Annotated in this window: 102 protein-coding genes and 1 riboswitch (1 of these 103 running past the window's edge); of the genes, 53 read left to right on the top strand and 49 right to left on the bottom strand. The window is 46.2% G+C overall.

From position 1 onward, the window contains the following. Nucleotides 1-412: 412 nt before the first annotated feature. On the bottom strand, nucleotides 413-937 hold the full coding sequence (locus ATB76_RS11835; RefSeq protein WP_038868217.1) for a DUF3087 domain-containing protein: 525 nt from the start codon (nucleotides 935-937) through the stop codon (nucleotides 413-415). A 158-nt stretch (nucleotides 938-1,095) separates the two neighbouring features. Here ATB76_RS11835 and trmY point away from each other — a divergent pair, with 158 nt between their 5' ends. After that, nucleotides 1,096-1,695, top strand: coding sequence for a tRNA (pseudouridine(54)-N(1))-methyltransferase TrmY (trmY, locus tag ATB76_RS11830; RefSeq protein ID WP_005374282.1), 600 nt, complete (start codon nucleotides 1,096-1,098; stop codon nucleotides 1,693-1,695). Nucleotides 1,696-1,772: 77 nt separating this feature from the next. Here the strand turns inward: trmY and ATB76_RS11825 are convergent, their stop codons facing one another. Together ATB76_RS11825 and ATB76_RS11820 are read right to left on the bottom strand one after the other, a co-directional pair. Further along, a complete protein-coding gene (locus ATB76_RS11825; protein WP_061035270.1) occupies nucleotides 1,773-3,116 on the bottom strand; it encodes a TldD/PmbA family protein in 1,344 nt (447 codons plus the stop codon). After that, on the bottom strand, nucleotides 3,116-4,501 hold the full coding sequence (locus tag ATB76_RS11820; RefSeq protein ID WP_045423382.1) for a TldD/PmbA family protein: 1,386 nt from the start codon (nucleotides 4,499-4,501) through the stop codon (nucleotides 3,116-3,118). Before ATB76_RS11820 ends, ATB76_RS11825 begins: the two co-directional genes overlap by 1 nt. A gap of 480 nt (nucleotides 4,502-4,981) precedes the next feature. Beyond that, nucleotides 4,982-5,092, top strand: a riboswitch (TPP riboswitch). Between the two features lie 104 nt (nucleotides 5,093-5,196). Between ATB76_RS11820 and thiD the strand changes: the two genes are divergently transcribed. From thiD to ATB76_RS11770, 10 genes are all read left to right on the top strand, one after another. Then, on the top strand, nucleotides 5,197-6,069 hold the full coding sequence (gene thiD / locus ATB76_RS11815) for a bifunctional hydroxymethylpyrimidine kinase/phosphomethylpyrimidine kinase (RefSeq protein WP_061035269.1): 873 nt from the start codon (nucleotides 5,197-5,199) through the stop codon (nucleotides 6,067-6,069). Continuing rightward, nucleotides 6,059-6,814: an ABC transporter ATP-binding protein gene (locus ATB76_RS11810; protein ID WP_061035268.1), complete on the top strand. Its 756-nt coding sequence runs from the start codon at nucleotides 6,059-6,061 to the stop codon at nucleotides 6,812-6,814. Before thiD ends, ATB76_RS11810 begins: the two co-directional genes overlap by 11 nt. Next, entirely contained in the window at nucleotides 6,807-7,607 is an 801-nt protein-coding gene (locus ATB76_RS11805; protein WP_061035267.1) for an ABC transporter permease, read from the top strand. Before ATB76_RS11810 ends, ATB76_RS11805 begins: the two co-directional genes overlap by 8 nt. 46 nt (nucleotides 7,608-7,653) lie before the next feature. Then, nucleotides 7,654-8,604 (top strand): ABC transporter substrate-binding protein, encoded by a 951-nt coding sequence (locus tag ATB76_RS11800; protein ID WP_104029950.1) that lies wholly within the window; start codon nucleotides 7,654-7,656, stop codon nucleotides 8,602-8,604. A gap of 54 nt (nucleotides 8,605-8,658) precedes the next feature. Further along, nucleotides 8,659-9,327 carry a thiaminase II gene (gene tenA, locus ATB76_RS11795; protein WP_061035266.1) on the top strand — a complete coding sequence of 223 codons (669 nt, stop codon included), beginning with the start codon at nucleotides 8,659-8,661 and terminating at the stop codon, nucleotides 9,325-9,327. Between the two features lie 12 nt (nucleotides 9,328-9,339). Next, the gene (gene thiM, locus ATB76_RS11790; protein ID WP_061035265.1) at nucleotides 9,340-10,131 is read left to right on the top strand and encodes a hydroxyethylthiazole kinase; all 792 of its coding nucleotides are present in this window, start codon (nucleotides 9,340-9,342) and stop codon (nucleotides 10,129-10,131) included. Between the two features lie 62 nt (nucleotides 10,132-10,193). Then, complete coding sequence (gene thiE, locus ATB76_RS11785; RefSeq protein WP_061035264.1) at nucleotides 10,194-10,808, top strand: thiamine phosphate synthase; 615 nt, start codon at nucleotides 10,194-10,196, stop codon at nucleotides 10,806-10,808. 259 nt (nucleotides 10,809-11,067) lie between these two features. After that, complete coding sequence (locus ATB76_RS11780; RefSeq protein WP_061035263.1) at nucleotides 11,068-13,206, top strand: glycoside hydrolase family 3 N-terminal domain-containing protein; 2,139 nt, start codon at nucleotides 11,068-11,070, stop codon at nucleotides 13,204-13,206. 99 nt (nucleotides 13,207-13,305) lie between these two features. Further along, on the top strand, nucleotides 13,306-14,316 hold the full coding sequence (locus ATB76_RS11775; RefSeq protein WP_050566686.1) for a helix-turn-helix domain-containing protein: 1,011 nt from the start codon (nucleotides 13,306-13,308) through the stop codon (nucleotides 14,314-14,316). 62 nt (nucleotides 14,317-14,378) lie between these two features. Continuing rightward, a complete protein-coding gene (locus ATB76_RS11770) occupies nucleotides 14,379-15,104 on the top strand; it encodes a phosphatase PAP2 family protein (protein WP_038868197.1) in 726 nt (241 codons plus the stop codon). A gap of 78 nt (nucleotides 15,105-15,182) precedes the next feature. Here the strand turns inward: ATB76_RS11770 and ATB76_RS11765 are convergent, their stop codons facing one another. Continuing rightward, complete coding sequence (locus ATB76_RS11765; RefSeq protein ID WP_061035262.1) at nucleotides 15,183-17,630, bottom strand: molybdopterin guanine dinucleotide-containing S/N-oxide reductase; 2,448 nt, start codon at nucleotides 17,628-17,630, stop codon at nucleotides 15,183-15,185. Nucleotides 17,631-17,653: 23 nt separating this feature from the next. Continuing rightward, nucleotides 17,654-18,748: a NapC/NirT family cytochrome c gene (locus tag ATB76_RS11760; protein ID WP_061035261.1), complete on the bottom strand. Its 1,095-nt coding sequence runs from the start codon at nucleotides 18,746-18,748 to the stop codon at nucleotides 17,654-17,656. Nucleotides 18,749-18,979: 231 nt separating this feature from the next. On the opposite strand from ATB76_RS11760, the gene ATB76_RS11755 reads away from it, so the two are divergent. From ATB76_RS11755 to ATB76_RS11730, 6 genes are all read left to right on the top strand, one after another. Next, nucleotides 18,980-19,531 (top strand): GNAT family N-acetyltransferase, encoded by a 552-nt coding sequence (locus ATB76_RS11755; protein ID WP_061035260.1) that lies wholly within the window; start codon nucleotides 18,980-18,982, stop codon nucleotides 19,529-19,531. A gap of 28 nt (nucleotides 19,532-19,559) precedes the next feature. Beyond that, entirely contained in the window at nucleotides 19,560-20,291 is a 732-nt protein-coding gene (locus ATB76_RS11750; protein ID WP_061035259.1) for an SDR family oxidoreductase, read from the top strand. Nucleotides 20,292-20,300: 9 nt separating this feature from the next. Beyond that, entirely contained in the window at nucleotides 20,301-20,765 is a 465-nt protein-coding gene (locus tag ATB76_RS11745; protein WP_061035258.1) for a GNAT family N-acetyltransferase, read from the top strand. A 414-nt stretch (nucleotides 20,766-21,179) separates the two neighbouring features. After that, nucleotides 21,180-21,650, top strand: coding sequence for an HAD family hydrolase (locus ATB76_RS11740; RefSeq protein ID WP_061035257.1), 471 nt, complete (start codon nucleotides 21,180-21,182; stop codon nucleotides 21,648-21,650). Between the two features lie 61 nt (nucleotides 21,651-21,711). Further along, nucleotides 21,712-22,212 (top strand): GNAT family N-acetyltransferase, encoded by a 501-nt coding sequence (locus ATB76_RS11735; protein ID WP_061035256.1) that lies wholly within the window; start codon nucleotides 21,712-21,714, stop codon nucleotides 22,210-22,212. A gap of 72 nt (nucleotides 22,213-22,284) precedes the next feature. Further along, nucleotides 22,285-22,740, top strand: a complete 456-nt coding sequence (locus ATB76_RS11730; protein ID WP_038868185.1) for a GNAT family N-acetyltransferase — start codon at nucleotides 22,285-22,287, stop codon at nucleotides 22,738-22,740. Between the two features lie 14 nt (nucleotides 22,741-22,754). Here ATB76_RS11730 and ATB76_RS11725 read toward each other — a convergent pair whose 3' ends face one another. Beyond that, nucleotides 22,755-23,414 carry a hypothetical protein gene (locus tag ATB76_RS11725; protein ID WP_061035276.1) on the bottom strand — a complete coding sequence of 220 codons (660 nt, stop codon included), beginning with the start codon at nucleotides 23,412-23,414 and terminating at the stop codon, nucleotides 22,755-22,757. A 68-nt stretch (nucleotides 23,415-23,482) separates the two neighbouring features. Further along, nucleotides 23,483-23,926, bottom strand: coding sequence for a cytochrome c (locus tag ATB76_RS11720; RefSeq protein ID WP_061035255.1), 444 nt, complete (start codon nucleotides 23,924-23,926; stop codon nucleotides 23,483-23,485). A 132-nt stretch (nucleotides 23,927-24,058) separates the two neighbouring features. Between ATB76_RS11720 and ATB76_RS11715 the strand changes: the two genes are divergently transcribed. Next, the gene (locus ATB76_RS11715; protein ID WP_061035254.1) at nucleotides 24,059-24,700 is read left to right on the top strand and encodes a cytochrome b/b6 domain-containing protein; all 642 of its coding nucleotides are present in this window, start codon (nucleotides 24,059-24,061) and stop codon (nucleotides 24,698-24,700) included. A 10-nt stretch (nucleotides 24,701-24,710) separates the two neighbouring features. Next, nucleotides 24,711-25,139 (top strand): MarR family transcriptional regulator, encoded by a 429-nt coding sequence (locus tag ATB76_RS11710; RefSeq protein ID WP_005435347.1) that lies wholly within the window; start codon nucleotides 24,711-24,713, stop codon nucleotides 25,137-25,139. A gap of 96 nt (nucleotides 25,140-25,235) precedes the next feature. On the opposite strand, the gene ATB76_RS11705 is transcribed toward ATB76_RS11710, so the two are convergent. The 4 genes from ATB76_RS11705 to ATB76_RS11690 all read right to left on the bottom strand — a co-directional run bounded on the left by ATB76_RS11705 (nucleotide 25,236) and on the right by ATB76_RS11690 (nucleotide 27,748). Continuing rightward, complete coding sequence (locus ATB76_RS11705; RefSeq protein WP_061035253.1) at nucleotides 25,236-25,763, bottom strand: hypothetical protein; 528 nt, start codon at nucleotides 25,761-25,763, stop codon at nucleotides 25,236-25,238. Between the two features lie 278 nt (nucleotides 25,764-26,041). Next, the gene (locus tag ATB76_RS11700) at nucleotides 26,042-26,413 is read right to left on the bottom strand and encodes a c-type cytochrome (protein WP_061035252.1); all 372 of its coding nucleotides are present in this window, start codon (nucleotides 26,411-26,413) and stop codon (nucleotides 26,042-26,044) included. 67 nt (nucleotides 26,414-26,480) lie between these two features. Further along, nucleotides 26,481-26,768 carry a hypothetical protein gene (locus tag ATB76_RS11695; RefSeq protein ID WP_009706824.1) on the bottom strand — a complete coding sequence of 96 codons (288 nt, stop codon included), beginning with the start codon at nucleotides 26,766-26,768 and terminating at the stop codon, nucleotides 26,481-26,483. Nucleotides 26,769-26,830: 62 nt separating this feature from the next. Beyond that, complete coding sequence (locus ATB76_RS11690; RefSeq protein WP_038868173.1) at nucleotides 26,831-27,748, bottom strand: DMT family transporter; 918 nt, start codon at nucleotides 27,746-27,748, stop codon at nucleotides 26,831-26,833. 110 nt (nucleotides 27,749-27,858) lie between these two features. On the opposite strand from ATB76_RS11690, the gene ATB76_RS11685 reads away from it, so the two are divergent. After that, nucleotides 27,859-29,295 carry a PLP-dependent aminotransferase family protein gene (locus ATB76_RS11685; RefSeq protein WP_061035251.1) on the top strand — a complete coding sequence of 479 codons (1,437 nt, stop codon included), beginning with the start codon at nucleotides 27,859-27,861 and terminating at the stop codon, nucleotides 29,293-29,295. A 126-nt stretch (nucleotides 29,296-29,421) separates the two neighbouring features. Here ATB76_RS11685 and ATB76_RS11680 read toward each other — a convergent pair whose 3' ends face one another. Both ATB76_RS11680 and ATB76_RS11675 read right to left on the bottom strand, forming a co-directional pair. Continuing rightward, a complete protein-coding gene (locus ATB76_RS11680; RefSeq protein WP_061035250.1) occupies nucleotides 29,422-30,555 on the bottom strand; it encodes a glycerate kinase in 1,134 nt (377 codons plus the stop codon). 148 nt (nucleotides 30,556-30,703) lie between these two features. Further along, complete coding sequence (locus ATB76_RS11675; RefSeq protein ID WP_061035249.1) at nucleotides 30,704-31,834, bottom strand: sugar diacid recognition domain-containing protein; 1,131 nt, start codon at nucleotides 31,832-31,834, stop codon at nucleotides 30,704-30,706. A 237-nt stretch (nucleotides 31,835-32,071) separates the two neighbouring features. Here ATB76_RS11675 and ATB76_RS28165 point away from each other — a divergent pair, with 237 nt between their 5' ends. Continuing rightward, entirely contained in the window at nucleotides 32,072-32,245 is a 174-nt protein-coding gene (locus ATB76_RS28165; protein WP_104027072.1) for a hypothetical protein, read from the top strand. Between the two features lie 326 nt (nucleotides 32,246-32,571). On the opposite strand, the gene ATB76_RS11670 is transcribed toward ATB76_RS28165, so the two are convergent. After that, entirely contained in the window at nucleotides 32,572-34,260 is a 1,689-nt protein-coding gene (locus ATB76_RS11670; protein WP_061035248.1) for an amidohydrolase, read from the bottom strand. Nucleotides 34,261-34,414: 154 nt separating this feature from the next. On the opposite strand from ATB76_RS11670, the gene ATB76_RS11665 reads away from it, so the two are divergent. Together ATB76_RS11665 and ATB76_RS28800 are read left to right on the top strand one after the other, a co-directional pair. Further along, a complete protein-coding gene (locus tag ATB76_RS11665) occupies nucleotides 34,415-34,939 on the top strand; it encodes a hypothetical protein (protein ID WP_061035247.1) in 525 nt (174 codons plus the stop codon). 2 nt (nucleotides 34,940-34,941) lie between these two features. Next, entirely contained in the window at nucleotides 34,942-35,076 is a 135-nt protein-coding gene (locus ATB76_RS28800) for a hypothetical protein (protein ID WP_258070486.1), read from the top strand. Between the two features lie 10 nt (nucleotides 35,077-35,086). On the opposite strand, the gene ATB76_RS11660 is transcribed toward ATB76_RS28800, so the two are convergent. After that, complete coding sequence (locus ATB76_RS11660; protein WP_033005074.1) at nucleotides 35,087-35,458, bottom strand: hypothetical protein; 372 nt, start codon at nucleotides 35,456-35,458, stop codon at nucleotides 35,087-35,089. Between the two features lie 242 nt (nucleotides 35,459-35,700). Here ATB76_RS11660 and ATB76_RS11655 point away from each other — a divergent pair, with 242 nt between their 5' ends. From ATB76_RS11655 to ATB76_RS11620, 8 genes are all read left to right on the top strand, one after another. Next, nucleotides 35,701-37,548, top strand: coding sequence for a M3 family metallopeptidase (locus ATB76_RS11655; RefSeq protein ID WP_061035246.1), 1,848 nt, complete (start codon nucleotides 35,701-35,703; stop codon nucleotides 37,546-37,548). Nucleotides 37,549-37,609: 61 nt separating this feature from the next. Next, on the top strand, nucleotides 37,610-38,146 hold the full coding sequence (locus tag ATB76_RS11650; RefSeq protein ID WP_038877826.1) for a DUF924 family protein: 537 nt from the start codon (nucleotides 37,610-37,612) through the stop codon (nucleotides 38,144-38,146). Between the two features lie 143 nt (nucleotides 38,147-38,289). Next, nucleotides 38,290-38,580: a putative quinol monooxygenase gene (locus ATB76_RS11645; protein ID WP_005435368.1), complete on the top strand. Its 291-nt coding sequence runs from the start codon at nucleotides 38,290-38,292 to the stop codon at nucleotides 38,578-38,580. 204 nt (nucleotides 38,581-38,784) lie between these two features. Then, nucleotides 38,785-39,495, top strand: coding sequence for an HAD hydrolase-like protein (locus tag ATB76_RS11640; protein WP_061035245.1), 711 nt, complete (start codon nucleotides 38,785-38,787; stop codon nucleotides 39,493-39,495). Between the two features lie 171 nt (nucleotides 39,496-39,666). After that, entirely contained in the window at nucleotides 39,667-39,984 is a 318-nt protein-coding gene (locus ATB76_RS11635; protein WP_061035244.1) for a DUF4144 family protein, read from the top strand. Nucleotides 39,985-40,297: 313 nt separating this feature from the next. Then, complete coding sequence (locus tag ATB76_RS11630) at nucleotides 40,298-41,506, top strand: NupC/NupG family nucleoside CNT transporter (RefSeq protein WP_061035243.1); 1,209 nt, start codon at nucleotides 40,298-40,300, stop codon at nucleotides 41,504-41,506. 152 nt (nucleotides 41,507-41,658) lie between these two features. Further along, complete coding sequence (locus tag ATB76_RS11625) at nucleotides 41,659-42,909, top strand: hypothetical protein (RefSeq protein ID WP_061035242.1); 1,251 nt, start codon at nucleotides 41,659-41,661, stop codon at nucleotides 42,907-42,909. A 94-nt stretch (nucleotides 42,910-43,003) separates the two neighbouring features. Beyond that, entirely contained in the window at nucleotides 43,004-43,942 is a 939-nt protein-coding gene (locus tag ATB76_RS11620; RefSeq protein WP_061035241.1) for a LysR family transcriptional regulator, read from the top strand. A 35-nt stretch (nucleotides 43,943-43,977) separates the two neighbouring features. On the opposite strand, the gene ATB76_RS11615 is transcribed toward ATB76_RS11620, so the two are convergent. Next, nucleotides 43,978-44,424: a hypothetical protein gene (locus tag ATB76_RS11615; protein ID WP_045423438.1), complete on the bottom strand. Its 447-nt coding sequence runs from the start codon at nucleotides 44,422-44,424 to the stop codon at nucleotides 43,978-43,980. Nucleotides 44,425-44,787: 363 nt separating this feature from the next. Here ATB76_RS11615 and ATB76_RS11610 point away from each other — a divergent pair, with 363 nt between their 5' ends. Further along, nucleotides 44,788-45,279, top strand: coding sequence for a VOC family protein (locus tag ATB76_RS11610; protein WP_061035240.1), 492 nt, complete (start codon nucleotides 44,788-44,790; stop codon nucleotides 45,277-45,279). Nucleotides 45,280-45,618: 339 nt separating this feature from the next. Here the strand turns inward: ATB76_RS11610 and ATB76_RS11605 are convergent, their stop codons facing one another. The 5 genes from ATB76_RS11605 to ATB76_RS11585 all read right to left on the bottom strand — a co-directional run bounded on the left by ATB76_RS11605 (nucleotide 45,619) and on the right by ATB76_RS11585 (nucleotide 49,740). After that, nucleotides 45,619-46,410, bottom strand: a complete 792-nt coding sequence (locus tag ATB76_RS11605) for a hypothetical protein (protein WP_061035239.1) — start codon at nucleotides 46,408-46,410, stop codon at nucleotides 45,619-45,621. Beyond that, on the bottom strand, nucleotides 46,407-47,969 hold the full coding sequence (locus tag ATB76_RS11600) for an NAD(P)-binding protein (RefSeq protein WP_061035238.1): 1,563 nt from the start codon (nucleotides 47,967-47,969) through the stop codon (nucleotides 46,407-46,409). Before ATB76_RS11600 ends, ATB76_RS11605 begins: the two co-directional genes overlap by 4 nt. Nucleotides 47,970-47,983: 14 nt before the next feature. Further along, the gene (locus ATB76_RS11595) at nucleotides 47,984-48,388 is read right to left on the bottom strand and encodes a hypothetical protein (RefSeq protein ID WP_038869686.1); all 405 of its coding nucleotides are present in this window, start codon (nucleotides 48,386-48,388) and stop codon (nucleotides 47,984-47,986) included. Nucleotides 48,389-48,973: 585 nt separating this feature from the next. Continuing rightward, the gene (locus ATB76_RS11590; protein WP_061035237.1) at nucleotides 48,974-49,282 is read right to left on the bottom strand and encodes an MliC family protein; all 309 of its coding nucleotides are present in this window, start codon (nucleotides 49,280-49,282) and stop codon (nucleotides 48,974-48,976) included. Next, nucleotides 49,279-49,740, bottom strand: a complete 462-nt coding sequence (locus tag ATB76_RS11585) for an ecotin family protein (protein ID WP_039974346.1) — start codon at nucleotides 49,738-49,740, stop codon at nucleotides 49,279-49,281. The genes ATB76_RS11590 and ATB76_RS11585 overlap by 4 nt, the downstream gene beginning before the upstream one ends. A 211-nt stretch (nucleotides 49,741-49,951) precedes the next feature. On the opposite strand from ATB76_RS11585, the gene ATB76_RS11580 reads away from it, so the two are divergent. From ATB76_RS11580 to ATB76_RS11570, 3 genes are all read left to right on the top strand, one after another. After that, the gene (locus ATB76_RS11580; RefSeq protein WP_061035236.1) at nucleotides 49,952-50,548 is read left to right on the top strand and encodes a LysE/ArgO family amino acid transporter; all 597 of its coding nucleotides are present in this window, start codon (nucleotides 49,952-49,954) and stop codon (nucleotides 50,546-50,548) included. Nucleotides 50,549-50,587: 39 nt separating this feature from the next. Further along, entirely contained in the window at nucleotides 50,588-51,007 is a 420-nt protein-coding gene (locus ATB76_RS11575) for a VOC family protein (RefSeq protein WP_061035235.1), read from the top strand. Nucleotides 51,008-51,136: 129 nt separating this feature from the next. Next, nucleotides 51,137-51,388, top strand: a complete 252-nt coding sequence (locus ATB76_RS11570) for a TIGR03643 family protein (RefSeq protein WP_054756617.1) — start codon at nucleotides 51,137-51,139, stop codon at nucleotides 51,386-51,388. A 38-nt stretch (nucleotides 51,389-51,426) separates the two neighbouring features. Here the strand turns inward: ATB76_RS11570 and ATB76_RS11565 are convergent, their stop codons facing one another. The 4 genes from ATB76_RS11565 to ATB76_RS11550 form a co-directional block, all read right to left on the bottom strand. After that, nucleotides 51,427-52,146, bottom strand: a complete 720-nt coding sequence (locus ATB76_RS11565; RefSeq protein ID WP_061035234.1) for a hypothetical protein — start codon at nucleotides 52,144-52,146, stop codon at nucleotides 51,427-51,429. A gap of 525 nt (nucleotides 52,147-52,671) precedes the next feature. Continuing rightward, nucleotides 52,672-55,362, bottom strand: coding sequence for an alpha-glucosidase (gene ygjK, locus ATB76_RS11560; RefSeq protein WP_061035233.1), 2,691 nt, complete (start codon nucleotides 55,360-55,362; stop codon nucleotides 52,672-52,674). Nucleotides 55,363-55,622: 260 nt separating this feature from the next. Next, nucleotides 55,623-56,390, bottom strand: coding sequence for a transcriptional regulator (locus ATB76_RS11555; protein ID WP_038880264.1), 768 nt, complete (start codon nucleotides 56,388-56,390; stop codon nucleotides 55,623-55,625). 456 nt (nucleotides 56,391-56,846) lie between these two features. Continuing rightward, nucleotides 56,847-57,980 carry an MBL fold metallo-hydrolase gene (locus ATB76_RS11550; RefSeq protein WP_061035232.1) on the bottom strand — a complete coding sequence of 378 codons (1,134 nt, stop codon included), beginning with the start codon at nucleotides 57,978-57,980 and terminating at the stop codon, nucleotides 56,847-56,849. 158 nt (nucleotides 57,981-58,138) lie between these two features. Here ATB76_RS11550 and ATB76_RS11545 point away from each other — a divergent pair, with 158 nt between their 5' ends. Further along, complete coding sequence (locus ATB76_RS11545; protein WP_061035231.1) at nucleotides 58,139-58,384, top strand: Rho-binding antiterminator; 246 nt, start codon at nucleotides 58,139-58,141, stop codon at nucleotides 58,382-58,384. An 86-nt stretch (nucleotides 58,385-58,470) separates the two neighbouring features. Here ATB76_RS11545 and ATB76_RS11540 read toward each other — a convergent pair whose 3' ends face one another. The 5 genes from ATB76_RS11540 to ompW all read right to left on the bottom strand — a co-directional run bounded on the left by ATB76_RS11540 (nucleotide 58,471) and on the right by ompW (nucleotide 66,002). Further along, entirely contained in the window at nucleotides 58,471-59,958 is a 1,488-nt protein-coding gene (locus tag ATB76_RS11540) for an MDR family MFS transporter (RefSeq protein ID WP_039974355.1), read from the bottom strand. Beyond that, nucleotides 59,955-60,980, bottom strand: a complete 1,026-nt coding sequence (locus ATB76_RS11535; protein ID WP_038869708.1) for an HlyD family secretion protein — start codon at nucleotides 60,978-60,980, stop codon at nucleotides 59,955-59,957. The genes ATB76_RS11540 and ATB76_RS11535 overlap by 4 nt, the downstream gene beginning before the upstream one ends. A 270-nt stretch (nucleotides 60,981-61,250) precedes the next feature. Next, entirely contained in the window at nucleotides 61,251-63,851 is a 2,601-nt protein-coding gene (locus ATB76_RS11530) for a TRAP transporter permease (protein WP_061035230.1), read from the bottom strand. A gap of 81 nt (nucleotides 63,852-63,932) precedes the next feature. Beyond that, on the bottom strand, nucleotides 63,933-64,904 hold the full coding sequence (locus tag ATB76_RS11525; RefSeq protein ID WP_061035229.1) for a TAXI family TRAP transporter solute-binding subunit: 972 nt from the start codon (nucleotides 64,902-64,904) through the stop codon (nucleotides 63,933-63,935). A 453-nt stretch (nucleotides 64,905-65,357) separates the two neighbouring features. Further along, nucleotides 65,358-66,002: an outer membrane protein OmpW gene (gene ompW / locus ATB76_RS11520; RefSeq protein ID WP_045415034.1), complete on the bottom strand. Its 645-nt coding sequence runs from the start codon at nucleotides 66,000-66,002 to the stop codon at nucleotides 65,358-65,360. A gap of 507 nt (nucleotides 66,003-66,509) precedes the next feature. On the opposite strand from ompW, the gene ATB76_RS11515 reads away from it, so the two are divergent. Continuing rightward, a complete protein-coding gene (locus ATB76_RS11515) occupies nucleotides 66,510-67,160 on the top strand; it encodes a Qnr family pentapeptide repeat protein (RefSeq protein WP_038869711.1) in 651 nt (216 codons plus the stop codon). Nucleotides 67,161-67,171: 11 nt separating this feature from the next. Then, nucleotides 67,172-67,483: a cupin domain-containing protein gene (locus tag ATB76_RS11510; protein WP_061035228.1), complete on the top strand. Its 312-nt coding sequence runs from the start codon at nucleotides 67,172-67,174 to the stop codon at nucleotides 67,481-67,483. Nucleotides 67,484-67,594: 111 nt separating this feature from the next. Here the strand turns inward: ATB76_RS11510 and ATB76_RS11505 are convergent, their stop codons facing one another. Together ATB76_RS11505 and ATB76_RS11500 are read right to left on the bottom strand one after the other, a co-directional pair. Continuing rightward, complete coding sequence (locus tag ATB76_RS11505) at nucleotides 67,595-67,825, bottom strand: hypothetical protein (RefSeq protein ID WP_038869716.1); 231 nt, start codon at nucleotides 67,823-67,825, stop codon at nucleotides 67,595-67,597. Nucleotides 67,826-67,830: 5 nt separating this feature from the next. Continuing rightward, a complete protein-coding gene (locus ATB76_RS11500; RefSeq protein WP_061035227.1) occupies nucleotides 67,831-69,225 on the bottom strand; it encodes an MATE family efflux transporter in 1,395 nt (464 codons plus the stop codon). Between the two features lie 108 nt (nucleotides 69,226-69,333). Between ATB76_RS11500 and ATB76_RS11495 the strand changes: the two genes are divergently transcribed. Next, nucleotides 69,334-70,224 carry a LysR family transcriptional regulator gene (locus tag ATB76_RS11495; protein WP_061035226.1) on the top strand — a complete coding sequence of 297 codons (891 nt, stop codon included), beginning with the start codon at nucleotides 69,334-69,336 and terminating at the stop codon, nucleotides 70,222-70,224. 168 nt (nucleotides 70,225-70,392) lie between these two features. Here the strand turns inward: ATB76_RS11495 and ATB76_RS11490 are convergent, their stop codons facing one another. Then, the gene (locus ATB76_RS11490; RefSeq protein WP_045422011.1) at nucleotides 70,393-71,139 is read right to left on the bottom strand and encodes a hypothetical protein; all 747 of its coding nucleotides are present in this window, start codon (nucleotides 71,137-71,139) and stop codon (nucleotides 70,393-70,395) included. Nucleotides 71,140-71,326: 187 nt separating this feature from the next. Here ATB76_RS11490 and ATB76_RS11485 point away from each other — a divergent pair, with 187 nt between their 5' ends. Both ATB76_RS11485 and ATB76_RS11480 read left to right on the top strand, forming a co-directional pair. After that, nucleotides 71,327-71,656, top strand: a complete 330-nt coding sequence (locus ATB76_RS11485) for a multidrug efflux SMR transporter (protein ID WP_005434828.1) — start codon at nucleotides 71,327-71,329, stop codon at nucleotides 71,654-71,656. 16 nt (nucleotides 71,657-71,672) lie between these two features. Next, nucleotides 71,673-72,302, top strand: a complete 630-nt coding sequence (locus tag ATB76_RS11480; protein WP_061035225.1) for an HAD family hydrolase — start codon at nucleotides 71,673-71,675, stop codon at nucleotides 72,300-72,302. Nucleotides 72,303-72,357: 55 nt separating this feature from the next. Here the strand turns inward: ATB76_RS11480 and ATB76_RS11475 are convergent, their stop codons facing one another. Both ATB76_RS11475 and ATB76_RS11470 read right to left on the bottom strand, forming a co-directional pair. Next, a complete protein-coding gene (locus ATB76_RS11475) occupies nucleotides 72,358-73,536 on the bottom strand; it encodes a lytic polysaccharide monooxygenase (protein ID WP_061035224.1) in 1,179 nt (392 codons plus the stop codon). Nucleotides 73,537-73,751: 215 nt separating this feature from the next. Next, the gene (locus ATB76_RS11470) at nucleotides 73,752-74,192 is read right to left on the bottom strand and encodes an Lrp/AsnC family transcriptional regulator (RefSeq protein WP_027726611.1); all 441 of its coding nucleotides are present in this window, start codon (nucleotides 74,190-74,192) and stop codon (nucleotides 73,752-73,754) included. Between the two features lie 149 nt (nucleotides 74,193-74,341). On the opposite strand from ATB76_RS11470, the gene ATB76_RS11465 reads away from it, so the two are divergent. From ATB76_RS11465 to ATB76_RS11445, 5 genes are all read left to right on the top strand, one after another. Beyond that, a complete protein-coding gene (locus tag ATB76_RS11465; RefSeq protein ID WP_038880231.1) occupies nucleotides 74,342-74,926 on the top strand; it encodes a LysE family translocator in 585 nt (194 codons plus the stop codon). 281 nt (nucleotides 74,927-75,207) lie between these two features. Continuing rightward, nucleotides 75,208-77,130 carry a S9 family peptidase gene (locus tag ATB76_RS11460; protein WP_061035223.1) on the top strand — a complete coding sequence of 641 codons (1,923 nt, stop codon included), beginning with the start codon at nucleotides 75,208-75,210 and terminating at the stop codon, nucleotides 77,128-77,130. Nucleotides 77,131-77,363: 233 nt separating this feature from the next. Beyond that, nucleotides 77,364-78,137 (top strand): siderophore-interacting protein, encoded by a 774-nt coding sequence (locus ATB76_RS11455; protein ID WP_039988863.1) that lies wholly within the window; start codon nucleotides 77,364-77,366, stop codon nucleotides 78,135-78,137. A gap of 218 nt (nucleotides 78,138-78,355) precedes the next feature. Beyond that, a complete protein-coding gene (locus ATB76_RS11450) occupies nucleotides 78,356-79,222 on the top strand; it encodes a LysR family transcriptional regulator (RefSeq protein WP_050566710.1) in 867 nt (288 codons plus the stop codon). Between the two features lie 242 nt (nucleotides 79,223-79,464). Then, a complete protein-coding gene (locus ATB76_RS11445) occupies nucleotides 79,465-80,301 on the top strand; it encodes a hypothetical protein (protein WP_061035222.1) in 837 nt (278 codons plus the stop codon). A 67-nt stretch (nucleotides 80,302-80,368) separates the two neighbouring features. Here the strand turns inward: ATB76_RS11445 and ATB76_RS11440 are convergent, their stop codons facing one another. The 4 genes from ATB76_RS11440 to ATB76_RS11425 all read right to left on the bottom strand — a co-directional run bounded on the left by ATB76_RS11440 (nucleotide 80,369) and on the right by ATB76_RS11425 (nucleotide 85,147). Next, nucleotides 80,369-81,238 (bottom strand): LysR family transcriptional regulator, encoded by an 870-nt coding sequence (locus ATB76_RS11440; protein ID WP_005434817.1) that lies wholly within the window; start codon nucleotides 81,236-81,238, stop codon nucleotides 80,369-80,371. Nucleotides 81,239-81,307: 69 nt separating this feature from the next. Further along, nucleotides 81,308-81,820, bottom strand: a complete 513-nt coding sequence (locus ATB76_RS11435) for a GNAT family N-acetyltransferase (protein ID WP_061035221.1) — start codon at nucleotides 81,818-81,820, stop codon at nucleotides 81,308-81,310. 122 nt (nucleotides 81,821-81,942) lie between these two features. Then, nucleotides 81,943-84,099 carry a metallophosphoesterase gene (locus ATB76_RS11430; protein ID WP_061035220.1) on the bottom strand — a complete coding sequence of 719 codons (2,157 nt, stop codon included), beginning with the start codon at nucleotides 84,097-84,099 and terminating at the stop codon, nucleotides 81,943-81,945. Nucleotides 84,100-84,340: 241 nt separating this feature from the next. Beyond that, nucleotides 84,341-85,147 (bottom strand): arylamine N-acetyltransferase, encoded by an 807-nt coding sequence (locus tag ATB76_RS11425; RefSeq protein WP_061035219.1) that lies wholly within the window; start codon nucleotides 85,145-85,147, stop codon nucleotides 84,341-84,343. Between the two features lie 314 nt (nucleotides 85,148-85,461). Here ATB76_RS11425 and ATB76_RS11420 point away from each other — a divergent pair, with 314 nt between their 5' ends. From ATB76_RS11420 to ATB76_RS11410, 3 genes are all read left to right on the top strand, one after another. Then, on the top strand, nucleotides 85,462-86,610 hold the full coding sequence (locus ATB76_RS11420; protein ID WP_038869742.1) for an S-(hydroxymethyl)glutathione dehydrogenase/class III alcohol dehydrogenase: 1,149 nt from the start codon (nucleotides 85,462-85,464) through the stop codon (nucleotides 86,608-86,610). 186 nt (nucleotides 86,611-86,796) lie between these two features. Beyond that, nucleotides 86,797-87,636, top strand: a complete 840-nt coding sequence (gene fghA, locus ATB76_RS11415) for an S-formylglutathione hydrolase (RefSeq protein WP_038880216.1) — start codon at nucleotides 86,797-86,799, stop codon at nucleotides 87,634-87,636. A 196-nt stretch (nucleotides 87,637-87,832) separates the two neighbouring features. Beyond that, nucleotides 87,833-89,023: a BamA/TamA family outer membrane protein gene (locus tag ATB76_RS11410; protein WP_061035218.1), complete on the top strand. Its 1,191-nt coding sequence runs from the start codon at nucleotides 87,833-87,835 to the stop codon at nucleotides 89,021-89,023. A 19-nt stretch (nucleotides 89,024-89,042) separates the two neighbouring features. Here ATB76_RS11410 and ATB76_RS11405 read toward each other — a convergent pair whose 3' ends face one another. After that, nucleotides 89,043-89,414, bottom strand: a complete 372-nt coding sequence (locus ATB76_RS11405) for a DUF805 domain-containing protein (protein ID WP_061035217.1) — start codon at nucleotides 89,412-89,414, stop codon at nucleotides 89,043-89,045. Between the two features lie 275 nt (nucleotides 89,415-89,689). Here ATB76_RS11405 and ATB76_RS11400 point away from each other — a divergent pair, with 275 nt between their 5' ends. The 3 genes from ATB76_RS11400 to ATB76_RS11390 are packed head-to-tail and all read left to right on the top strand — an operon-like array spanning nucleotide 89,690 to nucleotide 91,660. Further along, on the top strand, nucleotides 89,690-90,151 hold the full coding sequence (locus tag ATB76_RS11400; RefSeq protein WP_038869748.1) for an oxidoreductase: 462 nt from the start codon (nucleotides 89,690-89,692) through the stop codon (nucleotides 90,149-90,151). Nucleotides 90,152-90,153: 2 nt separating this feature from the next. Beyond that, nucleotides 90,154-91,245: a GGDEF domain-containing protein gene (locus tag ATB76_RS11395; RefSeq protein WP_038869750.1), complete on the top strand. Its 1,092-nt coding sequence runs from the start codon at nucleotides 90,154-90,156 to the stop codon at nucleotides 91,243-91,245. A gap of 10 nt (nucleotides 91,246-91,255) precedes the next feature. Beyond that, on the top strand, nucleotides 91,256-91,660 hold the full coding sequence (locus ATB76_RS11390) for a hypothetical protein (RefSeq protein WP_038880213.1): 405 nt from the start codon (nucleotides 91,256-91,258) through the stop codon (nucleotides 91,658-91,660). Nucleotides 91,661-91,774: 114 nt separating this feature from the next. On the opposite strand, the gene ATB76_RS11385 is transcribed toward ATB76_RS11390, so the two are convergent. The 3 genes from ATB76_RS11385 to yidD all read right to left on the bottom strand — a co-directional run bounded on the left by ATB76_RS11385 (nucleotide 91,775) and on the right by yidD (nucleotide 94,078). Further along, complete coding sequence (locus ATB76_RS11385; RefSeq protein WP_038869755.1) at nucleotides 91,775-92,572, bottom strand: Cof-type HAD-IIB family hydrolase; 798 nt, start codon at nucleotides 92,570-92,572, stop codon at nucleotides 91,775-91,777. A 149-nt stretch (nucleotides 92,573-92,721) separates the two neighbouring features. Continuing rightward, nucleotides 92,722-93,696 (bottom strand): DUF3137 domain-containing protein, encoded by a 975-nt coding sequence (locus ATB76_RS11380; RefSeq protein WP_061035216.1) that lies wholly within the window; start codon nucleotides 93,694-93,696, stop codon nucleotides 92,722-92,724. 31 nt (nucleotides 93,697-93,727) lie between these two features. Then, complete coding sequence (yidD, locus tag ATB76_RS27205) at nucleotides 93,728-94,078, bottom strand: membrane protein insertion efficiency factor YidD (protein ID WP_081094907.1); 351 nt, start codon at nucleotides 94,076-94,078, stop codon at nucleotides 93,728-93,730. Between the two features lie 246 nt (nucleotides 94,079-94,324). Here yidD and ATB76_RS11370 point away from each other — a divergent pair, with 246 nt between their 5' ends. Beyond that, entirely contained in the window at nucleotides 94,325-96,004 is a 1,680-nt protein-coding gene (locus ATB76_RS11370; RefSeq protein WP_061035214.1) for an RluA family pseudouridine synthase, read from the top strand. Nucleotides 96,005-96,082: 78 nt separating this feature from the next. Here ATB76_RS11370 and ATB76_RS11365 read toward each other — a convergent pair whose 3' ends face one another. The 6 genes from ATB76_RS11365 to ATB76_RS11340 form a co-directional block, all read right to left on the bottom strand. Beyond that, nucleotides 96,083-97,423, bottom strand: a complete 1,341-nt coding sequence (locus ATB76_RS11365; RefSeq protein ID WP_061035213.1) for an MATE family efflux transporter — start codon at nucleotides 97,421-97,423, stop codon at nucleotides 96,083-96,085. Nucleotides 97,424-97,632: 209 nt separating this feature from the next. Continuing rightward, the gene (locus ATB76_RS11360) at nucleotides 97,633-98,655 is read right to left on the bottom strand and encodes a substrate-binding domain-containing protein (RefSeq protein WP_038869764.1); all 1,023 of its coding nucleotides are present in this window, start codon (nucleotides 98,653-98,655) and stop codon (nucleotides 97,633-97,635) included. A 134-nt stretch (nucleotides 98,656-98,789) separates the two neighbouring features. Continuing rightward, nucleotides 98,790-99,884 carry a sn-glycerol-3-phosphate ABC transporter ATP-binding protein UgpC gene (gene ugpC, locus ATB76_RS11355; protein WP_038869766.1) on the bottom strand — a complete coding sequence of 365 codons (1,095 nt, stop codon included), beginning with the start codon at nucleotides 99,882-99,884 and terminating at the stop codon, nucleotides 98,790-98,792. Beyond that, nucleotides 99,884-101,233 carry a GH1 family beta-glucosidase gene (locus ATB76_RS11350; protein ID WP_061035212.1) on the bottom strand — a complete coding sequence of 450 codons (1,350 nt, stop codon included), beginning with the start codon at nucleotides 101,231-101,233 and terminating at the stop codon, nucleotides 99,884-99,886. Before ATB76_RS11350 ends, ugpC begins: the two co-directional genes overlap by 1 nt. A 23-nt stretch (nucleotides 101,234-101,256) precedes the next feature. Beyond that, complete coding sequence (locus ATB76_RS11345; RefSeq protein ID WP_005434781.1) at nucleotides 101,257-102,141, bottom strand: carbohydrate ABC transporter permease; 885 nt, start codon at nucleotides 102,139-102,141, stop codon at nucleotides 101,257-101,259. 1 nt (nucleotide 102,142) lies between these two features. Next, nucleotides 102,143-102,238, bottom strand: the final stretch of a protein-coding gene (locus ATB76_RS11340) for a sugar ABC transporter permease (protein ID WP_061035211.1). 894 nt of this gene lie beyond the right edge of the window; the window shows 96 of its 990 coding nt (coding positions 895-990); its start codon lies beyond the right edge, outside the window; the stop codon is at nucleotides 102,143-102,145.

Raw genomic sequence — 102,238 nt, 5'->3', positions numbered from 1 at the left:
AAGACTTGATTGGTCACTCAGTTCATTGAAACCTAATTTGAAACCGCTCTTTATTAAGAGAAATTTCTAATTGGATTATCATCAACGAGTGCCCACACAGATTGATAGGTCTATATTTTTAAAGAGCTTGCTTCGTAAGCTTTGCTATCGAAGCGGAGGCGTATTCTAAGGAATTAATTCTTAGTGTCAAACACTTTTTCAAATTAATTTTTAGAAACTTTTCTTTCGCCTCATTGCCAACCACTTTTGCGTTTCCGCTTTGCCCTGACAACGGAGGCGCATTATAGGGAGATGATTTTTCTTGGCAACCCTTTTTTAGAAAAAAACTTAAAAAAAAGCGTCGAGTGATGAAATCTCACTCAAACGCTTATTTTTAGCACTTAGTTGTTAACTTAACGTAGCAAATAGGCAATCAATATGTATCTATCCAAGACTCTTCAAAGCTTGTGATATCAAGATCCAGAGACTTCGCCGCTTCGATTTGCTCAATAGCCTCTAATTCTTTATTTACACTGCTCATCGTCAATGTGTTGTTATCTAGCTCAAACACCTGACTTTGAGTCGTATAGTAGAACTTAAGTATCGTCAGTGCTTTTACATCGTGCTCAGTAGAAGCGGCTTTAATACTTTTCAGTTTGCGAAAGATCTTGTTGTGCAGCTGCTTGAGTTTCCAGACATACAACACTTCTTCCATATAAGGGCGTGTTTTGAATTGGTTCAGCAAAGACAGTGAAGTGACTAAGGCGAGCACAACACCAATTAAGTTCCAATGAAAGTTCCCCGTCGACTGTTCAGGTACTACATCTGTATTACCGAACAAGACAATTAATAAAGTACTAAAAGCAAGAGAAGAAATAGCAAGCAAGGCAACAAAGCAACCAATCACTAAGTTGACCTTCTTTCTATAAACTTGTTTGTTTATTTTTTTGATTTCCATATACCGCTCCTAACAGGTTGCCTCTATTCTAACCAGCACACTCCGCACGACAATCGAAGCTTTGTAAGTAAGTTCACATTTGCTATTAAACTCGCATCCCTTCCCTGCTTGGGTATATACTTCCGCGCATTCACTCTTCCTATATAGAGGCTAAATTCATGCGCTCTTTTGTTTTACGAGCTCGCGCGGCACCAACCACCAGCAAAGCACTGTTAGAAGGTGTTGGTAATGAAGCGCATACAGAGATTCTTGCTCATACCATGATGAACACTATGTTCGTTGCTCAATCGCACCGTGAAGATGTGGTTGTGCACTTGGTTTTAGAAAGCACAAAAGATTTCTCACGCACCATTACTATTCGCTCCAACGACATCACCAACATTGGCGGCTTCCATGAGTCAACCTTGATTGCAGCAGTGGCTCGCGCTTTGGATGCTTCGGTTGGTATGGGCAAAGAGCAACTTCGTGAAGTCGAACCTGGTATCACCGTTCGTACCGTCAGTTTTGAACGCCTAGTGCAAGAACTGGCAGAAGATCACCAACTATATATGTTGGATAAAAAAGGCGAATTTGTTCGTGATGCAGAAATCGGTGGAAACCCATGTTTCTTGCTAACTGACCATATTCCGATGCCGAAGAAGTCTTTTAACAGCTTGAAACGCCTTGGCACAGAGAAGATCAGCTTAGGTCCTAAGATGCTTTTCGCTTCTCAGTGTGTGGTATTGATCCACAATGAACTGGACATCCGCGAATTTTAATTCTCACGAGTTAATCACTCCATATAAGAAAGAGGACTCGATTGAGTCCTCTTTTTGTTTCTATAGGAATGCTGGGGTTATTTACCACCAATGCTCAAACGAGCAAAACGCACGTCTGGAGCAAAGAAGGTGCGACTATCGCTAATAAGCTGAGTATCACCTACCGCCTCAACTTCTTGCAGCATCTTGTAGAAGTTACCCGCTACAGTGATACCACGCACTGGTTGAATGCGCTCACCATCACGGCACAAGAAGCCACTCGCACCAAATGAGAAATCACCACTCACTGCATCCGCACCAGAATGGACACCTTGAAGTTCGACTAACTCTAGGTACTCACCCGCTTTTACTTCTGATGCACTGCTGCCGCCGGTCGAAATCACTTTATGATTCGCTGAAACGTCTAGACTCGATTTTGCACCGCGAGCGGCACTTGCTGTCGAGACTGCGCCCAAATAACTCGCAGTCTGGCTGTTGTGTAGCAAGGTTTTCAATTCACCATTGGCAATCATTACATTGTCTTGAGTAGCAAAACCTTCACTATCAAAGCCCGAAATTGCCATACCATTTGGCATGTAAGCCGTATCAGTAAAGGTAATCAAGTCACTCGCAACACGCTGACCAAGCTTGTCACCCAATGGCGTAATGCCTTTCATCGCGCTTACGCCGGAGAAAGCACTGCCAAAAGCACCGAACAAACTTGCTAGCGCATTGATATGGAAGATTGCTGGGTAGTTACCCGTAGCCACTGGTGCGCCTTCAAGAAGATCACGAGCAAGGTTGTAACCGCCTTCAATGCAGTAAGTTGGGTTCAACTCATCAAAGCGACGACCCAGTGACATTCTACCGGCCATCGACTGTTTACCGTCTTTTTCAAACAAGGTATAAGCGTAACAAGTAAACGAGCGTTCGAAGTGTTGGCACAACGAGCCTTGTGTATTGGCAATAATTAATTGCGTTTCGCCATCACTATAACCATTGTAAGGTGCGCTAGAAGCGTGAGGTAGCGCTATTACGCCTTGCTCAAGTGCGAGAGACATTTCAATCTTTTCATCAACCGAAGTTGTGTCTTCTTGAGCAATCTCAGCGAAAGCAGTCGTGATTTCGCTGTTCACGCAGCTAATAGTCTGATGTTCATCTTGCTTGGAAAAACGAGCGCTTTGCAGTGCATTAGTCAGCATCAAATCTAAGCTTGGTTGCTCTAAAGACTCAGAGTAGCTCGTTGCAACGCGCGCATCTTTCACAACACGAACACCCAGAACTTGGCTTGAGCTTACTTTGTACTCATCCAGCTTTCCTTGGTTCGCTTTCAAAGAAAAGCTACTGTTGCGGTTTACAATGACGTCCGCTTCTGCACCTTGGCGTTTTGCTTCTGATAGGACGTAATCAACCGCATTAAGAAGTTGTTGTTCTTGGCTCATTAGTTACCGCCTCCTACCAGAATGTTATCTACTTTGAGCGTTGGCTGACCGACTGTTGTTGGTACTGAACCACTGACTGAACCACACATGCCCGGCGCAAGCGCCATGTCTTTGCCGACCATACTGATTTCTTTCAACACTTTTGGCCCCGTACTGATCAGCGTTGCTGTTTTCAGAGGCTTGGTGATTTTACCATTTTCAATGAGGTAAGCTTCACGAACGGCAAAGTTGAACTCGCCCGTTCCCGGTTGAACCGAACCACCGCCCATCTTCTTCGCATAGATGCCGCGTTCGATGCCAGCAAGCATGTCATCAAGAGAATGCTCGCCTTCTTCGATAAATGTGTTACGCATACGCGAGGTTGGTGCGAACTTGTAGTTTTGACGACGACCTGACCCCGTAGGCTCATAACCTGTTTTCATACCACCCATTTTATCGACCATGAAGCTAGTTAGCTTACCGTCTTTGATCAATTGAGTGCGCTGAGTCTTCATGCCTTCGTCATCAACATGAATCGAGCCCCATTCGTTGGTCATGGTGCCATCATCTACAGCATTCACCGCGGTGTGAGCAACCATTTCGCCCATCTTGTCGTGGAATACGGACGCCTTCTTCGCAACTGAAGTAGTTTCTAGCAAGTGGCCACAAGCTTCATGGAAGATTACGCCACCAAAGCCGTTACCAATTACCACTGGCATTTCACCCGATGGACAAGCATCTGCGCCAAGTTTTACCAACGCTTGTTGCGCGATAGTTTGACCTAGCTCTTTCGCATCAAGCTGTTCACTGAACTCCCAGCCAGCAAGAGCGCCAGGGCCTTCCATACCAGAAGACTGCTCATTACCTTTTTGCGCAACAGTATTACCAGCAACTCGGATGTAGTGACGAGTATCGTCAACGTGTAGACCTTCTGAGTTGAAGATAGACACTTGTTGTTCGCGCTGAAGCACGCTGCCGATGAACTGGCTGATATGTTCACTCTCTGCACGTGCTGCTTGGTCAACTTGCAATAGGAAAGCAATTTTAGAATCTAGGTTAGCGTCTTTGCCAAGTGGCATACGACAACCATGTTGAATTGGGTAGCGGTTCAGATTGAGAGAACCTGCTGACGCGATTTGCTCACGCTTGTCTTTTGCTGCAAGCAGTGAGGTTACGCGTTTTAGTTCCGTTTCATTCGTGCTGTTGGTGTAACCGTAAAGCACTTTATGACCGAAGAAGAGACGAATACCGATACCAAAATCGATACCCGAGTTAACCTTATCCACTTCACCAGATGCGAGCTGGACAGTGTTGGTTTGATGGTGTTCAACGAATAGCTCGGCGAAATCAGCCCCTAAAAAGAGGGCATGATCGATCACCGCTTTCGCTGTTACAGAATTAAGCATGAAATCTCCTTGCTCGTTGATCGTCCTAGCCTTCCCCACCTTTGAGTTAGACTCTGTTTATTAAAGTCATGACCTAAATCGAATGACTCAAAGACATATTGGCAACGCGTTAAATATTAACACTTTTTTAACCTTGTTTTGTGCTAATCCTTGCTAAATCAAAGAACGATTCGTTACGTATTATGTCGATACCTCACTATTAGATAGTGTCTTAAACTGCCAGTTTCAATGCAGCACGTCATTTACTCTAAATTCTGCCACCACATTGTTGTTGGATTCACAAAGTAATTAGGGTTCCAGCTAGGCAACAAGCGAAAGAGTCCCATGAGCATAGTTAGCCTATGTGATTGGGCGAGTGAGCGCAGTTAACAACGCTGGGGCTCTAATTACGAAGGGAATCCAGTTCTCATATTTAAATGATGACTCTCTCTAGGCATAAAAAACACGTGCACCGTAACTGAGTGAACTGCTATTATCTTGACGAAATAGTCGGGGGGCCCATGCAGTGAATGCGTCGGCTGAGATCGAAATTCGAGACCCGTTGAACCTGATTCAGTTAGCACTGACGTAGGGAACTATCATCACTTTGCCACTAGCCTGCCTCAAATCTGTTTCGACGCAGCTAGCCTCAACGGATCCATACACCGATCTTCAATGGCCAAGTCAGTTCCTTTACGTCTGTAATAGGAGCGACCATGGCGCAGCAGTCAAGCCAAGAAAAACCATCAACACAGCCACAAGCAGCAACTTCAACAGACACACCGATTGTGTTGACGATTGCAGGTTCTGATAGTGGCGGCGGCGCAGGCATTCAAGCCGACATCAAAGCGATGTCCGCAACCGGCAGTTTTGCTTGCTCGGTAATCACGGCGATTACTTCGCAAAATACCCAAGGCGTTTCTGCGATTTTCCCCATTCCTCTCGACCATGTAGAGAGCCAACTCGATGCGGTATTTACCGACCTCAACATCGTTGCAGTCAAAGTGGGCATGCTGGCCGACTCCAACATCATCAAAGTTGTTGCAGACAAAATTAAACAATACCAGCCAAAACACCTCGTGATTGACCCTGTAATGGTGGCCACCAGCGGCGATCTATTACTAGAACAGTCAGCAATCAGCACTTTAAAAGAAGAATTGATTCCGCTCGCAGACATCATTACCCCTAACCTACCCGAAGGCGCAGCATTGACGGGTAAGCCAGTGCCTCAATCAGAATCTGAAATGAACGATATGATTGCTGATTTACGCGCGCTCGGTGCAAAAGCGGTGCTATTAAAAGGCGGCCACTTAGAAAAAGACGAAAACAGCAACGATCTGCTGATCATGCAAGATAGTGCAGAGTTAATCAGTGCTAAACGCTTTCCAACCAAAAACACCCATGGCACAGGCTGCACGCTGTCTTCTGCTATCGCGTCTTACCTTGGACAAGACAACAATCTGCACAAAGCGGTGCACCTTGGTAAGCAGTACATCAGCCAAGCTATCGCGCACGCTGATGAATTGGATATCGGTAAAGGTCACGGCCCTGTGAACCACTTTTTTGCAGGTCACACGCATGTGCGCTAATGCACTCGGCATTCAGCTTAACGAGGCAAGTCTGCAATACAAAGACAGCCAAACACCAACATTAGCAGGGTTGAGTATGACCATCCCTGCCAATCGATGGACTGTGTTGCTTGGTCGCAGTGGTTGCGGAAAAACGACAATCCTTCGTTATCTAGCCGGGTTGTTAGACGACAAAGTCGAATGGCATGGTGAATTAACTACGACGGATGGCATAGCTCTGCACGAACGTATCGCCTACATGGCACAACAAGACTTGTTGTTGCCGTGGTTAAATGTGTTAGACAACGTCTGCCTCAGTTCTCGATTTTCTCAAGACCAAGCACCAGAGCGAAATAAACAACGTGCACTGACTTTACTCAACCAAGTGGGACTCGCCGATTACGCGGATGCTAAGCCAGCTCAACTCTCTGGAGGCATGAGACAACGTGTTGCCCTTGCTCGCACTCTGATGCAAGACAAACCTCTGGTTCTGATGGATGAGCCTTTCTCTGCACTGGACGCGGTTACTCGCCATAAGTTGCAAACCTTGTCTGCCGAATTATTGAAAGATAAGACCGTTGCTCTGATTACCCATGATCCACAAGAAGCGGTGCGATTAGCCCACCAACTCTATGTACTGCAAGGCACGCCTGCGCAAGCCCAGCACTTAGTCGTTCCGAATTCCAAGCCGCCGCGAGTTCTCGATGGAGAGTGCGCGGCGCTACAACAAGCGATTTTGGATCAATTGGAGAAAGACTATGAGTGATATGACTCAGTACAACTCCGTTTCGGCACGTATTGGAAAAAAAGAACGCGTGACCCATCCGGCTCTGCGCTTGGTCATTAGCACAGCGGTGATCTTGGGATTGTGGCAGTTGGTCGTGGTGGTATTCGGCATGCCAAGCTTCATCTTACCTTCACCAATTGAAGTGCTGGATAGATTGGTCACTCGTTACGATGTCCTGCTCAAACATACTTGGGTTACCGCACAAGAGATTTTACTTGGCTTGGCGCTTGGATTATCAATGGGTTTGCTGTTCGCATTGCAAATGCTGATGTTCGAGCCGCTGAAGCGTTGGTTACTGCCAATTCTGATTGCTAGCCAAGCGATCCCTGTATTCGCTATCGCGCCAGTGCTCATGCTTTGGCTGGGTTACGGCATTGCATCGAAAGTAGTCATGGCGGCGATCATCATCTTTTTCCCCGTCACGACATGTTGCTATGACGGCTTGCGCAATACGCCAACAGGTTACCTCGACCTTGCCAAGACCATGGGCGCGTCTAAATGGCAGCTACTTCGTCATATTCAATTGCCAGCCGCACTACCAACTTTAGCCTCAGGTATTCGTGTTGCCGTCGTTATTGCGCCAATTGGAGCAGTGGTCGGTGAGTGGGTAGGTTCAAGTGAAGGCTTGGGTTATCTGATGCTCCAAGCCAACGCTCGCATGATCATTGATGAGATGTTTGCAGCGCTGTTTATCCTCGCTGTGCTGTCTATCTCACTCTACTTCATCACCGATAAATTATTGAAAAAAGCCATCCCTTGGGAAAGCAAATAATTACAGAAAATAACCAAAGAAAATTGGGAAAGAAAGGAAAAGCCCCGTGAATAAAAACAAACTTATGAGCGCTGCTGCTCTACTCGCTTCAGTGGTATCAACCAACGTGCTTGCCGCTGAAAAAGAGATGACACTGATGTTGGATTGGTTCGTCAATCCAAACCATGGTCCTATCGTGATTGCCAAAGAGCGTGGTTACTTCAAAGAGCAAGGTTTGAAGGTCAACATTCAAGAGCCGGCAGATCCAAGTACACCACCTAAGTTGGTCGCAGCTGGCAAGGTCGACATGGCGATTTCTTACCAACCAAACCTGACCATCGATGTCGCGGCTGGTTTGCCACTAATCCGCTCTGCGACTTTGATTGCTACGCCACTCAACACGTTGATGGTGTTGGACAACGGTAAGAATGAAAACCTTGGCGACTTGAAAGGCAAGAAGATCGGTATTGCGATCGCAGGCAACGAAGAAGCAACAATCGGCACCATGCTAGCTCAAGAGAACGTGAAGTTTTCTGACGTACAAATCATCAACGTAGGTTGGGCGCTGTCTTCGTCTCTTGCGTCTGGCAAGGTGGATGCGATTTGGGGCGGTCTACGTAACTTCGAAACCAACCAACTGGCACTAGAAGGTTATAAAGCTAAGGCCTTCTTCCCTGAAGAACACGGCGTGCCAGCGTATGACGAGTTGGTCTTCGTAGCCAATGCAAAAACCTACGACAAAGAAGCCATCAAGGCATTCAATAAAGCACTAGAGCAAGCAACCACTTACATCGTTAACCATCCAAAAGAGTCGTGGAAAGAGTTTGTGGCTTATTCACCAGACACCCTCAACAACGAGCTTAACCAACGCGCTTGGAACGACACGCTAACTCGTTTCGCTCTTCGCCCATCTGCAGTAGATCTGAAACGCTACGATGACTATGCCGAATTCATGTATTCACAAAAAATCATCGAAACACTACCGAAAGCGAAAGATTACGTACCGAGCTTTGACTAATTCTACTGACCTTAGGATCTAAGCCTAAGGTCTTTTGATAACGAGATACCCATAATGAAATACCAAGATTTGATCGACGCTTGCCGCCAAGATTGGCAAGAATACACTGAGCATGCTTTCGTGCAGCAATTGGCGCAAGGCACTCTGGCTCAGCCTTGTTTTCTGCACTATCTAAAGCAGGACTTTCTGTTCCTAAAGCAGTACGCACGAGCTTACGCGTTGGCGATCTACAAAGCGCGTACTTTGGATGACATGCGCCGCGCTCTCCCAAGCGTACATGCATTGCTCGATTCTGAAATCGCCCACCACGTGACTTACTGCGAGCAATGGGGACTGACAGAATCCGACTTAGAAAACGAGCCAGAAGATTTCGGCACGGTAGCTTACACCCGTTACGTGTTGGATGCTGGCATGACGGGCGATCTTGTCGATCTTTACGCAGCACTAGCGCCATGCTCTATCGGTTATGCCGTAATCGGTAAGATGCTGATTGAAGATGAGAACACTGTGCTCGAAGGTAACCCATACGCAAGCTGGATCAACCTCTACGGTGGTGAGGAATTCCAATCTGGTGTCGCAAAAGGGGCAGAACACTTTAATCAGTTATTGGCGGAAATCGATATCAATAGCCAGCGTGGTCAAAACCTGATTCAGGTATTTAAAACCGCAACGCGTATGGAAGTTGCATTCTGGCAGCAAGGTCTGAACGCTCAGCAAGATTAATCGGAGAGTCTCATGTTAATTGAACAAATCACCCAAGCATTAACCGCAGTACGCCAGCAAAAACCATTAGTCGTCAACATCACTAACTACGTGGTGATGAACAACACGGCAAACGCGCTATTGGCTATCGGCGCTTCTCCAATCATGGCGCACTCCAAGCAGGAAATGGCAGAGATGATGTCGTTCGCGGGCGCACTGGTTATCAACATCGGTACCCTAGATAGCGTTTGGACACCGCGTATGAGCTATGCCGTAGAGCAAGCCAATGCCAATGGTAAAATCGTTGTACTCGACCCAGTCGGTTGTGGAGCAAGCTCATTACGTACCGAGACATCACGTGAAATCGCACGCCTTGCAGACAAGTTGATCATTCGTGGTAACGCCTCAGAAATCATTGCACTCGCTGGCGAGCAAGCACAAAGCAAAGGCGTCGATGCGTTAGACAGCAGCGACGCAGCACTTGGCGCAGCAAACTTCTTAGTCTCAGAGTATGGTGCAAGCGTGGTAATTTCTGGCGAGACCGATTACATCGTCACGAAAGAGCAAACTGTGCAGCTAAACAACGGTCACGAGATGATGCCATACGTAACCGGAATGGGTTGCACACTAACGGCTCTTACAGGCGCTTTTGCTGCTGTTGGCGATAACACCGGACTTGCTGCAGCGGCGGTATTAGGCGTTGTTGGTGAGATTGCAGCGGAACAAGCTCGCGGCCCAGCTAGCCTGCAAATGAACCTGTTGGATGAGCTTTACCAGTTGGACGAAGAAACGCTGGCAAAACGCCTAAAACTGCAAGTGAGCTAAGCTTTTCTCTAACAAATACCGACCTCTCATTCCATCTAGATGAGAGGCCCAAAGGAAACAAAATGAACGCCTATCGTTTATATTTGGTCACCGATGACCAACAGGATTTAGCCACACTAAAGCGTGTTGTGAGAAAAGCCGTGAAAGGTGGCGTGACCATGGTACAAGTCCGCGAAAAACACGGCGATGTGCGTGCTTTTATCGGACGTGCTCAAGCCGTGAAAGACATCCTCAAAGATACCGATGTGCCTTTGATCATCAATGACCGTGTAGATGTCGCACTGGCAGTTGATGCTGATGGGGTTCACCTCGGGCAATCAGACATGCCAGCAGTCATTGCTCGTGAGTTGATTGGACCAAACAAAATTCTCGGCTTATCTATCGAAAATGAAGAACAGCTTGCAGAAGCGGACTCTCTTCCGATTGATTACATCGGTTTGAGCGCAATCTTCGCGACGCCGACGAAAACCAACACCAAAAAACATTGGGGTATTGATGGTTTGAAAATGGCGTTAGAGACGACTTCACTGCCGATTGTTGCCATTGGCGGCATTAACGAAAATAACATTCCGCTGCTCAGCGCAACTGGTGTTCACGGCTTGGCTTTGGTTTCAGCGATTTGCCACGCAGAAGATCCAAAAGCCGCATCGGAATATCTGTTAGGGTTGATGAGCTAACCTTGCTCACTCCAGAATAAAGCGCTTATGGATGAGCACTTTGATCTCGTATTTCGCTACGCTAAAAGACCGATTGAAAACCAAAGAAGAAGTAGACTATACTCTCGCACCGAGATATTCATCACACTAATCATTCTGACAGAATCTCACACTTTCCCTATTCTGCACCTGAACGCCAAAACCTTGCTCCCTAAAGGAAATACTTTCCTTCACCTCCAGAGTCATACTGCGCCAAACAACAAAATAAAAGGCAATAACGATGAAAACCTCTGGAAAAAACCTCTTAGTCTTTGCACTGCCTACCCTACTCATTAGCGGTTGTGGATCAGATTCAGAACAACTCACCATACCAACATTGGAAACCAAAACGCTCAATCTTCTCACGGTCGATGGGCTAACCTTTAAGGATCATAATAAGAATGGCGAATTAGACGCTTATGAGGATTGGCGACTGAGCCCAAAACAACGCGCAGAGAATCTTACTCAACAAATGAGCAACGCCGAAAAGGCAGGCTTGATGATGCACGGTACATTCGTACTCAGCAGCGATAGCTCAAGACTCGTTTTTAAAGGCGATGGCATAACCAACACCACATTAATTCAAGAACGTTTCCTCAATACCTTTATAACTCGCCAAGAAGGCGATGCCACTCTGATGGCAGAAGATAATAATCATGCTCAAGAATTAGCGGAGCACACTCGCTTAGGAATTCCCGTTTCTATTTCAACCGACCCACGCAACCACTTTAATGCGGCCTTAGGAACTTCAGTCTCTTCCGGCGATTTTTCACAATGGTCGGAGACACTCGGTTTAGCCGCGATTGGCGATGCTGAGTTCACGAAAACCTTCGCCGATGTCATTCGTCAAGAATACCTAGCCGTCGGCATCAACCAAGCACTCCACCCAACCGCAGACCTCGCTACCGAACCAAGGTGGGGGCGAGTGAACAGTACATTCGGTGAAAACGCTGAGTTATCACGAGAAATGACCAAAGCCTATGTCCAAGGTTTACAACACAACAATACCGAGCTGACGAAAGATGGAGTCTGGGCAGTCGTAAAACATTTTGCAGGTGGTGGTCCACAAGAAAATGGCGCGGATGCACACTACTTCGCTGGCCGCTATCAGGTTTATCCGGGCAACAACTTTGACTACCACCGCATTCCATTTAAAGGTGCTTTTGAGGCTGGCGTTGCGGGCGTGATGCCTTATTACGGAATTCCCTATGAGCAACTACCGGAAAGTGAAGGTAATGTTGGCTTTGGTTACAGCAAATACATCATGACAGATATTCTTCGAGGCGAAGAAAACTTCGATGGCGTGTTGCTATCAGATTGGTTAGTCGCTAACGATTGTGTCGATACATGTCGAACTGGGATCATCACACATGAAGATGCAGAGAAGAATCCGTTCACTTACTTAGGTATGCCTTGGGGTAAGGAAGACGAAGATTCAACAGAGCGTTTCGCTGCTTCTGTCGATGCGGGTATTGACCAATTTGGGGGTATCGATGACCCTGCTTTATTGCTTACGAATATTGAGAGCGGGCGTCTTACCCAAGAGCGCATCGACTTATCGGTAAATCGAATCCTGACGAATAAGTTCAAACAAGGTTTGTTTGAAGACCCATTTATTGATATCGCCAAGGTCAATGATGTGGTCGGTAAAACAGAGTTCCAAGAGCTGGGTATTGAATCTCAAGGACGCTCCGTTACCTTGTTGAAAAACGACAACAACGCATTGCCTTTATCAGTAGAGGAGTTAGGTAAAGTGTATGTCTACGCCAACTATGGCGGTACAGAGCAACCAAGTATTGTCGACAACGCACAACAATATGGCTTAAACGTCGCAGAAAACATGGCAGATGCTGACACCATCATTATTCGTACGCAAACCCCCGCCACTCTCGCCACGGCATGGTTCCCATTTGGGGTCGCTATGCCGTCTGGCGAGCTTGGTTTTGTAGCACAGGAAGACTTCCAATTACGTCCTTACGAAACGCAACCTGACCGTGAACCGGGAGAATCTGCACAACTTTGTTATGAGGGTTTGACCGACAACCTAGGAGCTTGTATTTACAATAGTGGCAATGTCTATAGTGTCATTAATCAGGCTATCAACTCAGGTAAGCGAGTAATTTTTGATGTATTCATGATTCGTCCAGCAGCCCTAGGTAATCTCAACGATCAGTTGCCAATCATTCTGGCGAACTTCGGTACATCGGACGCTGTCTTTTTTGATGTCATCACCGGTAAAGTGAAACCAGAAGGTAAGTTACCTTTCGGCCTTCCAAAGTCGACCGATGAGGTGGTTGCCAAAGGTAAAGAAGATGTTCCTTCTTATGAAGAAGATCCGTCAATCACGCTATACCCATTTGGATATGGTCTTAGCTACTAACTTTCGTTGCTACACTAACGTCATGAATAGGTAGCAACGCAATAAACACAGCATGGCTTGCGATCAAATTACGCGCCAAGCCATGCTGCATTGAACTGTATGAAATATATCCACCATCATGTTTACACTCGGCTCTACACTTATCTCGCGCAACACAAACATATTGAAGGGATAAGTGATGAATTATCCAAATTAAATCATCGCTTGGATAAGGTTCAGCACGTCTCAGAGAAGCACTTTCAAGAGCTGTGTTATATTGTCGCGAAATATGAAATTCCTCTTCCCGCTCATGATATTTCAATCTCTGAACTATTGAGCACTTATCCCGAATTTGCATACGTCCTCAATGCACCAAACGCAATAGAAGTCATCCATCGCCACGTCCAATTTAAACCCGTCATGGGCTCCCGTGATCGGTTGTATTATCGGATAGCACCGCAAGGTGATGTTGTTGTCCATTACGTACAGGATGATGGCGTCGTCGATATTTATGGCCCTATTCTTAATCTATGCTTTGTTGCTAAAGCACTAACGGCATTGGCGATTCCCGCCGAGTCCATGCAAATTCAATCCAACAAGTTCATCCCTAATATCAAAGACTTTGAACAAACGAGTGGTATCTCTATCTACACCGGCCCACAAAACTTACTCATATTGAAAGCTCCCTTTGCTCAGCGCCAACTCAACACCAACAACCCCTTGTTAGATCAGCACCTCAAACGTCAACTACAACACTCTCTTTCTCAATTGGAGCTGTTGAATGATTTAAGCACCACAGAACTCGTGATGCTGACATTGGAGCGCCTGTATCATCATGATTCTCTGGTCCGTGCATCGAACAAGCTACTCAATCTAATGGGTTACTCTCGTTGGACGCTTGCCCGCAAACTCAAACAAGAAGGGCAAACTTTTGATGAATTGCTAAACCAATTCAAACAAAAGAAGTGTTACGAGGTCTTGTCCTACACCTCCATTCCTCTTGTTACTTTGTCTGAGCGGTTAGGCTTTCAATCTCAATCCTCACTCAATCGTTTCACGATGCGCAACTTCGGCCTCTCCCCAATGGAGATCAGAAGTAAAATAAACAAGACCGAATTGACAGAGCGTTGATAAGTTTTTCACATCGATTGTCGTAAGATAGCCGCCTATTTTCGACTGCTGTATGACTTTTCATGAAAACTAAAAAATACGGTTTGATGATGCTCGCCTTGTTCATTCTTGGCATCATCCCACTTTCGCTGTTTGCCTCGTATCACGATCTTACTTCTCACGTTTCTGATGGCACTGGTATTCTCTTTACTCTGCTAACCGATTCTGCGGGCAGTAAAGGCTTTTTGATCACTCTCACGCTGTTGGTGTTGTCGCTTTACCGCTACAAACCTAGCCAGTCTGATTGGATGCAAAAACTCTCCATGCTGGGATTGTTACTGGTGATTGGTTTTGCCAGCAAAACAGGCTTGAAGCTAATGACAGAAAGCCCACGTCCCTACACCGAATTGCTTGCTGCAGAGCAATTGATTGAGCATCCAGAAGCGTTTTATCAACTAGAAACAGCTCAGCAAGCGAGTGTGATTGGTGAGATCTCCGAAAAAGTCAGTGAATGGCGCACTCGCCACTGGCAAGGTGAAAAAGACTATTCCTTTCCATCTGGGCATACGATTTTCGTTTCTATCTGCTTAGCTTTCTTTGGTGGTTTGTTTTTGCAGAATAAGTGCTACTTCTCTGCCGCTACTCTATGGGTCTGGGCAATGGGCGTGGCGTACAGTCGTTTGTGGTTAGGTATGCACAGGATTGAGGATTTGATTGGTTCAGTGGTATTTGTCGCCATCGTGTTTACTTTGCTGCCAACATTTCAAATTACTAAAAAAGCGCCTTTCGTTGCCTTAGCGACCAAGTAAAGATCTGAAAAATAGATAAAAGAGAAGCCAGCAACTTGCTGGCTTCTTTAGTTTTGTATCTTAGGTTCTAGACCATGCTTAACCGTTCTTAGGCGGTGTGAATGCCGTTAGTTCTAGCACTGGACCTTCGTACTTCTCGATACGAACCAATGCAGAGTTAGCCGCACAACCGTTCGCAAGGCGAGAGGTTGGAATATCGAGCGTTAGAACGTTACAGCCACCGTTTTTACAGATGCCTGTTTTAGGGTCTAGATCTGGCCAACCACCTTCGTGAATACAAACAGAACCTTGCTTGATGCCATCGGTAACCAATGCACCAACCAGAACTTGACCACGGCCATTGAAGGCACGAACAAGATCGCCGGTCTTAATGCCACGCGCTTTTGCGTCTTCTGGGTGGATAGAAATCGGCTCACGGTCAGCAATCGCGTACTCTTCACGAATCTTCGCGTAGTTGAACTGGCTGTGCAGACGGTGTGCTGCGTGTGCTGTCATCAGCTGAAGTTCACCATTAGTTGCGTTACCCGTGTACTCTGTTGGCTCTAACCATGTTGGGTGTGGAGGGCAATCCTCTAACTGGTAACCTTCGATAGTGCGAGAGAAGATCTCAAACTTACCACTTGGTGTGCCTAGTGGGTTCATGATTGGGTTTTCACGGAATTCAGCGTAACGAACGAACTGTGCGTTTTTCTCGTTCCACTTCATCTCAATCAACTGGTTATCTTCCCAGAACTTGCTGAAGTTTGGCATTGCGATGCGTTGGCCACGACCGCCTTGTTGCGCCGCTTTGTAGAAGCCGTACAACCATTCCATTTCAGTCTTGCCTTCGGTGTAAACATCACGACCACCCGGAGCTAGAAGCTCTGACATATCCGCAAACACATCAAAGTCGTTACGCGCCTCGCCCTGAGGCTCAACCACTTGCTTCATTGGCACTAGGTGTTGGTTACTGTAGTCACCTGTCATGGTCATATCGTTACGCTCGAACGATGTGGTGATCGGTAGAACAATATCCGCGTGCTTCGCTGCCGCTGTCCAGTATGGTTCAGAGATAACGATAAGCTCTGGTTTTTGCCACGCTTTGATCAGACGGTTAGTGTCTTGGTGGTGAGTAAAGTTCGCACCGCCTGCCCACCAAATCATCTTGATCTCAGGGAACGTTAAGTCATGGCCATTGTGGTGGTAGCTCATGCCCGGATTTTCTAGTGCTTCAACAATACGTGCCACAGGGAACGCGTTAACAGAACCAGAAACAGCCCAGTCGTTACCTGCAGAAGAACCGCCGCCTAGAGACGCAGAAATAGCAGGAAGTACACCCGCATCACGTGAAGGGTTACCGCCGTTTGAGTAGTGGTAAGAGAAACCAAAACCACCACCCGGTAGACCAACTTGGCCCAGCATGGTAGCGAGCGTTACCAGCATCCAGTGACGTTGCTCACCGTATTGCTGACGCTGCATACCCCAGCCCGCCATAAGCATTGTGCGGTTTTTGCTGAAGATGTCTGCAAGCAGCTCAAGTTGCTTAACCGGCACGCCACAAATCTTAGATGCCCATTCTGCAGATTTCTCAACGCCGTCTTCTTTACCCATTAGGTAAGCTTCGAATACGTCGTAACCTGTGGTGTATTTTGCTAGGAATTCTTTGTCGTGCTTTCCTTGTTTCACAAGCGTATGCGCGATACCCATCATCATCGCCACGTCCGTCATAGGGTGCGGAGCAATCCACTGTGCATTGTCACCAAAGAACTCGATGGTTTCTGAACGCATTGGGTCGATAGCGATAACCGTCTTACCTGACTTCTTAAGCTGATGGAAGAACTCAAGGCCTGCACAGTCTGTTGAGCTCCAAGCGATTTTCAGCGTGTTGATTGGGTTAAGGCCCCAAAGCACCACAACGTCACTGTGCTCAAGAACCACTGGGTAAGTGGTTTGCTGTTCGTAAACTTCAATAGAGCCTACTACGTGCGGCATGATCACCTGCGCAGCACCCGTAGAGTAATCACCAAGGTGACCTGAGTAACCGCCTGCCATGCTCATGTAACGCTGTAGAAGCGTTTGTGCTTTGTGCAACACACCACTTGAACGCCAACCGTAAGAACCAGCAAACACAGATTCAGCACCGTGCTCTTTACGAATGCGCATGTGTTGTTCGTGAATCAGTTTGTAAACTTCATCCCAAGACACGCGAACGAATTCATCGCTACCACGCACGCCTTCTGGTGCAGATGGGTTTGCCAAGTAGCCTTTACGTACCATTGGGTACTTAACGCGAGCTTTAGTATGAACTTGGTCAGGACCCGTAGTTTGAAGACTGTTTGGTACCGTTTGTGGTAATGCGTTCGTGGTTGAAACCAGCTTACCGTCTTTTACTTCACACAGCATTGGGCCCATGCGACCCGCTGTAAGTATACCTGAACCACGCTTATCAGACGCAAGCGCGCTCATTGGCGTCAATGAAGTGAAAGCCAGAGCACCAGCAGTAAGGCCAGTGCCTTTTAAAAATCCGCGACGAGTTAAATTAGTCATAATCTTATCCTTCTATTTCTCTATTAGTGACCAACCACATCTTTCGCGTGGTGCTGGAAGAACTTAGTCAAAATTTCTAGGTTTTCTGCTGAAATATCAGTGCGATCACCCATACTCTTCGCTACAGGACCCCATGCGTTCACAGTAAAGTGATTTGAAGGAATTTTCGCGTGACAAGTTGCACAGTAAACGTTGTCCAACTCTTCTGCGTATGACCAAACCGGCTCTAGCGTATCAACCACTGGAGATTCGATCGTTGCCGTTAGAGAAACAGGACGCCACTCGTTGCCGTATACGTCTGCTTTGAACTCGCCCGCTTCAACTGCTTGTTGGCCTTGTTCAGATAGTGTTGCAACAATCGCGCGTTGACCTTCACCCATGTAAAGCACTTGCTCTGCGCCTTTCATTTGGAATGCATTGATCTTCACTGTGCGGTTGTCACCTTCCGCTTTCACAACGTTCAGCTTGGTTGTTGGATTCACCGTACCAAAGTCACCCATGCTGATAGACGTCACTGGGTAAACCACTTTCGCATCGGCTGCTGTTTTGGTTGTGAAGCTCATCAGTGTTTCAAACGCTTTGCTATCAAGCTCCGCTTCTGGAGCGAAGTGCGCTACGCCTTTGTGACAGTCGATACACGTTTGGTCATTCGCTTTGCCGTATGCGTGCATCTTCGCCGCATCACGTGATTGCTCGAACTCTTCCATTGCATCGAAGTCGTGACAAGAACGACAGGTTGCCGAATCGTTTTCACGGAACTGCTCCCAAACCATCTCTGCAAGTTCAGTTCGGTGTGCTTCGTACTTCTCTGGCGTGTCGATCTTACCTGTTACAAACTCATGGTAGATGTCTTTTGAAGCGCGGATCTTAGTGACCAAGTAATCCATTGGCTCTTTCGGAATGTGACAGTCTGAACATTCTGCGCGAATACCTTTGGCGTTACTGAAGTGCACTGAGCCTTGGTACTCTTTGTAAGGGATTTCCATAGAGTGACAAGAGAGACAGAACTCAGTGTCGGATGTGTAATGCATCACTGCTGCGGTGCCACCTAAAGTTAGCCAGCCCACACCAATACCCACTGCCACCATTGCGGCGATATAACGTTTTTTAATTGACATAATTAGAAATAAATACTCACAAATTCACATGCTTTGTCGCATATTTACCTCTTTAGTAGTATCTGGTAATTGATCTGAGTCATACGTACACCCTAGGTGGTGACTTATTTTTCGTTATTGAGAGGCTCCTTGGCATATTCCATATTTCCGAAAAATCTTTCTTGACCGAACCTATTCGCCATAACGATAGATGTTGTTTATCAAAGCACTTTTGATATGTTTGTGTGAGATATGAAAACTCGATCACATGGAGGCGATTCAAACGTGTTATCTCTACCCATTTCCACCCCAAGAACTGAGCTTAAACCGCTAACGAAAAGTGATTGGGATCTGTATCGCCGCTTGAGTAGCGAACCACAAATCATTGCACTTTGTTTTGACCCGCCGACCGAAGACGAAATGCGCCAAAAGTTCGAATCACGGCTACCTACATGGACACCGCAAAGCGAGCATTGGTTATGTTTGGTGATTTATGAAAAACAAAGCGCACGACCAATCGGCATCACTGGCTTTGTGTTGCAAGATGGTATTGCTGAAGTCGGGTATTTATTGCTGCCAGAATTTTATGGCCAACAGTTTGGCACGGAATCCCTTACCGGTGTGATTGAGTGGGCGTTTGAGCAGCACAAGATTGCTCAGTTTTCCGCCACGGTCACAGAGGGCAATATTGGCTCTGAACGAGTGCTGGAAAAATGTGGCTTCACACTCACCGATACCATCCCAGAAGCCTATGAAATAGGTGGAAAAAAGTACGCAGATAAGCTCTATTCATTACAAAAATAATATTCACGACAAAAAATAAGGACGTGTTTTGCAGAAAGTAGTCATCATCACAGGCGCAAGCCGAGGCATCGGAGCCGCAACCGCCAAATTACTCGCCAAACAAGGCTATGCCGTATGCGTTAACTATCGCGCGCAAGCCGAGGCTGCCGCGCAAGTTGTTCGTGAGATTGAGGAGGTTGGCGGTAAAGCCATCGCCATCAAAGCGGATGTTTCCGATGAGCAGCAGGTACTCTCATTGTTTGAACAAACCGAACAAGCACTCGGAAAAGTCACTCATCTCGTCAACAACGTGGGCATCTTATTAACCCAGTCTCGTCTTGCGGACATGAGCCTTGAGCGATTCCAAACTGTTATGAACGCTAATGTGACGAGCTGTTTTCTTTGTAGCCGAGAAGCCGCAAAACGATTTGAATCTGGCAATGCGATTGTTAATGTTTCTTCTGCCGCATCCCGCTCTGGTGCGCCGTTTGAGTACGTTGATTACGCCGCTTCTAAAGGTGCAATGGACTCGCTCACCAAGGGATTATCTTTGGAGTTGGCGGAGCAAAACATCCGCGTAAACGGTGTTCGTCCCGGCTGCATTTATACCGACATCCATGCCGATGGCGGCGAGCCGAATCGAGTCGACAGGCTCCGTGAAAAAATCCCTCTCAAGCGAGGAGGCACAGTAGATGAAGTGGCCAATGCCATCGCGTGGCTACTCAGTGATGAAGCGTCTTATGTCACAGGTTCGTTTATCGATCTTGCTGGCGGAAATTAAGGAGCAACAATGAAAATCAGACCAGCGACACCCGACGATCTCAATGCACTGTTTGTATTAAACATGCAAATTAGCGAACTTCACTTTCGTCATGCGCCACACACTTTTGTTCCGCCTTCTGAAGAAGACAGAGCCTTTCTCGCAAATGCGCTGGCCGATGATGCTCGATTGGTGCTTATTGCAGAAGAAGGTCAACAAGCACTTGGCTTTATCACTGCAACCATTACCCAAAATGAAACCATCAGCTTTTTAATCAAAGATCCGATTTGCCGTATTGGCACCATCGTCGTCGATGAAAATCAGAAGTCAAAAGGTGTTGGAAGAGCCTTAATGACGGCCGTTGAGCAATGGGCTCGCGAGTCAGGTGCAACTCAAGTCCGCTTGGAAGTCATGGAGTTTAACCACAATGCGCAGCAGTTTTACGACAAACTGGGCTTTGCTCCCAACTCCCGTCTTATGATGAAATGTTTGTAACGATCACGACATTTAAGCGAATTTCAGCGTTAAAGCTAACGTGAATCGCATTTATCTTTCGCGCTTTCCTTCCCTTTTCGAAAAGACGATATGATGTACGGATATACCCAAGTGACTTCAAGATGCAGGATTCAGAGCGTTGTCATTGATTCGAGGTCAAGGAAAACAACGCAGTGTAATAGCTAGCTCTTTCCAAGTTGTTTGAAGCAACCATTGGTTTAATAAAAAAGCGAGTCAATGACACGCTCCCAAAGGGCCCTCTTTACAAATAGTAAGGGTCTTGGCTTGTATGCTTTGTTGTCGATTCTTGATTTGGGCCCACCAAACCTTTAAATCGCCGCCGCGTCTACAAACCAAGTCATTCTCGCTGAACCAAGCATCTCGAGGTTACTTGGGTATAAAGGAGATTCGAACATGATTTATCTTTTCGATTGGGGAAACACCTTGATGGTCGATTTTCCTCACGCACAAGGAAAAATGTGCGATTGGGAACACGTTGAAACCGTTCCTCAAGCCAAAGAGACTCTGGCTCAACTCACACAAGGTCACCAAGTTTATATCGCGACCAGTGCATCAGATTCCGCGATGGAAGATGTGCAAAAAGCCTTTCAACGAGTCGGGCTCGACCAATACCTTTCTGGCTACTTTTGCTTTGCCAACCTTGGTATTGCCAAGAATCAGCCTGATTTTTATCTTACGGTCGCAAAACAATTGAGCGTTGAGCCGGGCCAACTCACCATGGTTGGCGACTTACCAGAAAAAGACATTTACCCAGCAATGGACGCAGGGTTAAACGTCATTTGGTTCAATCCTCAAGACCTCCCAACACCAAGCAAATCCATACCAAATCAAATACGTTGTTTGTCCGAATTGCTACGCATCTAACCGACATACGCACAAATACACTTTAAGCCACTAAACTTTATGCACCAATCAAGGAAGATGAATGCAGATTAGACCGATTACCGTCAACGACATTGACCACTTTATTTCGCTCTGGAATCGCGTTTATGAGGAAGGAGAATACTTACGCTCGCCTGCGCCGGACAAAGCGATGCTGAGTGAGGTAATCACTCGTGTAGAAAAAGAATCCATTCCCCAATTTGTGGCCTTCGATGGAAAACGCCTAGTTGGCAGCATCGAAATCTTTCCAGCCGAAATGTGTGGCTATGAAGGAGGAGAATTCGCTAAGACGGGCATTCTTGGCATCCATATTGACCGCCACTATCGAAACCAAGGGTTAGGAAAGAAGCTACTTACCACCGCCATTCAAAGCGGTTGGCAATATGGCTATGACACTATTGCGTTGAATGTTTACAAGACCAACCACCCTGCGATTGCTCTGTATGAGAAGTTTGGCTTCGGGCATTGTGGCGAATTAGGTGAAGTGCTGCTGCCCAATGGGAAATATCTAATGAGCCAAAAAATGGTGTTGAAACGCACATAGACTGACAGAAAATTCTTTTTCATCTAACCGTTCGCTATACTCAATAAGTTGACCAATTTCACTGAGCCGATGATGATTACATTCCAAACTTTAGCGCCCAACCAAATTCCAATGGCTTTATTGCTAGAAGCCGATCCAGACCAAGATAACGTCAAGCATTATCTAGAAGAATCACTGGGATTTGTCGCGTTAGAAGGAAAAAAGATCATTGGTGCTTGTGTCGTTTTGCCTTTATCTGGATCTTCTATTCAAGCTGAAATCATGAATGTATCTGTAGAACCAACACATCAACAGCAAGGGATTGGCACTCAATTATTGCGTACTGTGATTGATGAACTGAAGATGCAATCATACGAAAAGTTGGTGCTGGGCACAGGAACCTTTGGTTACCAACTGACTTACTATCAACGCTTGGGTTTCAGGGTAGAGAGCGTGGATAAAGATCACTTCTTACTCCACTACCCAGAACCAATTTGGGAGAACGGTATCCAGCACAAAGACATGCTGCGTCTGTATCTAGACCTCTAAACCTAAAGGCTTAGTTAGCTTTTCATATCTATCTTTTTACCCAAGTATTCAATTTCAAAAGTCGCATACCCTAGCTGTACCGCTTCAAAAGAGTACATCAGGTTTTGCGCCTGTTGGGCATCTTTCGCCAATACGGCGACGGAGTAAATCGGACGCTCAACACCATTCTCCAACACTTGGGTATTGATGTAAGACGACGTGACTAAGCCGGAGTTGTTCAAGCTGATCACTCGCTGCAGATCGACACCCAATACACGGTCCATTTCTAACGCCTCAATGCCCTCTTTCCAACGCAACTTCACACTGTAGTTATCGCTTTCTGGCGTGTTGTCTAACCATTTGGCGCCTAGTGGTTGAATGCTCGCGATCTTCACCAAATCTTGCTGGTACAAGGGTAAGTCCCGCAATTTAGTGGCAACTTCCGCCTCGTTATCAGCCGACAACACGAAACGCAGAATCTGTACTGGTTTACCATCGATACTGCTTGGTAAAACAAACATGTCTTTCACATCACCTTGTTCGATCAGTTGACTAAAGGCCGCTTTCTGTTCTGGCAATGTTTTGAGAACCTGTTCCGAATCATTGGTGTTCCAAGCCAGTTCCACGCCGTAATCAGCAGCCAAGCTAGAGAAAGAAGCCACAGTAAGCGTGCTTAATAGAATGATTTTTTTCATAAGGTTACCTTTCACTTAACGATTTTCTTTTTTGCTTCAATATAAATTCAATGTTGTGGATCGCTTGATTACCAACGACTGCGGTATGCACGATGACAGCTTCGGCAAGTACTCTGAGCTTGCTTAAGTCCTGCCTCAGCCGATGAAACTTGTTGGTTCTGCGCAGCTTGATACAACTGTGCAAACCCTTCGTCCATTTGAAGCATCAAGCGATTGAAGTTATCTGGTTTGCTCCACACTTCTTTCTTCGCTTTGCTCTCAGCTTGGCTTCCCTCTGGAAACGCTTGTTGCAGTTGTGCGCTGTGACGAGTGAGTTCAAGACCAATCTGCTCTAGTGCGTGCCAATCGGTATTGCTGCCTTTCAATGTCTTGCCGGCTTGTTTCGACAGGGACTCTATTTGCTCAAATGCATTCTGACGCGATTCAATTTGAGCGCTGAAGTCTTGGGCAAACACTGTTGTTGATACAAAGATGGTCGGTAAAAGTGCAATCAGTGCCAATGTCTTTTTCATTTCATACTCCTGGTTTTTCGTTCTTGCTGTGTGGCTGCAAATAAATTTACACAACAATCATTGCGCACGCAACTATTGTTGTGTAAATTACCGTAAAGAAGATCATCACACCGAGAAAAGATCGAGGTAATTATGAAAATTTGGGATTTAGCAACGCGACTTTATCACTGGGCTCAAGCCCTACTGTTTATAGCCTTGATGGCATCTGGATTGTCTGGCAATGGCCCCCATGTTCAATTGGGGTTAGCGTTATTCACTTTGTTGTTATGGCGATTGACTTGGGGAGTTATCGGCAGCGAGACCAGTTTATTTCGCCAGTTTCTCCGCTCGCCAAAAGGTGTCATTACTTACTTAAAAGGTAAATCGGCGGCGACTGTGGGTCATAATCCTGCAGGCGGCTGGATGGTGGCGGCACTACTGACGACATTGCTACTTCAATGTATCTCGGGAATGGCGGTTGGCGGCTTATTCGATACGTGGCCATATTCCGATGTTTGGCTTAACGACAACGTATTTGTAGGGATTGAGTGGTTACACCTGACCTTGGCCGATCTTTTGCCTTTACTGATCGCCTTACATGTTGGTGCGATCCTTTTCTATAAACTAAGAGGTAAACCCTTGTTGAAAGCGATGATCACAGGTAAACAACCCCAAATGAACAAGCAGACACTCATCACGGAACAGAAAATTGTCTATCTCGCGCCGCAAAGCCGTGCTTTAGGGGTGCTAGTTGCTGCAACATTGGTTACCATGGCAATCGTTGCTTTATCATAAGAGTAAGAAAATGAGCGAACAGTTTGACAGACAAGACAGCTTTGGCTGGATGATCAATGTCGTTGCACACGATGCAGCGAAGCGATTTGAAGCCGAGCTCAAAAAGCACGGACTTACCGTTGCACTTTGGCCGACCATGATGTGTTTGTGGGAAGAAGAAGGCGTGACGCAGCGCGATATCGCAGCGAAATCTAAGGTAGAAAACTCGACCACGACTCGTACCTTAGACAAGTTGGAGAAGTTAGGTTTGGTAGAGCGCCATCCTGATCCAAACAGCCGCCGCTCGTTCCGTATTTATCTAACGGAAGAAGGACGAAGCCTCAAAGAAACCTTGGTGCCAATCCCACTGGCCGTCAATAAAGAGCTGATGAGTCCGCTAGAGCCAGCAGAGCAAAAAGAGATGCTTCGCTTGCTAAAAAAGTTGGTCGCAGAGATTTAGCGCTTCGCTAAGTTTTTCCAACCTGAGAATTAACAAAGCCCCAAGTTCTGCACTTGGGGCTTTGTACTTTTTTGCTCGCGTCAGTTTGCTTGATGTCTAGCAACCTTCTGTAACATGCCCTCTAACCACTGAGCGCGTCGACGCTTGATTAACGTAATAGAAATAGCACGCTTCACTTTCCAAGGTGTAACCTTGCGGCCAAATATACACCACACGATCTAAACCAGAATGATCCGCGAACTGATACTCAGGAATCGCAACAAAATAAGCACTGTTTGGGAATTGATTCCCCATAATGCAAAAGTCGCTGCCTTTACACGGCTTATCAATCGGTGAATTGCCTTTAGCAGGCAGACCAATCTCTAATAACGCTCGTATACTATTTGCACTGGCTTCTGGCATCCCACTGAGCATGTTCACTTGATGATCAATGTACGTCATTTGTCTGTGCTCGTGCGCATCATCAATCATCACTTTGGCATGGAAGAACTTAAGAGACGTCCCCAGAGAAGACTGCGAACTGTGCAGCATAGAAACATAAGCTTGACGGTGAATATCGAGCAGAATTGGCAAGGCAGCGAGAGCGATGGAACCCAAGGTTGCTAAGACGATGGTGATTTCCATCAACGTAAATCCTTTTGTTTTCACTTTCGACTCTCAGCATACGGACAGATGATAGGGGTTCGCTCCCACATCCATGTGAGAACCGAGCCAATATATCGCTGAAATTACGCAGAGAAACGCGCAAATGATAAGAAAAAAAGAGGGAATCGAGAACTTGAGAGTGACCGCCAAATTACATTGAAACAAGCGGCTAAAGTAACGTAGAAATTCGACTGAATTCAAAACCTTGAAGCACACCAAAAGCCAATAAGTGTCTGTTTCTAAAATAAGAATTCAGCTCAGTTAATACTTTTGATGTATTCAAAAATGTCATGTACTTGCTTTTCACTCAGCACAGATTTGAATGGTGGCATTGCACCGCTTTGACCATTCTCCCCCTCCAATACCGTCCCTATTAATTCCACTTTTGTTCCGAATGGATTGGTCAGTTCATCAAAAATATTATCGGGTTTGATGTTCATCGCCTTAGCCACCAATCCATCACCATGCCCTTTATCACCATGACAAGAGACACAGTAAGATTCAAAGTGCTGCTTACCCGCAGCAAGATCCGCTTCGCCATATTGGTTGTCAGTGAACCATTTGTAACCCGCAAAACCAGAACTGGAAGCCAGTAATAACAAAACAGCAGAGAAAAAGAATTTGCGCATGAAAGCCCCTTGCCTTCGTTTAATCAATAAAGACAAGGTAACGAGGGGGATGTCGAAAAAGTGTTGATTAGGCGTTGAGCAACGGCACGTTATTGCGGATTAAACCTCGGCGTACGCTGGTGCACATTTTGCCGAATCGGCGGATTTCATCAAACTGAGGCGTGATACCGCGATCCATTGCAGATTCCCAATAGCTCAGTTCAGAATCGACCATTTCCAACAGTTTCTTAGGGCAACCAATGCATTTACCCTCAGGGCCGCAAACAAAGGTCTCCGATTCATAAATCGGCAATTCTGCTTTCACTTGTTCAATGATATTGCGCATCGCGCTCATTCGATCTGGCTTGACGGTCATCATCCGACTCCACAAACATGTAAGGAGCCGGATTGTACTCTCTGGCACGCAAATGTCCCTACCTAATTTAGGTATATTTTACGTTTCTGCTTTGCAACCTTTGATTTAAACATTGGTAGCTCAGGCTTTTTCACCACTAAGTAGACCGCCGTCGCCGCTAATACAAAGCCAATAATGCCCATCCAATCAAACGACTCACCGAAGGCAAACCAAGCTTGAAGCGCCGTGGTCGGAGGCACAAGGTAGAACACAGAAGCAACACTCGATGCCGCGCCATTCTTCACCATGTACAGCAGCAACAGAATCGCCACACAAGACAGCACGACCACAAGCCAGATTAAGGTGAGAATGAATTCCGTCGTCCATTGCACCTGCATGGTTTCAAACTGTATCGCGATTGGCAGGAACATGGCCAATGCCGCTAAATACTGCACGGTCGCGCCGCCTACCATATCCACTTGTTGGCAATATTTCTTTTGATACAAGGTGCCAAGCGTAATACCAAACAGCGATGACAAGCACACACCAATCGCTAAGGTTTTGTGCAAATCGGATTGCCACTCCATCTTACCCATGAGCACCATAGCAATACCGACAAACCCCAAGGACAAACCAATCCACTGTGATGGTTTGAACTGCTCAGAAGCGAACGCCACCAGCAATACGGCCGTCAAAATAGGCTGTATCCCGACGAGTAGCGAACTTAAGCCCGCCGGCATCCCCAAACTGATGGCGAAGTACGTCCCGCCTAGGTAAAAGCCGTGAATCAATATCCCGACAACGCAGCTGTGCCAAAAGTCTTTTCCCGTTGGAATGCGACGGCGCAGAAAAGCCACAATCACCAGAAACAGCAAGACATTGAACGCCATGCGAATCGACAACAAGGTCGCAGGCTCGGCATACTGCAAACCAAATCGCGCACCAACAAATCCAGAAGCCCAAAGGATCACGAACACAAAAGGAATGGCTCTGATTAACATGATTCACCCTCACTCTACTTATTTTTAAATCTTGAATGTTTTTAAACCTCGAATGTTGCTAATGTAGTTAGGTACAGTGTTTTCAAAAAGTGACAGATGGAAGTGTTTTTATGGGTACAGATTTAGCAAGTACACTTGATGCCAATAAGTATTTGATCGTCGAGAAGCATCTCAAACAAGCGATCAGCAATGGGGTTTATCAGCCAGACGACAAGTTGCCCTCCATCCGTCAATTGAGCACTGAACTCAAGGTAAGCAAGAACACGGTAATCCGCGCTTATCAGGAACTAGAAGCACAAAGCATGGTTTACTCGGTGCCAAAATCCGGTTATCGAGTAAAGCCAACCGAGCGACATGAAGCCAAGATTGCTAAGCCTACGCGTGTGGATTTGCTCTCGGTGTGCAAACAAATCCTTACCTATCCCGAGTATCAAGAGCTGCTTCCGACTGGCTCAGCACACCCGAACATTGACGCGCCAGCCATCAAAAGCCTGTATGCCGAAATTGGCCGCCAGAGTCGCCAACAAAGTCATATTTCCAGTCATTATCAACTGCCACCGGGTGATGACTTGTTGGTCAAACAGCTGGCGAAGATCACCCAAGATCTGGGAACGCCGGCAAACGTGGATGATCTTTTGGTCACCCATGGTGCACAGCAAGCGATCAGTCTTGCCCTTAGAGCAACAACACAGACTGGAGATATTGTGGCGGTAGAATCGCCCTGCTATTTCGGCAACTTGTTGATGCTCGAATCTCTCGGTTTACAAGTGGTCGAGATCCCTAGTTGCCCTCGTGATGGTATGGATCCAGACGCGCTAGAAAAGGCCATGGCGACGTGGGAGATCAAAGTCATTATTGTCACGCCAAACTTCACCAACCCAACAGGCTCAATGATTCCCCTTGAAAAGCGTGAGCGACTGCTTAAGGTTTCTGGAGATATTCCAATCATTGAAGATGACGTGTTTGGCGCGTTGAGTTACGACCAGCCATTGCCAAGCTTACGCAAATTGGACGAGAAGCAACGAGTGATTTACGTCAACTCCTTGTCGAAAACGCTCGATTCACGCCTTCGTATTGGTTGGATGTTGGCGGGACGTTATCGCGCTCAAGTCGAGCAATACCTATTGTGTGAAAACATGGGCAGTTTGAACTTGATGCAATCGGCAGTGGGCACTTTCCTAATCTCAGGCAAATACCGCACTCACACTGCGCGTATGTGCCGTGTTTACCAAGCCAACGTCAGACGATATTTGCAGATGCTCAATCAATGCTTGGATGCACACTTTGAGCTAAAGAATCGCTATCAAATCAATGCGGTGCAAGGTTCATTCTTGCTTTGGTTACGCTTGCCACCCAAAACTGACAGCTATGCGCTTTATCAAGCCTGTAACGAACACAAAATCAGTATTCTGCCCGGCTCGGTATTTGGCACTCAGGGACAGTATCAAAACTGCATTCGTCTTAGCGTGGCGAACTTTGGAGCGGAGAAAAACTGGCTCCCCGCGATGGAAACGCTGGCAGCACTGATTGCTCAACACGCCAAATAGTCGCTCTAGACATTCCGTTTCAAGCATTCCGTTCCAAACATTCAGCACCAGAAACAACAAAGCCTCCGCAATTGAGAGGCTTTGTTATGTGTTCTTTGATCTATCTACTCAACCAAACACGGAGTGTTAGCGAGGTAATTGCCACAATCTGGCTACATTTTCAGCCAAGTTCGCAAGGTTCACATCCGCCTCTTCCAAAGCTTCTGGCAAGCTCATTGCGCGTGGTACACATACGAATACCGCGTCAATGCCACACTCATAGACTGCTTGGAAGTCATCACCTGTGCAACCTGCTAGGGCAATGACAGGCAAACCATACTCTTTCGCCACTTTAGCCACACCCATTGGTGTCTTGCCATGCACAGTTTGGTGATCAATACGGCCTTCGCCAGTAAAGACAATATCAGCGTCAGCTACATGCTCTGCGAGTTTTACGGTGTCTAATACAATCTCAATCCCCGGCTTCAATCGTGCTGGTAGGTAACCAAGCAACGCTGCGCCCATACCACCGGCTGCGCCCGCGCCTTTTTGAGTCAGCACATGCTTGCCCGTCACTTGCTCTGTCAGTTCACCGTATTTGCTTAGAGCAGAATCTAGCAGCTCAACATCCGCCGGCGTCGCCCCCTTCTGTGGGCCAAAAATCGCTGATGCACCTTTCTCGCCACACAATGGGTTGTCCACATCGCATGCCACCAACACTTCGCAGTCCGCTAAGCGAGCATCGAGACCAGATACATCAATGCTTGCTAGATCAACTAAGCCGCCACCATTGGGTTTGATTGGCTGACCAGCGCTGTCCAGAAGCTTAACACCTAAAGCCGCTAGCATACCTGTGCCGCCGTCATTGGTTGCGCTGCCACCCAAGCCGATGATCAAGCGTTTAATACCACGTTCAAGGGCGTTTAGAATTAACTGGCCAGTACCAAAGCTGCTGGTGTTTTTCGGGTCACGTTGCTCACTTGGCACGAGGTGCAAACCACTTGCCTCTGCCATCTCGATCACTGCGGTTTCACCGTCACCTAGAATGCCGTAAAACGCCTCAACATCATTGCCAAGTGGGCCTTTTACGGTCACGAAAACCTGCTCGCCCTCAGTCGCATCAATCAAAGATTGAACTGTCCCTTCACCACCATCAGCAACAGGCACCGTAACGAATTCTGCATCGTGCCAAACATGAGACAAACCGCTCTTGATCGCGTCACTCACTTGCTTGGCGGTCAAGCTCTCTTTAAACGAATCTGGGGCAATCACAACTTTCATTTCATTCTCCTGAAAACAGCACGCTGCGAGCGACAAGCCGCAGGTCATCAATGTGGCCATTCTCACTTAAAAACTTGGCATATTCTTTAGTCAAACATCCAAACAATACTGACTATGTTTGAATTATTTTGTGCATCTGCACAATTGGCTAATTTAGCTTTCTTAACTGGCTTGCGATATACAGCTCGGTCAATCCCGTAAAATCTTGCGTCGAAATGCCCGTCACTTCACTGATTCTATCCAGACGATACCTCAGGGTATTTCTATGAATATACAGAGCCTTAGCACAATCATTGGCATTACCATTGGATTGAAAATACGCCTCTAAAGTTTTTACCAACTGTCCAGATTTGTCTGCCGAAACCAAAGTAGCCATCGCTTGAGTGAGTTGTTCACCTTGCCAAGAATCGGCTAAAGGGGCGAGTAACACAGGTAAGCGATGTTTAAAGAAGCTCAGCATGGTTTGTTCTGGATGAGAGCGACGACCGACAGCAAGCACCTGCTTGGCACTTTGGTAGGAAAGAGGAAGCTGCTGTGCGCCATCAAAACGTTGCCCAATCGCGAGACGGACATCATCAATCTGATTGGCCGTTACGCGGCGCTGAATACTCTCCAGCACACTTTGGTCACCATTCGAAGAAGAACGTAAAGACTTGAGAACAACGATTTCATTCATAGACATGATCGCCACCAACGGCTTATCTTCAGAGCGATACAGCACGTCAACTAGGCCGCGCACGCTGTTCAAACTAACGGGAGCATTCTCAGCTTTAAGCTCGATCACGACAGCAACTCGGGGTGTAGCTAAATCAATGGAAAGACGCTGCGCCCAATCGTGCAGCTCAGAATCACTGAGTTGTTGGTTCAACCACGCTGAAACAAACTCTTCTTGATGGCGTCGATCCCATTGCAGTTGCTCAACCAGCGAAGCTTGTTCAATCGTCAGTTCCGCTGTCATCTTCACTAACTGAGCGAACGCTCGGATATGATCTGGGTTACCAGTCACCCCCACCACGCCAACGACTTCACCTTTAAAGTGCAGCAGCATATTGATGCCCGGTTTCACGCCTTGCAATGATTGGCAACTTTGCTCATCCAACTCTAGCGAGTCACCATGATTCAGCGCCAGCACTGCACCATCGTGCTTTTGACCAATACGCTCAGCATCGCCGCTGCCAATAATGGTGCCTGCCGCGTTCATCACATTGATGTTATGACCAATGATCGACATGGTGCGATCGACGATTTGCTGCGCGAGTGTGTGGTCGAGAATCACCATTTCCGTTCCTAAAATCTCCACGATTGAGGCGTCAATAAATCACACTTTCTCTTCTATCGCCATGATATTGAACCGGTATCGACGCCAAAGTGTTATACCGACCAATTAACCTTAAATAAATTATGGCTATTAACCGATAAAGTCCTTCATCACTGCTTATACTTATAACCGAGCCACCCAAGTTTTTATGCTTGGCGCGACTTGAACCGACAATCAAATAGTGACCGGAGGGAAACCATGGAACTGCGGAACAAGGCGGGCGACATTGCCAAAATTGCTGACAACCTCACCCTGAAAGAAATTACCGAGATGGGCTACACCGTTGATCTATGCGATGAAGCCTTTGACCCAAGCGAGCATTGGAAAGCAGAGGGGCAAACGCAAGGTATGGGCGAATACCCTGAGCAATAGTCTCTAAATACGCTTCAACAAGACAATATACCCAAATGACTTCAAGATGCAGGATTCAGAGCGTTGTCACTGATTCCCTATTTACCGAAAGCAAGCAAGGAAAACAACGCAGCGTAATAGCAAGTTGTTTGACGATGAAATTGCGTCAGTGACACGCTCCCAAAGGGCGAGTAGCCTTGGTTCGTATGCTTCGTTAACAATTTTTGATTTAGAACCACTATATCTTCAAATTGTTGCCTCGCCTTCAAACCAAGTCATTCTCGCTGAACCTAGCACCTTGAAGCTACTTGGGTATAACCTTTCAGCCGAGTGAGTCATCGCTCGGCTTATTCGTCATCCAATTGCTCGTAGACCACTTCCCCTCTCAACACCGTCATGAGGACGCGAGCTTGGGCGATGTCTTCCGCTTTCAGTTGGGTAATGTCTTGATCCAATACAGCAAAGTCTGCCGATTTCCCGATATCGATTGAGCCAATTTCCTTTTCTAAACCCAAGCTGTAAGCCGGATGAATCGTGTAGGCATCAATCGCAGCTGAGACGTTTGGCAATCCGGTTTCGCCCATCACCAAACTATTGGAGATACCAACCAATGGGTTCAAATCATGCACATTCCAATCGCTGCTTAACGTCACGTTAGCTTCGGCATTATAAAGTGCGCGCAGGTTCATCAAGGCTCTCGCTCGCTTAGAGCCTAAGAAAGCTTCTGCCCATTGGTGATCATGATAAGCCACATAATCGGAACCGACTTGAAAGTCTGCCGTGACACCTAACTTGGCGAACCTTGGCACGTCTTTGCTGTTGACCAATTCCACATGCGTTAAAGTATAACGTTGCTGATTGCCCTGACTGCGCACCTTCTCAATCGCATCGAGTGATTCACGAATACCACCGTCACCGATAGCATGAATATGAGCGCTATAACCCAGCTTATCGAGCTTGTTTAGCCACTCAGGCATCGCTTGTGGCGAAATGTAATTCAGCCCATAAGGGGAATCCGGCAGGTAAGTATCAAGATAAGGCGCAAGGGTTTTGGCTGTTCCATTGATGAAGATGCCATCACTATACATTTTGACTTGGTTCACCAGCAGCAAGCGAGAAGTATCGTCGGACTGAATGCCTTTCAAATACGACAGTTGAGAGTCCATGCTGTCAGTCGGATAGATCCATGGTCGCAAAGAGACGCGAGCGGTCAAATCGCCTCGTTTTTCGCTCTCTTTCCATACTTCATACCAACCTCGCTTCCAGTACATTCGCCCATCACCAATTGTGGTAATGCCGTAAAGCGCGGCTTCTTCTAATCCCGTCAACAAACCTTGGTAGCTCACCGCAAATTGCGCACTCATGCTGTTCCAAGCCAGTTCCATCACTAAATCACCGGCATTATCCAACAAGATTCCATTCAACTCGTCTGTATCCGGATCTTTGAGAATACGACCGCCTTGCGGATCGGGCGTGCTTTTATCAATGTTCGCCGCTTTCAGCGCTGCCGAGTTCACCCACATCGAGTGAGAGGTTTGCTCCATTAACACCACCGGCGTCTCAGGAAATACCTCATCGATCACTTCCAAAGGCGTGCGCTGGTTTTCATCCGACAAGGTCGCATCAAGCGTAAAACCGTACCCCATCAACCATTCGCCATCTTGGACAAACTCTTTACAGTCTTGCAGTTGTGGGGTTTGCTCATCCAACAAGGTGCCAGCTTGCAATAAGCACGTACCGCCTGCTTCAGAAGCCGCCTCAAACACATGATTGTGGTTATCGACAAAACCCGGCAACAAGTAGGTATCAGTCAAATCCACCACTTCAGTGCCCTCACCAACCCACATTTGTGCCTTGGCTTTATCGCCAACAAAAGCAATCCGTCCATCATGCACTGCGACAGCGTCTGCTTTTGGATGACCATAAATACCAGCGTTGATGTACACCATGTCTGCGGTTTGCTCAGCAGCATTCGCCCACGCGCTAAATACAGGCAGCAACGCAGCACCAAGAATCAGTCTATGAGGAGTTAACATGACACCTTCCGTTGTATTCGCTAACACATTGAGTATATGCAAATTGGTTTAGTTTGCTGTTCTACTTCGTAAAATCAGGGCTAATCGATTCATTTTTGACCTTCTCGAAAACAATATATAGAATATCATTCTGTAACTTAATAAGAGGTGAAGAATGAGTATCGAAAAAACGCTAGATATCGTCCGTAATACCAATGATGACAATAAACTTCGACGTATGCTCACCAATGCGAAAAAGAGTCTCAACAAAGATGCGAACTTAGTCGTTAATGCAATCGAAGCAAAACTCAAGGCCAAAGCACCTCAAACTAAAGAGTTCGTTCCACCTAGCAACCCATATGCCGTTGAACTTCAAGCTATTGCTGAAGAAATGCAAAAGAAGTACGTATTAAAATTCAATACTCTAGAACACAACAACGTAAAGACGGGTGGCGCTAGATTAAACGGAAACAGAAAACTCGACTTCTACTTGCGATACAAAATGGATCATGACAACGCGGTTGGACTTTGCATTGTTCAAGAACACAACGAAAGCGTCCCCCACATTCGAGTTTATCTCGGTACGGGAGCAAAAAATTCTCCGATATTCGAACGCAAATATAGCGAAAATGCATTGGTTGATGCGGCTCAACGTTATGAACAAGAACTGCAAAAAGTCTTAACCAAGCAGGGAATTTAGTAATGAGAAAATACGACCAAGGCGATTTATGTCCTCATTGTGGTTTGATCATCATGATGCCAACCGACCTCTCAAACCAATGTTTAGGGTGTGGTAAAGAGATCAATCAGCATCAAGAATCGGATGAAGACGAGTAAGGCGCAGGTCTTACTCTGATTTGCTCGCTTGTGTTTCCTTTACAAATAAGTACATCTCTTCAAGGTAATTGCCATTTGCGCAGCCCCAGTCACTCACTTCAATAAATTCTTTGAGTAACTGATGACTCTCATCGCGAATCAGCTTTTGGCGAAATGAGTTCCATCGAGCCAATTCCAAGCGGTTCTTATCAGATACATAATGGTCGCCATAGCTTTCAATAAGCTTGTTGTAGGCGCTCCAACGTTCTTCTGGCGTCACTCCTTCACTCATAATGACGGCGCAGTTTTCCTCGATATTAAAAACTTGGTCATTGGTTGGTGTTGTTGCTGAACATCCCACCAAAGTTAGCCCCATTGTTAGAGCTGCGATTCTTGTTTTCATTATTGTTTTCCTTACTTTCAGCACCACTGCGAAAGACCGAATTTTATAAATAGAGAACGGCCATTACTAATCAAAAACGGAAAAATTTTGTGACTGACGTCTGCACATGTAAAAAGTGCGGTAAATTCCTGTTTACAAGCCATAAACATGGCAAATGGATTTCGCATTCCTTTCTGCTGCTTATGCGTGCCATAATCAATGACGATAAAAACCTCAATAAAGCAAACATTTGAAGGATCAAAATGACTGCAACGGAATACCTAAAAGACCTAAACCAACGTTACCTCGCTATCCATCGCACCAAAGAAGATTTCTTTTGGGAGACGTACATGGGCATCAGTGACGACCACGATGGTTCGACAAAAGCACAAACCGCTTGGACCAATTTCTTAAGCAACGCCGAACAAATCTCAGCTATCAAAGCGCAACTTAAAGCAGCTGAAACAATCACAGATCCACAAGAGAAACAGCAAACGCAAATTGGTCTGCAAGGCTGGTTAGCAACGTTTGAGTCGCATGCAATTGAAGGCGAACAAGCTCAAGTGCAAAAAAATGATCTGATTGCATTTGAAGCCGAGTTGTTCGAGAAAAAGCAAAATCACGTTCTGACGTTTACCAATGAAAACGGTGAACAAACCGAGGGCTCTTTGCCAGTATTGTCGTCGACCATTCGCGCCAATAATCACGAAGAAGTGCGTCAGTCCGCGCACCAAACGCTGCTCGACCTTGAGCAATGGTTGCTACAAAACGGCTTTATTGAGCTGATCAAACTGCGTAACCAATTCGCACGTTCTTTGGGCTACGAAACCTTCTTTGACTACTCAGTGAAGAAGACAGAAAAGATGAGCTCAGAGCAACTGTTCAGCATCTTAGATGACTTTGAACAGCGCACGCGTGATGCTCACCTAAGCAGCTTGGCAAACCTTGCTGAACAAAAAGGTCAAAGCGCACTGACTGGCTACAACTTTGTGTACTCGTTTGCGGGTGACGTCATGCGTGATCTTGACCCGTACGTACCGTTCTCTAAATCGCTACGTCGTTGGGTGGAATCGTTCGGTCGTCTTAACATCGAATATTCAGGCGCAGAGCTGACGCTAGACCTGCTTGATCGCAAAGGCAAATACCCGAACGGTTTCTGCCATGGTCCTATCCCATCGTTCTACAACCAAGGCGAATGGGTTGCCGCGCAAGTGAACTTCACCAGTAACGCTAAACCAGACCAAGTTGGCAGCGGCTACGATGGCATCAATACTCTGTTCCACGAAGGTGGTCACGCTGCGCACTTCGCTAACGTGAAGATGAACGCGCCGTGTTTCTCTCAAGAATTCGCACCAACTTCCATGGCATACGCAGAAACACAATCCATGTTCTGTGACAGCCTGTTGACCGATGCCGATTGGCTCAAACAATACGCGTTAGACGCGGAAGGCAATCCAGTACCGGATGAGATCATTCAAGCGATGATCAACAGCCGTCAGCCATTCAAAGCGTACGAAGAGCGCAGCATTTTGGTTGTGCCGTATTTTGAACGTGCGCTTTACCAATTAAGTGATGAAGAGCTGACGCCAGAGCGCGTCACTAAACTGGCGCGCGATTGTGAAAAGCAAATTCTTGGTTTGGAATGCAGCCCACGCCCATTGATGGCGATTCCACACCTTTTGTCTGATGAAGCAGCGTGTGCCTACCACGGTTACTTGCTAGCACACATGGCGGTTTACCAGACTCGAGCTTACTTCCTCGACAAGTTTGGCTACCTGACTGACAACCCAGAGATTGGGCCGCTACTGGCGAAACATTACTGGCATGCGGGTAACCACCGATCGCACAACGAGACTATCGTTAGCCTAACGGGTGAGGGCTTTAACGCTAAATATCTGGCAGACGTGTGTAACCTATCGCCAGAACAAGCATGGGAAGTACAGCAAAAGAAAATTGCCTCGCTGCAAACTCGTGAACAAGCCCCAGTGGCATCGTTAAATGCCAGCATCAAGGTGGTGGATGGCAGTAAAGAGCTTGCGAGCAATACGGTCTCAGACGAGCAGATGTGCGAGCAGTTTGAGCGCTACATCCAAGAGACTTACGGTCGATAAGCTAAACCAAGAGCTGGGGGTATTATATACCCCTAGCTCTTTTTCTATCAGGGAAGCAACCATGTACCAAGATATCCTGACTTTCTGGTTTGAAGAACTGGAACCAAAAGACTGGTTTGTGAGTAATGCCGACGTCGATAAACAAATCGAAACACGCTTTCTCACCACCTTAGAACAAGCCGCTCAATCTGAATTGTTTGACTGGCGAGACACAGCGCAAGGTCGCCTCGCAGAGATCATCGTGCTCGACCAATTCTCTCGCAATGTTTACCGCAATACGCCTAAAGCGTTCGCTCAAGATGCTCTCGCGCTTGCTTTGGCACAAGAGGCAATTCGTCTAGGCTTAGACCAAGAATTGACGGACGTCGAACGCAGCTTCTTGTACATGCCATTTATGCACAGTGAATCTAAGCGGATTCATGAAGAGGCAGAGAAGCTGTTCAAAGCGATAGGTAGAGAATCGAACTACGAGTTCGAACTAAAGCATAAAGTAATAATTGATCGCTTTGGTCGCTACCCGCACCGCAATGCGATTCTAGGCCGAGATAGCACCGCAGAAGAAGTGGAATTCTTACAACAGCCGGGTTCCAGTTTTTAAACACAGCTAGCACAAGATTGAAGTTCGATTATCAATTTATATTTGATAATAAATCAATCATTGTGCTGTTTATCATTTGGTGATTCGCGACTAATCTTTACCTCGTCAACACGATACATCACGATCAACAGAGGATTTCCATCATGGCTAAATTGACTATCGTCGCTAACATCATCGCCAAAGCAGACCAAGTAGAATTGGTAAAAGCCGAACTACTTAAACTGATTGATGTCACTCGTGCCGAAGAAGGTTGCATCAACTACGACCTTCACCAAGATAACGAAAACCCAGCGCATTTCACTTTCTACGAAAACTGGGAATCACGCGAACTATGGCGCACGCACATGGACAACGAGCACCTAGCGCAATACATGAAGGCAACTGAAGGCGCGGTAGACACCTTCACTCTAAACGAGATGTCGCACATCGCTTAACGCCTTTTACAACGCAGCACGCACTAGAAAGCCAGCAACCATCACCTTGCTGGCTTTTTGTTTTTCTTTCGCTTGTTCTCTCTTGTCTCCTTTCCGAGCGATTCAAAGCAAGCTTATGAAAACATGAGCAAGATCTGATTATCTCCCCCCTAAGACTGGCAAGATTTAAAGCTACTCACCCTCTGCTGTATCAAAAGGTTTGGCATGAAGTTAGACGCCGTATTGTGGGATTACGATGGCACCCTAGTAAATTCTGTTCCGAAAAACATCGACATCACCAAAGCGATATTGTCCGTTGTAGCGCCACACCTGACCGGGGATAACTTACCGAGATACCTACGCAGTGAAATGGATTATCATCATGCCAATCACGCAGCGACAAACTGGCAAGAACTGTACGTAAACTACTATGGTATGTCCCAAGACGAAATGCTCATCGCGGGTACCATGTGGGCTGAGCACCAAGAGCAAAACCAAACACCAGTGAACCTGTTCAGTGGCATTGCCGATGTAGTGAACGCGTTCGAACACCTGCCACACGGAGTCTGCTCTCAGAACTCGCAATCCAACATTCGTAACGTACTCAGCGCCAACCAAATCAATGCACCGTTTAAAGCCGTCGTGGGCTACGATGATGTGTCTAACGGGCATCAAAAACCGGACCCTTTTGGTGGCATAAAATGCATCGAGTCCATCTTTGGGCACTCCGATAAACAGCTGCTGATGTACATTGGTGACCACGAGGCAGACACGCAGTTTGCACGCAATATCGAGCATCAGTTAGGTGGCAGCTGCAAAGTGATTGCCGTAGCAGCGGCGTACAGTGGCGCTCAACCAGAGCACTGGAACGCCCAGCCCGATTATGTGGCACATCAAGTGGAAGACTTGCTCGGCATCATTGGCAAGTACGCCTAGCCTCTCTCAATAAACGCAAAGCTAAAGAAACGCACAGCTAAAGCTCTTAAATACATAGCAAGACAGAAAGCCTTTTGCTCTCTTTAGGCTTTGTGTATCGTACTTGCCTCACGTCGCTTATTTAGCACGTAGACGACTTCAAATGACCTACTCCAATATTAAGGTAACGCAATGATCACATGGCCTTGTTTACTCAAACTCGATGGCGACGACGAACTGGTGTATTTGGCTTCGCCAGAGCAGTTAAACGCAGAATGCCAAGCTTTGATTTGGGGGCAAGATGATATTGTGATTGATACACAAGGTCACTGCTTTGCATTAGAAACGGGTAGCAATAACACGGTGGAATTGGGTCTATTGCCACAAACATTGAACGTACAGCAAGTGACAGAGCTGATTCAAAAACACGAGTTTGCTCAAGCACAGCGCTGCATCATCAAAATCCATTTCACTTCCGTCCAACAAGCGATTGAGGCCTTAGCTGATTAACAATTGCGCCTTTGCTTTCGTACAACAAAAAATCGCTCCAATAACCGTTGTCAGCATCTAGAACCGTGCGTATACTCCGCGCCGGTTAGATAGGTTCCCGACTCAAATAGTTAGGAATCGAACCAGCTTTCAATCGGCTGCAAAATGGAAACTTGCCCCACGGAACAGGGCCCAGCGTAACTGTCAGCGTTTACGGGCTTTGAATTCGACTTCGGGTAAAGACAACATTTTGCACTCTCCGCAATGTTGCCTCTGCACGCGTGCGCCTAATTCTTAGCTCGCTCATTAACAGATACATAAGCAAGGTAACATAATGCAAATCATCTTCAGCTTGGCCGGCGTATTGGCCTTGTTGGCGTGTGCTTACGCACTTTCTGATAGTCGTCGCGACATCAACTGGCGCACCGTAATCGGCGCATTCTCTCTTCAAGCCGGTTTTGCGGCACTGGTGCTCTACTTCCCTCTCGGGCAATCCATGTTAGGCTCCATCAGCAACGGCGTATCCGGGCTCCTCTCATTCGCAGACGAAGGCATCGGGTTTGTTTTTGGCGAACTCGCAACGGGCAATTTCATCTTCGCAATTCGCGTACTCCCTCTTATCATTTTCCTCTCCGCTATCATCTCAATGCTCTACTACTTGGGCGTGATGCAAGCTCTTATCAAAGTCATCGGTGGTGCTATACATCGCCTACTGGGTACTTCTCAAGTCGAATCTCTTGCTGCAACCAGCAACATCTTTCTATCCATGTGTGAAGCCTCTTTGGTGGTTCGTCCGTTCTTAGCCAACATGACTCGCTCTGAACTGTTCGCAGTAATGGTTGGCGGTATGGCGTCTGTGGCAGGTTCCGTACTGGGCGGATACGCAGCACTGGGGATTGAACTGAAATACCTTATCGCAGCGAGCTTTATGGCGGCGCCGGGAGGCTTGTTGATGGCGAAGATCTTAGTGCCAGAACGTGAAGGATCGGCGCATCAAGGCTCGATTCAGCTAGAGAAAAGCGAAGATTCCAACATCGTTGATGCGTTAGCTTCTGGTGCGATGAACGGCGTGAAAGTGGCAGTTGCAGTAGGTACTATGCTGATTGCTTTTGTCAGCGTCATCGCGATGGTCAACGCAGGTTTTGAAACCGTGGGCAACTGGTTTGGCTACGAAGACGTAACGTTGCAATTGATCTTTGGCTACCTGTTCGCTCCACTGGCGTTTTTTGCTGGTATCCCGATGAATGAAATCCTCACCGCAGGTTCGCTGATCGGTCAGAAGACGATTCTGAATGAGTTCGTGGCCTTCCTTGATTTCGTCAACGTGAAAGAAACCCTTTCAGCACATAGCCAAATCATCATCACTTTCGCGCTGTGTGGTTTTGCTAACATCGGCTCTATCGCGATTCAGCTGGGTTCGATTAACGCAATGGCACCTGAGCGACGCCAAGAAGTGGCGAAACTTGGCTTCCGTGCCGTTATTGCTGCGACCCTTGCCAACATGATGAGTGCAGCGCTAGCAGGGTTGTTTATCGCCCTATAATCACCCTCTCATTCCAATTGAAGCCCACCATCGCGTGGGCTTTTTTTGTATGACTCACCGAATACAGAACTTAAAATTCCGGGTTTATCCCATTATTCCTGAGCGTATTTTTGCTAGCCTGTTGGTGAGTGCAATCGGGATAAGGGGAAGTGATGAACAAGGTCGTATTGGTATTTGGTGGATTGGGGAATGCTAAATCGTCTGTGGTGGGTTTGTATGAGAACCTTCTGCATACCTTAAATTCTCGCTTTGATGTCGTCGCCATTGACCCTGCAGTTCAACATCCCAAAAGCTGTGCATCGCAGTTCCAATTCCCTTACTCCGCTCGCTACGCCGATCTTGATGCGTTTTTACAGGCTCACTCACACACTGATGTTGCTGCGGCCTTCGTTCTAACACCGGTGGGCACACACCTTTCCATCATTGAACAAGTGAGTAGTGCACTCGACATTCAAAACCTGTTGTTTGTGGTTGAGAAACCGTCTTTTTCCTTGGCTGAAATCGACAGAGGATTTAACCAAATCATCCCAGAGCTTAAACGTCGCGGAGCGCAATTTTACTTTATTGATACCGCTTTGGTTTCTCCTTCGTTGGAAGCGCTCTTTGCTGATTCATCTGTCGCACTACCTGACTCAGCCCCGCGCAAGATCATCGCGATTGCGGGCGACAACCCTATCGACAGTCATGAAGCTATCCAAGACTTCCGTTTTGAAAACCGAATTGCGTTACTCAACGCGAGAAAGCTACTTAACTTAGCCACCAGCGGCGGCGGAGGTTATGGCTTTGATATGGGCATCCACGCGATTGCTGGGCTAGTTCGCTACCTGCATAAATTCGGCATAGAAGACTCACAGATTGAACTTAAACAAGTCCGTGCCGAACGTATTGACGAATCGCAATTGGAGTACACACAAGGCGCTGAAACTCATCTCTATGTCGAAGGCGAACTCACGTCGACCGAGGGCAATATTGAAGTAGTGATTGAGGCAGGAAAAGCCGGTGATATCTGGGACAGAAGGTTGGAACTGCACTATCCAGACCGCGTCATCGCAATTGGTTTTGGCACACTCAAGCATCCGCCGTATCTGTGGGAGAAAAGCCCAGATGGCATCAAGAGCACCACATTTGAAGTCTCTGGCTCAGGTTATGCGATGCACTTTAACGACATCCTCTACGCGCTTGGTTTTGACGCGGAGCCTTTACTCTCACAACAAGAAAGCGAAGCTTTGATGTCGCACTCAATGAGCTTGCTGCGCAGCGTATTTGACGCTATCGGCGATACCCACCAGAATCGCGAACAAAACATTGCCGTGGTTAGTGCACATAGACCCAAATACCTATCAGAAGCAGAGCTAGAGATTAGGAAAGAGCTTAGTCAATACCTCAAAAGTTTGATTGTTTAAGTGAGCAACGAGTCACTATTTCTGGCTCAATTCAATTAAGTGATATAGTTTCTATTCATACCCTTCAATTTGTAAGTTGAATGATAGGAATATCATGATAAATCTATCCCACTTAATCAAAAATGATATGAACCTGCTGATTTGTCTGTACGTCTTACTGCAAGAACGCAGCGTGAGCAGAACCGCAGAGAAACTATTCTTATCTCAATCGGCCGTCAGTAAACAGCTTACTAAATTACGCCAAGAGTTTGGTGACCCTTTATTCGAGCGAGAATCCAAAGGTTTATTGCCGACCCCAAAAGCGCTGGCATTAGAAAGCAAGCTGCAACAAATCCTGATGCAAATTGACCAGCTTCGTGAACCAGAAGAATTTGACCCAGAACGCTCGACTCGCGTTTTCAGTATCGACCTTATCGAAACCGCCTACTCCACGATTTACCCACGCTTTCTACCTCAAGCGTTGTCTAGTGCGCCAAAGATAACCATCAAAAGTGCAGATTGGAGTAACAGCAGCATTACTCGATTACAAAGAAGAGAGATTGACTTCGGTGTGGGTATCTTTGAGTTTGATGATCGTTCTAAAACCCATGTCGATACCATCCCCGACACTCTAAATTATGCGGAACTGATGCGTGACACCTCGGCGTGTATCTTGAGAAAAGGACACCCAGCATTAGATGAAGAATGGAATCTCGACGCATTCCTGAAGTACCGCCATATCCAAGTCATCACTGGCGGTGTGTCTAGCTGGCTATTACATGAGGTGCTCGACACGCAACGCTTGAGCATCGACAACGCCGTCAATATGTCCGACATTTCCAGCGCAGTGAAACTGTGTGAGAAGAGCGACTTGATACTGACTTATCCTTACAAAAGCATCCGCGAGTTCGAAGGTAAATCAGACATTGTGATCAAACCGCTCCCAATAAAAATGGAACCTGGCGGGTTCTTTCTACTTTGGAACAAGCAACTCGACAATGACCCAAGCCATAAATGGTTAAGAGAGCTCATCGTCAGTCAGTCTTATGCCTAATAACAAAGCCTGTAACCAAAGTAGAAAATGCAAAACTATGAGTTGATGTACTTTAAATGAACATTCAAACGCCAAAAGTAGAGTGCTTGCAAAGCGATAACAGAGAGTGTCGAAAGTAATTCAACAATAAAATAATGCTGAGCGCCAAAGTCGAAAGAGACGATAGCCATCCCAACAAGCACAGATAACGCGACAAATCTAAACGACAAAGGGATAGATAAAGCGATAGAGCGAAGAATATAGGTTTTACCATCTCTATTATTCGTTCTATACGTGACAACTACACCCAAAATTGACACGACTAAGATACCAATAGCCTCGGTTATCATAACTTCATTGTTTACATACGGCGCCAAGAACATCAAGTAAGGTGTCACCGTATAAAAGATTAAGAATATTAAAGCGTATTTTATCCAATCACTGTCTGGCACTTTGTTGTCTTTTAGTTCCTCAGACAACTTTGATGTTTTCCAAATGTACAAATTATTATTCCTTTTTATGTGAGCTCAGATTAAAGACTCGCCTAAAACCCTAACTACCAACGTTCAAAAACAACTAGTTAATATCAATAAAAACAGATAACTAGCAGCAACTTCAGCCAGAAGTTTACCTTACCAAACTATTCACGATCGATATAAAACAACCAAAAACACAAAGAAATTTATAAGATAACTATTTGATAAGCATGCAGGATACGCTTGTTTACTCTTCCCTTCATTACCCAATAACAAAAAATTATCATTTTAAAAATTATTAATAATTTCATGTAATCAAGATTTCTCCATATACTCACCTCCATCGAAACGAAACACGAATTAAACATCACAGTTTTTTGGAGCAGAATTATGAAAATGAATCACGTAGGCATCATGGTTGGCGATATGGACAAAGCAGTAGAGTTCTACACTAAAGCGCTTGGTCTTCGCATCGTAATGAACAACACAAAAGTTATCGAAGAGCGCGAATCAGCAATCGGTCGTATGTGTATCGCTGTATTCGGTGAGGGCTTCAAAGGCTTCAACATCGCTCACCTAGTGACATCTGACGGCATCGGTGTTGAGCTGTTCGAAATGGTTGACCGTGAAGAGCGTCATAACGTTGACTTTTCTCGTCTAGGTATCTTCCATTTCTGTCTACAACTACCAAAAGAGCAGTTTGCTTCAGCAATCGAGCGTGTAGAAGAATTCGGCGGTAAAGTACGTATGGATATCATGCGCTACCACCCAGAAGACGAGCTAAAGCAAGCACAAATGGTTTACCTAGAAGACCCGTTTGGCAACCTATTTGAGTTCTACTCACACTCTTACGAAGAAACTTACGCGTCTGATTACGAATAATTGAATGCTTAAGAACCAGAAAGGGTTGGCCTAGTGCCAACCCTTTTTGTTTTGGTTAGTTTTGATGAAACAACCCCATCTAACCTCCCCTTGGTCTCAGCTTCGGCGATCAAAATACATCGAGAGCAAAGGGGAGGAACTGTCGGAGCGTGTTAAAACGAGATTCTTGATGTAGCCTAGGCTCGTCGAAATCACACCAAAAGCTTGGAACGAAATAGGATAATGCACCAAAGGACAGCCCTCCCCCTTGGACAAGAAATGCAAATGCTGAGCAAACCATGTCAATACAAGGGGGAGTTGGAGGGGGTTACTAGTGAGAAACACATAATCCCAAGTGCACTACATTAGAAAAATCCCAAGATAAGTGATAGCAACAACGCCAAGTAAAAACTCAGAAAATGGCTCTCTAACGATTGGCAATTGAATGAAACGGCTCAATCGATTCGATATTGCGAATTCACTTCCGCCCCAATCTAAACTCTTTAAGTTGAAACATAGGCTGAGGAAAAGAAGGTGACTGGCTGTCGCGATGCGGGCGTGGAAGAAATCCTCAGCACCAATTGCAATAACAAAAGACGCAATGTGGCAGATAGCCAACGTCAGTTTTGGCAACACAGAGCGATATTCGACAAGCAGTAATTGCGCCAGCCACAAACCGTAAATCACTTTTAATTGCCAAGGGACAGGCTCTCCAAATAAGACGATCCTCCCCTCTCCTTGCAGTGTGGTTTGCATCCCTGAATGTACCCAGTAGGCGATCGCCGCAGCCAGTACCATCGAAATAAACATCGACAAATAAGCCCGCTTTTTCAACTGCACCAATAAAAATCCCGCGGACTGGAGAACGAAAAATACGACCAAACCCTTATCGACATGTTCGATGCTGACCCATTTACTCACCGCTAAAAAACACAACACGTTAAAACCAGTTTCCAAACAGAGGATTCGCTTTATCTCTTCTGAATTTTCGACCGGTTGCGTTAACGGCCAGAACACCACAGGTAACAGCACTGTCAATGCTAACGCGAGCCAAATCGAACTTTGCACTAGTAGATAAAAACCACTGCTGTACACCAAACACAGCAACAGAAAGAGCCCCGATGACAAAGGTGAATAAATTCGGGACTTCATTGGCACATCTCATGTTCAGAGTCTGCATACTCGGCTAAATCCGCCGAGCATAAATTAGCGGTTTCTATACATCGCTCCAACGTAACCGGTACTCGCCAAGTTTGGCGGGGATCAGATAAATACTCACCGCTTAAAAAGACGTTAGAAAAGTTTTTCACTGTTGTTGTGAGCGTATTCTGAGTGGTAGGTTGAGTGAGGGCGTGTTGCAAAACCCACTGTCGAGGCTGCCCACGCTCATTGATAAAAACATCACCATGAAAGTACTCTGAGTACAAAGTGTCTAGCTCTTGAGGTGTGACTATTTTTGCCCCAAGGCCAACTCTAAATCCTTTGTAAGCCGAATGTTCTAGTAGGTCCAATTGCCCAAAAAGCTGAAACAATAATTCATCTTTTACTTGCTCTTCAGTACAAGACAGCATTGGCTTTTGATACAAAAGCCCAAGTGCATCATCAAGCTTAGTCGCGGTTACCGATAAGCACGCCACCTCGCCTCGAGATGTGTTTCTGGTGGTCACGTGATAGCTCAATCCCCAGGGAGAATCAAGGACTAAGCCAACCGTTCTATTTTTGAGTTCAGCAGGGATACAAGAAAAATAAAACTGAAAACCGTGGCTCAAGACGTAATCATAACTTAATGCTGAACTGGTTTCTGAAAGTAAAGAGTGAGTAACATGGGCCGGAAGCGCAAAGACATAATAATCGGCGAGAACGGTACAGTCATTGTGTAGTCGCACACCATCCACTCGGGTCCGTGCTTTGTTGGGATAGATGGCCTTCGCTTTGTAGCCTAAGTGAAACTGAACACCCTGCTTTTGGAGATGGTGAGTCAACGGGTTAATAAGCGCGTCACTAATGGGTTTGCGCATTCCCAAGCTGTAGGCGTCTGGTGCCAAAGTATGCAACTCGCCTTCTTTATTGTTGAGTAAATCCAAAATCGCCAATGCTGGCGTATCATCAGTCGCTCCAATCCAACCTAGCAAGACTGAACGAAGGAAAGCGGCAAGGTGTGGCCTTGAGTCGTAGCAGAAGAAATCTCTAACGGAAACACCGAGTAATTCCTCTGTAGAATACGTTTGCTGCAATCGTTGCTTAAACCAAAACGTATCCGTTAGAGGAACTTGAGCATAATGCATTGAATAGGCGGACTTTGCGTCATCCCACAGTTTTTCTAAACGCGTAAAATAACCACGCTGAAACTGTATGGTTTTGCTACTTTGTGCCCAAGAAAATTGCACGATATTCTGAGGGTAAAGCGAGTCTAAACAAGAGCCAGCCCCTGAAGGAATTTCTTTAAGAAAATTAATGAGATTGTGGTTTTTTGCGAAGAACTGCCGATGAGTAAGTTCATGAACCCTCCCCCCTTCATCTACCGTTCCGATACACTTTCCTCCGGTGTATAGCTCCTTGTCGTAAACAGAAACCTCAAAACCTCGTTTTATGCAGTTATGAGCCACAGTTAAGCCAGAAATTCCAGCACCGAAAATCACCACTTTGGGACGCGAAGAGCCCGTGCAAGCACAGGCCTTCTCCCCCCTTTTATTCGAAGAGTAAAAAGTCATGTTCTCTCCTCGAACTATCGATGAAAGTTGACATGATTCGCGATCTCTAATCGATATAGATCGTGGTTCGGAAGTTGATTCAACACCGTACTGATGTCGAGCTCAAATGGACTATTCGCCAGTGAACGACACATAATCAGATCGTCACCCACAATCATCACTTTAGGTGTCGCACCTTCCCACACAAGCTGGGCTGAGAGGTTTAAGTCACTGATATTAATCCCACAGTCGTAAGTGCGAGAACGCAAAACACCATTTTCTACTTCGTACCCACCAACCAACACAATGGGATTCTGCACAGTAGGAAAGACAATCGCGTCATTTCCTCCAGCAGCTTGCTCGGTTGGGAAAGTAATCGCGTCTTCAGCGTGAACAAAAGAAGCAGCAAGAAGGGTCACGAAGCCAAGAACGTTTTTCATTATAATTTCTCCATTTTTATATTTATAGCGGGAATGTTCCCAAACGAGAATGTATATCAACTCCGCACTTACGACCATTGGCTTAAGGATTTTAATTTTGTAAGAAATACGCCATAGTCCAAAAATGCCAAATAAAAGATAAACTTAATAATTATCAGCACCTTGAATAAACAAAATTAATACTAAACAGAGAATTTTAGAAGCTAAGACAACAAATATAGAAAGCCAGATATTGGAAAGGTTTTCGAAGGTTGGACAAAAATAAAAATAAACCTGATTAATTACATAACCTTTAAATGATAAATGAAACAAATAGTTGTTCGATGGGTTTACTTAGTAACATATTGAATATTAAAATTTTATAAAATAAGACAATCTCTCACCTAAACTTACGATAAGGTAACTTGACCTAAACTTTCGAAGTAGTTTTTACGAAGAAGAAAAGAGGGTGCTAGAGGCGGATTTGTTCGATGTGGATTGACCCAGAAAGGGAAGCTGCAACCGTATTGCCACAGAAAACATATGACCACCATACAAAGCGTGAAAAAAAAGCTTGGTATCAACCAAGCCTTTTGAATTTAACGATTACTTCGTCACGCGACATGCACTTTGGGATATCTCGTTGACGATCAAAATCGCTTCGTCACCTTTCGTGTGCAGAACTAACATTTGGTCATCAGACATATATTTTGCGCCAGAGGCAGAGCGAACTTGTTTGAGTTCAATCTCTCTCCCGTAATCAACAGTGATCAGCGCTTTTTCCTGATCAAAGCTAGCAGCGAACTGATGGCCATCATCACACTGGTATTGATACCCTGGCGCGGTCGAGGCACAGCCACCAAGCGCAAGCAAACCAACTAATGTCAGTGCGATTTTTGCCTGCTTAGCAATCATTCTTCAGGTGCCCAAACGCGAATGTTCACGTCCAAATCCGCTGGCGCGTAAACCACAACAGGTAGCTTGCTGTTGTAACGGTAAAGGTCGCGTGTTGGCATTTGAACGAAAGTCTCTACCTTCTCCATGTCTTCAGGACAAGCCATTAGTGTAGAGATGCCACCTGCTGGAGAAGCGTCAACTTGGTAGTAAGTGTAACCCCAACCTTCTAGCGAGTGCGCGCTCACACTGCCGCCCAGAGAAACGCGGTTACAGTCTGTTTCCATCATTTTGCCTACCACAAGCTCAACGCGCTTATCTGCTTCGTTGCTTGCTGGGTCTACATAGAAAACGTGCTTCGTCATGTTCTCCATCTCTGGGAACATCTCTGCCGATGGGCGAGATACATCATTTGCTGAGTTCATTGTCGAACATCCGCTCAGTGCCAATGCACCTGCGGCCAACCAAACTGCTTTCATCGTTTTTTCCTTTTTCATATGGATGGGCATATTGTAATGGGGAACGCCAACTTATTGTGAAAGTACGGTTTAAATTGAGGTCTACTCTCACAATTACGACGTCAATATCTTATTAGGTCATTCTAGCAAGGCTTCTCCGCAACCCTTGCAGACTATTTTCAACAAAGTTATGGTTTGAAGCCATATTTGGTCGATGTTCAAGGAAGAGAGAATGACCACCTACCTTGCTGGCTTTACGCTTGGCATATCACTGATTCTTGCTATCGGAGCGCAAAACGCCTTTGTGCTGAAACAAGGCATCAAACAGCATCATGTGTTTCTGGTGTGCTTTATTTGTGCACTGTCAGATGCGATCTTGATTTCCCTTGGTGTGGCGGGTTTTGGCTACTTAGTGAAGCAGTTTCCGTTGATTGAAACCATCGCACGATATGCTGGTGCTGCCTTCCTAACTTGGTATGGTCTCAGCAGTTTACGCTCGGCATTGACGCAAAAGCACGTGATGAATCCTGAAGGTGATGCCTCCAAAAGTGCATGGCAAACGGCTCTGATCTGCTTGGCATTCACTTGGTTAAACCCGCATGTTTACCTTGATACCGTCGTGCTGTTAGGATCAATTTCTACTCAATATGAACCACACAAATGGCAGTTTGCAGTGGGTGCGGTATCGGCTTCCTTTGTGTTCTTTTTCAGCCTTGGCTATGGCGCTAAGTTATTGATCCCCATCTTTAAGCATGCTCGCTCTTGGCAGATTCTTGAGTTCATTATTGGCTTTGTCATGCTGGCTCTGGCGATCAGCTTGCTGGTTTAGTGCGTATACTTTTCTCAATGCTCGAAAAAGGAACACGTCATGGCAAACCAACGCAACCCCATTGAAATCAAAGCCCTCGATCACGTGGTATTGAGAACAGATAATCTCGATGCGATGCTCCGTTTCTATCGAGATCTATTGGGATGTCCTATCGAGCGGGAGTTGCCCGACTTAGGGCTGACGCAGTTACGTGCTGGCACAGCCATCATTGATTTGGTGACAGTTGAAAGTGAACTCGGAAAGTTAGGCGGCAAATCGCCAAGCCAAGATGGCCGCAACCTTGATCATTTCTGCCTGCAAATTACGCCTTTTGAAGAGTCTGAGTTGCTTAAATATCTTCATCAACATAATGTCCACGTTGAAGAGTTTGCCGAACGATATGGTGCTCAGGGCTTTGGTCGCTCTGTGTATTTAGAAGATCCAGAAGGCAATGTGGTCGAGCTTAAACCACAGAAATAACTCGTTGCTATTCCTAACTTTATTTCCTCATTTTATCGGTTAAATGCGGCTTCCTATTAAACCGTTTCGCCGTTGATTACGTATGTGTGTTCCTAAGCTTAAATAGGCAACCCTGATTAGGAACACACCATGACCCTCAACGACGACGCACTATCCAGAATCATAGAAATGGCATGGGAAGACCGAACCCCGTTTGAAGCGATTGAGCATCAATTCGGCTTGAGCGAAAATGGCGTTATCAGCCTGATGCGTCGCCACCTCAAACCCCGCAGTTTCAAGCTTTGGAGACAACGTGTATCTGGACGCAACACCAAGCACTTAAAACTGCGCTCACCAGACGTGAACAGAGGCTATTGCCCAACGCAGTACAAACAACGTTGAGCCTCTCGGCCAAGCCTTTAAACTCAAGTGTTCTGTGCCTAGACCATAAAATAAGGCGCACTGTCTCGCATGAATTCCGCCATAGAGGCAAGGTAGTCCCAAGTTTCACGATAGGTGTGACTCATGCATTGCGTGAAGGCTTGGCACAGTGACGGATCTTCTTCCAACCACTGGCTGACGTGTTGCGCCGTGTAGGAAACCTGCCTCACTTCATCATCTAAAATCTGCTGAATGGTCGGTCGCATCTCTTTCAGATACGGGATATCCGATTGGTCGATAAAACTCAGTTGAGAAACCAATAAACACCAAGAACGAAGTTCGACGGAGTGAGCTCGGAAAAGGTGGATTTTAATGTCGTCGTAAAAGTGGCTGACATTGCTGAAATCACTCGACTTTTCTTCTTGATATACCTCAGTTTGGTAACCCGTTAATGGGATCAAGCTGGCGTACATGGCTGAGTGGTTTCTGTCGTTTTGGCAGTGATGCATGATTTGCTGCTTCATTTCCCCTTGCGCATAACGAGTGGCGATCATTTTGAGTCGCTCTGCGCCCTCTTCTTCGTTGATGGCATTGTGCAGCAAGTAATACGCCATGGTTTGTTTGCTCTGAAATATCTCTCCAGTGAGCTTACCCATCGCTTGAGGTGTGAGTGAGGAATCGGAATGTAGATAGCTTGCAATCGAGGCTTTGTACTCTTTAGAGGGCACAAAGTTATTGTCTTCTAGCAAGTTATAAAGGCTGGTCTGTAAACAGTTCATGTCACCTTCCTTGATGGTGCTGCATCGCAACACGTCATGCTGACTACTAAGAAAGTGAGGTATTTATCAATACGCTCCTTGGAATGAGGTGGCTTCAAGCGGAAGAGTAGAGTTTGGGAATGATTTCGGCTCGGAGCGGCTGGCCAGCGGCGAGGTTAGGACAACTCTTAATGCTTTCGTATGAATATTTAACGACCTCATTGATTTATGAAGCATATATTTTGTTACAAAACAGTTAAATGATCATTTTATAAATGTTATGTATTGAAAATAGACAGAACGAAATGCGGTGTTATTAATGATTGTTTTATAAGGAAAATCAGCGTTGTCGCGCATTTTTCCCTGCATACAAATTTTAGGAAATTACAGAAAAGTAGTGTGATAACTCTATAAAAACCGGACAGTTTTCACTACCCGGCTTGATATTATTGAGCCTAATTTGAAGAAGATTAAGCGATTGCAGATGCTAGGGGGGTCATCTGCAACGCTTAATATTTGACCGTGTTAGTGACTCACCAACAGGTGTTACTTGCCCACAAAGCCGTTGTACAGCATGTAAAGGTGCGCAGCACTCCAAGAGAAGTTGTTTGCGCCCTGCACTGCACCCGTTTCAGGATTGTAGTTTTCCTGAATTGGCGTCGTTTCCGTTAGACCTTGTGCATTTTGGAACAGCTTATCAACCATTTGACGCGCTTCTACACCGTAACCGTAGTTGTCCATGCCACGAACGCCGAAGTAGAACTGATCCAGCCATACACGGCCACGCCAGTAAATGTCTGGTCCGTAAGCAGGGTTGTCCATCGACGCCGTGCCAAGTGGGATCTTCGGTGAGTTAAACTTGCTGGTATCAAGCATGTTTTTCACCACTTTATCTGCGTGTTCTTGCGTTGCTGCGTTGTTAAATAGTGGAGACCAACCTTCCGGACCCATACCGCGCTTCACCAACATTGGACCTGCACACTGATTGCTAAGGCCACTTGGTACCACTTCAATATCGTAATAGAAGCCAGTTGTGTCGTCGTACATACAACGGTTGATGTACTCTTTGGTATCAGCGGCTTTCGCTGCGAACTCTGCCGCTTTGTCAGCTTTACCCAATACATCGGCAATTTGCGATAGGTACAGGTTGTCTGAATACCAGTACGACGCTTGGTCTACCGACTCTTGCATGAGTGAGTAACCAGACAAGTTGTTTGAGTCGTCGGTGTTCTCGTTGAACTTCACTTCCCAGTCTTTCTTCGCTTGAGCCAGTTTGTCCATGTTCTCAACCGAATCATTACGGTAAGTCACGACAGAACCGTCTTCACCCATCATCATGTCGTAGGTGTTGTCGAAGCCGTTGGTGTTATGAGCGTATCGCCCCATTTGGTCAATCACTTCCGCTTCTTCTTGCGTTGGTTGCTCAGCCATACCTTGTAGATTGTCAATCGTATCAATGAAGCCAAACACGCCTGCGTTGTCACGACCTGACTCCCAACCCGCTGCGACTTTTGCAGGGATGCTCATTGCCGTGTAGTCACCAGAAGTCAACAATTCGTTGTATTTCTCGATGCCCGTTTCTTTGATCCACTTGTCGCCATTCGCTTCGTCTTTGTATTGGAACTTCATGTCATCGACAGACGCATCTGGTCCCCAAGAACCGTCATTCACGTCACCTTCGAAAACCGTGTGGATTGGATCTTTCGCTGCACCGTATTCTGGGATACCGTTCTTATTCGTATCACGAGCACGTAACCACCAGTCGTGGAACGCAACCAGCTTCGGATACATTTCTTCTAACCATTTTTGCGCTTCTTCTGGACGGTTATGCTCATCTTTCAGTGCGGTATACACTTCCCATACCGCCCAAGCAGCAAGTGATGGCTTAGTATTACGCTCATTCCAGTTCAGACCATCCGTCGCTTGAGGGAACACTTTTTTGTATTCCGCAGACATGCCTTCCCAACGTTCTGCCGGCAAGTTGTAGGTAACTACATCAAGCAAGTAACCTTCGTCCCAAGGGCGAACAGGATCGTCAGACTGCACTTGGTATTGGAATACAGTACGAATGTTTTCCATCGCCACATCTGGGTTGAAGTGAGACATCGCATAAGCTTGTTTCCACGTATCCCACGGCCATGTCATGTTGCCCGAGAAGTAAGGCGCCGTAACCGAAGGCGTAACAGTATCATGATCAATCGCACCCGCTGCACCACGCCAGTTTGCGTTTAGTGTTTCCATCGCTTTTACTGCAACGAATTCATGCTCTTTTGAAGCAGCATCGTTCGTAAGGCCGTTTGCTAGATACTCTTCCCAACGCATTGCTGAATCGTGCATGTAGCCTTTTGGATCGGCCATTACGTCATCCAATTTTGCAAATTCAGACGTTTGTTCTTCAGTGTTTTGAACGTGCGTGTACGCCGTGTAGAGCGTGATTTCTTCGCCATCACCTAGCTCTGCCGTTTGGACGAAGCCTTTCTTGTCATCATCGATGGTAGACGTTTCTGGTTTGATAGAACGCGTCACTTCAAACTTAGAATCGCCCGAAGTTAATAACGACCAAGAGTCACGAACCGCACCAAAAGACACTTCTACGCCGTTTTCTGTCGCGGCGATTTCACGTGAGTAAGTAGGGTATGCATCTTCAACACTGCGAACAGTGCTGTCGTTGTTCTTGTAAAGTTGACCATCGTCAGCGCGGTAATCTTGCATCAACTCGCCGTCCCATTCGCCTTGAATAGCCAGCTTGTTCGGGTTCTTGATGGTGGTTTTAACAAGAGAAGTACGGTCTGTCACAAAGCGCATTTCGAGCTCCGCTTCGATGCCGTTATCGCCCGTGTATTTTTGAATCAATGCGCCAGGTTGTGAGTAAGCTTCTGTCAATTTGAGTGGCATAGGTTGGCCATCAACCGTTAGTGCCAAACGGTCAAAACGTGCAGCCATGAATGACACGTATTCTTCCGTTAGTAACGCTGTACCACCTAAAGTGATTTCACCACCTTTAGTGTCTAGTGTGTGACCATGCCACGAGCCGTTATCGAACATAGGAATGTAGCGAAGGTGACCACCATGAAGATCACGCAGTGCCACTGGCACACCCGCACGATCGATCGTGTTATGGAATTCAGCCGCTTTCAGTGGCGCATCCACATTCGAGTCATTATCACTACTGTTGCATCCACTAAGTGTTAGAGCAACCCCGACAGCAATCGCACATAAAGAAGTCTTAAAGTGCATGTTATATCCCTCATTTATTGGCTTTTGGTCCTGATCAGGAGAAAAAAGGTCGAGACGTGCCCTGCCGATTTTCGATGATGAAGACTCAGCCTTATTTATTTCACTTTTGGATGTGAGAAGAGATCGGTTAATTTGTCTCTTCTTCGTTTGACCTATTTAAATAACAGGTCATTAATTTTGGATAATAGTGGGGCTTTGATGTATTCATTATCAAACACACCCACTTAATATAAATTCTTTATTTTGTGATTAAATAGTCACTATTTTTCATTCGCCATCGAGATGGCTTTTAATAATTCACCGTCAATATTCGGAATCGTATCCGAAAGGAATATCTGATTACCCGGTGTGTAAGTCATCAAGACGTTTCTCAGTCGCTTACTGCATTCCCCGCTCTTGTTCTGCACATCAAACTCAATCAGTTTGTTGTACACCTCATTCGCCAATTTTTCTTCCTGCTCTTCAGTAATAGCAATACGTCCCATGCAAATCGGTGGTCGCACATCATGGCTGAACACTTCATCTCGAAAGCGCTTGGCGAACAAAGTATCGAGCTTAGAGCCTTCTTCGAAAATAAAGCGACCTTGGTCTTTAAAGCGGTACTGGTCCTCACCTTTTAGCTCGATGTAATCCATCATTTCCAATGCACGGAAATAAAGCGTGATCGAGGTATGGGTTAATTGGTATTTGCTCGCAATATCTTGCGGAGACCATTCCTTCCGACGTAATAAATATAAGAAATCAAACAGGTACGGATACTGGTGAAATATTTCACTGTTAATGTCGGTGATAAATTGCTCGTTTTCTTGTTGCAGCTGTTTACCACGCATGGACAATTCGACTAAGTCAGTATCTAAATGAGTGGCATACGAGAGTATCTTGTCCAACCCTAAAGACGTGTTGTGTAACTGTCTCTTAATGGTTGATAGAGGAATCCCCATTCCGGCAGAGAGATCGGAATAACAAATCCCTTTCTCTTTAATTTTTTCTCGTAGAGCAGCAAGTAAATACGTTGCAGAATTATTCATCTAACAATGCCTGTTTTAATTTCTTCAGCATCCCTGATGATATATTCAAGAGAATCCTACTCTTGTGATGCTGGTTCCAATTATCACCAGCATTCTTTATCAATTAAATCGGTTTCAATGATGAGACTTTTACTTGTTGTTAACTGATCAAGTTTTACTCATTGCGTTCACACTTTGACCAGCTATTTTAAGCCTTATCAGTATGGCGACGAGTATAATTGTTTTGATGCGTAAAATTAAGTTCACAAAGATTTTTAGTAAAAGTTTTCTCTCAGAAGGTTATTTTATTAGGTGAGAAGTATCAAAAAGTTGTACTCAGAGATTTATTATCGTGAGGGATCACAGAAAAATAGTGACTCACTGGTAATTTATCGATTCGATGACCAGTAAAAATCTTGTTATAAGGAGCAAGAAAGTTGGTTAAATTAACCGAGGTATTATTGAAGCGCCGTCATATTATACCCGTATTTTTCTAGCTTGCTCACATAATTTATTGGCCTGCCACCAACATTTATTTTTATATTCTTTTGCCACATAAAAACTCTCTCCCGCCATCGGAGTAATAAGTTCAATGTGATCGGCTTGGCAATGTTCAATCAAGTCCTCAATGGGTTCATCCCATTTGTGCGTAAACAACTCATACGTTGCCCAGTGTACAGGTAGCAACTTCTTCGCTTGCAGATCTTTGAATGCGCGTACGGTGTGATGCGCTTGCATGTGTCCCCAATTCTCAACCGGATAACCTTGGTTGCCTTTCACATCTGCCGCGACTTCCAAACAGGCGATATCAACCGGACCGCAACGCTGGGCGATTTGTGCAAAGTGACTATCGTACGCACTGTCGCCGCTGAAATAGAGGGTCTCTTGCTGACCTTTTACTACCCAAGAAGCCCATAAGGTCGAATTCTTATCCAGATAAGTACGCCCTGAGTTGTGATTGGCTGGCGTGCAAATCAGCTCGACGTTGGCGTAATGAACGCTCTCCCACCAATCAAATTCCACCACGTTATCAGGTCTAACGCCCCAACGAATCAAATGCTTACCGACACCGAGTGGCACGTAAAATGTTACGGATTTATCAGAATAGTAACGTATGGTCGAAGCTTCGAGGTGATCGTAATGATCATGAGAGATCACGATGACATCCGGAATCGGCAAGCTATCACGTACGGCTGTATTGGGGATATTGCGCTCAAACCATGCCTTAGCAATCAACGGCGACGCATAGTCGAATACAGGGTCAGTCAGAATGCGCACGCCATCGGTCTCAATCATCAAAGTGGAATGCCCGAGCCAAGTGACTCGCATCGCTTGTTGTCGCTGTTCAAAGCGCGTGGGCTCTATCGATGAATAAGGCAACTGGTTATCGGGACTGAGCGGCGAACGTCCGCCCATGTAGGCCCAACACACTTGCCAAAAAGACTGAGGGCTTGGCACATTTGGCATCTTGTCTTTGACGCGTCCATGTTCAAATTGAGCTGAGTGGTTAATGCGATGCGCCAACTGCGCGTAGTAAGTGTGAGGAGTAATCAGTGATTGCGTTGCGCGCTCACGAGCCAAGTACGTGTTTTTAAGTGTCGTTTCAGACATGTCCTATCTACGTCTTGTTCACTAAACTATGGTTTTAGTTAAGCCTGCTTGTATGTCTTTTTCATGACCAAAATAGGGCGTAAGATGAAGATTAGGTTTCAGAGAAGTATTTCTGTCCTTTATCGGTCTTGATAAGGAAGAGAGAAGGAGAAAAAGTTATGGTGACCTGCAGCCAATACGATTTTATTGAAATCGCCTGTATGTTTAATCTGACCGTGGAGATCACCCTCAGAAACGGTGAGAAACATCAAGGCAGCGCATTTGATACAGGCTACGATATTGAACGACAAGAGTGCTTATTTTTGGATATCGATGGCGAGCACATTTCGTTCCCAACCGAACAATTGATTGCGATGAGAGCACTCAAAGACAATCCGCATTTCAGTGAAGTGACCTTCGGTTAATTGCTCGAAAACCGATAGAAAAGTCAGACATAAAAAAGCGCCCTTAACTGGCTGAGTTAAGGGCGCTTTTGTTTAGCTTTAGAGGTTTACCTTGAGCGGATAAATATCAGCATCGGCATCATGATAACGAACATCACCCCGACCAATTGGAAGGTGTGCACAAAGGCCACCATTTGCGATTGCTGATGGAGCATGTTCTGGTATTGCTCCAAAGCCGCAGGATCAGTAATCGACAACCCCTGTTTCGCAGCCCAGTCATGCAGCACTGGGTTATAAGGGTTAAAGCCTTCTCCCAAAGCGTGCCATTGCTGTTGGCTGTCGCGGTATTGGTATGTAGTCGCAATCGAGATACCAAACGAACTACCAATGGTGCGGAACAGGTTAAAAATACTCGCCCCTGCCACCGACTGCTCTTTTGGCAATGTCATGTACGCCAGTGTCGATAAGGTCGAGAAGGTCAAACCTAAACCCATGCCCTGAATCATACTTGGCATCACGATCCAGAAGGTATCGATTTCCATGGAGTACAAGGTCATGAGGTAACTACCAATACCGATACAAGTTAGGCCAAAGACAATCTTCAACCTTGGGTCGAATTGTGGGTTAATCACAATCACCAATATCAGCATACAGGCAGATGCTAGCCCCCGTGGTGCCATTAACATGCCTGTGGTGGACACTGGGTAGTTTAATAAGCTTTCGAGCAACATCGGTTGCTGAGTGGTCAAGCCGAACATTGCCATCGACACCACCGCCATCATCAAGGACGAGACCATGAGGTTTCTGTCCTTGAGGAGCCACAGAGGCGCGATGGGGCTCTTGGTCTTCCAACTGCGGTAGATCCACATGATTAAGCCCATGATCGCCAGCAGCACTGCGGTTTGGATAATGCGAGAGTTGAACCAGTCTTCGTCGTTACCTTTGTCGAGTACGAACTGCAACGCTCCGACCCCGAGGGCCATATAACCAATGATCCACCAGTCGAAGTTCGGTTTGGATTTGTTGCTGATGTGGATGTAGCGATAAATCAGCGCAGTACACACTAAGCCAAATGGCAAGTTGACGTAGAAGATCCAACGCCAGTTGATGTTGTCAGTAATCACACCGCCCACTACCGGGCCTAAAATCGGACCAAGCAAGATACCGATGGAGAAGATCGCCATCGCCTTGCCTTTTTGCTCGGAAGGGTAAATCTGAACCAATGTAGATTGCGCCAGTGGAATAACCGAAGCACCAAACGCACCTTGGATAATACGGAACACTACCATCTCTTCGAGTGAACCCGCTTGTCCACAGAAAGCACTGGCAATCACAAAGCCGATGACCGCCACCAGCATGACTTTGCGCTCACCAAATCGCGATACCCAGAAACTGGTCATCGGAATGAAGATCGCCTCAGCCATGCTGTAGCCAGTTAGCACCCATGTGATTTGGTCTGCCGTTGCGCCCAACGCGCCCATCATGTGTGAAAGCGACACGTTAGCAACGGTCATGTCTATCAGCACCATGATGGCCGAAAGCATCACGGCGACGGTGGCTATTCCCCGTTTGTCGGCCGTAATCTCGTTACTCATTGTGCGTTACTTTTCAGATCAACAGTCACTTCAGAACTTGCACCCACACGTAATTGTGGCGCACCTTCAGGTACTTCAAGTGTCAAACGCACAGGGAAACGTTGTTTGATTTTCACCCAGTTACCGGTTGCGTTTTCTGGTGGCATCAAAGAGAAAGAGGTACCACTTGCTGGCGACAACTCTTCTACTTTCGCATCCCACACTACGTCTGGGTACATGTCGATCACGACTTCAGCGTGCATGCCTGCTTTGATGTGCGTTAGGTCAGTTTCTTTAAAGTTTGCGCGTACCCAGTAGCTGTCTTTCACAATCACAGGGAACAGAGTTTGGCCAATACCGACAACAGAACCAGTATGTGTATTGATTTCACCCGCGATGCCATCGACAGGAGAAGTGATGTCGGTGTAGCTAAGGTTCAACTCAGCCTGTGCAAGTTGTGCTGCCGCTTGTTGAACAACCGCAGCTTCTGCACCTTCTTCACCGCGGTTTGCGATTGCTTTTTCAACCGTTGCACGTGCTTGTTCTAAGCTTGCTTGAGCGTTCGCGAGTTTGTTCTTCGCAGTATCTAAATCTTGGTCAGACGCTAATTTGCGCTTCACTAGCGAGTTAGTACGTTTGTACTCCAACTGCGCTTCGGTCAGGTTCGAGCGTGCTGCATCTAAACCAGCGACCGCTTCTGTGACCTGTTTATCGGCCACATCATGCTGTTGAACCGCCAATTGGTAAGCCGCTTTCGCTTGTTTGACCGCGAGCAGATAAGGACGAGAATCAATCTTTAATAGCAGATCGCCTTTGTTCACCACTTGGAAGTCTTTGGCTTCTACTGAGATGACTTGACCTTGAACCTGAGGAGCGACAGACAGGATTTTTGCTCTTACGTATGCATCTTCGGTACTTGGGTGACCATCAGAATATTGCCAAGACCAGTACATCGCACCGAAGCCGATAGCACAAACGAGAAGGAAAAGGATTTTGGTCAGTTTGGATTTCGAAGAGGATTTCTTCGCGATATCGTCGCTCATTTATATTGTCCAAGTGTTCAATTATGTGATCAGTGTAGGATTTTTCCGCTTTCGAACAACAAGATGATCTGAAAGGTTAAGATCCGATTTTGAGCGTTGATAATTTGTTCAAATGATGCGCAAAGATATTCACACTCTAATCGTGCATAAAGTATAGAAGACGCTAATCATTCCGCGACTTAGACAATCACATTGGCGAATATTCCAGACAGAAAAAAGCCCCGTTAGTCTTAACTCCAACAGGGCTTTATGGTTATTTATCTTTAATTATCAATGTGCTGTAGCAAGGTGCGCGGTTACTCTTCGGCGTTGGAGCCAGATAACAACACCAAACAGCAACATTGCCGGAATCCACATCCACTCTTTGCGATAACGCTCAACAGGCACACGCACATCGACAATTTGTTGGTCAAACTGCAATCCTGCTGCCTCTGCTGGGCTAGCAAAGCTAACGATATCAATCAGGGTTTGTTCACCTTGCTGATAAGTAGCGATACCCAATGCGTCCAGCTTATCTTGTCCGGTTTCCCCTTCAGGAACCGACAACAACACCGAGAACTCTCGTATCTTACCTACTGCATCTTCACCGCTGATACGCATTCTGAGCACACTGCCCTCTTCTAGCGGCTCAAGCGTTTGTGCCAACTGGGCAGGATTACTCGATTGGTACGGGTCCACCACCATGTCGATCCAGAATCCTGGACGGAACAGAGTAAAGGCCACCAGCAATAACAGAACGCCTTCGTACCAACGGTTACGAGTCAGGAACCAACCTTGCGTCGCCGCTGCGAATATCAACATCGCGATAGTGGAGATAACAAAGATGGCAATGCCGTGCGCCCAATCGACATCAATCAACAACAAATCGGTATTGAAGATAAATAGGAACGGCAAAGCTGCGGTTCTTAGACTGTAGTAAAACGCGGTTAAGCCCGTCTTGATTGGATCCCCTTTCGACACCGCTGCAGCAGCAAACGAAGCCAGACCCACTGGCGGCGTTACATCCGCCATGATGCCGAAGTAAAACACAAACAAGTGCACCGCAATTAACGGTACGATCAAACCGTGTTGTTGACCCAGCGTGACGATAACAGGTGCTAGCAAGCTCGATACCACGATGTAGTTAGCCGTAGTTGGTAAGCCCATGCCTAGAATCAAGCTCAATACTGCGGTGAGCATTAGCATGAGTAGCAAGTTGCCCATCGACAACATCTCAACCAAATCTGCCAATACTAAGCCAACACCCGTTTGCGATACCGCACCAACAATTACGCCTGCGGTGGCGGTCGCGATACCAATGCCGATCATATTACGCGCACCAGCAATCAAGCCTTCACGCAAATCAATACAACCGTCTTTAAAGTTGCCATAATCGTGTTTGCCGTCTTTACGCATCCAAGTCAGCAGAGGACGTTGAGTCAGAACGATCACCACCAGAATCACGCTGCCCCAAAAAGCAGACAACCCAGGAGACAAACGCTCGACCATCAAACACCACACCAAGACCACCACAGGCAGTAGGTAGTGCAAGCCAGATAGCAAGACCGCGCGCGTATTTGGTAACTGTTCTAGCGGAGCATCTGGGTCCTCTTCTGGTAACGGCTCATTGCTTGCCGCCACTTTTAGCAGCGCCAAGTACACCACCGCAAGAATCAATGCCATTCCCGGTAGGACAAAGTCACCCAATACTGGCTTCAGCCATCCTAAGCCATAGTAGACCGCCATCGACAATCCAGAAATCAACGCCGCACCAAATGCAAAACCCGTGAGTCTTGCTAGCCAAGGTTTTGAACGTGCAGCATCAATTGGCTGCATGCCCAATTTGAGCGCTTCTAAATGAACAATATAAAGCAGTGCGATGTAAGAAATAGCAGCAGGTAAGAAGGCGTGCTTAATGATTTCAACGTAAGGAATGCCGACATATTCCACCATCAAAAACGCCGCAGCGCCCATAACAGGCGGCATGATTTGCCCATTCACCGATGACGCCACTTCCACTGCACCGGCTTTCTCTGGAGAGAAACCAACTTTACGCATCATAGGAATAGTGAACGTGCCCGTGGTCACAACGTTGGCGATAGACGAGCCAGAAATCAAACCCGTTAAGCCCGAGGCAACGACGGCCGCTTTTGCAGGGCCACCACGCAAGTGCCCCAACATGCTAAATGCCAATTGAATGAAGTAGTGCCCTGCTCCAGCGCGTTCCAACAACGCACCAAACAGAACAAACAAGAATACAAAGCTGGTCGACACGCCAAGTGCAATACCAAACACACCTTCCGTAGTGATCCACTGGTGGTTAGCTAACGCATCCAACTGCACGCCGCGGTGGGACAATAAACCGGGCATGTATGGGCCCGCCAAGCTGTAGCCGATAAACACCAACGCAATCACAGGCAATGCTGGGCCCAATACTCGACGCGCCGCTTCTAAAAGCAGAGGCAAACCAATCAATGCGGTAATAAAGTCTTCAGTGGTTAAGCTGCCCGGACGTTGTGCTAGTGCTTCGTACATAACAAACAAGTACAGCGAAGACGCACAAGCAATCAAACCCAACATGATGTCGAAGGCAGGAACACGGTCGCGTGGGGAGCGCTTAAAAGCAGGGAAGACAAGAAAGGCAAGCAACAAGGCAAAGCCAAGGTGAATGGCGCGCGTTTCGGTGTCGTTCATCACACCAAAGCCAACAATAAAGGGCAGCGGAGACGCTATCCAAAGTTGAAACAGAGACCAAAGTAACGCCAAACCCGCAATCAGCTTTTCCATGATTCCCGTTGGCAGGCGAGCACCCACATCTTGGGCAATCAGTTCTTCTGCCGACAGCTCACTCGGATGCGTATCAGCATGGGACGTGGAGATCGTCTTATCCATAATTTTCTCACAAACAACAGAGAAGCAAGCGCTGCGAATCCATCACAGCGCTTGCTAAAAATCGAAGGTTCTAAGAGTTACTTACAACCAGCCGCGCTCTTTGTAGTAGCGCACCGCACCTTCATGCAGTGGTGCAGACAGACCCACTTCAATCATTTCTGATTCTTTCAGGTCTTTAAATGCTGGGTGCAGACGCTTGAAGCGGTCTAGGTTGTCGAACACAGATTTCGTCAGTTGGTACACCAACTCAGGATCAGTTTCTGCTATGGTTGAGAGCACCGCTTTGCCACCGATAGATAGAGTATCGTTCGGGTTGCCACGGTACATTCCGCCCGGAATGGTTGCTTTGGTGAAGTACGCACGCTCAGCAAGTAACTTGTCGATTTCAGGACCAGTCACTGGCACCAACACCGCATCCGTTGTGGTTGAGGCTTCTTGAATCGCGCCGTTTGGGTGACCGACGAAGTAACTCATTGCATCGATGTTGTTGTCACTCATTGCAGAAGCTTGTTCTGCTGGCTTCAGATCCGACACCAAGCTGAACACATCCTGCGACCAACCTTTAGCTTGCATCACTTGCTCAAACGTATCGCGTTGACCAGAGCCAGGGTTACCAATATTGACGCGCTTGCCTTTCAAATCGTCGAAATTGGTGATGCCCGCGTCTTTACGCGCAAGAATTGTGAACACTTCACTTTGTAGTGAGAAAACGGCACGAATGTCCGTCATTGGTTGGTTATTTTGGAAAGGAGCCACACCTTCTAGGGCTTTGTATTGGTGATCTGACTGCATGATGCCGAAATTGTATTCGCCACTGCGCAAACCATTGACGTTTGCCACGCCACCACCGCTGGCTGGTGCATTACATTTAATGCTGTGGTCTGCCGCACCACGGTTTACAAAACGACAAATCGATTGGCCTGCCACGTAATAAACACCCGTTTGACCACCCGTGCCGATAGTAATAAATTTCTCTGCCGCACTTATTTTCTCACTGTATGAGAACAATGATACTGCCGAAGCAAATACTGCAATGAGTGTGGTTCCTTTCATTTTAAGTTCTTCCTGTCTATCGATTGAAAAATAAAGACATTTTTCTCAGCTAACGACAGCAAAACTGAAAAATACTCGCGTAAAATTTCCACGCTTTACGAGTAATTTTCCTTAGTCAGCCAGTCCTTAGCTTCATTTTGTAATATTTATTTTAACGTTCGATTAATAATTAACCGAACGCTTGTCATCGAATTTATCAGAACAATTTCAAAACCTAGTTATAGTAATTTTTCGCTTTTCTCAGCAATCGAGAATTAACAGAAAATTCATTTTTTAATCGATGCGTTTACAAATAGAAAAATCATAGAAAGAGAAAGAGAAAGAGAAAGAGAAAGAGAAAGAGAAAGGAGAGATGAATAGAAGTGAAAATGAAATAAAAAGGAGGGGCAATCCCCGCAACTGCCCCGAAAAGTCATGCCAATAATATTGTTGTTCTTTTGCTACTGCTTTTTCTTAGAACTTGTAACCGCCGCTGATCATGAATACCCAAGGGTTAATCTTCACGTCTGTTTTTTGCTTAGCGCCGCCAAATTTATACGTTGCTTCAGTTTCAATGTTTGCGTACCACGCCGATGCGTTTAGGAACCATTTATCGTTGATCATGTAGTCCATGCCCACGTTTGCTGCTAAACCAAATGAATCATCTAGTTTTAAGTCGCTTAGGGTTGCTCCCTTACCATTACTATTAAAGCCTTCATCAAAGAAGATGGTGTAGTTTAGACCCGCACCCACGTATGGGCGGAATTTGCTTTGTGAGTCACCAAAGTAGTACTGAACCATAACCGTTGGTGGTAGGTGTTTGGTCTCGCCGATGTCACCAAGGCCAAGTAGATCTGTTGAAATATCATGGCTAAACGGTGTTGCAGCAAGCACTTCTAAGCTGATGTTGTCGGTAAACATGTAACCGAACGTCAAGCCCAGCTGCGTGTTGGAATCCACTTTCAGCTCTTCTTGAGAACCTAGGATTTTGTCACTGCTGTCATTTGGTACAACGGATGCCGCACCAACACGTAGAATGAAGTCACCTTCACTGTGAGCGAAAACACTTGGAGACACTAACGCAGCAACCACTGCTAAACTGCAGATTGTTTTTTTCATTGTTATTTCCTTTTGTAGGGCTTTGTTTCTTTTTGTACTCAGCTGCACTCTTCCCTTTCAGGTAGTTCCTTAATGAATCCAAAACCTTGAAGCACGCGAGTATCACTATTTTCTTGAGCTGCGCGCAATCTAGCATATAGAAACCCTACTATTTTGATGGAAATCAATTTGTGAAAAATATAGCTTTTACGTATACAAAAACGCCAAATTGATCAACAAATTATGCAAATAGGACACAATCCTGTAATACAAACTGTGCGTGTGAGAAGCGTGCGTCGCAGTTCTCATTCCGCCTCTTCTGAGAGCCTCTGTGCTCAACAAAACTTTTTTCTCGATATGCTCGGGTTATTTTCAAAAAACACCCACTTCAAATCGCCAATTTAACCGCTTAAATTGGCGATTTTCGGCCTTTGTAAGCCACTGAAATACAACAAGTTATATTTCTGGAAAATCAGCCACTTAGGGTGTTAGTCTGCTTCCAACCGAACAAGGAAAAGATAAAAAGCCATGATTAAGAACGATCTCACTTTCGAACAAGAAGACTTTTCTCATCACGATTTGCAAAACACCACCTTTGAAAACTGTCGTTTTTATCAGTGCAATTTCGACCATGCCGATCTGAGTGATGCAAAGTTTATTGATTGCCGTTTTATCCAACCGAGCGACATAGAAGGCTGCAGTTTCCGTTATGCCAAACTGAAAGATGCCAGCTTTAGCAACTGCATGTTGGCCATGTCTCAGTTCAATGGCGCGGATTGCGTCGGCATCGAACTGCGTAAATGCGATTTGAAGGGCGCAAACTTTCAAAGTGCCAACTTCGCTAATCGCGTCAGCAACACGGTGTTCTTTTGTATCGCCTATATCACGGGCTGCAACTTGGCTTACACCAATTTTGAGCGCGCACTGCTAGAGAAATGTGATCTATTTGAAAACCGATGGAACGGTGCCAATTTGATGGGCGCGAGCTTTAAAGGCTCTGACTTATCGAGAGGAGAATTCAGTCGAGAACAATGGGGCAGCTTTAATATAGAAGAGAGCGATCTTACCCACGTCGACTTAGAAGGCTTGGACATTCGCCGCGTCTCTTTATACGGTGTTAAGATCTGTGACTGGCAGCAAGAACAACTGCTCGCACCATTTGGATTGATCGTTATTTAGGAAGAGGCATTATGAATCTGTTTAAAGACCTACCCAGTGATCTGAGTGAAGAAGTGTTCGAAGATTTACTCACACATAAACAACTGCGCATCGAGCGTATTGTCTCAAAGGGGCAAACCACGCCAAAGGGCAAATGGTACGATCAAGAAGAACATGAGTGGGTGTTGGTGCTGCAAGGCGCAGGTGAACTAACTTATGAAGATGGATCGGTAAAACGTTTAGAAACCGGTGACCATATCAACATTCCGGCGCATACAAAACATCGCGTCAGTTGGACAGATCCAGAACAAGAGACAATTTGGTTGGCGGTTTTTTATCAATAACCATCTATCATTTTAGAAATAAAAAAGGGGAAGGTATGCTCACCATTCCCCAAAAAGATACAAGTGGAATCGCTCTAGACTTGTATCAAAGCAGCCCCGATAAGAGCCTTCCTAGCTATTTTTTTCTTTTGACGTTGTTGTTTCCTTTTCATGCTTGTAACCCATGGTGCGGATGTGCTCTCCGTGAATGGTGTTCTTCATCAACTCCCAAAGCGCCGCAAGAAAGCGCTTGTGCATCGCATGGTGGCGAATGTATTTCACGTGAATAAATAAATAGATCATTACGAACACAAGCACGGCGATGGTCACACCATAAGCTTCATAAACACTGAGTAAGTTCATTACTATTACCCTTCTTTAACCAAACAATTCATCCACTTGCGACTACGAAAGCGGTACAAACACGCTACCCACTTAAATAAGGTTTCTAAGAAGAACATCGCAAATACCACTGGGGCGGTAAAACCAAACACCATCGCTCCCAATGCAGCCAAGGGAATGCCAAATAACCATTGCGTCGATAAGTCTTGATAGAGACAAAACTTAACGTCTCCACCCGCACGTAGAACTCCCACGACCATTAACGTAGGCAAAGAACGCAGCAAAATACCAACACACAAAATCATGTAAAACTGCTCTGCCATTCGTCTTGTTTCTGCAGATAACGCCGTAAACAGATCTAACACCGAGGATTGCAGGAACCACAAAGAAATCGACACAACCAGAGTCACACCAATGGCAATAACAGTAAATCCTTTCGCTTGGGCATAGGCTAGTTCAGGCTTATTCGCTCCAAGTTGATTCCCAACGATGACGGCAGAAGCATTCGCAATACCCGTCAAAAAACTGAGAGAAAAAGCCTCTATCGGTGTAATCACAGAAAGCACCACCAAGCCTGCCTCTCCGGTTTGCCCCATAATGGCGGTATAAGCAAACAAACCACCTGACCACGCTAAGAAATTAAGTATTGTCGGGGTTGATAGAGCGAAAAACGATCGAACATAGCGCCACTGAACTGCATCTTTGAGTGCTTGAGTGCCAAATCTTAGAGGATGCGCCTTAACCTTTAAGAACACATAAATCACAGCCACTTCCAGCATGGAGCTCAGGACCGTTGCTATCGCAGCACCTTTTAAGCCAAGCTGAGGAAACCCTAGGTGACCAAAAATCAGCACCCAGTTAAACAACACATTTAACGCAATGCCGAGACCACTAAACCAGGTACTTAACGCAGCTTGGTGCATGGCTCGTAAACCAGCAGCAACACTACCGACAAAGGCGACAGCGAGTAGGCTCCAACTCGATACCTGCAAGTACTGATGGCCCAACGCGATGATTTCCGGCGATTTAGTCGACAGCCCTATGATGTCATCACCATAAAAGTGAAAAGCAAACAATGGGATGAACGACGCCAATGTCGCCATTATCCAAGTCAATGCAGTACTTCGTGTCACTCCCTTCTGGTCTTTGGCTCCAAAATATTGCGCGGTCAGCATCGCTCCACCCGCGGTGACACCAGCTAAAAATATTGTTGCCACAAATAGTGCGCGGCTCGCCACGCCAATTGCTGCGATATTTTGTTCAGTAAGCTGCCCGATCATGACGAGATCAATCAACCCTTTGCTTGAAAACAAAATGGTTTGCAGTGTGACTGGGATTGCTACGGTCACAATAACTTTGAATAGATCAGCGCTAAATATTGGTGGCTGCACTTTGGCGTAAGATGTGGAGTTAAAGGACATCTCTCTCGCAAATTTAACAACAGAATTTGCACCAATTATGGATGGATAATTACTATCTTAAAAACCACTTATGTGGGGATATTACGTTCATAATGTAAGGAAATTCATTTGCACTCTCTCGATCAACTCTACGCTTTTGTCTCCGTTTATGAACACCATTCATATAGCGCCGCTGGACGTCACCTAGGAAAAGACCGAACGACGGTTCGTGAACTGGTAAAAGCTTATGAAGATGACTTAGGGTTCGAGTTATTCATTATTGAAGGGCGTAAAGCCCTTGCGACTCCAAGAGCTGAGCACCTATACCCACAAACCCGTCTAGTGCTTCGTCAAAATCAAAAGCTGCAAGAATTTAGTCAAGCCATGTTTGATGAGCCGAAAATGGAAATGAAGTTGGGGTACGACATGGACTTTCCAATTGAGCTTATCGCAGAGCTGGAACGGCGAAGCCTAGAGCAATTCCCTCAAATGCGTATACATTGGCTAGAGACAAATAGAGAACAAGCAATAAAAGCGGTTTCAGAGCATAAATTAGATTTCGCGATACTTCCTGCAAAAGGAAGCATTGAACCCGAGTATCCATGCGCTTATAAACATCTTGGTTATGTTGCCTATGGTCTGTTCGTCAATCCAAATAGCGACCTAGCATACAAAACTGATTTTGGCCTCGAAGATGCACAGCTTGAGGTGCAGTACCTTATGCATAACCATGTCAACGGAGAGGGGATGATTCAAGCTTTCTCGACACATACTCGAGTCGTAAGCAACCACGCTTTATTAGTCAGATTACTAGAAAATGGTGGATGGACTCTTCTTCCACTGTCCGTTGGTCAACGCTATGCCCACAAAAAAAAGTTAAAAAAGATTAATACTTCACTTCTCGCGAATAACATAAAGGTGCCGTTTAGCCTATTTCACCCTATCGGAATGGAGCATCAAATCACGACAAAAGCGCTCGTAACATGGTGTTCAGAATTGGCAACATCTTATTTTCGCTAAAGAAAAACGGGGAAAGAAACCCTAACTTTCCCCATGTGCGCATAAAGGGTCTAGGTGAAGCGCAAAAGAAATTGAAGCCATGACTCCGAGTCAGTCTCCCAACCGTTGCTCAGAAATGAACCTAACCATCACTTCAATATTCGAGAAGATAATATGTTCAATAAATGATTATTGAATGGAGAGTGTGTTTTGCTTGCGGTTGTATTCGAATCGATGGCTTTGCTCAATGCTGTCTTTGACTTCCAATCCTTCCATCGTCGTTGTGCCTTTCTCCAGTCGAACTTGATCACTGTTCAAGTCCACTATCAGCTCATCATATTGGCTTTTTTCACCATTATCGTCGTACTGCAAACGCACCTTGTACGTGCCTTTGCTTGCATCATATTCAGCTTGATAACCTTGGTTGAATGCCTCAATCGCGATGCCTTCTGGATACACCACCATGTCAACACGCGTTGGTGCTTCGGTGAATTTATAGGTTGAGATACCAAAACGGGTTTCAATGATCTCCGCTTCATAAAAGAAGTGTTCAATCTCGTTCGATGAGCTGACCATCACCATTTCAGGTGTTAACCGCATCAAGTGAAACTCAAAAATCAGAGAGGTTTTGTTGTCACCAACATTCGGGACTAATGCTTCTAACTCCGCGAGGGTACTCACATTAAAGTCACGCAAAATGTTTAATGAGAGTCGATCGAGCGTGTAAGTCACTTTGCGAGATAAGTTCTCGGCCTCAAAGCCCAGTAAGTCATCGCTGATGGTGTCGGTAATCGAACGATGCAGCAGATCGATACCGTCCACCTCATAGTTCGCTCTGTGATCTTTAAACTTAGGTACAGAGTCTGTCGTTATTCCTTCGCCACCACAGCCACTCAGTGCAAGCACCATTGCAATACTCGCTATTGCTTTATGCATCTGTACACGCTCCTTTTCCAAGACGGCGGCAGTGTAACGATTGCGGCAACGAGTTGATGTAAGCGTATGTAAGATGAGCTTATTATTACAATCAAGTAAAAGTCATTTGAATTTTTATGGGATTATCATTTTATTCGACATCAATATACTAGCTCCATTCCAAATTAACCGATGACGAACGATAACAATGAGCTGGTTTTTCTTACTTTTAGGCGTGGGCGCTGAAGCCCTTTCACACGTTGCACTTAAAGCCACTGATGGCTTTAGCAAACCGCTGCCTGCAACCCTTGTATTAGTTGGCCACTTAGCTGCCTTTGTCTGTTTGGCGCAGGCAATGAAAGGCGGCATGCCAGTTGGCATAGTTCACGCCCTTTGGGCAGGTTTGGCGATTGTATCGGTGACTTTAATCTCGCAATTGGTTTACCGCCAGCATATGGACACTAGCCTTTGGATTGGCATGGCACTTATCGCAGCAGGCGTGATGGTGATAAACTTCTCTCACGGACACGCACACTAAACCATAAGGCAGCGGATTGTCAGATAGCCAAAAGCCCTCTCTCGCACTGTTTGATTTTGATGGCACCATCACCAATGAGGATATGTTTAGCGCCTTCCTCCACTATTCTGTTTTTGGCCTGCGCAAGTGGGTCGGAAACGTTGTGATTCTGCCGTTTTATGCGCTCTACAAGGCAGGCGCCCTTCCTGCTAAGCGAATGCGCCCTATCGCCAGTTTCATCGCCTTTGTAGGAAGGGGAACGCAAGAAGTTGAAGCGCTAGGAACCCAATTTGCAAAAGAGGTGATTGAGAAACACATTCGCCCAGAAGCGCAAGCGAAACTGGAATGGCACCAAGCGCGAGGCGACACCATTGTCGTGGTCTCAGCATCAGTTAACGCCTACTTAAAACCATGGAGCCAAACACACGGCTACCAATTACTATGTAGTGAATTACTCAGCGAAAGCGAACACATTAGTGGTCGTTACCAAAGTGGTGATTGCAGTTTGGAAAGAAAGGTCGAGCGTGTGCAACGTGCTTTCGACTTGAACCAATACGAAAAAATTTATGCTTACGGCGATACCCACGAAGACATTCCGATGCTCAAATTGGCCGATCATGCGATGATGAACTGGCAACCTTGGCAAGGCGAAAACGGCCTGAATTAAAACAAGAAACCCTTCTCAAGTGAGAAGGGTTTTGCGTATTTGGAAAGAATGAAGCTTAACGCCAAACACCCCACTCACCTGTAGTTCCAGGCTCCTCACCACGCGTCCACCACTGCGCTGTCCATTCACGGCCGTTGTGTGTCACGACGTCACCTTGGTTGTACACCGCATCTTTACTCCAAAGGTTGGTCGGCTCAACCGGCGGTGTAGTATCACCTTTAATTAATGACAACGCGTAGCTAAAGTTAGCGTTCGGAGCCAACACTTGGTTTGCGTAGATGTTGTTAGTATCGAACATATAGTGGTTCATTGCTTCGTGCCAAATACCCACGTACCAATCGCCCGTTTGCTGCGAGTTAAATTGGTCAGCTAACTCCGCAGCCCACGTTGTGGTGTTGTTTGCACTGATTGGTAGTGACAGATCGACGATCTCGCTGCCCGTTGCATTAAACGTGCGGAATCGTACCGTGTCGCCTGACTCTACCGGACCAAACCCTTGTGGGACAAAGTAACCCAGAGCAGTCAGGTTGTTTGCCGGATCTGTTGGGTCTACTGGATCGGTTGGAGGCGTTGTACCATTGCCGTTCAAGGTAATGTCACTACAGTTGTAGAAGCCCTCACCTGCCACATCAATACGTTGCCAACGAGTATAGAGAATCGCATCACCTGAACGATCGGCTGGGAAGGTTACCTGCATACGGTAGCGTTTTTCTGCATCCACATACACATCGCCAGCAGTATCAATCAGCTCTAAATCATCCCAAGTCAGTGGTTGCGCATCATCATATGTTGGCTTAGAAAGGTAGAACTCCCAGTAAGACGGGTTATGCGGTGCTTTGCCGAAGAACACCAATTCGATTTGATTGTTTGCATCTGGCGTCACGTTAGTACGTTGCCAATTTGGAGATGGGATATTCAAACCTTTCTTAGCAGCATCACCCGCTGAACAAAGTTCACCGTCACGAACAATCGCTTTCACATGCGCCATATCGCGGTAGTTCGGCACGTTTGCAGCAATCTCGCTACGCTGTACGAAGGGATATGCGCCCGACTCGTCATAAGCGGCCTGACAAGCTTGGTTTGGGATTTCATTGGTCCAAAAGCCGCCATCTAAATAACAAGTATTTTGACGTGCACTTGGAAACTCGACCCAGCCATGAGCGCTGACATTAAAAGAGCTTAAAGCCGCAACTGCGCCCAAGCTTGCAAGAGGAAGGGTTACGTATGATTTCATCATTCATCCTTAAATTTTCAGATCCACTGCACGCGAACCGGGCAGCAACGTAGAAAAACTAGCAGGATGCGATTATTTAGAAGGTGAGAATAAATACTGGAATTGTCAGATTGCAGACTGCTTTCCAGCATTTTATGTGGACTTTGCTCATACTCGACTGACTCTTTCGAGTCACTTCAAATTGATGTGCCACAAAACAATGTTCTCTATACGAGCTATCGTTCATCTTTTGGCGTGTCCATCACCACCATAGTCGTGATGGCTTTAACGTGTTCGCATTCCCCAAGTACATCGGCATGAAACGCTTTGTACGCCGCTAGGTCTTGGGTTTCGACTCTTAATAGATACTCGTTAGAACCCGTAATGTTGTGGCACTCGACAACTTGGTCGACAAATCGAACGTGCTCTTCAAAGCCTAGTTGCGCGTGTTTAGAATGCGATGCCAAACCTATCGACACATACGCGACAAAACCGACGCCCATTTGCTGATTATCCAGCACCGCTCTATAGCCTTTGATCACGCCTTTTCGCTCCAAATCTTGCACTCGACGCAAGGTCGCGGATGGCGATAATCCAACTCGTTCAGACAGCTCCACATTGGAGATTCTTCCGTCTGATTTCAGCGCTTGCAATATTCTTTCGTCAAATCTATCCATGATGCTCTTTTGTTGTTTAGCGAGTGAGTATACGTCAAATAAAAGCACAAAATTGATGGCGCTTCTACATATCATTGTTCTCGACCGGTCAGAAAACGTAATCCTTTGCCTGCTGATTTGCAGGCAAAACAGAAATGCAGGAACACATTATGGAATACCATCAACTTGGTGCGTTGGCACTGTTTGCGTTTGTCTCGACCTTCACTCCAGGACCGAACAACATCATGCTTATGACGTCTGGCGCTAACGTCGGCTTTAAGCGCACTATCCCACACATGTTAGGCATCACACTGGGTTTCGCTGCGATGCTGATTTTGGTTGGCATTGGTCTTATGGGCTTGTTTCATGCGTATCCGATCACGCATAGCGTCCTGAAGGTAATGAGCCTGACTTACTTGTTGTACCTCACGTACAAAATCGCAACCAGTAGCAAGACTGAAGTCAAGGATGATTACCGACCAATGAGCTTTTTGGGTGCAGTGGCGTTTCAATGGGTGAATCCCAAAGGCTGGTCCATGGCACTCACTGCCATCACCGTATACAGCAGCGGCGGATCTTGGCTAGAACTGGCTTTTATTGCCGGCATCTTCTGCTTAGCAAACCTGCCTTCTGTGACTTTTTGGACGGCGGCAGGCATGCAACTTCAACGTTGGTTGACCACGTCTAAACGCGTAAAAGGCTTCAACTATGGCATGGCGGCGCTTCTACTTTTGTCGACTATCCCAATGATATAAATGACAAAACAATGAAAGATAAGTGTGACTTATGCCAAGTTTTAGCTAGTCCTTTGTTCGGTAAGTACAAATAATCGCCACTTCCACGGATGGATTGGGTCATAGTAGCAACAGCAGTGACTAAAAAATGAAAACTTAATAAGCACTCGCCTGAGCTAAGTTAGCGATTGGGCGCACTTCATCACTGCTTTGTCACGGCGCTGTATTTTGCCGCGACAATCGATTCACTCTGACCGACAAGCACGATGCTGACAGGTCTGTCACACAAGGAGCGTTACACAATGCGTACTCGCAAGCTCATTCTTGCTACCGCTTTTGGCTTACTCGTTTCGGGTTGTAGCCAAACCTCGACCACCACGACCGCAGAGGTCATTCCGCCAGAATATCCAGTGGAATATTTCTTCCGTAATTCAGAAGTATCGAGCTACCAAATCTCCCCTGCTGGCGATTACATTTCGATGATGAAACCGTGGCAAGATCGTAAAAACGTCTTTGTTCATCCCGTGGGCAAAGCCGATCAAGTCAAGCGCATCACATCCATAGTCGATCGCGACATCGCTTACTACTACTGGGTTGGCGATGACACCATCATCTACTCTCGCGACACGGGTGGTGATGAAAACTTCTACCTCGTTACGGTAAACGTAAAAACGGGCGAAGAGAAAACCATCACACCAACGTCCGATGTCGTGGCTTATGTTATCGACACCTTAGAAAGTCAGCCTGACGACATTCTTATCACGACTAACGAACGTAACCCGCAAGTGTTTGATGTTTATCGTCATAACTTGAAAACAGGTGAAAACACGCTGGTTGCTCAAAACCCAGGCAACGTGCGTTACTGGGGTACGGACCACGATGGTAACATTCGCGTGATTTCGACTTCAGACGGCGTAAACACCGCAGTCCTCTATCGTGACACCGTGGATGAAGAGTTCCGTCCATTGAAGAACCTCACCTTCAAGGAAGACTTCTCTCCAATCTCATTTACACCAGATAACAAGAACCTGTACGTTGCTTCACGTATCACTCGCGATAAATCAGCGATCATCGAATATGATGTGAAGGCTAACAAAGAAGTGCGCGAGATCTTCTCTCACCCAGAAGTGGACGTCACCAGTGCAAGTTACTCAAACGCACTCAACAAGCTCACAACGATCTCTTATGTGACGGACAAGCGTCAGTACCATTTCCTTGATAAAGGTTATGAAGAGACTTTTGAGCGTCTGCAAGAAAAGCTTCCGGGCGTTGAAATCTCGGTGAACAACACGACTCGCGACGAGAGAAAAATGATTGTCGTGACCTACAGCGACACCGACCGTCCAAATTACTACTACTACGATCGCGATTCAGACCAACTTGAAAAGTTAGCTGCAAACGCACCTTGGCATAAGCCAGAAGACATGGCGGAGATGAAGCCAATCACTTATACCGCTCGTGATGGTGAAACCATCCATGGCTACTTAACGTTACCAAAAGGTCGTGAAGCGAAAGACTTGCCACTGCTTGTTCTTCCGCACGGCGGTCCTTGGGCTCGCGATCACTGGGGCTTCCAACCAGAAGTTCAGTTGTTTGCCAACCGTGGTATCGCAGTACTGCAAATGAACTTCCGTGGCTCAACGGGTTATGGCCGTGAGTTTTGGGAGAAGTCGTTCAAGCAATGGGGCCAATCGATGCAAGACGACATTACGGACGGCGTAAAATGGGCGATTGACCAAGGTTACGCACAAGATGGCGAAGTGTGTATCTATGGCGCATCTTACGGTGGTTACGCGACATTGGCTGGTGTGACGTTTACACCAGACCTGTACAAATGTGGCATCGACTACGTTGGCGTGTCTAACCTATTCACCTTCATGGATTCTATCCCACCATACTGGGCACCTTTCCTAGCTATGCTGCATGAGCAAGTGGGCAATCCGGAAGATCCAGAAGACGCGAAGATGATGAAAGCCTACTCACCGGTGTTCCACGTAGACCAAATCAAAGCACCACTGTTGGTTCTGCAAGGCGCGAAAGACCCACGAGTGGTGAAGAGTGAATCTGACCAAATCGTTAATGCTCTGCGCGACCGCGGCGTTGAAGTGGAGTACATCGTTAAGGAGAACGAAGGTCACGGCTTCCGTTCACTAGAAAACCGTCTCGATGGTTACCAAGCGATGGATCGATTCCTGAAGACGCATTTGTTAGAACAAACGCAGTAAACAAGCTCCATTCTTCTCTCAAGGGCACTTCGGTGCCCTTTTTTATTGTCCAGTAACTATCTTATAAAGCGGGACGACGAAGTGTTCATTTGAGCGAGGCGTACCGAAATTAAATCGCCGATTCTCAGATCAGAGTGTAAATTTAGATAAAGACACTATCTGCCTTATTGAGATGCTGTTAATCTTAGATGAGAAAGAGAATAGTTATCAAACGTAGTGAAATGTGAATTAAAATGAAAAAGAAACCACAACCAAAAAGCCTCGTTGTCATCAACACACAAGCCGTAACACCGAACATGCAGCGCATTACCCTGCAAGGTGACGCGCTAGGCAACTTTCCACAAGATTGCGAAGGCAGCTACATCAAGCTGTTGTTCAACGAAACCGGCGGCACCGATATTCAAGGCTTCTCAGAAGACAGCCGCCCAGTCATGCGTACTTACACCATTCGTCGCTTCGACCCGCAAGCATGCACGATTGAAGTCGACTTCGTACGTCACATCACCAAGGACCTACAATGTGGCTTTGCGGCGCGTTGGGCGATGTCTGCAAAAGAAGGCGATACCATCAACATCGCAGGCCCGGGCAGCATCTCAAACCTAAATACAGAAGCTGATTGGTTCTTTATGGCGGCGGACATGACTGCACTGCCAGCACTGTCTGCAAAGATTCGCACTCTGCCAGAAGACGCAACAGGCTATGCCGTGATCAGTGTGATCTCGGAAGCGGATATCCAAGCTCTCGAAGCACCAGCAGGTATGGAAATCCATTGGATCACCGAGCAATCACTCGAAGATAAAGTTCGCTCGCTGGAATGGAAAACAGGTGAAGCAGCAGTGTGGTGTGCTTGTGAGTTCGACTCAATGCGCGCGCTACGCCAATACTTCCGTAACGAAAAAGAAGTGGAGCGTGAAAACCTTTACCTCAGCAGTTACTGGAAACAAGGCGTATCAGAAGACGGCCACAAGGTCATCAAGCGCGAAGATGCAGAATTAAACGAACAGTAAATGTAACTTTATATTACTTTTACTATAGATAACGCTGAGTTTGTTGGTCAAAAGCTCAGCGTTTATTTCTTATACCCTATAAATATCAATAAATTACAACCAAACTCATTTCTTCTCTCTAAAAAACCACTTCAATCACTATAACAAATCCATATAGAGTCTATCTTTTAACCTCGTTAAGCTGTCGATAATCTACCCACCATAACGACGAGGCAAGCATGAACACCGATAAAGTAAAAGCCTTTGTAAATGCCGCTGAGCTTGGTTCCTTTTCCGCCGCAGCGCGAAAGCAGGGTAAAGCGCAGTCTTGGATTAGCAATGCCATCAGTGATTTAGAGATCGATTTATCGGTCGAGTTATTCTCACGTGACGGCTATAAACCAAAGCTCACCGCAGAAGGCGATAATTTGCTCGGTTACGCCAAAAGCGTGCTCGCAGCAGAGAGAAAATTTTTGCGCCATGCGGAACACTTGGCTCAAGGTGTTGAGGATAAAGTCGTGGTCGCCATTGATGACTGGTTACTGGATGACAAGATGCGACAAATCATCATTGGGTTTCAGCAACAGTTTCCTCAAGTGGAATTAGTGCTCCATAAACGCCCAACCCAAGATGTGGTTGCCATGCTCGAAGAGGATGAAGTAGACCTAGCATTGATTGTTGGAAGGCATTTTTTCGATAGTACGATCCAGTATCAAACTATTGATCACGTGAAGACCTGTTTAATTTGCGCGCCGGGTAACCCTTTGAAAAATAAAGTTGTCGTACCAAGTGATTTGGTAGGCACCACCCAAATAACGCGAAGTAGTGTATTCAATTTGGACAATCGCTTCCTCGACCTCGAAGAAGTCAACAAGATCAGAATTGACGATATTGAAACAAGCATAGAGCTTGTAAGCCAAGATATAGGTTGGGCTATCATCCCACTGGCATTAGCGAACCAAAACTCACACAAAGTAGCTATTGCTCAAACGAGCCTTGGGGAAAAAGGGCATTTGTTTCGAGTAGACATGATTACATCAGAAATTCGAGCCAACGGTATTGCCACCGATTGGCTGAAAAAGACATTAATCACTGAATACGCATAAAGGCAGTTTAGAAAAAGAGGAGGTAATATACGAATATAGTTCTATCGTAAATCTGAAGTTTACTTTTTTATTCTGTTTATATCTAAACGTCAGTTGGCTTAAATAATATTAGGAAAGGCATTAACCTTAATGTCAGGAATCACTCTTCTCTTTAAATTAAAAAATAATAAAGAGGATAATGGAATAGTAATTGAGTGTTCTTATTTTTCATCAAAACGAATTTATAATGACTAGGTAAAAATATGAAAAAAACTCTTTTGCTTGCGAGTATATTGCCATTCTTGGTTGCGTGTAATTCCTCAGACACAAGCGGTGATAATGACATTGATACTGGAATAAAGCCGATTCAACCAATCGAACCCGCTCCTCCAGTTCACCCTATAGAACCGGGTGAGCCTGTTCATCCGATTGAACCGAGCGAACCTGTTCACCCGATTGAGCCAGAAAGACCAGAAGAGCCAGTCCACCCTATTGAACCTGGAATATCAATGTATCAAACTGTCGCCAATCATTTTAATAAAACTTATGATGAGATTTATGATCTCTGTGAATCGGATTACTCTTTAGATAATAAACCTAATGATAAATACAATATTTATTGTAAATGGAATAACCTTCATAAAAAGTTTACTGTCACTTTTGACTCTGAGTCATATAAATCAGAAAGTAAAATACCATATTCAGCTAAAATAGAGTTCGATATAACGGACCACTTCCAGTCTATTGGTTATTTTGGGTATAGAATGAATGTGAGTTTTCCTAACAACGACAGTTACCTTAATGTCTCTGAATTTGTTATTCGTCAATACTACTCTTCATCCGGCGTAGAAGAAGTAGTAGTGGAGCAATTATTTGATCCTTTGATTTTTCAAAGTAGTGCTCTGCTATCCATTGAGAATGATTTAAGCAATGACGAGCAAAATACTATGATTCCAAAGCAACGTTTCCAAGGCTTGCCTGAAAACTATTTCCAAATAGAAACAACTTTAGAAACAAATCCGAATGGTTCAGTGACTCAGATACATAAATTCCACCAATCGCAGCCGTTCCACAAGCTAGTTACTATTTTCGGAATGTAGCATCCTGCAAGTCCCCGCCTTTGCGAATCAATAACCCCTGATAAGCAAAGTGCTGGGGACACCTTTCCTAGCTCATATTTTCAGCCAGGAAATCAATCAGTAAGCGCACTTTTGGCGACAGGTTTCGGTTTTGTGGGTACAGCGCCCAAATACCTTCACGATCGTCGCGGTAATCGGTTAACACTTCCACCAGCTCGCCATTATCTAACGCCTCTTGCACGTAGTAGTCCGGCAGTTGCACCAAACCTAGACCACGTTTTGCCGCATCGACCAAAGCAAAGCCACTATTGCATTTGATTCGACCAGAAACACGCAAAGACTTCTCACGCTTTTGCTCTTTAAAGTGCCAATAGTCAGCGGTACCGACCAAACACTGGTGATGGCTCAGCTCAGACAAGGTGTGCGGTTCGCCAGAGCGATCTAAGTACGCTGGACTAGCACACACGTAAAGCTGTCGAGATGACAAACGCTTGGCAATCAAACTGGAGTCTTGCAAACGTCCGAGACGAATCGCCACATCGACACCTTGCTCAATCAAATCTAACTTTTGGTTGGTCAGATTCAAATCCAAATTCACCTGAGGATATTTCTCAATAAACTGGTGTAGCAACGGCGCTAAGTTCATCTCACCATACGTTACAGGAGCGGTTACTTTGAGCAAACCTTTCGGCTCTGCTTGCATTTGCGTGACCGCTAACTCTGCCAACTCTAGACCTTCGACAAGGTGTTTACATTGCTGATAATAGAGCTGCCCCGCTTCTGTCAGTGAGACTTTTCGCGTAGTGCGGTGCAGCAATTTAACGGCTAGACGTTCTTCAAGCGCAGAGACACGACGGCTGATTTGCGCCACCGATGTTTTCAACTTGTTGGCTGCGCCAGTGAAGCTGTTCGTTTCTGCGACAGCAACGAACTCGCTCACGCCTTCCCAATTCGCCATGGTTGTGGTTCCTATGGAATTCTATTTATTGCTTATTCTCACACAAAGTTAAATGCAGAGAAAACCTGTTTAAAAAGGATAGCCGACTAAATGCACCGCTTGTTGTGGCCAAATGATATTTAGGGGCAGCACCATGGTGTCTTCTGTGCTCATCCATTCGCGAGGTTTTACTTCCATCTTTAGATTGTCGGTAGGTTGGTATCCGCTCGACTGGTAAACCTGTGTTCGCCCAAACAACACAGAAAAAGCATCACCTCTCTCGAGTGCATCTTGATGAATCACTTTGAGCAACATTTTCACTAACCCTTTGCCGCGATACTCCGGTTGGACGCAAACTTCGGCAATGCCGCTGATCGGAAAAGATTGATCGTCAATCATCACCTGCTTTTCATGTACTGCAATATGAGCCGCAAGTTGAGTGTCATCCCAAATAAGGTAACGATGGCGTGGCATCTCTTGAAAATAGCGCTGAGTTCGGAAGATTTTATCTTGTTCTTTGGTAAAACAAGTAGCGAGTAACGTTCTTAGCTTGGCATCGAGTGCGGGGGTGACGTCATCATCTAATAAGTATTCGAAGCGCATGATTTACCTCATCTATTCTTCATAATTAAAGGTAAACTTTTGGCAAATAACTTACTGAGATATAGCGCAAATAAAGAAAGCGCAGACTGAGCTGCGCTTTCCATTTATTGCATATAGGCAAATCAGTGTTTGAGAATATCTCGCTTCACTTCGCCTTTTAAATCCGTCAATGTTTGCTGCTCAGTATCAATCAAGAAGTGGTCACTGGCTTGTCCCGTTGCAAACTTCTCTAGGATCACAAATAGGCTACCAAAACGGGATCGGAAGACTTCACCAACCGAGTATTCACCTAAGTCACCAAGTTCAGAATCGACCGTTCCCGCGAACTCCGCCAGCTCTCGACTTAACAACTCGTATTGCAATAGCTGTGCTTCTTCAATATCACGGAAAGCCAGTTCATCGGCATTACGCAGGCGGTAGAAATCTGTTGCTAGCTCTTCACCATTCCATGCAGCAAAGTCATCAAGATTAAAGCCTCCCTGTTGAGCAATCGCTTGAGCTTGTTGCGTCGCCGCCTGCCAATCTTTCTGGAATTGCTCATAATCTACGACCGCGTTTTCATCACAATTAACGATGTCGTACCCTAGCTCTTTCGCTAACTGACACACGGTAAATTGAGTAGAAAGCTGAGACATGATCAACATATCATCACCATCCATGTGCAAAAGCATTTCACGCATTTCCAGTGGCCAATCACTTGGTAGGAAGCGCAGACGCGTCAGTTCTCGGATGTGCCAATCAGTCAGAGCATAATAGCTTTCAGCTTCAAGAATCTCTTTATTCCAAATGCTCGCCTTTGCAGTTTCATCATCACCTGCTTGTTCAGTCAGGTGTTCATGCTCACGTGCATAGTGCTCAAACAACTCGTTGTAGCCTTCAACTTTGTCGATCACGACAGTTTCCACTTCGATTTGATGATCAGGACGGATATTCAATAGCTTATAAGCTGGAATGTAGCCCGCCAGAGAAGGGGCTTGAATGTTGAAAAGCGTGTGTTGAACGCCATCGATCATGTAACTCTTTTTACCCGTATCGTTAAAGTGCATGTGGCCACCAACGTGAATGCTCAACCCCGTCGCTGCAAGTGCTTTACTGGTATCGTCATTTGGCTCACGAGATAACTGATGGCTTCCTTCTCCGAACAAGTCTTCAATGTCTTCGGATGCACCATTATAGAAATCCGTCATTGGAAAATGGCTGAACGACACAAGTGTTTTGTTCTGCTCTTTTGCCGCTTTAACGACCTCACTGATCCACTCAATCACGTGCTGTTTGTGGGTCAGCATCATGTTGTAGCCTGCACTGCTGGAGCCATCGAAGTCATCGCCGCTGATGGAATCTTCTACCAAGGTGTCTTTTGGCTTGTAGACGTTTGCATCTATCGCCAACAACCACAAGCCTTTTACTGGCTCTACCAAGTAGCTGGTATCTGGCACCACCGCACAGTTGGTGTAATCGTCTTGTTTGTATTCACCGCCCGTCCCTTGGTGGCAAATCTCAAACATGCGCTTATCATAAGCGGCTTCTTCGGCGGCAAGTTCATATGAATAGTTGTTACGAGCTTCTTCACTGCTGTAGGGCGTTTCGAAATACAAATAATCTTCTTGAGGATAGAAACCATGCGTACCAAGGATATCCATGATCTCTTTGTAGCCCCACTCTTGTACCTCTTCCGTACAGATGGTGTCTAAATTGTCGCCTTCACCGGGAATGATCCCCCACTCGCCTTCGTAATCAACACACTCATCCTTACCTCGGCTAAAGATGCGTTGTTTCTTGCCGCCCTCACCAAGGTAATCAGATTTGCCCGCTGCCACGGTAAAAGGTTTGTTGGGATCATGGTTGCCCGGTGCAGCAAAAAACTCAAGACCATAAGTCTCACGATAATGGTCAAAGATTTTCACTAACCCACGCATGTGCACAGGTTGGCCGTCATCACTGAAATCCCCTGGTAGCGCAACATATTTAATTCCGCGCTCTACCACGTCATCCAGTGCAGCGATCATCGCGAAATAGTTTTCGTTAAACAACCGCGTCGATTCCATCTGCGACTGCATGGTACGAATCGTCGCATATTTACCGCTGGCATTGGTGTAGAGACCTTGGAAAGAGCCGTCTTGGAAGTCACCATATACATCGTGGAAGTGGATGTCTGGCATAAACGCCACTTGAACTGGCGCTTCGAGCTCTGGTGTATCACTGCTTGAAGAGTCTGAATTACAACCAACTAGAGTAGCTGCAATCAGACCGGAGAGTACGGTCAATGTACTGCGTTTCATTTTTCCCATCCCGATAAAGAGTAATAATTTGAAATCGGGCGAGGAGCTTAGGTGGAAAAAATGACAATTAAGTTGCGACTTTCTTACAACTTATCGTAAGCCGTTCTGATCTGTGACCTTCGTTCACACTCTTTTTAATCAATGAGTTAAACCAATAAACAGCTTGGAGTAGACCAAATAAAACCCATTGATGCTCACTATATTTTTCGACAAGCATCAATGGTTAAGTCATTCAGAATGGTTATAGCTGAGGAAGTGGTTTCAGGTCTTGATAATCGGCATTCAACTCAATACCAAAATGCTCTGTCAGTGCTGATAGGTAGCTTTGCCCTTCTGCCAGTTCTTGCTCAACCACTTCATTATTCAAGCGGTGCTTTAACGTGTGGTTCGCCAACGTAATGATTCCAAACTCGGTCGCTAGCGTGGCGACACGACTGGACGTAAAGCGCGAATGAGGTGCCGTGGACGCATAGTGGTTTCCACACACAATATCGCCATCAAAGACATGTTCAAAGTCCAAGCTGTACATATCAATCCACTGGTTTGCATCGTCATAAGACTGAATTTGTAGCATGTAGCCAACACGCTCATCTTCAACAAAGCGGAACGTTTGCAGATCGGTATGAATAGGTTGATTAGTCACAAAAGGCAGCGGTGCGCGTGGTGTGTTTGAGCCAAAGCCTGCATCGACAATCCATTTTTCATCCCCAAGCGTCACCAAAGTGAACTGATGGGTTCTGCCCGAAGGAGTGCCAGATAAGTGTACGCGGCCTAAAAGTGGTCTTGCTTCAAAGCCAACCTGTTGTAGCACTCTTAGCAGCAGACCGTTCAATTCAAAACAGTAGCCACCGCGCTCGTGGTAAACCAACTTGTCGATGATGTCTTGTTCAGACGTCGAAATGCCTTTACCCAATGCGATATCAAAGTTCTCAAACGGCAAACGGCGATGCTGCGCATTATGTAGCGCAAAGAGCGTATCCACGCTGACGTCCAATTGCTGCGTTACGCCAATCTTGTTTAAGTAAGCCTGTAAATCTGTGTTGTTCATTCTGATCCTAAATCGATGTTTCTTCGCAATGGCCGACACAATAAAACCTCAACCACGCTTGAGGTCAAACCCCAAAACGAATTTTCTCGTCCTTACTTTGTTTTTCTCCAACTTACCCTGTTTCGCTCGCATAAATCATTGCGCCTTTTTGTTGATTATTACGTATGCGTAAAAATCATTTTCAATTTAACCGGATTATCATTTTTCGTGAAACACCTAAAATGGGCACCAACAAAACGACGCAGCGCAGTGAGCAAACCTCAACTACGCTTATGACGTCACTCCATATACTGAGAATATAAAGGAAACATCCAATGTCGCTTGAAATCAAACCTGGTCAAACTCACATTAAATCAAAAGCAATGGTTGCATGGGCTGCTGGCGAGCCACTTAAAATGGAAGAAGTTGATGTACAACTTCCAAAAGCTGGCGAAGTGCTAGTACGTATCGTAGCAACTGGTGTTTGTCACACTGACGCATTCACACTATCAGGTGACGATCCAGAAGGTATCTTCCCTTCAATCCTTGGTCACGAAGGTGGCGGTATCGTTGAGATGGTTGGCGAAGGCGTAACAAGCGTTGAAGTTGGCGACCACGTTATCCCACTTTACACAGCTGAATGTGGTGAGTGTAAGTTCTGTAAATCTGGCAAAACTAACCTATGTCAGGCAGTACGTGAAACACAAGGTAAAGGCCTAATGCCAGATGGCACAAGCCGCTTCTCTGTAAATGGTGAGACAATCTTCCACTACATGGGTTGTTCTACTTTCTCTGAGTACACTGTACTTCCAGAAATCTCACTAGCGAAAGTAAACAAAGAAGCGCCACTTGAAGAAGTTTGTCTTCTAGGTTGTGGCGTAACCACTGGTATGGGTGCGGTACTTAACACAGCTAAAGTTGAAAAAGGCGACACAGTTGCTGTATTCGGTCTTGGCGGTATCGGTCTTTCTGCAATCATCGGTGCACGTATGGCTGGTGCAAGCAAAATCATCGGTGTCGACATCAACGAAAGCAAGTTCGAGCTAGCAAAACAACTTGGCGCAACTGATTGCATCAACCCAATGAAATTCGACAAACCAATCCAAGACGTTATCGTTGAGATGACAGACGGTGGTGTTGACTACTCATTCGAATGTATCGGTAACGTAAACGTGATGCGTCAAGCTCTTGAGTGTTGTCACAAAGGTTGGGGTGAGTCGGTAATCATCGGCGTTGCGGGCGCAGGTCAAGAGATCTCAACTCGTCCATTCCAACTAGTAACTGGTCGTGTATGGCGTGGCTCTGCTTTCGGTGGTGTTAAAGGCCGCTCTGAGCTTCCAGAAATCGTAAACCGTTACATGGCTGGCGAATTCGGTCTCCAAGAATTCATCACGCACACTATGGGCCTACAAGACGTGAACGAAGCATTCGAATTGATGCACAAAGGTGAATCTATCCGTACTGTTCTTCACATGGATAAATAATCCAAGATACAACTCACGTAATGTGATTGATATTTGAAAATTTGAAATAAGCTCTCTTCTCTCTGGACACATTTTCCTCGGGAAGAGAGCCATCCACTGTCTTAACGGTCTTGTCCGCCGTTAGAAAATCATTGTTTTAAATACTCACTGTTTTTAAATAAACATTGTTTTATCGAGAGATTATCCATGACCATTGAAAGCCTAAGCCAAGCCAAAGTATTCGGTGGTTGGCATAAACAGTACACGCACGAATCTCGCACACTCAATTGCAACATGCGCTTTGCGATTTTCTTGCCACCTAATGCAACAAAATCAAACCCAGTTCCAGTGGTTTACTGGTTATCTGGCCTGACTTGTACCGACGAGAATTTCATGCAGAAAGCCGGTGCATTTCAAATGGCAGCAGAGTTGGGTATCGCGATTGTAGCGCCAGATACAAGCCCTCGCGGTGACGACGTTGCAGACGACGAAAACTACGATCTGGGTAAAGGCGCAGGTTTCTACCTAAACGCGACGCAAGAACCGTGGTCACGTCATTACCATATGTACGATTACATCACCAAAGAGCTGCCTGCGATCATAGAAAGCAACTTCCCTGTTTCAGATGTGAAGTCGATTTCTGGTCACAGCATGGGTGGTCACGGTGCAATCACGATTGGTTTGAAAAACGCGAGCCAATACCGCTCAATTTCAGCATTCAGCCCAATCAGTAACCCAATGCAATGTCCTTGGGGCCAAAAAGCGTTTACCGCCTACCTAGGCACAGATATTGAGAGTTGGAAACAATACGATGCGAGCGAATTACTTAAGCAAAACAAATCCCCATTGCCGATTTTAGTCGACCAAGGTGATGCAGATAACTTCCTTGCTGAGCAATTGAAACCAGATGCGTTACTGGCGGCAGCAAAAGCTCATGATTCTGAAGTTGAATTGCGAATGCAATCGGGTTACGACCACAGCTACTTCTTTATTTCGAGCTTTATTGCTGAGCACTTAAACTTCCATGCGAAGCACTTATTTGCGTAGTACTTGCTGGTGATAAAACAAAAAGCGATGAAAAACCAAACGGTTTAATATCTTGTCCTATACAAAGCCACTCATTCATTGGGTGGCTTTTTGTGTTCTAAAAACACTCACCTCCCCTTTACACAGCCCCCATTGCAATTTGCCGAAATGACGTCTAACTTGTAATTGAACATCATTCAATTATCGCTAACACTGTATGAAAAAACCAACGTCAGCCCTGTTAACCTCGACTTGCTTCGGGTTGTTAGCAACCTCTCCTATTGCCGAGGCAATAAGCTTCTTCGATCCCATCGATGGGCAATTAGATATGGGCGAATACCTTGCTGAAAACGCCTATGGCTTTCTACCTGTTCCGATTGTGATTACTGAGCCTGCCGTCGGCTACGGTTTGGGCTTTACTGGCGTGTTCTTGCATGAATCCGATGAGCAACGAGAGAAAAGACGTGAGTTAGCCGAAACGTCTCTCGATGGAGGCGCTCAACTGTTAACACCTGCAATCACCGCGGTAGGTGGTTTCGCGACTGAAAACGGCACTTGGATGGGCTTTCTTGGTCACCGCCGGACCTGGGCGCAAGACACCGTTCGTTACCTTGGTGGCGTCGGATATGGCGACTTTAATATGACCTTCTATCCACAATCCTCCTTACCTGGGCTAGATAACGTATTTAATGGTAAGGGGTTAGATTTCGAGATAACTGGCGGCGGCATGCTCAACCATCTTCAATACCGCATTATTGATGCCCCGTTGTTTATCGGGGTGAAACAACTCTATTTCGTCACCGACCAAAAAATCACTAACTCTCCTGTTGCGGATAAGTTGCTGCAAACCCTGACCAACACCTCACCCACCACCTCTGGGTTGGGTCTGACATTGGAATGGGACAGCCGAAACAACTTCTTTAGTCCAACTGAGGGCTACAACTACAAAGCGGAGTATCTTTGGTACAACGACGCCATTGGCAGTGATTACGAATACGAGCAGTTGGATGTAGAGGGGATTAATTATTGGGAACTGGCAGACGATTGGTCGTTGGCACTGCGTGGACAATACAAGGCACTCTACACTGACGAGCGCTTTTTACCACCAGCGTCTTACCCAGACATTGAACTGCGTGGCGTGGCGAGAAATCGCTATCAAGGTGACGAAACCTTATCAGTAGAATCTCAACTGACTTACCAATGGAATACCCGCTGGTCGACCAATATCTTTGGCGGTTTTGGTTACGCATCAACAAATGAGTCGTTATTCGAAAATGATGCCGAATACGCTTATGGCGTCGGCTTTCGTTACCTCATCGCTCGCCGTTATGGGTTACAAGCAGGTATGGACTTTGCCTTCAGCGATGAGGACAGCGCGGTTTATTTCCAAGTGGGCTCAGGCATCTAAACCCACTCGGTTCTCATCATCATGATTGATACTTAGGGTTCGCACCGTATTGGTTCGAGCCTTCTTCACTGTCTTGAATCAAGAAGTACAACAGCACCAAAATACCTATAATTGGAACAAAGGCGATAATAGCCCACCAACCTGAGCGTCCTGAATCATGTAAGCGACGCACGGTGACCGCTATCGACGGTATCATAATAAACAGCGCATAAATCACACCGAAAAAACCAAAATTATCCATTTGCATCAGGCTACCAATCACCCTATCGATGATAGCCATGACTAAATTGACCAACACATTCACCAACGTAAAGTACCAATACTCTTGGCGTCTTGCTCTACCACTAAAGTTGGTGTAATTGAGGATAACCTTGTAATACCAATCAAACATATCGCTTCTCCGATTGAGTTGAATGTGTCGCGAAAGTTAGACAACGTGGTGCGAGTTGCACATAAAATGAACGAAATGATATATTCATCCAATAGTTCTATTTTTAACTCTCTCATTAACCTTGACGTATATTCCACCAACGGTTACTTTTCACCCATAACGTATTATATAAAACCATCAGGTTGGCTCTATTATTAATAAATATATGACCGAGATTTTAACTGGCGATGTTCGCTCTAGTTGCAATGCCGGCAATAAAAATCAAAGGGCACAAGATGAGAAAAACACTAGCACTCGCTTTGCTTTTGTTTGCACCAATACTTTTTGCAAACACAATACAGTTTAGCAGTCCTGAGAAACCCAATGTCGTTGTGGCACTAAAAGACTTAGAATCCTTGCCTCAAACCACTTACACCACACAACTTCCTTGGCTAGACAGCCCAGCAGAATTTGACGGTGTAAAACTTAGCACCCTCCTACAACATGCCTTTGGCAAAGTACCTGAGCGTGTCGAAGTTCGTGCACTTAATGACTACCATTCAAACCTCTCGCGCGAAGACATCCTGCGCTATCAACCGATCGTGGCGTATAAGCAAAACCATCATTACATTAAAGTAAGAAATAAAGGCCCATACTGGCTGATCTACTCAATGGATGAATATCCGGAAATTGATGTCGCCCTATACCACTCGCAAATGGTATGGCAAATAAACAGGATCAGCGCGAAAGAAGAATAACAATGAAAGCAAAGCCCAATCCCCCTCATCAGGGGCCATTTTCAACCAAGAGCAAGTTACTCCTACTGATATTTGCATCCACACTGTTGTTCGCAAACGTACTACTACTGCAAGAAACTCGAGCGCTCACTAAAACCTATTCGGATCAACAAAACCAAGCCACTTGGTTCTTGTTCCATCTTTCGAAAGAATTATCTGAACTGGTAGGGGAAGCTCGACGCTTGAACGAAAGCGTGATGAACATCGATTCCGCTGAGCTGCAATACGAGCTAGCGTGGAGCCGTTTTGATTTGCTGATTAACAATAAAGAAGCCGATTCTTTTCTCTCACGAGAAGAGGTTCGAGTTTATTTTCTTTCTCTGTTTGACCAATTCCAACAACTCGAACCAATATTAGTAGAAGCGAAAACGGGCAGTAGCGTCGCCGCGAGTCAGTTTTATCGTGAAACTCAAAACCTCTACATGCAAATGATCGATTACGTCACTCTGCATTTTCGTGTTGCCAGTCCCCTCTACAAACATCAACAAGAGAAAGCGTATAACTTGCTGCAAGCACAATACGTATTGCTCGGTATCTTTGTCCTAACCGTGGCACTGCTGACGTATTTTTATAAACGTGAGTCCAAGTTCCACAAAAAAATGGCATTGAGCGATCCGCTCACCAAGCTTGCTAACCGAAGCGCGCTGTTTATTGATTTACACCGAAAGGAAGAAACCAACTCGCCTTTCTCACTCATGCTGCTCGATTTAAACGGCTTTAAGGACATCAATGACACCTTAGGCCATCAAGCTGGCGATATTGCGCTCATAGAAATCGCAACTCGTCTAAGCCAAATGGCGCTGGATGACTTTGCCGTGTATCGCATGGGCGGCGACGAATTTGCCGTGATCGTCGACTCTATTGATCAAACGAAAATCGATGAAGTCACGCACCATATCAATGTGGTGTTTGAAAAGCCGATTCTCTCCTCTGAGCAAGCCAATGGCCTATCGACAAGTTTGGGGGTCGCTAGCTACCCGCAAGACGCAGACAACATTGACTTCCTGATCAATTTAGCGGATAAGCGCATGTACAAAATGAAATTCCAACGTTAAACGGATAACCATGATGAAAAACTTCATGCGAGCAGTACTATTACTGCTAGTGATCGCGATAGGTGTACTGGCTTGGGTATTTATCCCTTCTCACGAAACCGTAGGTGCACAAACCCTCGAAGAAGCGCTCAACGACAACTACACACTGGTTGGCCATCGCATTCATTCGACAGACCCAGATGCCGGCAATATGTTTGGTTACTTCGTGGTGTACAAAGGCGCAAGCACGGATGATTTGGAGCCGTTTTTGGTGACTTCTGATCAGTTTATTCGCATGGAGCAAACCGGTGATAACACGCTAACCCTCACCGTGAATGGTCGCATCTACCGCTACCATAACGACCTGTGGGTAGAGAACCCAGATGGCAAGTTGCAACATTGGTTTGTCAGCGCGACAGCGAAATACGTCCGCTAAGCAGACGCATACTTAGCTTCAGCTACTTAGCTGCAGATACTTAACTTGAGATAAACAAAAGCCCCGCTCATTACGTTGCGGGGCTTTTTATGTTCGAAACTGGCGAGGCAGAGATTAAAGCACTTTCTCTTTGATCACTTTCATTACGCCCGAGTCACGATTGCTTGGTGCGGAGAAACGTGCGATTTTCTTCACCGCTTCGTGCGCGTTTTCCATCGCGTAGGAATGCTCGCTCACTTGCAGCATCTCTAGGTCATTCAGGTAATCACCAAACGTCATGGTCTCTTCTGGACCAAACCCCATGGTATCTTGAAGGTGTTTGATCGCCGCGCCTTTTGATGCTTCTGCATTCATCACGTCTAGCCAAATCTTCGCGCTCACCACAACTTGATGACTGTGACCAAACTTCGCACTCATGGTTGGGAAAACCAACTCTTCAGAACCACCAAAGTGACAAATCGCTACCTTGATAAACTCATCGTCAACGGCCAGTAGATCTGGCACGTATTCACAGCGATGGTAGTACTTCTGGAACTCTTCCAACGCTTTAGGATCTTTAGTTTCAATGTAAGCCGAACGCTTACCACACAGCACTAGGTGCGTACCTTCAATCTCACGAGCCGCTTGGATGATCGCATCAATTTCTGTTTTTGGAATGGTGCAGCTGTATAGCTCTTTATCTTGGTACATCACCAAGGTGCCGTTTTCCGCCACATAAATCATACGGTCTTGAATCGGTGCAAACGTATCGCGCAAACTGTAGTACTGACGCCCCGATGCCGCCGAGAATAGAATGCCCTTCTCTTCTAGCTGCAAAAACAGATCAAAGAACTCAGGGTCTAAACGACCGTATTGGTCAAGTAAGGTGCCATCCATATCGGTGGCAATAAATTTGATGCTAGCTTGTGACATGAACTTAAACTCAAATAAAGCAGCGCAGGTCACTCATCGAATGAAAGCAGGCTGCAAAAAATAGTCTTGGTAAGGTACAGGATATTGGGTGAATCTCAAGCTGAAATGATAGGGTATCATTCAGGAATCAGCTTGAGATAATGAGGAAATTAGGCGGTAGCCAAGGTACTAGATTCCGCCATGGGCTGAACCATTGGTTTGGCCAGCCCCAGACTGTGAATGGTGCCAATCAAGAAATCGAGTTCGCGATAAATCTCAGCAACGGCTTCAAACTCCCCCGCTGGCTCATCCAATTTTGGCTCAAACAGTTCTTTCCAATGCGAAATGGCAATATAGAGCTTTCCGTTCACTTGAGAAAACGACAAGCGAGAAAACTCGCTCTCACGATGAAAAGTCAGCACACGCTCGATCAATTCATCCGTCAGCAGTTGCTTTGCGGTGTCTAAATCGTCGCTGTACACCTCATACTGTTGGTCAAACTCTGGGTGACCCATTCGCACTCTTTTACCTATCTGAATCTTGAAGAAGCGGTCCCACAGCTTTTCACGAAGCGTTGGCCCACCATCGCGGTTACTCAAAACAAAGGTGCAAACGTCATCATTCATCGGAACGTCTATTTCACAAAACAACCCCGCAAAAAACACGTGATGCTTACTCGAACTATCGCTTCCTGAACTGATGAGCTTCGACGCTTCTATCTCAGACATCACCACCTTCGCCTCTCCAATGGTGCCTGAAATAAAATCATCACTCTCGAAACCATCACAACGGTCTAAATACAAACCACTGCGCTCGAAGGCTTCTTTGGAAAGTTTACGATTTGGGTCCCATGTGAGTGAGGGCTCAATGTGCGCTAACAAGCTCTGCATGATGTGCTGCTTGTAGGTGATGCGAAACTGATTGTGCTTTTGATTGAAGTACGCCCAACCGCCGAGCATCAATGCCAAAAGAACAAACATCATGGCAGAGGTAGTGAGGTCAAACACGACGGTGCCAAAGAAACCCAGAACCGCCAAACCTAGAAACTTGCGTCGACGCAGTGCTTCTAAACGTAAAGCTTCAAGCGGTTCGAGCTTGTGCCTTAAGTCATTTTCAAACAGTGTTTTGAGCTGATCTGTCGTCATCACTTTCCTTTCATTTTTAGAGTTGAGTCCATTACCAACAATGGCAAGATGAGTCGCTGCTACCGCTACAAGCGTCACTCGGAACGCAATCTAAAGAGCTGCATCCCATGTCCGTTACACAAGATGAGTCTTTGTTCTTACGCCGCTTGCGATTACGGGAAGGTTCCTTAGTTTGAAGACGCTGATGAGCATGTCGACAGCGTGTAAACTGCTCTTGAACACTGATATAGCTAGAAAACACGCCTTTGCGTTGAATCATTTTGCTGATGGCAGCAGAACAAGAATCCGTGCCGTAATACACCGCATGAGCGCAGCGGAAGCCTTTGTGTGGGGAAAGATAGCGTTGATAAAATCGTATCAATGCCAACACCAGTTTAGACATGCTTTTCCTTTTGCATCTAATGAGTCATTCGAGAACCATGCTCTCAACTATCAATCAAAACAGTACATCACTCAAATTAATCATTTCAAACGCAATCCTAATTTCTGCGCTCTAAGCGATGAAAATCATTGAGATAGGAAATAAAGGCAAGCCGACACAGCTAGCTCAGGAGCGCCTTCGAATAGCAATCACAGCCAAAACAGGTACAATCCGTGCTCGATTTTTATTTCGCGCGGACTCACTCTCATGCACTCGCCTGAACAATGCTTTACTCGATTTACTGCGAACATTTCTGGCTACGACTTGCCGGCGCAGTTTACGTTTCCGTTCTACTACACGCCTCACCCATTGTGTGTGTTGGCTGCCGAGCAATTGCAGCAGCACCTCACAACACAAACTGACTTCGAACACGATTTTGGTCTTGAGGATGAGCAAAGTGGACGTGGCAAGATGTTCGGTGTTTTGCTGGTGCGTAACCCGCAAGGTGTGCTTGGTTATTTCAGTGCATTCTCAGGCAAGATTGCCGATCAAAACTTGCTTCCAGGTTTTGTTCCACCCGTATTCGACATGCTGACAGAAGAAGGTTTCTTCCGAGGTGAGACAGATGCCATCAATGCTGCGAACGCGGAATACAAAGCCTTTGCTGCCAACCCTGAACTGGCACAACTGAAAGCAGAAATCAAAGCCGACCGTGAAGCGTATCAGCAAGAAGAAAATGCCCATCGCCAAGTTATGATTGCCGGCCGCGCAGAACGTAAACAGCAGCGCAAACAAGGCGAACAAACACTGAACCCAGCAGAATTGAAAGTGCTACTGGATGATTTGGGTAAACAAAGTGTGGCTGAGAAGAATGTGCTCAAGTACCTCAAACAGGCTTGGGACGAAAAGCTGGGCATCAAAGAAGCGCGCTTAGCCAAGCTAGATAGCAAACTAGCGGAACTTAAAGATCAGCGCAAAGACTTGTCTAATGCTCTGCAGCACAAGCTGCATAAGCAATACCGCTTCTTGGACAACCACAGTGCCGAGCGCGATTTGGTGGACATTTTTGCTCCTACTACCAATCCAGTACCACCAGCAGGTGCAGGTGAGTGTGCGGCGCCGAAACTGCTTCAGTTCGCATACAAACATGGTTATCAGCCACTTGCATTAGCGGAGTTTTGGTGGGGCGTATCGCCGAAGTCGGAAGTGCGCCAGCATAAGAAGTTCTACCCATCTTGCAACAGTAAATGTCAGCCTATTTTGGGCCACATGCTGCAGGGCTTGGATGTGGAACCAAACCCATTGGCAGAAAACTGGGCAGAAGATAAAGAGCTGGAAATTCTCTTCCAAGATGAAGCCATGGTGATCGTCAACAAGCCTTCGGGTCTGCTTTCCGTTCCGGGCAAAACCATCAAGGATTCGGCATACACACGCCTACAAGCGATGTTCCCAGATGTCGAAGGGCCGTTCGTCATTCACCGCCTAGATATGGCGACATCGGGGATTTTAGTGTTTGCTTTAACCAAACGCGCCAACAAGAGCCTGCAAAAGCAATTCATCACACGTGGCGTACAAAAGCGTTATATGGCGCTGTTAGAAGGTGTATTAACTGAGCCTGAAGGTGAAATTTCGCTCCCGATGCGTGGCGATCCGGATGACCGTCCACGTCAGCTAGTATGCTTTGAGCACGGCAAGCCTGCTGAAACTTACTGGCAGCTGATTGAAGTGAAAGACGGACGCAGCAAAGTGTACATGTACCCAAAAACAGGACGAACTCACCAACTGCGTGTGCACAGTGCTCACCACATGGGTTTGAACATGGCGATGGTTGGCGACGGCTTATACGGCGAAAAAGCCAACCGCCTGCATTTGCACGCTGAGATGTTGGAGTTAGACCATCCATACAGCAAAGAGCGTATGTGTTTCCAAGCAGAGTGTGAGTTTTAAAACGACTTATCAATGCAGAATAGATAGCAAAAAGGCTCTGAATTTCAGTGCCTTTTTTACGTTTAGAGCGAGATAAGGTTAACTCACCTTAAACTTCGTCCACACTTGAGAGCGCCAGCGTCTTGCCATGATGATACCGCGTACCCATTCATCCAGAGCAATCGCCATCCAAGCACCAATCACGCCGTAACCCAAATGAATACCGAAGAGGTAAGAAAACACCACACCCAAGCCCCACATGCTCAGAATACCCATCTGTACTGGGAACTTGATATCTCCAGCGCCTTTCAGTGCCGAGATGAAGATAAGGTTAAACACGCGGCCCGCTTCTAGCACGATTGAGCCCATCACCAATGCGCCTGCCAATGCCAAGATTTCAGGCTGATCGGTAAATACACTCAAAATCTCTTCGTGGAACAGGTAGATCAAACACGTTGCCGCCGTTGATGCAGCAAAGCCAACTAAGAAATAAATCTGCACGCGTTTCAGAATACTGGTTACCCAACCTTTACCTATGTAATAGCCAGTCTGAATTTGAGCCGCCTGTCCAATGGCCAACGCAAAGGCGAACGAGAAACGCGCGATGTTTTGCGCATAAGTAAACGCCGCAAGTGATGACGTCCCCATTTGCACTACAAAATACACGATACAGATCTGCGCCATGTTGTAAGACAGCACCTCACCCGCGTTCATGCCACCGATTTTTAAGATCTTCTTGAACACGTCTTTCGGCACTTGTTTTACCTCGGACATCGGCAGTTCAATGCTGCTGCGTTTCAAAATCACGCCCAACAATAACGTACCAATGACTTGGCTAACTACCGTTGCAACCGCTACGCCCTCTACTCCATAAACAGGCAAGCCAAATGGCTGATAAAGTGCAATGTAGTTACCGATGATGTTGAACACACCAGAAATCAGGTTCACTACCATTGGCGAGCGTGAATAACCGTGGCTACGCAGAATCGTGGTAAAGACGATACCGATGGTGACGTTGAACGTCATCGCACCGCTGATCAGCAGGTACTCGCGCGCATATTGCTCAACCTGAGCTTCTAAGCCGTAATACGGTAAGAAGAAAACCGCGCCAATCACGGCGAGTACACTTAAGAACGCACCAACAATGACCGATAACGCAACACTGGCGACACCGACATCGACCGACTCTCTTTCACGCCCTGCACCGTTATATTGCGCAATCAAAATGCCCGTGCCACTACTGACAAAGGTGGATACGATGATCAGGAAAAACGTTAATTGAGTGATAACGCCGACCGCAGACACGGCTTTGTCTGAGTAACCACTCAACATGAATACGTCACTGGTTCCTAAAGCCGTCCGTAGCAAAATTTCGACAAGTATCGGCCAAGCCAATGCCACGATGGACATACGTTGGTTGATATTCTGGCTTTTAGGCATGTGTTTGGGACCTTTCCTACAACTAAAACTGCCCCACAGAAAACTGTGAGGCAGTTCAAAAAATTAGACTTCTTAGAATTTGGCTATGTTTGTTGATTGTGTATTTAATCAACAAAATGCAGGCGCGAATTCTAGACGGACTTTGGTCACAAATACAGCGATATTTCGCCTGTTTCGCAAAATATTTTCTAATGGATTAGAGACGCACTTTAACTCGGAGAACGAAACTTAGACACAGTCGATTGACGGACAATCAGATCAATCGGTGGCAGACGAACTTCGTGCCTATCTCCGCTCAACAAATTGAGAATGGACTCAGCACAAACTGCACCAACTTCTTCAATCGGTTGACGCATTGTGGTAAGCGCAGGTGTGAAATATTGCGAAGTTGGCAAGTCATCAAAACCAATCACAGAGACATCTTGAGGCACACGAATACCATGATCATGCAATGCCTTTATCGCCCCATAGGCCGTTTGGTCATTGGCAGCAAACAGTGCTGAAAAGTGCACTTTCGATTCAATCAACTCAACGGTTTTTTCATAACCGGTTTCACTGCTGAAATCGCCTTGCTTGACCAATTTTGGCAACACTTTAATACCTGCTTCTTGCAGGGCATTTTTGTATCCCACAAAACGAGCCACCGCATCCGGTTGATTCAACAACCCTTTGATATGGGCGATATTCACATGGCCCTGTTGCATTAGATGCAGCGTCGCCATGTATCCGCCCAATACATTATCTATATTTATCGATCGAACCTTGTCACCTATCACGTCATATCCAACAGCAACGACGGGAATTCGCTGGGCATAATCGAGAATCTGCTCTTCCGTTAAACTGCCCGTCACGATGATTACACCGTCTACATTACTCTTTGCCAAATACTCCAAAGCATGAGATTCCAGTGAACGCTGCCAATGCCCTGTAGCAATCACAAGTGAATACCCCTGAGCATTGAGCCCCTTTTCCATGTCATTCAAGATACGACTGGAGTGTGGACTTTCAGGATGCTGGATCAGCACACCTATCGTCATTGAACGCGTATTGGTGCCCTGTCCCATTTGATAGTTCGGTTTGTAACCGAGTGATTTGATCGCCTTTTCAATATTCTGACTTTTCTCGTCAGAGACATACGTCGTGCGATTGAGGAAACGTGAAACGGTACTCGGGGAAACCCCCGCCAACTTTGCCACATCATAAATGGATGCCGCTTTTTTATTTTTTTTCATTGTAGGAATTTTCCCAGCAAGCTAATAATAAAAATATAAGTTGCGACGGGGAGCGCGACAACGTTTTGATAAGGGAAATGAGAACTAGATAAGTCGCCAGTACGCAAACGCGCACTGGCTTTCATATCGGGGATTTAGAATGTTGCGAGCGAGTTTTCACTCAGCGCATCAAATAGATGAATAGCATCCAAATCTAAGTAAAGTGTGAGTGTGTCCACATCCACTTCTGCGGCTTGAGTTTCCACCATCAAAGGCTGGCCCGCGATTTCAGTCTTCAATAGAATGCTGGCGCCTAGTAGCTCCTTGTCTTTAATTTTGACAGGGAATGGCAGTACGCGATCGTGATCGACCTGTTCTGCACGCAGATGGATATCCGTTGGACGAACACCAAAGTGCAAAGCTAAGTTCTTAGACGCATGCGCTTTAAAACGTTCTGGCAACGGAATACGAACCTCGCCCAATTCCACTTCCCAGTTGCCTTCCTCACCCACTAGCTTCGCATCCAGCATGTTCATTGATGGGTTACCAATAAACTGAGCCACAAATTTGTTTGCCGGGCGTTGGAACACTTCTGTTGGTGTACCGACCTGAGCCACATAACCATCTTTTAGAATCACGATGCGATCCGCCAATGTCATGGCTTCAATCTGATCATGTGTCACGTAAATGGTAGTGGTCTTCAGTTCACGGTGAAGGTGTTTGATCTCTTCACGCATGACGCCACGTAACTTGGCATCTAGGTTCGACAACGGCTCATCAAACAGGAATACTTTTGGCGTACGTACCATTGCACGCCCCATTGCCACGCGTTGACGTTGACCACCAGACAGCTCTTTTGGCTTACGTTCTAATAACGCGTCAAGCTCAAGCATTTTCGCCGCTTTGCGTACTTCGACATCGATTTGGTCTTTTGGCATCCCTTTTAGCTTAAGGGCAAAAGCGATGTTCTCGTAAACCGTCATATGTGGGTACAGTGCATAACTTTGGAACACCATCGCAAGGTCACGGTCTTTGGCATCGACTTTGTTCATCAATTTGTCACCGACGTAAATCTCACCGCCAGTGATGCTTTCCAACCCCGCAAGCATACGTAATGTAGTCGACTTACCACAGCCCGAAGGACCGAGAAAAACCACAAACTCGCCATCTTGAACCGTGAAGTCGAAGTGTTTCACAACCTCAACATCATCGTAGGATTTCTTGATGTTTTTGAATTCGACTTTTGCCATTACTGGTTCTCCTCTGCTCGATCTAGCAGCATGTTGCGATAAGCAATTGCGCTCGCTTTTAAGGTGCGTTTTTGCGTTTGGTAATCCACGTGAACAATGCCAAAGCGCTGCTTATAGCCATAAGCCCACTCAAAGTTATCCATTAGGCTCCAAGCGAAGTAACCATCGACATTCACACCCGCTTTAATAGCTGCATCTAGCGCTTCTAGGTGCTGCTGGAAGTAACGCACACGTTGCTCATCATTCACTTCGCCGTCAATGCAATGGTCATCGCCAGCCGCGCCGTTTTCAGTGATGTAAAGTGGTGGTAGGTTCAGGTAACGGTCATTCAAACGCAGGAGTAAATCCGTCAGTGCTTGAGGGTGAATCTCCCAACCAATGAATGTGTGCTCTTGCTCTGGTTGAGGTACCGTTTCAATATCGCCATTTTCGTTGTAGCGCACGACACAACGGGTGTAGAAGTTAATGCCGATAAAGTCCAAATCGGTCTGGATTATGTCGAGGTCGCCTTCCAGAATCATTGGCATGTTGTGCGATTGGCGCTCCAAGACAAGCTGCGGATATTCCCCTTTTAATACTGGGTCCATAAACCAGTGGTAACCTTCCGCATCGCTGTACTCTGCCGCACCAATGTCTGCATCGCTATACGGGTAAGCGGGTGTCGCGTTGAACACACAACCGTGCATCGCATTTGGTGCGTTCTTGCGCATGTGTGGAATCGCCAGACCATGTGCCAGCATCAAGTGGTGCGCAGACAAGAAACCTTCACGCTCGCCCTTAAGACCAGGAGCATGTTCCCCCCAACGGTAGCCAAGATAAGCAGAGCAGAATGGTTCGTTCAATGTCGCGTATGAATCGATCTTATCACCGAAGTAAGCACTAACTACCTTCGCGTATTCCTCAAACTTGTAAGCCGTTTCTCGGTTTAACCAACCACCTTTGTCTTCTAGGTATTGCGGTAGATCCCAGTGGTAAAGGGTAACGAAAACCTTCAAACCACGAGCGTGACACTCATCGATGATTTGCTCGTAAAACTTCAAACCTTCTTCATTCACTTTGCCATCTTCAGGGATGATGCGCGGCCACGCCATTGAAAGGCGGTATGCACCCACGCCTAACCCTTGAATCATTTCAATGTCTTGCTTCCAAAGATGGAAATGGTCACACGCCACGTCGCCATTGTCTGCGTTATCGACAGCACCTGGCTTATCGCAAAAGGTGTCCCAGATTGAAGGCGTACGCCCACCCAGTTGTGCGCCACCTTCAATTTGATAAGAAGAAGTTGCGACACCGAATAAGAACTCTGGGCTGCGTAGTTTAGAATCTTGTGGTAATTGGAATTTATTCATTGTTATAAAACCTTTTATTTCGCTTAGCCCTTGACGGCACCAGAGGTCAAGCCGCTGATCATCTGTTTTGAGGCAAATAAGTAAGTAATCACTAACGGTAAAATGGAGATGGTCGTTCCGAGCATCACCGCTCCCCACGGCGTATTCGGAATGCCCTGCACACTTCGCAGTGCCTGCGTAATCACGTAATTTTCTGGCGTTGTCAGTACCACAAGTGGCTGCATAAACATGTTCCAGAAGAAGACAAACTGCACGATTGCTAGGGTTGCGAGCGCCGGTTTCATCAGTGGCAATACCACGCTCCAGTAAGTACGGAATTCACCTGCGCCATCTAACTTCGCCGCTTCTAACAGCTCTTTAGGAATCGATGCCACGACGTGTTGGCGCATCAAGAAGATGCCAAATGGCGTTGTCGTGAACGGTAACCAAACGGCAAGGTGGTTATCGAGCAAGCCAAGGAATTTCACGATCATGAAGTACGGGATCAAGCTCAGTACAGGTGGAATCATCATCGAGCCAACTAACATGCCAAACAGCAAGTTTTTGCCCTTGAACTTGTACACAGCAAACGCGTAACCGCCCATGCTACAAAACAGCAGTGAAATCGTGGTGCCTAAGAAAGCAATGTAGATGGAGTTAAACATCGCCTGCCAAAACGGCATGATTTCCAGTAGCTTTGCGTAGTTCACCGCGAGGCTGTCACCAATCGCAAAGCTGATGCCTGTGCCGAAGATTTCAGTACGGTCACGCGTCGATAGCAACGCCGACCAAATGAACGGGAATACGGTCATGATGGCAGACACCACCAACACAGTGCCGAGCATCACCATCAGTATCTTGGTAAAGATCTCGATGCTGCGGTCGCTTGGACGCCAACGCTGCGCCGCAGGTAAGGTAGTAGTGTTCATCTTATTGCTCCCCTAGACCTTTCTTACCGAAGAAGAAGAATTGAATTGCTGTACAGCCTGCAATCAAGGTAAACAGCAGCCATGAAATCGCTGACGC

The sequence above is a fragment of the Vibrio sp. MOR3 genome (assembly GCF_001557775.1).
In the GTDB taxonomy this organism is placed as follows: domain Bacteria; phylum Pseudomonadota; class Gammaproteobacteria; order Enterobacterales; family Vibrionaceae; genus Vibrio; species Vibrio jasicida.
The sequence above is the reverse complement of the archived record's forward strand: the minus strand, read 5'-3'. Positions and strand labels throughout refer to the sequence as shown.

Excerpts from the sequence above, each read along its gene's own strand:
- ATB76_RS11835 (WP_038868217.1), bottom strand. The coding sequence starts at position 937 with ATGGAAATCAAAAAAATAAACAAACAAGTTTATAGAAAGAAGGTCAAC.
- trmY (WP_005374282.1), top strand. The coding sequence starts at position 1,096 with ATGCGCTCTTTTGTTTTACGAGCTCGCGCGGCACCAACCACCAGCAAA.
- ATB76_RS11825 (WP_061035270.1), bottom strand. The coding sequence starts at position 3,116 with ATGAGCCAAGAACAACAACTTCTTAATGCGGTTGATTACGTCCTATCA.
- ATB76_RS11820 (WP_045423382.1), bottom strand. The coding sequence starts at position 4,501 with ATGCTTAATTCTGTAACAGCGAAAGCGGTGATCGATCATGCCCTCTTT.
- thiD (WP_061035269.1), top strand. The coding sequence starts at position 5,197 with ATGGCGCAGCAGTCAAGCCAAGAAAAACCATCAACACAGCCACAAGCA.
- ATB76_RS11810 (WP_061035268.1), top strand. The coding sequence starts at position 6,059 with ATGTGCGCTAATGCACTCGGCATTCAGCTTAACGAGGCAAGTCTGCAA.
- ATB76_RS11805 (WP_061035267.1), top strand. The coding sequence starts at position 6,807 with ATGAGTGATATGACTCAGTACAACTCCGTTTCGGCACGTATTGGAAAA.
- tenA (WP_061035266.1), top strand. The coding sequence starts at position 8,659 with ATGAAATACCAAGATTTGATCGACGCTTGCCGCCAAGATTGGCAAGAA.
- thiM (WP_061035265.1), top strand. The coding sequence starts at position 9,340 with ATGTTAATTGAACAAATCACCCAAGCATTAACCGCAGTACGCCAGCAA.
- thiE (WP_061035264.1), top strand. The coding sequence starts at position 10,194 with ATGAACGCCTATCGTTTATATTTGGTCACCGATGACCAACAGGATTTA.
- ATB76_RS11780 (WP_061035263.1), top strand. The coding sequence starts at position 11,068 with ATGAAAACCTCTGGAAAAAACCTCTTAGTCTTTGCACTGCCTACCCTA.
- ATB76_RS11775 (WP_050566686.1), top strand. The coding sequence starts at position 13,306 with ATGAAATATATCCACCATCATGTTTACACTCGGCTCTACACTTATCTC.
- ATB76_RS11770 (WP_038868197.1), top strand. The coding sequence starts at position 14,379 with ATGAAAACTAAAAAATACGGTTTGATGATGCTCGCCTTGTTCATTCTT.
- ATB76_RS11765 (WP_061035262.1), bottom strand. The coding sequence starts at position 17,630 with ATGACTAATTTAACTCGTCGCGGATTTTTAAAAGGCACTGGCCTTACT.
- ATB76_RS11760 (WP_061035261.1), bottom strand. The coding sequence starts at position 18,748 with ATGTCAATTAAAAAACGTTATATCGCCGCAATGGTGGCAGTGGGTATT.
- ATB76_RS11755 (WP_061035260.1), top strand. The coding sequence starts at position 18,980 with ATGAAAACTCGATCACATGGAGGCGATTCAAACGTGTTATCTCTACCC.
- ATB76_RS11745 (WP_061035258.1), top strand. The coding sequence starts at position 20,301 with ATGAAAATCAGACCAGCGACACCCGACGATCTCAATGCACTGTTTGTA.
- ATB76_RS11740 (WP_061035257.1), top strand. The coding sequence starts at position 21,180 with ATGATTTATCTTTTCGATTGGGGAAACACCTTGATGGTCGATTTTCCT.
- ATB76_RS11735 (WP_061035256.1), top strand. The coding sequence starts at position 21,712 with ATGCAGATTAGACCGATTACCGTCAACGACATTGACCACTTTATTTCG.
- ATB76_RS11730 (WP_038868185.1), top strand. The coding sequence starts at position 22,285 with ATGATTACATTCCAAACTTTAGCGCCCAACCAAATTCCAATGGCTTTA.
- ATB76_RS11725 (WP_061035276.1), bottom strand. The coding sequence starts at position 23,414 with ATGAAAAAAATCATTCTATTAAGCACGCTTACTGTGGCTTCTTTCTCT.
- ATB76_RS11720 (WP_061035255.1), bottom strand. The coding sequence starts at position 23,926 with ATGAAAAAGACATTGGCACTGATTGCACTTTTACCGACCATCTTTGTA.
- ATB76_RS11715 (WP_061035254.1), top strand. The coding sequence starts at position 24,059 with ATGAAAATTTGGGATTTAGCAACGCGACTTTATCACTGGGCTCAAGCC.
- ATB76_RS11710 (WP_005435347.1), top strand. The coding sequence starts at position 24,711 with ATGAGCGAACAGTTTGACAGACAAGACAGCTTTGGCTGGATGATCAAT.
- ATB76_RS11705 (WP_061035253.1), bottom strand. The coding sequence starts at position 25,763 with ATGGAAATCACCATCGTCTTAGCAACCTTGGGTTCCATCGCTCTCGCT.
- ATB76_RS11700 (WP_061035252.1), bottom strand. The coding sequence starts at position 26,413 with ATGCGCAAATTCTTTTTCTCTGCTGTTTTGTTATTACTGGCTTCCAGT.
- ATB76_RS11695 (WP_009706824.1), bottom strand. The coding sequence starts at position 26,768 with ATGACCGTCAAGCCAGATCGAATGAGCGCGATGCGCAATATCATTGAA.
- ATB76_RS11690 (WP_038868173.1), bottom strand. The coding sequence starts at position 27,748 with ATGTTAATCAGAGCCATTCCTTTTGTGTTCGTGATCCTTTGGGCTTCT.
- ATB76_RS11685 (WP_061035251.1), top strand. The coding sequence starts at position 27,859 with ATGGGTACAGATTTAGCAAGTACACTTGATGCCAATAAGTATTTGATC.
- ATB76_RS11680 (WP_061035250.1), bottom strand. The coding sequence starts at position 30,555 with ATGAAAGTTGTGATTGCCCCAGATTCGTTTAAAGAGAGCTTGACCGCC.
- ATB76_RS11675 (WP_061035249.1), bottom strand. The coding sequence starts at position 31,834 with ATGGTGATTCTCGACCACACACTCGCGCAGCAAATCGTCGATCGCACC.
- ATB76_RS28165 (WP_104027072.1), top strand. The coding sequence starts at position 32,072 with ATGGAACTGCGGAACAAGGCGGGCGACATTGCCAAAATTGCTGACAAC.
- ATB76_RS11670 (WP_061035248.1), bottom strand. The coding sequence starts at position 34,260 with ATGTTAACTCCTCATAGACTGATTCTTGGTGCTGCGTTGCTGCCTGTA.
- ATB76_RS11665 (WP_061035247.1), top strand. The coding sequence starts at position 34,415 with ATGAGTATCGAAAAAACGCTAGATATCGTCCGTAATACCAATGATGAC.
- ATB76_RS28800 (WP_258070486.1), top strand. The coding sequence starts at position 34,942 with ATGAGAAAATACGACCAAGGCGATTTATGTCCTCATTGTGGTTTGATC.
- ATB76_RS11660 (WP_033005074.1), bottom strand. The coding sequence starts at position 35,458 with ATGAAAACAAGAATCGCAGCTCTAACAATGGGGCTAACTTTGGTGGGA.
- ATB76_RS11655 (WP_061035246.1), top strand. The coding sequence starts at position 35,701 with ATGACTGCAACGGAATACCTAAAAGACCTAAACCAACGTTACCTCGCT.
- ATB76_RS11650 (WP_038877826.1), top strand. The coding sequence starts at position 37,610 with ATGTACCAAGATATCCTGACTTTCTGGTTTGAAGAACTGGAACCAAAA.
- ATB76_RS11645 (WP_005435368.1), top strand. The coding sequence starts at position 38,290 with ATGGCTAAATTGACTATCGTCGCTAACATCATCGCCAAAGCAGACCAA.
- ATB76_RS11640 (WP_061035245.1), top strand. The coding sequence starts at position 38,785 with ATGAAGTTAGACGCCGTATTGTGGGATTACGATGGCACCCTAGTAAAT.
- ATB76_RS11635 (WP_061035244.1), top strand. The coding sequence starts at position 39,667 with ATGATCACATGGCCTTGTTTACTCAAACTCGATGGCGACGACGAACTG.
- ATB76_RS11630 (WP_061035243.1), top strand. The coding sequence starts at position 40,298 with ATGCAAATCATCTTCAGCTTGGCCGGCGTATTGGCCTTGTTGGCGTGT.
- ATB76_RS11625 (WP_061035242.1), top strand. The coding sequence starts at position 41,659 with ATGAACAAGGTCGTATTGGTATTTGGTGGATTGGGGAATGCTAAATCG.
- ATB76_RS11620 (WP_061035241.1), top strand. The coding sequence starts at position 43,004 with ATGATAAATCTATCCCACTTAATCAAAAATGATATGAACCTGCTGATT.
- ATB76_RS11610 (WP_061035240.1), top strand. The coding sequence starts at position 44,788 with ATGAAAATGAATCACGTAGGCATCATGGTTGGCGATATGGACAAAGCA.
- ATB76_RS11605 (WP_061035239.1), bottom strand. The coding sequence starts at position 46,410 with ATGAAGTCCCGAATTTATTCACCTTTGTCATCGGGGCTCTTTCTGTTG.
- ATB76_RS11600 (WP_061035238.1), bottom strand. The coding sequence starts at position 47,969 with ATGACTTTTTACTCTTCGAATAAAAGGGGGGAGAAGGCCTGTGCTTGC.
- ATB76_RS11595 (WP_038869686.1), bottom strand. The coding sequence starts at position 48,388 with ATGAAAAACGTTCTTGGCTTCGTGACCCTTCTTGCTGCTTCTTTTGTT.
- ATB76_RS11590 (WP_061035237.1), bottom strand. The coding sequence starts at position 49,282 with ATGATTGCTAAGCAGGCAAAAATCGCACTGACATTAGTTGGTTTGCTT.
- ATB76_RS11585 (WP_039974346.1), bottom strand. The coding sequence starts at position 49,740 with ATGAAAGCAGTTTGGTTGGCCGCAGGTGCATTGGCACTGAGCGGATGT.
- ATB76_RS11580 (WP_061035236.1), top strand. The coding sequence starts at position 49,952 with ATGACCACCTACCTTGCTGGCTTTACGCTTGGCATATCACTGATTCTT.
- ATB76_RS11575 (WP_061035235.1), top strand. The coding sequence starts at position 50,588 with ATGGCAAACCAACGCAACCCCATTGAAATCAAAGCCCTCGATCACGTG.
- ATB76_RS11570 (WP_054756617.1), top strand. The coding sequence starts at position 51,137 with ATGACCCTCAACGACGACGCACTATCCAGAATCATAGAAATGGCATGG.
- ATB76_RS11565 (WP_061035234.1), bottom strand. The coding sequence starts at position 52,146 with ATGAACTGTTTACAGACCAGCCTTTATAACTTGCTAGAAGACAATAAC.
- ygjK (WP_061035233.1), bottom strand. The coding sequence starts at position 55,362 with ATGCACTTTAAGACTTCTTTATGTGCGATTGCTGTCGGGGTTGCTCTA.
- ATB76_RS11555 (WP_038880264.1), bottom strand. The coding sequence starts at position 56,390 with ATGAATAATTCTGCAACGTATTTACTTGCTGCTCTACGAGAAAAAATT.
- ATB76_RS11550 (WP_061035232.1), bottom strand. The coding sequence starts at position 57,980 with ATGTCTGAAACGACACTTAAAAACACGTACTTGGCTCGTGAGCGCGCA.
- ATB76_RS11545 (WP_061035231.1), top strand. The coding sequence starts at position 58,139 with ATGGTGACCTGCAGCCAATACGATTTTATTGAAATCGCCTGTATGTTT.
- ATB76_RS11540 (WP_039974355.1), bottom strand. The coding sequence starts at position 59,958 with ATGAGTAACGAGATTACGGCCGACAAACGGGGAATAGCCACCGTCGCC.
- ATB76_RS11535 (WP_038869708.1), bottom strand. The coding sequence starts at position 60,980 with ATGAGCGACGATATCGCGAAGAAATCCTCTTCGAAATCCAAACTGACC.
- ATB76_RS11530 (WP_061035230.1), bottom strand. The coding sequence starts at position 63,851 with ATGGATAAGACGATCTCCACGTCCCATGCTGATACGCATCCGAGTGAG.
- ATB76_RS11525 (WP_061035229.1), bottom strand. The coding sequence starts at position 64,904 with ATGAAAGGAACCACACTCATTGCAGTATTTGCTTCGGCAGTATCATTG.
- ompW (WP_045415034.1), bottom strand. The coding sequence starts at position 66,002 with ATGAAAAAAACAATCTGCAGTTTAGCAGTGGTTGCTGCGTTAGTGTCT.
- ATB76_RS11515 (WP_038869711.1), top strand. The coding sequence starts at position 66,510 with ATGATTAAGAACGATCTCACTTTCGAACAAGAAGACTTTTCTCATCAC.
- ATB76_RS11510 (WP_061035228.1), top strand. The coding sequence starts at position 67,172 with ATGAATCTGTTTAAAGACCTACCCAGTGATCTGAGTGAAGAAGTGTTC.
- ATB76_RS11505 (WP_038869716.1), bottom strand. The coding sequence starts at position 67,825 with ATGAACTTACTCAGTGTTTATGAAGCTTATGGTGTGACCATCGCCGTG.
- ATB76_RS11500 (WP_061035227.1), bottom strand. The coding sequence starts at position 69,225 with ATGTCCTTTAACTCCACATCTTACGCCAAAGTGCAGCCACCAATATTT.
- ATB76_RS11490 (WP_045422011.1), bottom strand. The coding sequence starts at position 71,139 with ATGCATAAAGCAATAGCGAGTATTGCAATGGTGCTTGCACTGAGTGGC.
- ATB76_RS11485 (WP_005434828.1), top strand. The coding sequence starts at position 71,327 with ATGAGCTGGTTTTTCTTACTTTTAGGCGTGGGCGCTGAAGCCCTTTCA.
- ATB76_RS11475 (WP_061035224.1), bottom strand. The coding sequence starts at position 73,536 with ATGAAATCATACGTAACCCTTCCTCTTGCAAGCTTGGGCGCAGTTGCG.
- ATB76_RS11470 (WP_027726611.1), bottom strand. The coding sequence starts at position 74,192 with ATGGATAGATTTGACGAAAGAATATTGCAAGCGCTGAAATCAGACGGA.
- ATB76_RS11465 (WP_038880231.1), top strand. The coding sequence starts at position 74,342 with ATGGAATACCATCAACTTGGTGCGTTGGCACTGTTTGCGTTTGTCTCG.
- ATB76_RS11460 (WP_061035223.1), top strand. The coding sequence starts at position 75,208 with ATGCGTACTCGCAAGCTCATTCTTGCTACCGCTTTTGGCTTACTCGTT.
- ATB76_RS11455 (WP_039988863.1), top strand. The coding sequence starts at position 77,364 with ATGAAAAAGAAACCACAACCAAAAAGCCTCGTTGTCATCAACACACAA.
- ATB76_RS11450 (WP_050566710.1), top strand. The coding sequence starts at position 78,356 with ATGAACACCGATAAAGTAAAAGCCTTTGTAAATGCCGCTGAGCTTGGT.
- ATB76_RS11445 (WP_061035222.1), top strand. The coding sequence starts at position 79,465 with ATGAAAAAAACTCTTTTGCTTGCGAGTATATTGCCATTCTTGGTTGCG.
- ATB76_RS11440 (WP_005434817.1), bottom strand. The coding sequence starts at position 81,238 with ATGGCGAATTGGGAAGGCGTGAGCGAGTTCGTTGCTGTCGCAGAAACG.
- ATB76_RS11435 (WP_061035221.1), bottom strand. The coding sequence starts at position 81,820 with ATGCGCTTCGAATACTTATTAGATGATGACGTCACCCCCGCACTCGAT.
- ATB76_RS11430 (WP_061035220.1), bottom strand. The coding sequence starts at position 84,099 with ATGAAACGCAGTACATTGACCGTACTCTCCGGTCTGATTGCAGCTACT.
- ATB76_RS11425 (WP_061035219.1), bottom strand. The coding sequence starts at position 85,147 with ATGAACAACACAGATTTACAGGCTTACTTAAACAAGATTGGCGTAACG.
- ATB76_RS11420 (WP_038869742.1), top strand. The coding sequence starts at position 85,462 with ATGTCGCTTGAAATCAAACCTGGTCAAACTCACATTAAATCAAAAGCA.
- fghA (WP_038880216.1), top strand. The coding sequence starts at position 86,797 with ATGACCATTGAAAGCCTAAGCCAAGCCAAAGTATTCGGTGGTTGGCAT.
- ATB76_RS11410 (WP_061035218.1), top strand. The coding sequence starts at position 87,833 with ATGAAAAAACCAACGTCAGCCCTGTTAACCTCGACTTGCTTCGGGTTG.
- ATB76_RS11405 (WP_061035217.1), bottom strand. The coding sequence starts at position 89,414 with ATGTTTGATTGGTATTACAAGGTTATCCTCAATTACACCAACTTTAGT.
- ATB76_RS11400 (WP_038869748.1), top strand. The coding sequence starts at position 89,690 with ATGAGAAAAACACTAGCACTCGCTTTGCTTTTGTTTGCACCAATACTT.
- ATB76_RS11395 (WP_038869750.1), top strand. The coding sequence starts at position 90,154 with ATGAAAGCAAAGCCCAATCCCCCTCATCAGGGGCCATTTTCAACCAAG.
- ATB76_RS11390 (WP_038880213.1), top strand. The coding sequence starts at position 91,256 with ATGATGAAAAACTTCATGCGAGCAGTACTATTACTGCTAGTGATCGCG.
- ATB76_RS11385 (WP_038869755.1), bottom strand. The coding sequence starts at position 92,572 with ATGTCACAAGCTAGCATCAAATTTATTGCCACCGATATGGATGGCACC.
- ATB76_RS11380 (WP_061035216.1), bottom strand. The coding sequence starts at position 93,696 with ATGACGACAGATCAGCTCAAAACACTGTTTGAAAATGACTTAAGGCAC.
- yidD (WP_081094907.1), bottom strand. The coding sequence starts at position 94,078 with ATGTCTAAACTGGTGTTGGCATTGATACGATTTTATCAACGCTATCTT.
- ATB76_RS11370 (WP_061035214.1), top strand. The coding sequence starts at position 94,325 with ATGCACTCGCCTGAACAATGCTTTACTCGATTTACTGCGAACATTTCT.
- ATB76_RS11365 (WP_061035213.1), bottom strand. The coding sequence starts at position 97,423 with ATGCCTAAAAGCCAGAATATCAACCAACGTATGTCCATCGTGGCATTG.
- ATB76_RS11360 (WP_038869764.1), bottom strand. The coding sequence starts at position 98,655 with ATGAAAAAAAATAAAAAAGCGGCATCCATTTATGATGTGGCAAAGTTG.
- ugpC (WP_038869766.1), bottom strand. The coding sequence starts at position 99,884 with ATGGCAAAAGTCGAATTCAAAAACATCAAGAAATCCTACGATGATGTT.
- ATB76_RS11350 (WP_061035212.1), bottom strand. The coding sequence starts at position 101,233 with ATGAATAAATTCCAATTACCACAAGATTCTAAACTACGCAGCCCAGAG.
- ATB76_RS11345 (WP_005434781.1), bottom strand. The coding sequence starts at position 102,141 with ATGAACACTACTACCTTACCTGCGGCGCAGCGTTGGCGTCCAAGCGAC.